The following is a 115,343-nucleotide window of genomic DNA, read 5'->3' as shown; positions in this document are numbered from 1 at the left end:
AGCAGCTGCCGACCTGCCGCATCATCTCGATGTCGTACGTGGTGCGCATCCGCAGCCGCTGGGCCTCCAGCAGCTTGCCCTGCCGCTCCAGCTCGGCGAGCCGCCCCTCCAGCTCCTTCTCGATGCCGTTGATGGCCCGCTCCATGCGCTCGGGGCCGGCGACGTAGTGGGAGGCCGGGAAGATGTACAGCTCCTCGTCCTCGGTGATCACCTCGCCGGTCAGCGGGTGCAGCGTGGCGAGCTTCTCGATCTCGTCGCCGAACATCTCGATGCGGACGGCGAGCTCTTCGTACTGCGGGATGATCTCGACCGTGTCGCCGCGCACCCGGAACGTGCCGCGGGTGAACGCCAGGTCGTTGCGGGCGTACTGCATGGCGACCAGCCGGCGCAGCAGCTCGTCGCGGTCGATCTCGTCGCCGACCCGCAGCCGCACCATGCGGTCGACGTACTCCTGCGGGGTGCCCAGGCCGTAGATGCAGGACACCGACGCGACCACGATCGTGTCCCGGCGGGTCAGCAGCGAGTTGGTCGCCGAGTGCCGCAGCCGCTCCACCTCGTCGTTGATCGAGGAGTCCTTCTCGATGAAGGTGTCGGTCTGCGGGACGTACGCCTCGGGCTGGTAGTAGTCGTAGTAGGAGACGAAGTATTCGACGGCGTTGTTGGGCAGCATCTCGCGCAGCTCGTTGGCGAACTGCGCGGCCAGCGTCTTGTTCGGCTGCATGACGAGCGTGGGACGCTGCAACTTCTCGATCAGCCAGGCGATGCTCGCCGTCTTGCCCGTGCCGGTCGCGCCGAGGAGCACCGAGTCCTTGTCGCCGCGCGTGACGCGCTGCTCCAGCTCCGCGATGGCCTGCGGCTGGTCGCCGGACGGGGTCATGTCGGTGACGACCTCGAAGGGCGCCACCTTACGCTGAAGGTCGGTGACAGGCCGCACGCTGCTCCTCCGATGAAAGATCGCTGCCGCCTCGGCGGCCCCTGGTCCGGGCGGGCCGACGGCCACGGTCCCCGGTATGAGCTTCAACCTACGCCCTGGCACCGACATTCCGAGCCGTTCACCGGGAGGCGGCACCACCGGGGCGGGTCAGTTCCCGGGTTCTCCCGGCGTGACCAGGCCCGTCTCGTAGGCGACGACGATCGCCTGGGCGCGGTCGCGCAGGCCCAGCTTGGACAGGATCCGTGCCACGTGGGTCTTCACGGTCGCGTCGCTGACCTGGAGCCGACCGGCCAGCTCGGCGTTGCTCAGCCCCCGGGCCAGCAGCCGGAGCACGTCGAGCTCACGCGGGGTGAGCGTCGACAGGTCGCGGTGCAGGGTCGCGGCCTGCTCGTCGCGGCGGGCGAACCGCTCGACGAGGCGGCGGGTGATGCTCGGGGCGAGCAGCGCGTCCCCGGAGCGCACCAGGCGCACCGCGGCGACCAGGTGCTCCGGCGAGACGTCCTTGAGCAGAAAACCGCTGGCGCCCGCGCTCAGCGCCGCGTAGACGTACCGGTCGAGGTCGAAGGTGGTCAGGATGATGACGCGGGGCGCGTCCGGGCCGGCAGCCAGGATGCGCCGGGTCGCCTCCAGCCCGTCGACCTCCGGCATCCGGATGTCCATGAGCACGACGTCGGGGCGGGTCCGGCGCACGGCGTCGACCGCCTTGGCACCGTCGGCGACCTCGGCGACCACGTCGATCCCCTCAGCGGCGAGGATCATCGCGAACCCGGTGCGGACCAGCGCCTGGTCGTCGGCGATGACCACTCGCAGGGACTCGGTCACTCCTCACCCACCGGGATCACGGCGCGCACCCGGTACCCGCCGGCGGGACGCTCGCCGGCTTCGAGCGTCCCGCCGTAGACGGCGAGCCGCTCGCGCAGGCCGATCAGGCCCCGGCCGCTCCCGGAGCGGGCCGACGCCGAGGACGTGCCGCCGGTGTCGGTCACCTCGACCCGCAGCTCGCGAGGACCGTACGCGACGGTGATCGTCACACGGGCGCCGGCCGCGTGCTTGACCGTGTTGGTCAGCGCCTCCTGCACCACCCGGTAGGCCGCCAGGTCGATCCCGGCCGGCAGCGGCACCGGCGTGCCGGTGACGGTCAGCTCCCCGGGCACCCCGGTCTCGCGGACGCGCGCGGCCAGCGCCGACACCTGGTCCAGGCCCGGTGGCGGAGCGAGATCCTCCGGGGCGGCCTGGTCCGGGTCGTCGCCGTTCATGGTGAGCAGGCCCATGACATGCCGGAGCTCGGTCATCGCGCTCCGGCCACCGGACTCGACGGCCAGCAGGGCCTGCTCGGCCCGCTCGGGCGCCGTCTTCATCACCTTGCGCGCGGCACCGGCCTGAACCACCATCATGCTGACATTGTGGGTCACCACGTCGTGCAGTTCCTGCGCGATCCGCGAACGCTCGAGCTCCACCGCCCGCCTGGTGGCCGTCTCCTGTTCCTCCTCCAGAGTCCGTACGCGCTGCTTCCAGGTGTGGATCGCGTTGGCCGCGAGCCCGGCCGGGATCAGGATGAGGAACGTGACCAGACCGGGCCTGAGTGAGGGCACGACCGCCTTGTGGCCGGCGGCGATCACCCCGGCGCCCACCAGCGCGCTCCCCAGCGCGAGCGCCCGGTGGGGGCTGTACATCACGGCGCTGTAGGCGGCGATCAGCCAGGCGGCGAAGATGAACGAGGGGTCGAACCCCGCGCTGAAGTGATACAGCTGCGTCGCGCCCAGAACGGTCCAGAACGCCACGAGGGGATACCGGCGCCGTGCCACCAGCGGCAGCCCGGTCAGAACCGCCAGAATCAGGTGCCAGAACGAGATGGGCCCGTGGTGCTGGACGAGCACGCCGGGAGGCGCGGGCGGAGCGACCGGGGGCGTCGGGACGCCCAGGCCCGGCGGAGGGGTCTCCGGAGGGATCACCGGCGCCGGCACGTCGTGCACCGCTACGGGGCCAGGGGCGACGCTGAGCGTGCCGACGGCCAGGACGACGGCAAGGATCGTGTCGGCCGCCCACGCCCAGCGGGACAACGGCGGCGGGCTCGTGACACGCCGCAGCGCGGCGGTGCCGGCCTGCCACCGACGGGCGATCTCGGCTCTGTTCACCGGCCAAGTGTCGCAAGCGCCCTGACCTGCCACATCCGCCCGCATGATGAACGGCTGGGGACACCGGCGTACATCGCAGTGATGACGCGTCGCAGCGTCCCCCTGGCGGAGTACCGGAGTTCGTCACGACTGCCGACGCGCCGGGCGCCATGCCGCTTCTAGCGTCGGGTCGCGTCGAAACCGCCCCGATCCCCTGGAGGACCCGTGAGCGCGCCGATCATCGAGATCCGCGACGTGAGCAAGAGATATGACGCAGGACGGCCGGCGCTGACCGGTCTGAACCTGGAGGTGGGCGCCGGTGAGGCGCTGGCCGTGCTCGGCCCGTCGGGCAGCGGCAAGTCGACCCTGCTCAACCTGGTCGCCGGACTGGACAGGCCCAGCGAGGGCGGTGTCACCGTGGACGGCGTCCGCGTCGACGCGCTGAGCGAGGCCGCCCTGGCGAGGTACCGGCGGGAACGCATCGGCATGGTCTTCCAGTTCTTCAACCTCCTGGACGACCTGACCGTCGAGGACAACGTGCTGCTTCCGGCACAGCTCTCGGGGATGCCGCGCGGAAAGGCACGGGCCCGCACGGCCGAGCTTCTCGAACACCTCGGCATCGCCCGGCACGCTCGTGCCTTCCCCGGGCGCCTGTCCGGCGGTGAGCGCCAGCGCGTGGCGGTCGCCCGGGCGCTCATGAACCGCCCCCCGCTGCTGCTGGCCGACGAGCCGACCGGCGCGCTGGACACCGCGTCCGCGGCGGACGTCAGGGAACTCCTGGTCGGCCTCAACCGCGACGGGCAGACGATCCTGCTGGTCACCCACGACACCGCCCTCGCCGCCTCGTGCGCGACCAGGACCATCGAGCTCGTCGACGGCAGGATCGCCCGCGACGTCCGGGTGGCGGCCCGATGAGCGCCCTCGGCAAGGTCGTACGCGCCGGCGTCGGACGGCGCCGGGTCCAGACCCTGGTGATGGCGCTGACCACGATGCTGGCGGTCACGGCGTCGGTGCTGGGCGCCGGTCTTCTCGTGGCATCACAGGCCCCCTTCGACCACGCCTTCGCGAAGCAGAAGGGCGCGCACCTCACCGCGCAGTTCGACCCGGCCAAGGTCACCGCCGCGCGGCTCTCGGGGACCGCGCACGTCTCCGGCGTCACGGCCGCCGCCGGGCCGTTCCCCGTCCTGCCGCTGAACCCGCACGCCGGCACGAACCGATTCGGGATACCGGTCGGCGAGCCGCTGCCGCCGATGACGGTCGTCGGCCGTGCCGACGCCGGCGGATCGGTCGACGACATCGACATCGTCGGCGGCCGATGGATCACCGGGCCAGGACAGATCGTGCTGAATGAGGGCGGCGTGCCGTTCGACGTCGGGGACCGGATGACGTTCCCCGATCTGCCCGGTGGCCCGACACTGACCGTCGTAGGGGTGGCCAAGTCGGTGGGCGCGAGCGCCGAGGCATGGGTGTCCCCGGCACAGCTCGCGGCGTTGACCGCGCCCGGCCAGACCCCCGCCCACCAGATGCTCTACCGCTTCGGCAGGGCCGCCACCGACGCCCAGATCGCCGCCGACCGCGCCACGATCGCCGCCGCCGTACCACCGGGATCGATGACCGGAGCGGCGTCCTATCTGAAGATCAAGCTGGCCGCGACCCGTACCTCGGCGACGTTCGTGCCGTTCGTCGTCGCCTTCGCGGTGCTCGGCCTGGTCATGTCGGTCCTGGTCATCGGGATCGTGGTCAGCGGCGCGGTCAGCGCCGCGACCCGGCGTATCGGAATCCTGAAGTCCCTCGGCTTCACCCCGGAACAGGTCGTGCGGGCCTACGTCGCGCAGGCGCTGATCCCCGCGACCATCGGCACCGTCCTGGGCGTCCTCTTCGGCAACCTGTTGTCGATCCCGGTCCTGGGCGAGGCGGGACACGCGTACGGCACGGGGACGCTGACTATCGCCCCGTGGATCGACGTCGCGGTTCCCGCCGCCGCTCTCGCAGCGGTCGCCGCCACGGCGCTGGTGCCCGCGCTGCGTGCCGGGCGGCTTCGGACCGTCGAGGCGATCGCCGTCGGACGCACCCCGCGCGCCGGGCGCGGGCGCGCGATCCGGCGCCTGCTCGGCCGGCTGCCGCTGCCGCGCCCGGTGAGCCTCGGCCTGGCCACCCCCTTCTCCCGGCCCGCGCGGTCGGCGACGATCGCCGCGGCCGTGGCACTCGGCACGATCGGAGTCACCTTCGGCGTCGGCCTCACCATGTCCCTCGCCGACATCCAGGACGGCCTCAACCGCCGGACGCCCGGCGCGGTCGTGGTCCACGCCATCCCTCCGCCCGGCGCCGGAGCGCCCAAGGCGGCGGACCGCGGCGCGGTCGCCGCGAAGATCCGTGCACAGCCGGGGACCCGGCGATTCTTCAGGACGGGCCAGACCCGGGTCGTCGTGGCCGGACTCGCCGACGCCACGACCGTGATCGCCTTTCAGGGCGACTCGTCCTGGGGCTCGTTCCAGATGATCTCCGGCTCCTGGTTCAGCGGCCCCGGACAGGTGGTGGTCCCCTCAGGGTTCCTCAACGCGACCGGATCGCACATCGGGGAGACCATCACCCTCACCGGCAGCGGCCGCACCGCCCCGGTACGGATCGTCGGTGAGGCCCTCGACCTGCGCGAGGAAGGCATGACCATCCTGACCGACGAGGCGTCCCTGGCCGGCCTCGGCGACCCTGTCGCCCCGGAGTCGATCGAGTTCGCCATCGACCTCCGGCCGGGAACCGATGTCCAGGCGTACCTGAGCTCCCTCAACGCCGCCCTTCGCCCGCTCGGCATCACCGCCCAGGCGAATTCCGGGCAGGTGAGCGGCGTGGTCGTCGCCATGGACACGCTGGCCGCGACGCTCGCGCTGATGCTGGTCGCCGTGGCCGGTCTCGGCGTCCTCAACACGGTGGTGCTCGACACCCGCGAACGCGTCCACGACCTCGGGGTGCTCAAGGCACTGGGCATGGGGCCGCGCCAGACGGTCACCATGGTCGTCACGTCGGTCGCCGGGATCGGCCTGCTCGCCGGTGTGCTCGGGGTTCCGATCGGCGTCGCGCTGCACGACTACGTGCTGCCGGTCATGGGCCACGCCGCGGGAACCAGGTTCCCGGCGGCGGACATCGCCGTGTACGACCTGCCCGTGCTGGCACCGCTCGTCCTCGGCGGCCTGATCCTCGCGACGGCAGGGGCGCTGCTCCCGGCCGGCTGGGCCGCCCGGACCCGCACCGCCACCGCCCTGCGCACCGAATAGACCTGCCGTCGGCGGACGCGGCGCGGGCCGGGGTCTCGGAGTCCGGCACCGCCATGGTGGCGCGTCCGTCTCCTGGTGCGGTCGGTCCGCCCTGAGGCGGGTTCTGAACAGGCTCGGCAGGCGTGGGCAGGGCCGCCACCCCTGCCGAGCCGGCCGCTGTGATCGTCAACGGCGACATGCCTGGCATCGCGGTCCTACCGGGCCCGCGTTACCGAATGTCAACATGAGTGTCATCTCCGAAACATGGCGTTCTCGCCCGGCGGTCCCTCCGGCGGAGCATGATCATTGCCGAGCCCACCCCCGTCGCCGAAGGATGCCCATGGCCGCACGCCTCGTCGTCGTCACCCTCGCCTCGGCAGTCCCCCTCGCGCTCACCGGCACCGCCTCCGCCGCCACGTCGGTGGCCGACGTCGGGCACCGCGGCGCGTCCGCGTACGCGCCGGAGAACACCCTCGCGTCATTCCGCCAGGCCAAGACCAGGCACGCGGACTACTTCGAGCTCGACGTCCAGCAGACTAAGGACCACAAGCTGGTCATCATGCACGACGCGACGCTCAGCCGGACCACCAACGTCGAGAAGGTCTACCCGCACGGGTCGCCGTGGCGGGTCGGCGCCTACACGCTCAAACAGATCAAGCGGCTCGACGCGGGCTCGTGGTTCTCGGCCAAGTACAAGGGCGAGCGGGTTCCGACCCTGGACGAGACCCTGAACGGCATGCAGGGCACCGGCCTCAAACTCCTTCTCGAGATCAAGAACCCGTCCCTGTACCCGGGCATGACAAGCCGGATCGCGGCCGACCTACGCACCCACCCGTACTGGCTGCGCCCCGGCCACCTGATCGTGCAGAGCTTCGAGTGGTCGTCGCTCAAGACGTTCCACAAGCTGCTGCCCGCGGTGCCGCTCGGCGTGCTCGGCACGCCCACCACCGGGCAACTGCCCGCCGTCGCGAAGTACGCCAAGTACGTCAATCCCACGTACAAGGACGTCACGTCCGGCTATGTGAAGAGCGTGCACAAACGCCACCTGAAGATCTTCGTGTGGATCGTCAACGACCGCACCACGATGCGCCGGATGATCGGCTACGGCGTCAACGGGATCATCACCAACCGCCCGGACACCCTCCGCTCCGTGCTCAAGGGTTAGGGGGTGTCCGGCGGATCTACGTCCGGCCGCACGGCGTCCAAGACCCGCCGGACACCCCCTAGACGAACTCGCAGTAGGCGGCGGTGGCGTCGTCGTGCGGCTTGTTCCGTGGCCAGCGGCGCCCGTGCGGGTCGGAGCGCTCGGCCTCGCGGACCTGCTCGATCAGCGCGGCCGGGCCCCGCTCGGCCAGGGTGGCGAGCGTGCCCGGCCAGTCGGCCAGGCCGAACCGGTCGGCCAGCCGGGTGGCGCCGTCGGTGAGCAGCGCCGCCCGGCGCAGGTCGCGCAGCGGCGCGCTCCCGGTGAGCGCCTCCCCGGCCACGCGCGGGTCGGCGGCGGCGAACCCGCTGCCCTCGGCGGTCAGCGCGGTGACCTCCCCGCCCTGGTCGAGCAGCAGCGTGGAGTCCGACAGCACCAGGTAGTCGGCGACCTCGTCGCGCACGCGCAGCGCGACGACGGTCGTCGCCGGGGTCCAGGGGTGGGCCAGGTCGCAGCGGCCGCCGTGCGCGGCCGCCGTCTCGGTGATCGCCTGCGCGAGTGCGGCCGCCGGGTCCTGCCCGTGGTCGAGTAGGGCGGCGAGCAGCCGGGTCGCGAGCCGCCCGACGTACCACGGGCGGCCGTGCACGCAGCCGGTCTCGCGGTCCATCGGGATGCTCATGCCGTCCAGCACGACGGCGGCGCCGAGCGCGGTCGCGACGAAGTCCTCATTCGGCCGAGCCGGACTGCCCTGGTCGGTCGCCCAGGTCACCCGCATCATCAGCGACTCCCCACGTCCGTACGGTGCGCCGGCCCCGCGATCCCCCAGGTCACCCGCATCGCCGGGTCCCCTCCACGCGGGCGCGGCGCACCGGCCCGGCGATCGCCCAGGTCACCGTCGGCCCCGCGATCGCCCAGGTCGTTCGCGTCATCACGGCTCGCCCACCGCCACGCCGGCGCGCCGGGTCAGCTCGGCCCACAGCTCGTCGACCTGCGCCGCGAGCTTCTCAAGGGTGCCGGAGTTGTCGATGACCCGGTCGGCGATGGCCAGCCGCTGCTCCCGGGTGGCCTGGGCGGCGATGCGGGCGCGCGCGTCCGCCTCCGTCATGCCGCGCAGGCCGGTCAGCCGCCGCACCTGCTCCTCGACCGGTGCGTCGACGACCACCACGAGGTCGTACATGCCCGCCAGACCGTTCTCGGCGATCAGCGGCACGTCGTAGACGACGATCGCGTCCGGCGGCGCCTGCTCGACGAGCTCGCGCATCCGCTCCCCCACCCGCGGGTGGACGATCGCGTTGAGCCGCGCACGCTTCGCGTCGTCGGCGAACACGATCGAGCCCAGCTTCTCCCGGTCCAGGGAGCCGTCCGCGAGCAGCACGCCCTCGCCGAACTCGGCGACGACCTCGGCCAGGCCGGGCGTGCCCGGCTCGACGACCTCCCGGGCGACGGCGTCGGCGTCGACGATCACCGCGCCGCGCTCCGCCAGCCGCCGGGACACCTCGCTCTTGCCCGACCCGATGCCTCCGGTCAACCCCACACTCAGCACGCCCGCGAGCGTACTCACTCCTCCGGCGCGGCGGCCAGGGGCTGCTTCATGAGCCCCGTTCGTAGCGAGCGGTGTCCAGAGTGTGCCTCGCAAGGCGGAGGAGGGAGGCAGCCTGGTGTCGGCTGCCGCCACCTGCCGGGGTCCCCGCGGAAACGCGGCGGTCGGCGAAGCCGCTTCCGCGCGTTTTCGTGGGGTGGGGCGACAACCCGGCGAGGCGCGCTCTGGACGCCGCGCAGCCGGACAGGGCTCATGAAGCGGCCCCTGGTAGGGCCTTGCGCATGTGGACGAGCGTGAGGTGGTCGGCGACCCGCTCCCGGCTCGTCTCGGCGTACCCGAGCCGCCGGTACAGGCGCAGGTTCCCCTCGCTGAGGTGCCCGGTGAACAGCACGCACGAGTCGGCCTGCCCGGCCGCCTCCGCCTCCAGCGCCCGCATCAGCGCCGCGCCGATCCCCCGCCCCTGCAGGTCGGGGACGACGACGAGGCGGCCGACCAGGCACGTGCGCTCGTTGAACCGGCCGCGTACGGACCCGACGAGCCGCGGCCCGACGCTCGCCTTGAGGACCAGCGACTCGGCGATCATCTTCCGGATCTGGTCGAGGGACTCGACCAGCGGCGGCAGGAACGGGTCACCGTGCAGCTGCGCCTCGGTGACGTACGCGGCGCGCTGCACGGTGAGGATCTCGCCGGCGTCGTCGACGCCGGCGCGCTCGATCCGGACCTCGTCCATCCTCAGCCCACCACGCGGACGGTCGCGGCCACCGGGTAGTGGTCCGAGGCCCGGTGGGAGGAGTCGACCGCGCTGTTGTCGAAGCCGAGGTCGTCGCTGCCGAGGATCCAGTCGACGCGCCCACCGCCCGTCGTGGTCGGCGGTGGGGACTCGATCGGGCTGCTCAGGCCGCTCTGCGCGGACAGCCGGCTCAGCTCCGGGCTGCCCGGGCCGGCGCCCATGTCCCCGGCGATGACCGTACGGGGGGCGCCGCTCCACAGCTGCAGCAGCTTGACGATCTCGGCCTGCCGGGTCTGGGTGCGGTCGGCACCCTGCTGGAGCTGGACGGACCACACGTCAGCGGTGCGCCCGCCTCCGGCGTCGATCCGCGCCCAGACGTAGCCGGGGGCCTGCGGGCCCGCGCCCACGGGCAGCCGCCCGGTCCCGGTGGCCTTGACCCGCAGCCGGGTCAGCACCGCGTTGCCGTACTGGTGGTCGGCGGCCGGGCCCCACACGAGCCGCATCTTCAGCCGCCGGGCCAGCCAGGACGCGACGTCCGCGGTCCCCGACATGGGGCGGCCCCGGCCGACCTCCTGCAGCGCCACGACGTCGGCGTGCTGCGCCTCGATCGCGCGGGCGACCCCCTCCGGGTCCAGCCGTCCCCCGCCGCCGACCGCGTCGTGGACGTTGTACGAGACGAGGCGGAACGTGCCCGGCAGGGACGCCGCGCCGGTCACCGAAGGCGCGGTGACCGCGTAGATCACCGGGACGGCCACGAGCACCAGCGCCGCCGCCCCGGCGCCGAGGGCGCGGATCGCCGAACGGGCCGGCAGCGGACCGCCACGCGCGGCGGCGATCGCCGACAGCAGCCCGAGGGCGATGCCCGCCAGGCCCGGCAGGACCTTGTTCGGCAGGGGCAGCGGGTGGATGTAGTGCAGCTGGTAGGGCAGGAGGACGACCAGGATGCCGAGGCCGCCGAGGGCCGCTCCCAGGTCGATGCGCCACGCCCGGCCGCCGGTGTCGGCGACGCTGACGTTCGGCGGCGGCCCGCCCCGCTCGGCGGGACGGCCGCGGTAGCCGCCGCGCCGCAGCGGCACCCGCGAGGCGACCGCCAGCAGCCACGCCGACAGCACCTGCCCGACGACGACCATCGCGATCGCGACCGCACCGGTCAGGCCGTACCGGCCGGTGACGGCGGCCGCGCCCACGCCGAGGATCGTCCCGCCGAACACGCACACCCCGCCGGGCACGGCCGCGACGGCCAGGCCCGAGGACAGGAACGCCAGGCTCAGCGCCTGGCCGGCGAGGACGACCGCGCCGGCGACGGCCAGCGGCAGCCCTCCGCTGGAGGACGTGAACGCCGGGCTGGACAGGACGAGGATCTGCAGGGCCAGGAACGGCCCCAGCGCGGCCGCGCCGAGCGCGTCACGCCAGCCGATCACTGGAGCCTCGACCGGTGGCGTGCGCAGCCATCCCACGAGCGCCGCGACACCGCCGGCGACGACCAGCAGGGTGACGATCCAGGCGGCGACGCCCGGGCGGGAGGGCGGGTCCCACGTGCCGAACGCCAGCCGCAGCGCGGTGTCGCCGGTGAGCCCGGCGGTCGCCGCGACCGCGAACCCGGTGCCGGACAGGCCGCGCGCCGCCTCGTACAGCGCCGTGACGGCGAGCATCCCGAACACCGTGCCCGCGAAGGCGAGCCACAGCGCCGGCGACAGGGCCTGCATGGCCAGCCGGACCAGCAGCAGCCCCCCGACTCCGGCGACCAGCAGGCCGCGGGGCCCGGCGACCGCCCGGACGGCGGGCGCCAGGACGCCGGCCAGGCCGGACAGGAGGATCACCAGGGTGGCGGTGACCGCCCCGCCGGACTCGGTGAAATGCCCGAACGCGGGGAACGCCGTCCGCAGCACCGCGGCGAGCACCGCGATGGTGACCGCGATCAGCGAGATCCGCGACAGCTCCTGGGGAACGACCGGGGGCCCCGCCGAAACGACGGGACCCCCAGATCGGACGCGTGAGTGAGAATCGACCATAACGTGGTCTTCTACTCCTCGCCGTTATTTGATTGTCGTCTTACTCCTGGCCGCCGGACAGCTTCTCGCGGAGCGCCGCGAGCGCCTCGTCGGAAGCGAGGGCACCGCCGGTCTCACCGCCCTGAGGCTGCTCGGTGTTGTACGACTGCGGGCCGGCCGCCTCGGCCTCGGCCCGGCGGGCCTCCTCGACCTGCTTCTTGTGGGCGTCGAAGCGGGTGCGGGCCTCGGCGTACTGCCGCTCCCAGGTCTCCCGCTGCTCGTCGAAGCCCTCGAGCCAGTCGCCGGTCTCCGAGTCGAAGCCCTCGGGGTACTTGTAGTTCCCCTGCTCGTCGTACTCGGCGGGCATGCCGTAGAGCGTCGGGTCGAACTCCTCGTCGGTGAACGTCCCGCCGGTCTCGTTGGCCTGCTTCAGCGAGAGGCTGATGCGGCGCCGGTCGAGGTCGATGTCGATGATCTTGACGAAGATCTCGTCGCCGACCTGGACGACCTGCTCGGGGATCTCCACGTGGCGCTCGGCCAGCTCGGAGATGTGCACCAGGCCCTCGATGCCCTCCTCGACCCGCACGAACGCGCCGAACGGCACCAGCTTGGTGACCCGGCCCGGAACGACCTGGCCGATCTGGTGGGTGCGGGCGAACTGCTGCCAGGGGTCCTCCTGCGTCGCCTTGAGCGACAGCGAGACCCGCTCGCGCTCCATGTCGACGTCGAGGACCTCGACCGTGACCTCCTGGCCGACCTCGACGACCTCGGAGGGGTGGTCGATGTGCTTCCAGGACAGCTCGGAGACGTGCACCAGACCGTCCACGCCGCCGAGGTCGACGAACGCACCGAAGTTGACGATGCTGGACACGACGCCCTTGCGGACCTGGCCCTTCTGGAGGGTGTTGAGGAAGGTCTGGCGGACCTCGCTCTGGGTCTGCTCGAGCCAGGCACGGCGGGAAAGGACCACGTTGTTGCGGTTCTTGTCCAGCTCTATGATCTTGGCTTCGAGCTCCCGGCCGACGTACGGCTGGAGGTCGCGAACCCGGCGCATCTCCACCAGCGACGCGGGAAGGAAGCCGCGCAGGCCGATGTCGAGGATGAGGCCGCCCTTGACGACCTCGATGACGGTACCGGTGACGATGCCGTCCTCGTCCTTGATCTTCTCGATCGTGCCCCAGGCGCGCTCGTACTGGGCGCGCTTCTTGGACAGGATCAGACGACCTTCCTTGTCCTCCTTCTGGAGAACAAGGGCCTCGACGTGGTCTCCGACCTTGACGACCTCGTTCGGGTCGACATCGTGCTTGATCGAGAGCTCACGCGAGGGGATGACGCCCTCGGTCTTGTAGCCGATGTCGAGCAAGACCTCGTCTCGATCGACCTTGACGACAGTGCCCTCGACAATGTCGCCGTCGTTGAAGTACTTGATGGTCTCGTCGATCGCCGCGAGGAAGGCTTCCTCGGACCCGATGTCGTTGACCGCTACCTGCGGGGTACTCGAGGTGGCCTCGGTGCTGCTCGTCATGTGTGGGATGGCTCCGGGTACGGACATGCGTAGTTGCCTGTGCTGCGCGGAGGGCCAGTTATCCGTCCCTGCCGATGAACCGGCGGCGTGGCCATACCGATGTCGACGTGACCGAGCGCGAGCCTGCTCTGTCCGAGGCGCGCGCAGGCCCACAGCGCAGCGATCAGAATATGGGACCGTAGCCGGTGCGGTCAATCTCACGGATGCTCAGTAGGGGCACGCGCGGTCGCCAACTCCCTTGGCAAGATAGATCATCTTAGCCTGCGGGAAGGCCACCGTGGCTGGATCCCCGTCGGATGTGTAGCGCTTGTCCGGATTGCGGGCCAGCCAGTCGAGCCAGGCGATCGAGCAGAACTGCCGACAGTCGTCTTCCCTTATCCGGCCGTCATCGCGGATCCGCGGGATCTGCCGAGGATCATAGTCCTTCGTGAAGGGCGAGTCGGCCGGACGCCACCCGGCGAGGAACATTCCTCCGAAGTTCCACCGGGCTCCGCCCGCCTCACCGTGCTCGGCCCACGCCAGCCGCGCCGGCGCCCCGAAGGGGAAGGCGAACGTCACCGCGGGGACACCCGTCGCGTCCGTGATCATCTTCTGGTCGGTGCCGATCTCCTTGGCCACCGCGCCGTGGCTCATCCCGGTCATGTCCAGGTGGTGGGTGGTGTGGTTGGCGACCTCGTACCCGCGCTGGACCAGCCAGTGCATCGCGCCCGCCGCCCGGTCCCCCAGCGCGAACGGATCGGCGTTGACGAAGAAGGTCGCGACCGGGCGGAACCCCGGATGCTCCCGGGCCACCCGCTCGATCACCCCGACCGCGGTGTCCGGCGCCGGATTCCCGGCCGCGTCGAACGCCACGTGGGTCGGCGAGCCGTCGTCGAAGGTCAGCACGACCGGATGCCGGCCCGCCGGGACGTTCATCCGGCCCGTGGCGAACTCCGCCGCCGTCACCGGCACGTAGCCCTCCTGCGCCAGCCGGGTGAACTCCGCGTACAGCTGCGCGGGCGTACGGTCCAGCGACACCAGTGGCTTGGCCAGCACCCGGTGGATCATCAGGATCGGGACCTGGCCGAGTTCGTTGGCGGCGACGGCGCGTGCCGCCGCGGCTGCCTTCGCGTGATCGAACGCCGGACGCGGCGGCGCGGCGGCCGGGCCCGGCGGCGCCACCGCCCGGCGGCCCCGGCCGGTGCCGTGCGCCGACGCCGCCGTGGCGGCCGCCTCGGCGCCGACGCGGCGCGCGTTCGCCTTGGGTGTACCGCCGCCATGACCTGACGACGGCAGCAGCAGGCCGACGGCCACGGCGGCGACGATCAGGAAGGCGGCGAGTCGGTGAAGGTGCGGCACGGGTCCCCCCACGAGTTCGGGCCCACGACGATCTGTGAGACCGTGCGCACCGTTACTTCCCGCTCACCGGATCTTGCAACCGCCCCCGGGGGACCCACCCGAACTCCGTACGGACAACGGGCGCCGGGCTCCGCGACGGACACCGATCCGCCGCGCAGCGGCCCGGAGCCACGGTCGCCGTCCACACCGGACGGCCCACGCCGTGCACGGCGCTCGGACCGGCCTGAGCTAGTGGCCGGCGTCCTGCCAGGTGCGGCCGGTGCCCATGGAGACCTCGAGGGGCACGCGCAGGTCGTATGCCGCGCCCATCTGGTCGCGTACGAGAGCCCGCAGCGCGTCCAGCTCGCCGGGCGCCACCTCGAAGATCAGCTCGTCGTGGACCTGCAGCAGCATCCGCGACCGCAGCTCGGCCGCGCGCATCGCCCGGTCGACGCCCAGCATCGCGACCTTGATGATGTCGGCCGCCGACCCCTGGATCGGCGCGTTCAGCGCCATCCGCTCGGCCATCTCCCGCCGCTGCCGGTTGTCCGACGTCAGGTCCGGCAGGTAGCGCCGCCGCCCCATGATCGTCTCGGTGTAGCCGTCGTGCCGGGCCTTCACCACGATGTCCCGCAGGTAGTCGCGGACCCCGCCGAACTGCTCGAAGTACTCCGCCATGAGCGCCCGCGCCTCGTCGGGCGTGATCCGAAGCTGCTGCGACAGGCCGAACGCCGACAGGCCGTACGCCAGGCCGTAGTTCATCGCCTTGATCCGCGACCGCAGCTCGCCGTCGATCTGCTCGGGCGGCAGTCCGAACACCCGCGACGCCGTGATCGTGTGGAAGTCCGCGCCGGACCCGAACGCGTCGATCAGCGCGACGTCCTCCGACAGGTGTGCCATGATCCGCAGCTCGATCTGGCTGTAGTCGGCGGTGAGCAGGCAGTCGTAGCCCTCCCCCACCATGAACCCCTCGCGGATCTGCCGGCCCTCGGCCGTGCGGATCGGGATGTTCTGCAGGTTGGGGTCGGCCGAGGACAGCCGCCCGGTGGCCGCGACCATCTGCCCGAACGTCGTGTGGATGCGCCCGTCCTCATCGGCCATCGGGATCAGCGAGTCGACCATGCTCTTGAGCTTGGCCACCTCACGATGCCGCAGCAGGTGCTCCAGCACCGGGTGGGCGGTCTGGGCGAACAGGCTCGTCAGCGCGTCGGAGTCGGTGGTGTAGCCGGTCTTGGTGCGGCGCGTCTTCGGCAGCTCCAACTCGTCGAACAGCACCTGCTGGATCTGCTTGGGCGACCCGAGGTTGAACTCATGCCCGATCGCCTCCCAGGCGGCCTCCTCCATCGCCTTGACCTCGGCGCCGAACGTCGCCGACAGCTTGGCCAGGTAGTCGATGTCCAGGGCCACACCGACGCGCTCCAGGCCCGCCAGGACGTCCACGAGGGGCAGCTCCACCTCCTGCAGCAGCCGGGTCGCACCCCGCCGCTCCAGGTCCGCGTCGAGCGCCTCGGCGAGGTCGACGACCGCCCGCGCCCGCACGACCAGGTCGAAGGCGGCCTCCTGCTCGCCGGAGCCGTCGATGGTCAGCTGACCGCCGTCGTCGGCCTCCTTGCGCAGCTCCCGGTGGAGGTAGCGCAGGACCAGATCACCCAGGTCGAAGGAACGCTGGCCGGGCAGCGCGAGGTAGGCGGCCAGGGCCGTGTCACTGGTCACGCCGTCGAGCCGCATCCCGCGCGCGGCGAACGCCAGCATCGGGCCCTTGGCGTCGTGAACGGCCTTCGGCCGCTTCGGGTCGGCCAGCCACGCGGCGAGCGCCCGCTCGTCGTCCTCCGGCAGCTCCACCGGGTCGATGAAGGCGCCCGTGCCGGCCTGGGTGGCCAGCGCGATGCCGGTGATGTCACCGGTGCCCCGACCCCACGTGCCGGTGACCGCGATCCCGACCCGGCCCTCCCCGCCGGTGTGCTCCTCCAGCCACGCGGCGACCTCGCCCGGCCCCGGCCGGGCCATTTCGACCTCGAAGCCCTCCTCTGCCTCCGGCTCGACCGCCGACAGCGTGGCGTACAGCCGCTCCCGCAGCACCCGGAACTGCAGAGTGTCGAACAGGGTGTGGATCTCGTCGCGGTCCCACTGCCCGATCACCAGCTCCGTCGGCGCCGCGTCGAGGGTCACGTCGCAGACCAGCTTGTTGACCTGGTAGTTGCGCATGACATCGCCGAGGTGCTCGCGCAGGCTCGCCCCGGCCTTGCCGGTGATCTCCTCGACGTGCTCAATGACGCCGTCGAGCCCGTCGTACTTGATGATCCACTTCGCGGCGGTCTTCGGGCCCACGCCGGGCACGCCCGGCAGGTTGTCGCTGGTCTCCCCCACCAGGGCGGTCAGCATCCGGTGCCGCTCCGGCGGCACGCCGTACTTCTCCTCGACCGCCTCGGGCGTCATCCGGGCCAGGTCGGACACGCCCTTGCGCGGGTACAGCACCGTGCAGCGCGGGCCGACGAGCTGGAAGGCGTCACGGTCGCCGGAGACGATCGACACCTCCATGCCCTGCTCGACGGCCTGCGTGGCGAGCGTGGCGATCAGGTCGTCGGCCTCGTAGCCCGCGACGGACAGCCGCGGGATGCGCAGCGCGTCGAGCACCTCGAAGATCAGGCTGATCTGGCTGCGGAAGTCGTCCGGCGTCTCCCGCCGATTCGCCTTGTACTCGACGTAGGTCTCGTGCCGGAACGTCGGCTCGGACCGGTCGAAGCACACCCCGACATGCGTGGGCGCCTCGTCGCGCAGCACATTGATCAACATCGACGTGAAGCCGTACACCGCGTTGGTCGGCTGCCCCGTCGTGGTCGAGAAGTTCTCGATGGGCAGCGCGAAGAACGCCCGGTAGGCCAGAGAATGCCCGTCCAGGAGCAGCAGGCGCGCGTTTTCAGAGGTCGCTTCCGTCGTCACCACGCCAGCAGCCTAGTCTTCCGCTACGACAGTTCCACGCACGTGATGGAGGTTTCATGAGCAGCGCCGACGGCGGCCCCGTGAACGATCTCGGCGGCATCGACCCGCGCGGGGACCTCGCCACGGCGATGGGCGTCGAGCTCCTCGAGGCGAGCCCCGAGCGCGTCGTGGCCCGCATGCCCGTCAAGGGCAACACCCAGCCGTACGGCGTCCTGCACGGCGGCGCCTCCTGCGTGCTGGCCGAGTCCACCGGCTCCGTCGGCGCGGCCCTGCACGCCGGACCCGACCGCATCGCCCTCGGCATCGAGATCAACGCGACCCATCACCGCGCCGCCACCAGCGGACACGTCACCGCGGTCGCCACCCGCCTGCACGGCGGACGCACGCTGGCCAGCTACGAGATCGTCATCACCGACGAGCAAGACCGCCGCGTCTGCACCGCCAGACTCACCTGCGCCATCCGCGACCGCGAATAGATTTCTCACATCTTTTGCACCAGTCACTCCAGTCTCGCTACCGTTGGAGGGCAAGAGCCCGGAGCGCTGAGTAGAAAACGTACGACCCGATACCCCCCCCGTGCAGGGCCGGGGAAGGCCTGCACAGGCCGCCGGGCCGTACGGCACCAAAGGCGCTCCGGGCTCATCGTCGTTCCCGGTCTCGATTCGGCCACAGGCGTTCTACGCGTCGGCCACAAGGTCTTTCGCACGGCCGCCGCCGCCTCTACCGTCGCGCTGTGCGCCCATTCGCGATCACACCCCGCGGGCTGGGGGGTGTGCTGACGCTCCTCACCGGGCTGGCCCTGGCCACCGCGGGCTGCGGCCACCCCGACCGCGACTACCACATCCCGCCGCAGCCGCTTCCCGAGCACGAGACGGCGCTGAGCGGCAAGACCGCCACCATCGGCGAGGTCACCTACACCGCGATCGGACTCCGCGCCAAGATCCCGGAGGTCATCGGCTCACACGCCAGCTGGATCCCCCACGGCCAGTTCGTCCGCGTCCGCCTCCTCATGGTCAACCACGGCCGCGAACGCCACGACTTCAACCCCGGCCGCCAGCTCCTCATCACCGCCGACGGCGCCACCCACGCCCCCAGCATCGACGCCATGCAGATCTCCCGCGCGCCCGCCGGCGTGCAGTCCATCGCCTCCCAGGAGCTGCGCGCCTTCGACCTGTGGTTCGACGTGCCCGCCAGCGCCCGCGTCAAGGCCCTGCGCGTCTTCGGCGACCCCTCCTCGTCCCGGCTCGCCGACCAGCTCAAGGGCGCCGCCGTCGCCGGCGCCAAGAACCCCGTCGACATCCCCCTGACGTGAGCAGGGGTGGCGGCCCGCAGCGCGAGCCACCACCCCCAGCGTCCTACCGCCTGCTCAGTCGTTCGGACCGGCAGCCGCCTCCGCGCCACCGCCCAGGTACGCCGCACGCACCTGCGGGTCGTCCAGCAGCTCGCTCGCCTCCGCGGACTTGACCACCCTGCCGGTCTCCAGGACGTACGCGCGGTGCGCGACCTGCAGCGCCTGCTGGGCGTTCTGCTCCACCAGCAGCACCGTCGTGCCCCGCCGGTTGATCTCCGTGATGATCTCGAAGATCTGCTGGATCAACTTCGGCGCCAGCCCCATCGACGGCTCGTCCAGCAGCAGCACCCTCGGCTTGGTCATCAGCGCCCGGCCGATCGCCAGCATCTGCTGCTCACCGCCGGACATCGTGCCGCCCGCCTGGTTCTTACGCTCGGCGAGCCGCGGGAACAGGTCGTAGACCTCCTGGAGGTCCTTCTCCACCTCGTCCTTGCGCGCGAACGCGCCCATGTAGAGGTTCTCGACGACCGTCATGCCGGGGAAGATGCCACGGCCCTCGGGCGACTGCCCGATGCCCATCAGCACCCGCTTGTGCCCCGGCACCTTGCTGATGTCCTTGCCGTCGAACAGGATCTTGCCGCGCGTCAGCGGACGCAGCCCCGAGATCGTCTTCAGCGTCGTCGTCTTGCCGGCGCCGTTCGCGCCGATCAGCGTGACGACCTCGCCCTCGTCGACCTCCACGGACACGCCCTTGAGCGCCGCGATCTTGCCGTAGTAAACGTGGATGTCCTTGATCTCAAGAAGCATCGGCGGGGACCCCCAGATACGCCTCGATGACCCGCTGGTTGTTCTGGATCTCGGCCGGCAGACCCTCAGCGATCTTCTGACCGAAGTCCAGCACGGCGATCCGGTCGCTGATGCCCATGATCAGGCTCATGTCGTGCTCGATCAGCAGCACCGTGCGCCCGGTGTCCCGGATCTTGCGGATCAGCCCCTGCAGCTGCTCCTTCTCCGTCGGGTTCATCCCGGCGGCCGGCTCGTCCAGCAGCAGCAGCTTCGGGTCCGTCGCCAGCGCACGCGCGATCTCCAGCCGCCGCTGATCGCCGTACGGAAGGTTCTTCGCCGTCTCCTCCATCCGCTGGGCGATCCCGACGAACTCCATCAGCTCACGGGCCTTCTCCCGGCCATCGCGCTCCTCACGGCGATGCCACGGCAGACCCAGCGCCGCCGAGGCGATCCCGGCGCGGTGATGCGCGTCCGCGCCCACCATGACGTTCTCCAGCGCCGACATGTTGTGGAACAGCCGGACGTTCTGGAACGTACGCGCCACACCGCGCTTCGTGACCTGATACCGCTTCTTGCCGTCGATCCGGTCACCACCGAAGACCACCTGGCCCTCGGTCGGCCGATACACCCCGGTGACGACGTTGAACACCGTCGTCTTGCCGGCGCCGTTCGGGCCGATCAGCGCGAAGATCTCACCCTCGTTGATCGTCAGGTTGAGATCGTTGATCGCGACGACGCCGCCGAAGCGCATCGTGATGCCGCGAAGATCCAGCACCGGCGTACCGGCCCTCTGCTCCGCCGGCACGGCTGCCGTCTCGCTCATTCGGCCCCCTCACCCGCTCCGACGGTCACCGGACCGCCGACCTCGGCACCCATGCTGCCCATGCCGCCCTCACCCTCGGCGAGCTCCGCCTTACGGCGCCTCGACGGCCACAGACCCTCCGGCCGGAAGACCATCAGGAGGACCAGCACCGCACCGAACACCAGCACGCGGTACTCCTGCAGGCCACGGATCCGCTCCGGGATCCACGCCACCAGGAACGCGCCCAGCATGACGCCGGGCAGGTTGCCCGAACCACCGAGCACCACCGCCGCCAGGATCGTCGCCGACAGGATGAACGGGAAGTTCGTCGGGATGATCGACACCGCCTGCGACGCGTACACCACGCCGCTCGCACCACCGATCGCCGCACCGATCGCGAACGCCGCCAGCTTGAACTTGAACGTCGGAACGCCCATCAGCTCGGCCGCGTCCTCATCCTCACGGATCGACGCCCACGCCCGGCCCACCCGGCTGTTCTCCAGCCGCTTGGCGAAGATGATCGCCAGGACGATCAGGAGCAGCATCAGGTAGTAGTACGGCTTGCCGTCCAGCGCGCCGTACTTGAACGGCTGCACCCCGCCGATCCCGATCGCGTCGAACAACCCGTTGTCCGGGATCGTCCACTCGGTCAGCGTCGGCGGATGCGGAATGCCACCGATGCCGTTCGGGCCACCGATGTAGTTCGTGTTGTTCGCCGTGATCCGGACGATCTCTCCGAACCCGAGCGTCACGATCGCCAGATAGTCACCGCGCAGCCGCAGCGTCGGAGCGCCCAGGAGGATGCCCGACAGCGCCGACAGCAGCACGCCGAGGACCAGGATCTCCCAGAAATCCAAGCCGGCCTTCGTCCCGAGCATGGCCATCGCGTAGCCGCCGATCGCGAAGAACGCGACGTAGCCCAGGTCGAGCAGGCCCGCCTGACCCACCACGACGTTCAGGCCGATCGCCAGCAGGATGTACCCACCGATCGGGAAGAACAGCAGCGTCGGCCAGTCCGTGTACGGCGACATGAAGCTGCCGATGCCGTCCGCGGGCAACACGATCGCCAACGCGATCAACAGCAGGTAGACCACCCAGCGCGCCCAGCGCGGAGCGGCCGCCCACCGATCACGGATCGAATCGAGGAAAGACGAGTACCCGTCCCGCGCACGGGCGAGCGGGTTTCGGTTGATCGAATCGTTCATGCGCGCGCCTGCTGGAGAGACTCACCGAGAATGCCGGTGGGACGGAACATGAGGACAAGCACCAGAACGCTGAATGCCACGACGTTCTGCCATTCGGAGCCGAAGACCGCGGAGCCCCACATCTCGACGACGCCGAGGACGATACCGCCGACCAGCGCACCGCGGAGATTGCCGATACCGCCCAGCACCGCGGCCGTGAACGCCTTGATGCCCAGGAGGAAGCCGACATCGAACTTCGTCTCCTCGATCCGCAGCATGTACAGCGCCGCCGCGACCCCGGCCATGGCACCGCCGAGGGCGAACGTCGCGGTCACGATGCGGTCGATGTTCACGCCCATCAGCACCGCCGTTTCCGGATCCTGCGCCGTCGCGCGGATCCCGCGGCCGAGCTTCGTCCGGTTCACGAACAGATCGAGCGCGACCATCATGAGGACCGCACCGACGATCACGATGAACCGGTCGCTGGCCACCTCGAAACTGCCGATGTGGATCACATCGCTCCGGTGCACGAAGTGCCCCTGGACCGGCAGCGCGCCCTTCTCCTTCGGCAGGTTGAACGCCTTCGGGATCACCAGCCGCGCGAACAGCTGCTGCAGGAACAGCGACGCGCCGATCGCCGAGATCAGTGCCGCGAGACGCGACGCCCCGCGCCGCCTCAACGGCCGGTACGCCACGTACTCGAGGATCACCGCGCTTCCGCCCGACGCGACACCGCCGACCACCGCGAGCGCCAGCACCAGGCCCACCAGGGCGAAGCCGCCCACATTGGCCGGCATGCCGAACGCGTGCAGAGCGCCCAGGACCGCGAACGTCCCGATCATGAAGATCTCGGAGTGCGCGAAGTTGATGAGGCGTAGAACGCCGTAGACCATCGTGTAGCCGAGCGCCACCAGCGCGTAGATCGAGCCCAGCGCCAGCCCATCAATGGTGTACGGCCAGAATTGACTGAAGAGATTGTTCAATGTCGTCGCCTTTGCCGCAGGGGCGGGAGCGCACGTGTCGCTCCCGCCCCTGCGCGTATCTCAAGGCCGCCGTCTGGCAGGCGGACTACTTGACCGTCGCGTTCTTGGCGTTGCCCAGCAGCGGCAGCTGGTCGCCCTTGACCTGGTAGACGTAGACGTCCGTCGCGGTCGGCTCACCGGTGCTGCTGAACTTGATCTCCTTCGAGACACCCGGCACGTCGATCTTCGACAGGTAGTCGTTGATCTTCTCCGGCGTCGTGTTGCCGGCCTTGACCGCCGAGATGTACGCGGTGGCCGCGTCGTAGCCCTCCGCCGAGTAGATCGCCGGGTCCGCGTTGAACTTGGCCTTGTAGTCCGTGGCGAACTTCTTGCTGGCCGCGCTCGCCGTACCACTCGGGTCGATCAGGCACGGGCAGCCGATGACCGAACCGTCGGCGTTCGTGCCGCCGGCGCCCTGCGCCAGCCCCTTGTCCAGCGAACCGTCACCGGACAGGAAGCGACCCTTCACGCCGCCCTCGCGCAGCTGCTTGATCAGCTTGCCGCCCTGGGCGTAGTAGCCGCCGAAGAAGATCGCGTCCGGGTTGAACGCCTTGACCTTGTTGACCGTCGAGGAGTAGTCCGACGCCTGGATGTCGATCGAGTCCGTGGACGTCTGCGCGCCGGCCTTCTCCACCGTGGACTTCACGGTCGCGGCGAGCGGCTTACCGTACTCGGAGGCGTCGTCGATGATGAAGACCTTCTTGGCCTTCAGCGAGTTGGCGATGAACCCGCCGATCCCCGTGCCCTGCACGTTGTCGTTGCCGATGACGCGGTGCCAGAACTTCCAGCCGTGCGTCGCCAGCGCCGCGTTGGTCGCCGAGGAGGAGATGTTCGGGACCTTGCCCTCTTCCAGCACCGGGTCGGCCTGGGCCGACTCGCCGGAGAACGTCGGGCCGATCAGACCGGCGATCTTGTCCTTGGTGATGGCCTGCTTGGCCAGCGGCACGGCCTGCTCGCCCTTGCCCTGGCTGTCGTAGGTCTTGAGGGTGATCTTGACCTTCGGGTTCGTCGCGTTGTACTGGTCGATCGCCAGCTGAGCGCCCTGCTTGGGGGGAATGACGAGACCGGAGTTCTCACCGGTCAGGTCGCCCATGAACCCGATCGTGACGCTGTCTCCACCGCCACTCTTCGATTTGCCACCACACGCGGACGCGCCGAGCGCGAGTGTCGCGCTCGCCGCCACCACGCCGACAACCGTAAAAAATCTGCTCCGCAAGGTAGCTGTCCTTCCGTCCGAATCGGCCTGGATCAGGCACGTTTACGCACCCAGGTCGTGGACTCGGCGCGGGCGGAATTGCACGTTTCCTGGGGGCTCGGTGGGTAGTACACCGACCAGCGGCCTACGAGCAGTAGTCCCCCAGCTAGGGTGTTACTGCTTCGTTACTGGTCCGTGCCCTAAAACACCAGTTTCCGTTACGGACGGCTACGCAGCGTAGCGCCCCAGTTCACCGCATTTCAGGCAGGTTACAGACGCGCGGACCCCGGCTATTCGGTCGTCCGACCCGAGTCCTCGCCCGCGCTCCCCGCCCCCGCGATGACCGCCTCCGCCACCGCCCGCATCGTCAGCCGGCGATCCATCGAGGTCTTCTGAATCCAGCGGAACGCCTCCGGCTCCGACCACCCGTGCGCGCTCTGCAGCAGACCCTTGGCCCGATCGACCAGCTTCCGGGTCTCCAGCCGGTCCTCCAGGGAGCTCACCTCGGCCTCGAGGCTCTTGATCTCCTGGAACCGGCTCACTGCCATCTCGATCGCGGGCACCAGGTCCGCCTTCGTGAACGGCTTCACGAGATAGGCCATGGCTCCGGCCTCGCGCGCCCTCTCGACCAGCTCCCGCTGGGAGAACGCGGTCAGGATGACCACCGGCGCGACCCGCCCGGCGGCGATCCGCTCCGCCGCCGAGATCCCGTCCAAGACCGGCATCTTCACGTCGAGGATCGTCAGATCCGGCACGAGCTCCATGGTCAGGCGGACGGCCGTCTCCCCGTCCCCGGCCTCACCGACGACCTCGTAGCCGTCTTCTTCCAACATCTCCTTGAGGTCGAGCCTGATCAGGGCCTCGTCCTCAGCGATCACAACTCGACGCGCGCTCTGGGTCACGCGCACGAGCGTACCCGGACCCGCTACCCTGGTACCCGACCCGGGTGGCCACAAGGGATCGCGGCCTCAAACTCGGACATATAATCGAATATCCAGAAATGCCCCGATAGCCCAATCGGCAGAGGCTGCAGATTCAAAACCTGTAAAGTGTGGGTTCGAGTCCCACTCGGGGCACTTTGCGAACCGCCGTCCGCAGCGGACGGCGGTTTTGTCGTACCGCACTGAAACACTGAGCGCATGCACAACGTCGCTACGCGTAACCGCGCCTTAGAACTCCTCACCCAAGGACTGACCGTCGCCGAGGTCAGCCGACGCACGCAGATCTCTCGGTGGGCCATCCGGGACTGGCAGTTGCGGTCCGACCAGGGGATGCCCGGCGCCCCGGCTCGTTCCTGCCCTCGCTGCGACAGTCAGCCGACGTCCCTCGCACCCGAGGACAAATACGCCTACCTTCTCGGCCTCTACCTCGGAGATGGCTGTATCAGCCCGGTCGGCGATCCCGCCAAACGCATCTGGTCTTTGCGCATCTTCTGCACCGACAAGTACCCGGGCCTGCAGACCGAGTGCGCAGATGCCATCCGCGCGATCCGCCCTGACAACAAGGTTCGCTTTCTTCCACTTGGCGGATGCACGGAGATCAACAGTCATTCGAAGCACTGGCCGTGCATGTTCCCCCAGCACGGCCCGGGCAAGAAGCACACGCGGAAGATCACGCTGGATGGCTGGCAGCAAGAACTGGTCGAACAGTACGCCAAGCCGTTCGTCCGTGGATTGATCCACTCCGACGGAAGCCGCTCGACCAACCGAGTGCGGCATGCGACCGAGACCGGCGACCGCTGGTACGAGTACCCGCGTTACTTCTTCACGAATGAATCGGCCGACATCGCCCAGCTGTTCACGGACGCCCTCGACAGGCTTGGCATCGTCTGGAAGCGCTCCAACCGCAACAACATCTCCGTCGCTCGCCGTGAGGCGGTGGCGCGGTTGGATGAGTTCGTGGGGCCGAAGTACTGATCAGCCGGCGGCGTGGCGGATGAAGAATTCCTTCTCGGCGTCCGGCGCGCTGAGGACCGAGCCGGGGACGGCCGGGTCGCGGTGCTCGGCCTTGAGGTCCTCGGGGTCGGGGCGTTTCGGGAGGTCGCTCCAGCGGGCGGAGCGCTGGGGCTGTGCGTCGTCCTGCGGTTCGCGGTCTTCGCTCATGCTCCCAGCATGCCGCGCGCCCGGGCGGGCTCAAAGCCCGGTAACGGCAGCACGCGGCCGCCGCCGAGGTCGCGGCGTCCGGTCGGTGCGGGTCATCGCTTCCCTGTGGGGGCGATGCCCGCACTCGGCCGGTCCGGTGTCAGGACGCCGGGTGGGTGGCGATGGCGTCGCCGATGCGGTGGACGCGCAGGGCGTTGGTGGAGCCGGGGGTGCCGGGGGGCGAGCCGGCGACGATGACCACGCGGTCGCCCTTCTGGAGGCGGCCGGCGTCGAGGACGGCGGCTTCGACCTGGCGGACCATATCGTCGGTGTGGAAGACCTCGGGGACGATGAAGGTCTCGACGCCCCAGACGAGGGCCAGCTGGCTGCGGGTCTCGGCGCGGGCGGTGAAGGCCAGGAGGGGGATCGGCGAGCGGTAGCGGGACAGGCGCCGCGCGGTCTCGCCGGACATGGTGAAGGCGACGAGGGCCTTGGCGCCGACGGTGGCGCCGACCTCGGCGGCGGCGCGGGCGATGGCGCCGCCGACGGTCTCGGGGACGCGGTCGAGGGAGTGGCTGGCGCGGAGGGTGTGCTCTTCGGCGGCGCAGACGATGCGGCCCATGGTCTGGACGGACTCGATGGGGTAGTCGCCGACGCTGGTCTCGCCGGAGAGCATGACGGCGTCGGCGCCTTCGAAGACGGCGTTGGCGACGTCGGAGGTCTCGGCGCGGGTGGGGCGGGGCGCGCTGATCATCGATTCGAGCATCTGGGTGGCGACGATGACCGGGCGGGCCTTCTCGCGGGTGAGCTCGATGGCGCGTTTCTGGACGATCGGGACCTGTTCGAGGGGCAGCTCGACGCCCAGGTCGCCGCGGGCGACCATGATGCCGTCGAAGGCTTCGACGATCTCTTCGAGGTGGTCGACGGCCTGCGGCTTCTCGACCTTGGCGAGGAGGGGGACGGTGCGTCCTTCCTCCTCCATGATGCGGCGAGCGGTCTCGGCGTCGGCGGGGCTGCGCACGAAGGACAGGGCGACCATGTCGACGCCGAGGCGGAGGGCGAAGCGCAGGTCGTCCTCGTCCTTCTCGGTGAGGGCGGGGACGCTGACGGCGACGCCGGGGAGGTTGAGGCCCTTGTGGTCGGAGACCATGCCGCCGACGAGGACGCGGGTGCGGACGCGGGGGCCGTCGACGGCGGTGACGTTGAGGACGACGCGGCCGTCGTCGATGAGGATGGTGTCACCGGGGGCGACGTCGCCGGGCAGTCCGCCGTAGGTGGTGGAGACCTCGCTGCGGTCGCCGGGGACGTCCTCGGTGGTGACGGTGAACTCGTCGCCGAGGGTGAGGCGGACGGGTCCGTCGGCGAATCGGCCGAGCCGGATCTTGGGGCCTTGGAGGTCGGCGAGGATGCCGACGCTGTGTCCGGTGGCGTTGGAGGCCTCCCGGAGATACCCGTAGACCTCTTCGTGCTGTTCCTGCGTGCCGTGGCTCATGTTGAGCCGGGCGACGTCGATCCCCGCCTCGACGAGGGCGTGGATGCGTTCCTTGCTGGAACAGGCGGGACCTATCGTGCTGACGATCTTTGCTCGGCGACTCACACTACAACCCTAGGTAGTTACTGGGCAGTACGCGCATTCGTGCAGGTCGGCGTTGCCCAGTGTTCACGTATTGGTCTAGACCGAAGGGGCCGACACTGGCCCCTTCCGCCATTTAGGAGGGTATGACGCGATACGCCGGACGGCAGCCGGATCGGGAAGTCGGACCGGGTCGGCTGTCCGCGAGGACGGCCGACGGGCCGTACGCCCAGCTCGTCGTACCCGTCAGGTACATCGACGTCATCCACTCCGGCGATGATCCCGTCGCCGGGATGCCGCGGGAGATGCGCGGGCCGGCCGGGCGGTCACTCGGCGCGCCGCGCTGACCGTGCCCTCGCGCCGCGCCGCCCGCACTGCGGATGTCGGTCTTCAGGCTGGGCCCTGCCCGTGATCTGGGCCGGTATGCACGCTCGGCCGCGAGGTTCCGTACAGGTCATTCGCGCAGGCGGGCCATCCGGGCGGGTGGGCTCGCGGGTACGGCGATGGTGATCCACGGCTAATCACGGATGGCCGCAATAGGTCCTTTTCTGGCCTGATACGGCCATGACTCTCGGTGTTGCTGAATGTCGCGGTTAACGTTTCCGTCGCATGATCATCGACAGCCATTAGTCCGTTCACGTTGCGCCCGGCCCCCATCTATGGGCATTTTCTATCTGTCTTTTCCTGGTCCTCGGTTCGACGGGAGCGTGTCAGATGCCCGAACTCACCCGCCGCCGCCTGTTCAGTTCGGCGGGAGCGATGGCCGCGGCGGCGTTCGCCGCGGAGTTCCTGCCGCCGAATGTGAGGCGGGCGATGGCGGAGGCGCCGTCGCCGGGAAAGGGGCGCCTCGCGGACATCAAGCACGTGGTCATCTTGATGCAGGAGAATCGCTCGTTCGACCATTATTTCGGGACGCTGCCTGGAGTGCGCGGCTTCTCGGATCCGGCGGCGATCACGCTGAGCACCGGCCGGTCGGTGTTCTACCAGCCGGATTCGCTCAACCCGGCGGGCTACCTGCTGCCGTTCCACCTAGATACGCGGAAGACGAACGCGCAGGCGATCCCGTCGACGAGTCACGCCTGGAAGGTTCAGCACCAGGCGTGGAACAACGGGAAGATGGACAGCTGGCTTCCGGCGCACCGGGCGGCCGACGGAGAGAACGGCCCGTACGTGATGGGGCATTACACCCGCGCGGACATTCCTTTCCATTTCGCCCTGGCCGAGTCGTTCACGATCTGCGACAACTATTTCTGCTCGGTGATGGGGCCGACGTGGCCGAACCGGCTGTACCTGATGAGCGGCACGGTCGACCCGGGCGGGACGCTGGGCGGTCCGGTCCTCAGCAACCGGGATCCCGCCCCATATCGATGGAAGACATATCCGGAAGCGCTCGCCGAAGCAGGCATCGAGTGGAAGGTATACCAGGAAGTCGACAATTACGGCTGCAACGTCCTCGAGTACTTTGATGCGTTTCAGAACGCCACGCCCGATTCACCGTTGTTCCGCAACGGGCTGCGCACGTACGAGGCGGGCCGGTTCGAATACGACGCGGCCCACGACCGGCTTCCCACGGTCTCGTGGATCATCCCGACGAGTTACCAGTCGGAGCATCCGGACTACACCCCGGCGGCCGGCGCCGACTACGTGGCCAGCAAGATCGACGCGATCGCGTCCAATCCGGACGTGTGGCGCAAGACACTGTTCATCCTCAACTACGACGAGAACGACGGGCTGTTCGACCACGTCCCTCCCCCGGTGCCTCTGGCGGGAACGCCGGACGAGTTCGTCCTGGGCCTGCCGATCGGGGGCGGCTTCCGCGTGCCGTGCCTCCTCGTCTCGCCCTGGACGCAGGGCGGCTGGGTGGCCCGCGAGCCGTTCGACCACACGTCGACGCTCCGCCTGCTGGAGCGCCTGACCGGGGTCCGGGTGCCGAATCTCAGCGCGTGGCGACGGCAGGTGTTTGGGGACATGACGTCCGCGCTGGGAATGGCGGCCCACGGCCGGCCGCCGCACCTCCCGGGCACGAAGAAGGATCTGGCGCAGGCGGTGGAGACGGTCGAGCGGTTGCCGGCGCCGCGGTTCCCAGGAGCCGAACAGACCCCGCCCCAGCAGGAGAAGGGTTCCCGGCCTCGGCCTCGCGGCTGAGCCGGCGGACCGGAAGGAGTTTCACCGTGCCGAAGAACATCTCACGGCGGCGTCTGCTCCTGGCGGCGGGAGGCGTCGCGGGCATCGTCGTCCTCGCCGTGCCCGCCGGCTCCGCGCTCGGGCTGACGGGGCCGGGCCCGCGGCCGGGCAACAGCGCCCCGGGCGGCGCGAAGTGGGAACCGTCGCGTGTGCAGCCGCAGGCCAGGCGTGCTACGGGCCCGTACCTCGCGTACCTGGCGCTGACCGGCGGGTACAGCGTGGCCACCGTGGACGTGGCGGCCCACCGGATCGTGGCGACCAACATCGAGACCGACGCGGCGCAGGGCGTGGCGGCGACGCCGGACGGCACGAAGCTGTACGTCGCCGACACCGGCCAGTACGACGTGCTCGTCGTCGATCCGGCCAGTGGCTCGGAGCGGTCGCTGCACGTGGGCCCGTACCCCCGGGACGTCGCGGTCTCCCCGGACGGGACGAAGGTGTACGCGACGGTCACCGGAGGTGACACCGGGAAGGGCGGCGCGGACACCGTCGCGGTGATCGACACTCGGTCCGACACCGTCGTGCGGAGCATCCGGGTCGGGACCGCTCCCCGGCAGGTGGCGTTCGCGGCGGACGGCGCGCGGGCGTACGTGACGTACGACACCGGTGTGGCGGTGCTGGACGCCCGGAACGACCGGCTGGTCCGCAGGATCCGCGACGCTGCGGGCCCGCAGGGGATCGCCGTGGATCACACGGGCCGGACGCTGTACGTCACGAATCCCCGGGCGGACACGGTGTCGGTGCTCGACGCGGCGAGCGGCCGGGAGCGCGCCCGGATCCGTGTCGGGGATGAGCCGTGGGGCGTGGAGGTGACGCCGGACGGCGCCAAGGCCTATGTGAGCCGGATGAACGCCAACGTCGTCGCGGTGGTCGACACGGCGACGCGGAAGGTGCGGCGCACGGTCGCGGTCGGGAAGCTGCCGTCCAGGGTGGCGATCACACCGGACGGCACGGAGGCGTGGGTCGGCAACGTCTTCTCCGGCAGCGTCTCGGTGATCAGCACGGCGTCGGACGCGGTGATCGCGACGATCGCGGGTGGTACGGGCACGAAGCCGCTGGACGCGGCGCCGCTCGGCATCGCCTTCGCGAAGGCCCCGGGTTGAAGGTCGGCCGCTCCCTTGGCCCGGCGTGAGCGACCGGCCGGGGAGAGCCCGGGGTCCGGCCGGCGGGCTCCGGTGGCCTCCGGAGCGGCTCGGGCCGGCCGCTTGGGGCAGGCGGGGTCAGCCGTCGGCGAGGACGGCCTGGATCTCCAGCCCGATCTCGATCTCGTCCCCGAGGACGAGGCGGTCTCCCTGCAGCGGGACGTTGAACTGGATACCGAATTCCGATCGCAGGATCCGCGTGGAGGCGGTGAACCCGGCCCGCAGGCCGCCCCAGGGATCGACGCCGGTGCCGTGGAACTCGGTGATCAGGTGGACCGGGTGGGTGACGCCCCGGATGGTCAGGTCGCCGTCGACGCCGTAGCGGGGATGGCGGGCGCGGCGGCCGGTCCTGGCCGGGGCGACCCCGTTGGCGGTGAACGTCATGACGGGGTGGTTCGCCACATCCATGATCTCGGAGGAGCGGATGTGGGCGTCGCGTTCGGCGTTGCGAGTGTCGATGGACTCGATGGCGATCTCGGCGGTCGCGGTGGAGAGGAAGGGATCGTCGGCGATCTCGATGCTCCCGCCGAACTCGGTGAAGCTTCCTCGCACCGTCGTCATGAGATGCCGGACGCTGAAGGTGATCTCCGAATGCGCCGGGTCGATGGTCCAGATCCCGGCGGTCAAACCGGGATGTACGGCCGTCTCGGTCATCTCACTCCCCCGGGCTCCGCCTTGTCGAACTACGCATGAGCGCCCAAGGTAGTCGAATGATGCACAAATCGCACATCGTGGCAGGTGAGACGGAACCGGACGGCCGAGCATGGCCGCCGTTCCCGGTGAACGGTCACGGCGGCCGTACAGTCCTCAGCCCTTGCCGACGTCTCCCCAGTCGGCGTTCTCGTCGAGCTTGTCGAACGGCTGGGTGAGGCTGTACCAGTTGCCCGAGTCGTCGCGGAAGATGGCCTCGATGCCGTACGGGCGCCGCTGCGGCTCATGGAGGAACTCGACGCCCTTCGCGGCGAGCGCCCGGTGTTCGGCCACACAGTCGTCGGTGGTGAACGCCCCGGCGCCGAGGACGCCCTTCGCGATGAGCGCCTTGAGCTGCTCGGCGGACTCCGCGTCGAGCGACGGCGGGCCGGGGATCATGAGGGTGAGGTCCAGCTCCGGCTGGTCCTTCGCCCCCACGGTGACCCAGCGCATGCCGCCCTCGCCGAGGGTCATGTCGTTGCGGAGCTCCAGGCCGAGCTTCTCGGTGAAGAACTCCTTGGCCGAGTCCTGGTCGAGGACCCAGATCGTGGCCAGCCCGAATCCGGTGATCATTGCTTCGCTCCTTCGCGTGAGGTGACGGACTCACCGTAGGGAACGGCCCTGAACTGCGAATTCTCGAATGTTGCTCAGTCGGCGCGGAAGCCGCCGGCCCACAGCAGGACGAAGCAGCCCGGGATCGGCGCGGGGGCGGACCGGCGCGCCTGCGCCCGGAACTCGCTCGGCGTCATGCCGACCTGCCGCCGGAAACGGGTGCAGAAGGTCCCGAGACTCGTGAAGCCGACGAGCATGCAGATCTCGGTGACGGTCAGGTTGGCCGAACGCAACAGGTCCTGCGCGCGCTCGATCCGGCGCCGGGTGAGGTATTGGCCCGGTGTCTCGCCGTACGCGTCCCGGAACCGCCGGACGAAGTGGTAACGGGAGTAACCGGCGTGCGCGGCCACCGCGTCGAGGTTGAGCGGCTCGGACCAGTCGCGGTCCATGAGGTCCTTCGCCAGCCGCAGCCGCCGCAGCACCGCGATATCCGCCGGCCGCGGCGTACCACCCGGTGCACGCCGTCCGTCGCTCGGCGCCTGCGGCACTTCTGCCCTGGCCGACGCGGTCCCCATGCCTCCCGATCCTGCCACAGCACACCGACGGTCGCCGGAGAGCTACCGTGACCCCCGGCTACGGACCCTCGCACCGTCGCGATGCGAGGGTCCGCCTCGAGTGCACCGCCGGACCAGGACCGTCAGCCGGTGGGGCGCTGGGGGACTCGCGTGCGCACGAACCCGGCCGGAACCACCGGTCGCAGCCGTGCGAGGTTGGTGCTGGTGGCCGGGAGGCTCTCGTAGGTGGTGATCTCGTTGAGGGGAACACGGCCGCTCTGCCGGAACTCGTAGATCGACTTCACCGGCAGGTAGGTCTTGGCGTCCACCCACAGGTGCGTGGTGCCGCGAGTCGGTAGCGACCACGTCAGCTCGATGGTCCGCCGGCCGTCCAGGACGATGCCGCGCCGGACGGTGAAGTGGCCGTCGGCGATGTCCCGGCGGATATGGTCGGGGGTCTCCTGTTCCCCGGCGATGCCGATGGTCGTCGTCTCGTGGGACCAGGTCCGGGTGGTGTACTCGACCTGCAGGACGTCCACTCTCACCTGTGCCGATCCTCCTGAGGGTGGCATCGTGTACGTCATGGAACTGTCCTGCTTCGGCGCGCCGGCGGCGTCGAGGTCCAGGAATCGGGTGCGCCGCTGCTGTCCTGGATCGGCCGTGGCGGGATAGGTCCAGGTCTCCGCGACGGACTTTTCCGTGGTCGTGGTCAGACGCGTGTGCATGATCGTTCCGCTGTTGCCGTCGAACGCCGCGAGGATCGCGCCGCGCAGTGTCGAGGGCGAGGGAGGGGATCCGTCGGTGGCCGGCGTCCGGTGTGCGTCGGTCATGGTGATTCCCACCGCCGCGGTCACCGCCGCCGCCACGCCGAGCGGCACTCCGATCGTCCATCGACGCGGGCGCCGGCGGCGGGCGCCCGCGGTCCGCGCGCCGACGATGCGGGTCAGCAGTGCCTGTGCCGCGGGCGACATGGCCGTGTGCTCGGCTGTCTCCGGGCGGGCCGTACGGAGCGCGATCGCGTCCGGGTGAAGCACGCCCGGGTCGCCGTTGCCCGCCTCCGGCCGCTGCGCGAGGGACGACCGGAACCGGGCGAGGATCGCCGCTCGGCGGCTCTCACGGCGGCGCTGGTTCCGCATGAGGTTGCGGGCGACCGCGTAGAGCCAGGGCAGCGGGTCGTCGAGGGGAACCTCGTCGATCCGGCGCCAGGCGATCTCGAGCGTGCCGGCGACGAGGTCGTCCCCGTCGGGTCCGCTCAGCCCCCGGTTGGCGGCATAGCGATGCAGCGCCGGGTAGGCGCTGTCGAAGAGCGCGCGAAAGCGCGATTCGTCATCCACGCACTCTTCCTGTCGCGTCGGTGCCCTGCGTTGCATGGCCAGATGTAAGGATCGTCGTATGAACACGAAGGGACATGACATTCAGGTCACGCCCGGCTCGGATCAGATCGTGGTGCGGGTCAAGGACACGGTCGTCGCGACCTCGTCGCGGCCTGTCGTCCTGACCGAGACGGGCTGCCCCGCGCGGTACTACCTGCCGCCGGAGGACGTGAAAACGGATCTGCTCCGGCCGTCGGCGACGACGTCGCACTGCCCGTTCAAGGGTGACGCCCGCTACTGGTCGGTGGAGACCGGTGACGGTGTCGCCGAGGACGTGGTGTGGTCCTACCCGGAGCCGTTCCCGAGGGTCGAGGAGATCACGGGGCTGCTCGCCTTCTGGACCGAGAAGCCGGGCGTCACCCTCGAGGTGAACGGGCAGCCCGCGTAGCCATCGGGCACCGTGACGTCTGATCACGGAGGCCTGGCGATCAGCGATCAATCCGGCCATGCCGGCCGGGAGGTCCGGTGAGGCCGCGCGGAAGTACGGCCTGCGAGCCCGATTCGATCGCCGGCCGGCAGGACGGGCTCGGTATGTTCGGTCGCATGCATTCGACGCGGGTGTCTCAGCACATCAATGCCTCCCGGCCGGCCGTCTATCGGGCACTCCTCGACGCGAACGTGATGGCGAAGTGGCGGGTGCCCGACGGTATGAGCAGCCACGTGCACGTTTTCGACGCCCGCGAAGGTGGCGCGTTCCGTGTCTCGCTCACCTATGACGCACCAGATGCCGTCGGCAAGTCGACGGCGCATACCGACACGTACCACGGTCACTTCGTGAAGCTCGTGCCGAATGAGCAGGTGGTCGAGGAGTTCGAGTTCGAGGCCGAGGACCCGGCGCTTCGCGGCACGATGACGATGACGACCACGCTCACCGACGCGGACGGCGGCACCGACGTCGTCATCGTGCACGAAGGGCTTCCCGACGTCGTGCCCGCCGCCGACAACGAGACGGGCACGCGCATGGCGCTGGCCAACCTCGCCCGGCTCGTCGAGGGCGGGCGGTGATGGGCCCCGGCGGAAGGATGCGCATCGGGCTTCTGGGCACCGGCCCGTGGGCGCTGCTGGCGTACGCGCCGGCTCTGCGCGGCCACCCCGAGGTGGACTTCACCGGAGTCTGGGGCCGGCGCCCCGAGGCGGCGGGCGCGCTCGCCGATCGCTTCGGCACCCGCGCGTACGCGGACGTGGACGCCCTGGTCGCCGACAGCGACGCGATCGCGATCGCCCTCCCGCCGGCCGTCCAGGCGCCGCTGGCCGTACGCGCCGCGCGGGCCGGCCGCCACCTGCTGCTGGACAAACCGCTGGCCATCGACGTCCCCGCCGCCCGGGAGGTCGCGGACGCGGTGAAGGAAACGGGTGTCGCCTCGGCGGTCTTCTTCACCTCCCGTTTCACCGATGAGCCGCGGGCGTGGATCGCCGAGCAGGCCCGGAAGGGCGGCTGGTTCACCGCGCACGCGGCGTGGATCGGCGCGATCGACGGCGGGCCGTTCGCGAACTCGCCGTGGCGGCACGAGAAGGGGGCACTGTGGGACGTCGGCCCGCACGCCCTGTCCGTGCTACTTCCCGTTCTCGGCGACGTACGCGAAGTGACGGCCGCCACGACCGGCCCGGGCGACACGGTGCACCTCGTCCTGCGGCACGAGCCGGGCGCGTCCAGCACCGTGACGCTCACCCTCACCGCACCGGGCCCCGCCTCCGGCGCCACGGTGGAGTTGCGCGGCACCCACGGCGTCACCGCGATGCCGTCGAGCGAGGACACGTCGGTGACCGCGCTGCAGCGGATGATCGACACCCTGATCGACGCGGCCCGCACCGGCCGATCTCATGACTGCGACGCCGCCTTCGGCCTCCGCGTCACGGAGATCCTCGATCAGGTCGCTCGCCGGCTCCCGCCGGAGGACGGATCGGGTCCCCAAAAGATCGGCTAAGGCCCGGACCGAACCGAGGCCGGTGGACGTCCGCAGTGACTCCGGTGTTGTTCGCCGGGCCGGACTGCGGCTCGCCCCTCCGCGAATGCGCGTCAGGGGCTGTCGCGCTCGGTGACCGGAGTCCGAGGACTACGTGCCGCACCTACACGCCCGCGTTGAAGCACTCGCCACCCGCTGAGAGCCCCCGAGGGCGCCCGTGCCCTCCGGCCGATGCTGCGGCGCCCGGGACGTGATCATTTCGGGGGGTGAGCGTTGAGCCAGGCTGCGGCTCGGCGGGCCGACGCGCGTGACAACCATGCGTCCTGGACCATCTCCGCCAGTTCGTCCCGGGTGAGCTCACCGATACGGCTAGCCCGCAGCAGCACGGACAGGTGGCCGTCGAAATGCGCGGTGGTGAAGAACGGTGACGCCTCCTCCTGCACCAATGCCAGCTTGTCCTCTTCGGACGCCACCCAGAAAACGATCACGTCCTGGTAGCGTTCCCCGGTCTCGGGATCGACCGCGTCCGGCCGCGGATTGCGGAAGAAGATGAACGACTTCCCGCCCACCTGGTAGATCGGATTGTCGCTGGTCTCGTCGTAAACCGCGACATGTGGCATGGCCAGTGCGAGTTCGTGCACATCCTCGACCCTGGCGGGCCGACCCTCATCGTCCGGCATCGTCTCAGCGTAAACGGCGCAGCGTGCGGGCAGCGCCCGCCCAGGGGCCGACTACCCGAACGGTCACTCATTCGGTGAGAGATCGGGCGCATAGGAGAACCGAGCGACCATGTCCCATCGACCGTTGGGGTCCTTGTCGTAGCGGTAGATCGCTGTTGTCAGGTCTGAACCGGCGTGGACATGCACATCGACCAACTGGGCGATGGTGTGATGCAGTTCGTCGGCCGGATCGATGCCTAACTCACGGCGCAGCTTCCATCGGCAGGGAGTCAGCCGGACTTCAAGGTGGCACCAGCGGTGCCGGTGCCGGTCCGCCGATTCCCGAAGCGACCTGCGCAACTGGGAGCGGCCGGCCTGCTCGCTGCGGTCGCGGTCGTCGGCTCGATGGCGTCGCTGTGGCATCAACGTCCGGCGTCGCCTACGCGGCACACGCAATCCACCGGGCCGACCGCCACCCCGATGAGTCAAGGGCAGCCACCCGTCAACCTGGCCCTGAACAAATCAGTGATCGTCTCCAGTCAGACCTCCGCCTCGGGATGGGCCGCGGCCAATGCCACGAACGGCGACACCTCGCCGTCGGCCGACAGCGCGACCTTGGGCTGGGCCAGCCAGGCCGACACCAGCACCGATGCGACAGAATGGATCGAGGTGGACCTGGGCTCCGCGCATCCGATCAACGAAGTCGACCTGTACCCACGAAACGATTCAGACGTCCCCGGAGGCTGCTTCCCAAAGGACTTCACGGTCTCGGTGAGTGCGGACGGCAACGCGTGATCTTTCGAGCCTCGCGCAGGTACGCCGGCTGGCCGAGGAGGTCCTGGCTCGGTACGACCGGCTCGATGTCCTGGTCAACAACGCCGGTGTGATCATGATGCGCCGTCAGCTGACCGCCGATGGGCTGGAGACCACGTTTACCGGTGCCGACACCCCGGTGTACCTTGCCTGCTCGCCGGAGGTCGCCGACGTGACCGGAGGCTACTTCGTCAAGCGGAAGCCGGCCGAGCCGAGCGCTCTGGCCAGGGACGCCCGGGCTGCCATGCGGTTGTGGGCGCTCAGCGAAGAACTCGCCGGCCTTGCCCCTGGCCGGTGACCTTTCGCCAGCCGGAGGTCATCGCCGATCTTCTCGGACGAAAAGGCAAGGAGTGAGGTACTCCCTCCATTTTCAATCTATAGCGCACCGGGGGGCTTGCGGCAAGACCCGGGTCGTGCTGCAAAATCGTCGGCCGAGGCCAGGGCCTGCGGAAACTCGGGAGTGCGCGACGTACGTGTGCTCGCGGGCGTGCGCCGCCGGACCGCGCGGAGCGGCTGGCCGAAAAGCAGCCTTGTCAAATGGGGGGGTTTCATGTTCGACGTGATCGTTGCCGGGGGCGGGCCGACCGGCTTGATGCTGGCCGGTGAGTTGCGGCTGCACGGCGTGCACGTGCTCGTGCTGGAGAAGGAGGCGGAGCCGACCAGGCAGGTACGTGCGCTGGGCCTGCACGCACGCAGCGTCGAGGTGATGGACCAGCGCGGTCTGCTGGAGCGGTTCCTCGCGAACGGCAAACAGCACCCGCTCGTCGGTTACTTCGCCGGCATCAGCAAGCCCGCGCCCGAACGACTGGACACCACGTATCCCTACGTCTTCGGCATCCCGCAGCCCGTCACCCAACGCCTGCTGACCGAGCACGCCACCGAGCTCGGCGCCGAGATCCGGCGCGGCTGCGAACTGGTCGGGCTGAGCCAGGACGACGACGGGGTGACCGCCGAGCTGGCCGACGGCACGCGGCTGCGCTCGCGCTACCTCGTCGGCTGCGACGGTGGACGCAGCACGGTGCGCAAGCTGCTCGGCGTCGGCTTCCCCGGCGAGCCGGCCAGGGTCGAGACGCTGCTGGGCGAGATGGAGGTGACCGTGGCACCGGAGACGGTGGCCGCCGTGGTGGCCGAAGTCCGCAAGACCCATCGGGGGTTCGGCCTCGGGCCCTACGCGCCCTCCGGGGACGGGCTGTATCGCGTCGTCGTGCCCGCCGAAGGGGTGGCCGAGGACCGTACGGTCCCGCCGACCCTTGAGGAGTTCAAGCAACGGCTGCGGGTGTACGCCGACACCGACTTCGGCGTGCACTCACCGCGCTGGCTGTCCCGCTTCAGCGACGCCACCCGGCAGGCCGAGCGCTACCGGACCGGCCGGGTGCTGCTGGCCGGCGACGCGGCGCACATCCACCCGCCGATCGGCGGGCAGGGCCTCAACCTCGGCATCCAGGACGCGTTCAACCTCGGCTGGAAACTGGCCGCCGAGGTCGGCGGCTGGGCGCCGGAGGGGCTGCTGGACAGCTACCACACCGAACGGCACCCGGTGGCCGCCGACGTGCTGGACCACACCCGCGCGGAGACCGAGCTGCTGTCCCCCGAGCCGGGCCCTCAGTCCGTACGCCGGCTGCTGTTGGAACTGATGGACTTCAAGGACGTGCACCGATACATGATCGAGAAGATCATCGGAATCAGGATCCACTACGACTTCGGCGAGGGACACGAACTGCTCGGCCGGCGGATGCGGGACGTGAGCCTGAAGCGAGGGCGCCTGTACGAGCTGATGCACGGCGGCCGCGGACTGCTGCTCGACCAGACCGGCCGGCTCTCGGCCGCCGGGTGGGCGGATCGGGTCGACCACGTCGTCGACGTCAGCGAGGAACTGGACGTGCCTGCCGTACTGCTGCGACCGGACGGCCACGTGGCCTGGGTCGGCGAAGATCAGACGGATCTGCTCAGCCGACTGCCCAAGTGGTTCGGCGCGCCCATCGACTGAGCCCGCGGTCCGGCCCGGGGCGGAAGAGAGTCCCGTGATCCGCCCCGGTGAGGTCTTCGAGGTCGTGAACGTCAGTCGTTCTCAGGTCGGGGCAGGTGCGCTTTGGCGTCGTCGTACGTGCCCGTGCGGGCCGACTCGTCCGGGGCGTAGATGAGGTGCATGACGCCGGTGGCGAATGCCTTGGACGAGACGAGCCGCAGCGGTATCGGAGAGTCGCCCTCGTCGAACAGACGCATGCCCTTGCGGACGGCGATCGGGTGGACCAGCAGGTGCAGTTCGTCGAGCAGGCCGGCGGCCAGCAGCTGACGAACGATGGAGACGGAGCCGCTCATCGCGATGTCCGTCGCGCCCGGCTCGTTCTTCAGCGCGGTGACGGCCTTGACGAGGTCGCCTCGCAGCTGCTCGGAGTTGCGCCAGGTGAACCGGAGATCCTGGTTCGAGACCACGATCTTGCGCGCGTCACCGAGCGCCTTGGCCATGCCGGCGTCCTCGCCACCCGCGGCTTCACGGTCCGGCCACGCGCCGGCGAAGCTGTCGTAGGTCTTGCGGCCGAGCAGCAGCGTGTCCGCGGCACCCAGTTGGGCAGTGACGGCCGCGCCCATCTCGTCATTGAAGTACGGGAAGTGCCAATCCTGGGGGTCCTCGACGACGCCGTCGAGCGCGACGAACAGGCCGGCGGTTATCTTCCGCATCGAACCACTCCTTGATCACCGTTATGAGGTCGCGTGACACCTGATCCGACCGTCACCGGAGTGGAAACTCATCGCGAGCCGCCAAGGAGTGTCCGCGATGACCAGTGCCGGCAGGCCCCGGTCGGACACCTTTCTACCAGGGAGGCGGGCTCAGGGGCGGTGGTCGGCTGGTGGTCGGTCGTGTGGTGATTCGTCGATCGGGAATTGGATCAAGCTCATCAGGCGGGGGCTACGGCCAGGTGCAGGCTGGTTTCCGGCGCGGGCCGCGATGACGGCGCGTAGCTCGTCGAGTATCTCGATGCTCTCGTCACGGCTGAGCCACAGGACTCCCTGCCGGTAGCCCACCAGGTCGCCGTACGGGTCGGCGCCAGGGCGGTTGAGGTAGGCGTCGAACTCCGCGTGCAGGGCGGCCATGGCCGCGGTGAACCCGTGGCGGTGGTCTTCCAGTGACATCGACGCGCCCGCCTCCGCCTCGATCATCGTCCGGTCCCGGCGCAGCCGGTAGTGGCGCTCCACCGCGCCGCGTACCCGCTGTTCGTCGGCGACCTCCAGCACTCCTCCGTCGGCGAGCAGGCCGACGTGCCGGTACACGGTGGTCTTCGGGACATCGGGCAGGCTCGCGCACAGATCGGCGGTGGAGCGTACCCGCCCGCCGGACAGCGCGTAGACGATACGCATCCGGACCGGATGCAGCAGCAGATCCAGGGTGTCCACTCCCCGATTATCTCCACATTCGGTACCATTTCCAAAACTGGGAACATTCGGGAGGAGTACGGAGTGACCGACAGCACCTCGACGGCGGCCGTCCGGCTGAGCGCCCCAGCGGTGATGCCGCTGCGCACACTGGACCCGTCCGCGCCGCTGGACGACCTGGAGTGGCTGGATGAGGCGATCGGCACCGCGCGGGTGGTGGCGATCGGCGAAAGTGCGCACTACAACGGCGAGACCTACCGACTCCGTCACCGCATGCTGCGCTACCTGGTCGAGCGGCACGGGTTCGGCGCGTACGCGATGGAGTCGGGATTCGCCGAAGGATGGCGGACCGACGAGTGGGTACGGGGCGGTGACGACGATCTCGGCCAGGTCCTGGCGAACGGCATGACCTCGCTGATGGGACTGTGGACCCAGATGCGCGCCCACCTGGAGTGGATGCGGCACCACAACCGGACCGCCGCACGGCCGGTCGGCTTCTACGGCGCCGACCTGTCCGGCTCCAACGCATCCCTGCTGCCGAGCCTGGACGCCGTCATCACCTACCTGGCGCAGGCCGAGCCCGAGTACCAGCTGGATCCGAGCATCCGGGAGACGGCCGCCGTCTTCGCCGCGTCATCGGCGTTCTCCATCCCCACGGCCATCGGCGCCTATGCGCAGCTCGCGCCCCAGACCAAGGACGCGCTGACCGCGGGCCTGGCCGAACTGACCGTACGCATGACCGGACGCCGCCTCGAGTACGCCCGGCGGACCACGGCCGGCGCGTACGAGCGGGCGCTGCGCTCGCTGCACCTCACGATCACCCTCGACGCGCTCGCCCGCGCGATGGCTCGCGGCGACCGGTCGACAGTGATTTTCGACCGCGGCGCCGCGATCGCGGACAACGTCGAGTGGATCCTGCGCCGCGAAGACCGAATCGTACTGGCCGCCCACAACGGCCACATCCCGCGCCGGCCCAGCCTCCTGCCCGGCATGCCGGAGGCGGCGACACCTGCGGGCATGCACCTGGCCGACCGGCTCGGCGAGGACTACCTCGTCATCGGCACGACCACGGGAACCGGCCAAACCCTCAACACCGATGCCGACTTCTACACCGGCACGCTCTTCACACAGATGGGGCCGCCGGAGCCCGGCACCCTCGACGCGCTCATGGCCGCCAGTCACGACGGGCCCTTCGCGACCGACCTCCGGCGGCTGTCACCGGCCGACGCCGACGCCGTCCGCGCCGCCGCCCGGCAACGTTTCGGCACCTTCCACGTCGACCTGAACCCACTCGACGCCTACGACCTCGTCGTCCACCTCCCCGACGTCACGGCGGCCGAACCCGACCCGGCCGCCCTCGCCTGCTCCCCCGACGACGTACGAGAGACGTTCTCGCGCTGGAACCCGCACCCCGGAAGCTGAGTGCACACAGGGCTGCGTCCCTGTACCGATGAACGGGCGGGCCGGGTAGCCGGCCGCGCCCCGTCCTCGGCCGGAGGTGGTTCAGGGGCCGAGGTCCCAGAGGAGTCGGTAATAGCGGATGCGGTCGGGATCGGGCCGGACGCCATAGGCGTCGAGCAGCAGACCATCCCACCCGGGCCCGTAGTTCCACTCGGTGCTCCACGCGGCGACGGCGAGGTCTGCCCAGCGGTCGGCTACGCCGAGCCGGCCGAGGTCGACGTGCCCCGACCAGCGGCCGTCCTCGCTCAGCAGGGTGTTCGGCGCGCAACTGTCACCGTGGCACACGACGAGCCGGTCGGATGGCGGGATGTCCGCCAGCAGTTCCAGGGCGCCCTCGATACCGAAAGGTTGGTGCGCCGGATCCCACTGGGGCACGTCGATGCGGCCCTGTGCGGCCCTTCGGCGGGCATCGGCGAACCTGTCCTCGGCCGTCCACGAGAACGGGCAGGGCGCGACGGGGAGCGCCTCATGCAGGGCGCGCAGGCCCTCGCCGATGGCGATCACCGCCGTCCGCGGCTCGGCCTTCCACCGGTCGGCGACGGCGCTCTCGCCGCGCAGGGGGGCGGTGACGAGCCAGGACCCGGCGTCGTCGGCGCCCTGGTCGAGCAGCCGCGGCACCGGAGTGAAGGCCACCGCCCATGACAGACGGACCGTCTCCTCGGCCAGATCGACTCCGCTTCCCGCAGGCGCCCACTTCACGAAGAACCGGTCGGAATCGACGCCGACTTCGAACGTGAGTCCTCCGAGTTCGTTCTCCCAGACCGCACGCATCGGCCGGCCCGCCGCCATCTCGCTCACAGAGGCGGGCACCGTCACGTCCGATCGCGGAGGTCCGGCAACCATCCGTCGATCCTGTCATGACATCGGCGAACGCGCTTCCGTCCGCGTCCGCACCGGCGGCCGGTCCCGGAACCCGCAGGCCAAGCCCTGAAGGCTCGAGGTCCCGCGCCATCAGATCCCCTGCGGGAAGCGGAAGAGCCGCTCGGGATCGTAGCTGCGCTTGACCGCCCGCAGGCGCTCGGCGTTTCCGCCGTGATAGGCGGTCGCCCAGTCATCGAGATCGGGATCGGGGAAGTTCGGATAGACGCGGCCGGATGCGAGGGCATGCGCGAGCGCCCAGGACCGTACGAGCCAGTGGTCCCCGTCGTGGGCGACGTGTTCCAGCAGGAACCGTTCGCCGCGGTGGACGAACGCCGTCGCGTCCGCGGGCACGCGGTTGTACGCGCCGCCCATGGCGGTGAAGTTGAGTTCGCGCCGGCCGGGGGCCGCCCCGGACGTGAACTCGTCGATCAGCGGGGCGACCGCCGATGCCGGCATCGGGTGGGAGAAGAACTCCGAACGGCTGACCGTCGGCACTGCGCTGTGCGACTCCTCGCCGGCGAACGATCGCTTCAGATCACGCCAGGTCAGGACCTGATGGCGAACCTCGGGCTCGACACCCACGCGGGCGGCCAGGCTCTCAAGGAGCGCGATGGCGGGCTCGGCGTGGCGCAGCGCGGCACCGAAGACGACGACGCGCAGCGGGTGGCCTGGCTCGGCGACGAGGCTCAGGTTGGCGGTCACGTCGTCCGGGGCCTCGGATGCCCAGACCTGCCACCCGGTGACGACGTCGACGACCGCCGCCTCCGGCCAGCGCAACTCGAAACGCGTGGCGCGCGGCTCGGCGACCGTGGCGAACACAAGGGAGGTGACCACACCGAACTGCCCCCCACCGGCGCCCCGCAGCGCCCAGAACAACTCTGGTTCCCGATCGAGGTCGCAGTCGACGACACGCCCGTCGGCGAGCACGACCTGGGCGCTCAGCAGGGCATCGCAGGTCAGACCGTGGAGTCGTCCCATGAGGCCCAGCCCGCCGCCGAGGGTGAGGCCGGCGATCCCGACCGTGGGGCCGCAGCCGGCCGGCACGGCGCGGCCGGCTCGGTGCAGCCCGTCGTAGACCTGTGCCAGGCGTGCGCCTGCGCCGATCCTCGCGCGCCCGTCGGGGCGGACGGTGACGGCGTCGAGGTGGCTCAGGTCGAGGACCAGACCCGCTGTCGAGGATCGGCCCGCGAAGCAATGGCCGCCTCCGCGGGGTACGACGTGCGTGCCGCTGTGCCTCGCGAAGGCGAGCGTGTGCGTCACGTCCCGGGTGGAGGCGCATCTGACGACGGCGATCGGGCGCACGTCGTGAAATCGGGCCTGCGCTGGACGGCGCGCCGCGTCGTACGCGGGTGAATCCGGTGTGATCAGCTCGCCGTCGAGGGCCGCCTGCAAGGAACGCAATTCTCGCATCCGTCCGACGCTAGGTCCGCGCGGACGTCTCCGGCTTGAACGGAACGAGCGTCCTCGGACCGTCAGCACGGCACGTGGGTGACCGGGCAGAAACGGTCCGTACGACGCCCTCAGACCGTCAGCGCGGTACGTGGGCGAGCGGCCAGAAACGGTTCGTACGACGCCGCGTGGTCGTGCCCGCAACCACACCGGTCGACCGCGCCGCCGAGCAGCTCTCGCGGAGTCAGGCCGGTCAGCCGCAGGCACTCGCGGCCTAGGTGCGCATGGTCGGCGTACCCGACCTCGGCCGCCAGGTCGGCCACCCGAGGGCCGTGCTTCGCCGCCTGGGCCAGCGCGAGGTAGCCCTGGAAGCGCAGCGTTCGCTGCAGCGTCTTCGGCCCGATGCCGACCTCGGCCAGGAATCGGCGCCGCAACTGGCTCTCCGAGATCGCCAGGTCCCCCGCCAGCGGGCCGACTCCCGTCGGCCGCCACGGCATCAGCCGCCACACCGCCTCGGCCACGAGCGAGTCCGGAGGTGGCGTACGCGCCCGGCGGCGCACCAGGTCGAGCTGCAGCAACCGCAGCGCCGCGTCCGGCCCGGGAGCTTCCGCCAGCCGGCCTGACAGGTCCGAGGCCTCGCCCGACACGTCGTCGAACGGCACGAGCTGGTCGACCAGCTCGTCAGCGGGCACGCCGAGCAGGGGCGATGCCGCTCCCGGCCAGAACCTCGCGCCCACGATCGTCAGGCCGGGAGGCAGAATCTCGACCTTGGCACGGGTGAGCGGTCCGACAAGCCGTGGCGTGGCGCCGATGGGGCATTGGAGCTCGACTCCCCCGGTGGGCAGGTTGCGCTGAAGCACCGGCCGTGGGCCGGTGCGCTGAACCCAGACCGTGCGGACCCACGCCGCCAGGGCGGGCAGCGGGAGTCGCTCGTCGTACGCCTGCGCGCGGTCCACGCCTTCAACGTAACGAGGCCCTGTCCCGCGAGCGAGCTACGGCGAGATCGGCCCCGAGGCCTGTGTGATAGGTTCGGCGGCGCCGTGCAGCACCACGACTGGAGGAGGTGAGACCGATCAACGCTGTGATGACAGGTCGGGCCTCCCTCCCGCGCATGGCCTAGGGAGCGCCCGCACAAGGCACCTGAAAGGCCTTGAAACGCTATGCGCTTCAGCTTCACCTCTCAGACGTCGGCCGACGGCGTCACCGAACAGTCCTTCACCCTCGGCGAGATCCCCGGCGTGCTGTTCACGCCGCAAGACGCCACCGGTCCCCGTCCGCTGATCCTCATCGGACACGGCGGCGGCCAGCACAAGAAGGCCCCCGGCGTCTTGGCCGGTGCGCACCGGTTCGCCGCCGAGGGGGGCTTCGCCGTCGCCGCGATCGACGCCCCTAACCACGGCGACCGGCCGAAAGACGACCAGTTCATTCAGCTCGTGGACGACTGGCGGGCCCGCATGGCCGCCGGAGAGAATCCGGCCGAACTGGTCGCGGCCATGCACGACCTACTGGCCGGGCAGGCCGTCGCCGACTGGCAGGCCGTACTGGCCGCAGTCCAGGAACTCGACCATGTGGGCGCCGGCCCGGTCGGCTATTGGGGTGTGTCGATGGGCTGCGGGCTCGGTGTGCCGCTGCTCGCCGCCGAACCCCGGATCCGCGCCGCGGTGCTGGGCCTGCTCGGCGTACGCGGGCTGGCCGAGACCGCCGCCAAGGTCACCGTTCCGGTGCAGTTCCTGCTCCAATGGGACGATTCGCTGGTGCCCAGGGACCAGGCCCTGGCACTGTTCGACGCCCTGGGTTCGACCGAAAAGACGCTGCACGCCAACCCCGGCGACCACGGGGGAATCCCCGCGTTCGAAACCGACAACGCGCTGCAGTTCTTCGCGAGGCACCTCGGCTAGGGGCCGCTGCCTCGTAGTTTGCGACGCTCCGGCCGGGCTAGGTTCCCGGCCGGCGCGTTCGCGTCAGTCAGAAGTCGCCTCGGCGGCCGCCTGCCCGGCGCCCAACCGAGCGACCTCGACGCAAGCGCCGCCCTGATTTGCGGGATGTCGTTGATGCCATTGCCGGGCTCCTCACCTCGCGCTGACGCGATCCGACGTCGAACGAGCCGCCCTCACGGCCCCTTCACCACGGATGCGAATGCACACTCAGAGTAAATTAGCAAGGACAGAGTGTGGTGCATGACGAAGATTTCCGCATTCACTGACCTCGAGCAGGAGGCGGCGGAGCTCGCCGAGGTCGCTCCCCGTCCCTTCGCGCTGTGCTGGATCGACGCCGAGCAGGACGACGGCGGTGTCCTCTGCTGGGGCCTGCAGCTCCGCGACGGTCACGCCATGGTCTGCGCCGAGTCCGGAGACTGGCGCGGGCGGTTCGAGGACGCCGAAACGGCGCGGCGCGTCTTCTCCCGTACGCGAACGGTCACGCTGGTCTGGCTCGACGCCCCGGGATCGGGCCAGGCGCTGGGCATGCGGTAGTAGTTCGGCCGCAGGTCGCGGTTCTCGTACGTGCGGTGGAAGGTCGGCACCGTACTGGAGGACAGCGGCGGCACGATCCACGTCCAGTCCGTGGGCACTTCGCGTTCGGCCCGCTCCTCGCGTTCGATATGCGTGCAGAACTGCTTGGACACGACGTGGTGGTCGACGATCCGCACCTTCGCCTCCTCGAACGAGTGCAGGACGGCGACGTTCAGCTCGACCAGGGCGCGGTCCTTCCACAGCGAGCGGGTGGAGCCCGTGTCCAGGCCCATGTGTTCGGCGATCGCGGGAAGCATGTCGTACCGGTCCCGATCGCTCAGGTTGCGCGCACCGATCTCGAAGCTGACGTACCAGCCGTTGAACGGAGCGGCCGGGTACGAGACGCCGCCGATCTCCAGTCGCATGTCGGAGACGACGGGCAGCGCGTGCCAGCGGAGCCCAAGACCAGCGAACCACGGCAGGTCGGGATGGGTGAGCGGTACCTCCAGTACGACGTCCGGTGGCAGTTCGAACAGCTCCACCTCCTCGCCGGGCATCTGGATGCCGAGAGGGAGCACGTCGAACCGGCCACCGCGACCCTTCCATCCGAGCCGTTGAAAGGCCTCGGTGAGATCGGCGTTCGCCGGGTCCCCTACGCAGGTGCCGTCGGGCCGGCGATAGCCGGCGTACCGGATCAACTGGGGGTTCCAGATGCGGATCTGCGCGCCGCCGGGCTCGCGGGGCGCGAAGACGGTCGTCGTCGACTGGATGTTTCCGCCGTTGGTGGCCGTGCGGATGTGCTCCACGCAGGCTTCGAAGACCTCCTCGGCGGTGGTCGCGTCACGACGGTCCCGCACCTTGAGCGATTGCCAGTGCAGGCGTCCGACACAGCGCGCGTGGTTGCGCCAGGCGACGCGTGCGCCGAGCGTGATCTCGGCGCGGGTCTGCCGGTACGTGCCGGTGCGGGCGATCTCCTCGCGGACCTCCGCGATCCGCCGTGGGATGTCGTCGTTCGCGGCGGCACCGGGGCCGGTCAGAAAGGCGATCGCCTCCGACACCACGCGGTCGGCCGGGGTTTCCTGCGGCGGCGTCGCGGTCGCCGCGCTCTGGGCGGACCTCGTCACCGGGCATGAGGGCGCGGGCGGAGTGGGATCGGGGCCTCTCGGGTGGTCCGCCGACGTGCGGGCGAAGAAGGAGAGCCGCTTCACCGGACGGCCGTCCGGTGAAGCAGAGGGGTGGTCATCGCTGGCTTCACAACCCACCGTCTCAAGCTGTACGCAATGGGATAAATAGGATCTTTGCGGATAAGGCGGTCTAAACCTTCCATGATCGCCACAGCGACGCCACCGAAAGCACGGATAAGGACTCGCCTAATTCGGAGCGTCGTACGGGCGCCACGCGGAGTACCCGCAGCGCCGCGTGCGCGTCACCCACCGATCACAACCGACCACGGCCGTGATGGATCAAGGCCATCACGAAGTCGGACGGCGAACCGAGGCCGTGAGGATCAGGGCCTGCCCTCGTTGCGGGCACTCACCCAAGATCACCGCCGCCGACACCACGACGGCCTCGGACTCTCCTTTTCGAGGATCGAGCAGTTCCAGCAAGCCGTTGGTCTCGTCGGTACGGCCGACCAGATGCGCCGGCGCGGCCGGCAGGGTCACCGGCACACGCGGCGCCGGGCCGTCACCACGGTTATTTCCGCCGAATCCGGCGATGCGGTGGACGGTTCAATCGCGTGTCGGCGCGGTCTCGAGCCGGCGGATGATCGGGCTGAGCAGTTCGTTGAGTTCTTTCACCATGGCGGCCACGGCGAGACCGGCCGTGTCGGCGAGCGTGTCGGATGGGCCGTCGGGGGCCGGTGGAAGCGCACCGAGCGGAACCGGCGCGTCGACCAGCAGGGTCGTTCGCAGGAAAGGGCTCCGGGTCAGGTCCTGGTCGGTCGGATCCAGGTACTGCCCGACGCTCTGCGGCCAATCGCGCCAGCCGCGGTCGCGCCACCAGTCGCGGGAGGTGGTGAGCTGCGCGGGAAGCGGTGAGGCGAGCATCGCGTGAACGGTGAGGCCGCCGTCCCAGGGGTTGCGGTCGCAGGCGGCGGTCAGGATCCGCCGGTGCCAGCGCACGTACGGGGGCACCGGCGTCGTGGCGAGCCGCCAGGCGGCGCAGGCGAAGGTGACCGGGGCGATGTCGCCCCACGATCCCTCGAACGCGGCGACGTTCTGCCGCACGTGCTCGGCGTAGCGGCTCGACCCGTCGGCAGCCCGCTCCCGGTCATAGTCTCGGTCGATCCAGAATGCCTCGTGCTCGCCCATGCACCCTCCCGAGAGTTCGGTCCCCGCGACCAAGTCAACGCGATCTTCGACTACACCTGGCGGTTGTTCTCTCAGGGCCGACCCGATGGTCAGCGGCCCGCGAGCGTCAGGTCCCAGAGGCGAAGCGCGCCGCCAGGGCCTCGGACGACGGCGACGGGAGTACCCGCGATCTCGGTGACCGTCTGAAGGTGGTGGCCGGTGAGCGGGTCTCCGACCTGTTCTCCTCGGGCGAGGTCCCACACGCGGATGTCGCTGGGACTTCCGGTCACGGCCACCGTCCGTCCGGCGACGGTCGCGATGCCCATTCTTTCGATGCCGTCGGTATGGCCGGTCATCGGCGATCCGATCGGTTCCTGGGTCGCCAGGTCCCAGAGATGCAGTCTGGCGTCGTCGCCGCCGGCCACCACCACCGCCCGGCCCGCCGGCTCGGCTATCGCGATGGCCCTGGCGCAGGGCTCGATACCGGTCAGGTCCTCTCCGATCTGCTCGCCGCCCCGGATGTCCCAGACCTGCAGGAAGTCGTCGTCTCCTCCAGTCACGGCGATCGGCCGGCCGTCGACGAGGGCAGCGCCCATTTCTCCGTTGTAACCGGCTTCGAGCTCTGCCGCGGGTTCACCGGTGGCCATCTCCCACGCCAGGAGTTTGCCCTGCTCGCAGCTGCTGACGACGAGCGGCCCCCGCTCGGAGGGAACGGTGGTGAGCGAGCAGACTCCGAGATCGTGGCCGATCATGACCGTACCGACCCTTTTTCCCGTGCGCAGATCCCAGACCCGCACGATTCCGCCGCTGGAGTCGTAGTCATCCTCGAACGAGAAGTCGTACCGGTCACCGCCGGTGACGACCACGGGTCGCCCGTCGAGCTGGGACACCGTCATGCGCGACGCGATGTTGTCGGCCCTTATGACGATCTTGCGCCGCCCGTACTCGTCGTCGTCCTCATCCCAATAGTCGTTCTCGAGGTACCAGGCGTCGTCAGGCCCGGCGGCGTCGAGGTCCAGAGGACGGCTGACGCATTCGCCCCCGCGGAGATCGCAGGTCCACAGCACCGCGTCTATGTCGACACTGACCGAGACGGGCGCGCCGTCCAGCTCGATGACGGGCGTGGGGTATCGGCCCGGGTCATGAGAGTGGCCGGAGTAAGCCCGCATCATTCGATCATCAGTCACACCGGCCAAGCGTAGTGATCTTCGCGACGGACACGGTGCCGTCACAAGAACGGGGGCAACCGGCCGGTCACGGCTGGCAGCGCTTCAGGCCGTCGGGCGAGTAGCACGGCACGTGCCCGAACGCCTTCAGCACGTCCTGGCCGCTGCCTCTGATCATGTAGTTGAGGAAGCTCGATGTCAGGGAGCCGGGAGCCGGCGTGCCGTTGGTGTAGGCGTACTCGATCTCGGTGAAGCGGTAGGTGTCGGCACTGATGGCCGTGGTCGACGGCGCCTGGCCGTCGATGCTCAGCGTGTGCACGTTCCGGGAGGTCTCGGCGGCCCGCAGTTCGCCGTAGCCGATGGCGCCCGGCACCTGGGCGACGGTCGTGAGGACCTCGTCGGTGCTGCCCAGCTCGCAGCGGACGACCTTGTCCTGCGGGGAGTCCTTGTTCACGCAGTCCCGCGAGGTGAAGGCGGGTTCGCCCCGGCCACCGAGGAGACGCCGGCGGAGCAGGTCGCGGGTGCCGGAGTTGGCGTCCCTGCTGACGAGCCGGATGGGCAGGTCAGGGCCGCCGAGCTGTTGCCAGTTGACCACATCGCCCCGGTATATCCGGCGTATCTGGTCGGTCGTCAGGTTCTGGAGGTGGACCTGGTCGTTCACGACGAGGGCGAAGGCGACGACGGCGACCCGGTTCTCGTCCAGCCGGGTGAAGCCGGGCGGCTCGGTGCCGTCCGACATGGCGAGCAGGGCCGGGGAACCGTTCTTGGCCTGGCCGCCCGCCAGTTCCCGTACGCCCTCATTGCTGCCGTGCGCGTCCACGGTGATCTGCGAACCCGGGCATTCCGTCTCGTACCGGCGGGCGAGTTTCTCCGCGGCAGGGGCGAACGCCGTCGAGCCGACCACTCTGAGGTCTCCTTTGCCGCAGCCCATGGTGGCCGAATGTCCGAAGACGACGATGCCCGCCAGGATGAGGAGGCAGAGGGCGAGGACGACGGTGGTCCCCAAGGCGACCTTGCTGAACAGGGGCGGCTTGTCGTCGACCGACATGCTGCGGGTGCGCGCCACCCTGCCGTCCCGGATTCCTCCGCTGACCGTTATCGCGCTGTCGACCGGGCCGCCGCCGAGCAGCACGAGCAGCTTGAAATGCTCTTTTACGTTGAGCGGGACACGGGGCAGATCGATCGTATTGTCATGGAACTGCATCCCGCCCTTGCCCCCGACCGGGTCGAAGTGGCTTCGCAGATGTTTCGCCTTGGGATCCGCGATGACCTCGACGCTCGAGATGGTGCGTCCGCTGAATACGACCTTCAGGCCGTGGTCCTTGTCGGAACTGGTGTAGTCGGTGTCCGCGATGCTGCTCGTGCCGTTGTTCTCGATGCGCAGAAGCACGAGGGTGGGGTTCGGCGTGCCGGGCTGCGTCGTGAAGAGCCCGAGCCGTTTCTTCGGTTGCCCTTCATCGCCGCCGTCGCCGCCGCCACCGTCACCGCCGCTGTCGCCGCCGTCACCGTTGCCGTCGTCGCCGCTGTCGCCGCCGATCGCGGTGTCCATCTGCACGCGGTGGCCGATGCGTTTACCGCGCCGCGTCCGTTGCTGGAAGATTGCGCCGACGGCGGGCGCGATGAGTCCCAGCACCGCGGCGACCACCGCGACGATGTTCTCCGGGCTGAACCAGTTCACGTCCCCGCGCCCCTGCCGATGTCTTCGGAGCACACCGGCCTCGCCACTGCGAAGCACGCCCCGAAAATTGCCCCTTCGACAGGGTATTTGGCGACAGACGGGTTAATTGCCGCCTTAACTTATTGGCCGCGCAACGTTCGCGCGGAGTTGGCCACCGCAAGGACCGCCGAAGCGAATTGCGGCGCGCCGATTTTCGCGGGTGCACACGCGTCCGTGGGGCGTGTCCCGGCCGGGACACGCCCCACAGGACGGCTCAGACCAGCGGGCGGGCGGTCGGCGGGATGGCGACCGGCAGGTGGGAGCGGCCCTGCAGCCACTTGTCGACGGCGGCCGCCGCGGAGCGGCCCTCGGCGATCGCCCAGACGATCAGCGACTGGCCACGGCCCATGTCGCCGGCGACGAACACACCGTCGACGGAGGTGGCGTACGAGGTGTCGCGGGCGACGTTGCCGCGCTGGTCCAGCTCGACGCCGAGCTGCTCGAGCAGGCCCGCGCGCTCCGGACCGACGAAGCCCATCGCCAGGGTGACCAGCTGGGCCGGGATCTCCCGCTCGGTGCCCTCGATCGGCTCGAAGCCGGTCTCCGGGCCCCGTACGTCGACGACGCGCAGCGCCCGGACCCGGCCGTCCTCGTCGCCGAGGAACTCCAGGGTGTTGACCGCGTACGCGCGCTCGCCGCCGAGGTCGACCAGCTCCTCGTGCGCCGACTCCATCTTGAACAGCATGGGGTAGGTCGGCCACGGCTGGCCGCCGGGACGGTTCTCCGGCGGACGCGGCATGATCTCCAGCTGGGTGATCGACAGCGCGCCCTGGCGGACGGCGGTGCCGATGCAGTCCGCGCCGGTGTCGCCGCCGCCGATGACGACGACGTGCTTGCCCTCGGCGGAGATCGGCGACTCGGCGATGTCGCCCTCCTGCACCTTGTTGGAGGGCGGGAGGTACTGCATCGCCTGGTGGATGCCGTCGAGCTCCCGGCCGGGCACCTTCAGGTCGCGCCAGGCGGTCGCGCCGCCGGCGAGGACCACGGCGTCGTACGAAGCGCGCAGATCGTCGGCGGTGACGTCGACGCCGATGTTCGCCGAGGTACGGAACTCGGTGCCCTCGGCGCGCATCTGGTCCAGGCGCCGGTCGAGGTGCTTCTTCTCCATCTTGAACTCGGGGATGCCGTAGCGCAGCAGCCCGCCGGGCCGGTCGGCCCGCTCGTACACGACGACGTCGTGGCCGGCGCGGGTGAGCTGCTGGGCGGCGGCCAGGCCCGCCGGGCCGGAGCCGACGACCGCGACCTTCTTGCCGGTCTTGACGGCCGGCGGCCGCGGCGTGACCCAGCCCTCGGCGAACGCCCGGTCGATGATCTCGACCTCGACCCGCTTGATCGCCACCGGGTCGGAGTTGATGCCCAGGACGCAGGCGGACTCGCACGGTGCCGGGCACAGCCGCCCGGTGAACTCCGGGAAGTTGTTCGTGGCGTGCAGCCGCTCGATCGCGTTCCGCCACTCGTCGCGGTGGACGAGGTCGTTCCACTCGGGGATGAGGTTCCCCAGCGGGCAGCCGTTGTGGCAGAACGGGATCCCGCAGTCCATGCAGCGGGACGCCTGCTTCTCCAGCGAGCCCTTGGGGAAGTTCTCGTACACCTCACGCCAGTCGCGGATCCGAACGTCGACGGGGCGACGCTTCGGGAGCTCCCGCGGATGGGTCATGAAACCCTTCGGGTCAGCCATGTCTCCCCCTTCACCCGTTGACGGCGGCCATGACGGCCTGGTCGGCGTCGCGTCCCTCGGCCTCGGCGGCGGCGCGAGCGGTCAGGACTCTCTTGTAGTCGCGCGGCATGACCTTCGCGAAGCGGCCGACCGCGGCGTCCCAGTCGGCGAGCAGCGCGGCGGCCACCGTCGATCCGGTCTCGGCGCGGTGGCGTTCGACGATGTCCCGCAGGTAGGCGCGGTCGTCTTCGCCGAGCGGGTCGAGGTCGACCATCTCAGAGTTGAGGCGCTCGGGCCGCAGGTCCAGGACGTAGGCGATGCCGCCGGACATGCCGGCCGCGAAGTTGCGTCCGGTCGGGCCGAGGACGACGGCCCGGCCGCCGGTCATGTACTCGCAGCCGTGGTCGCCGACGCCTTCGACCACGGCGGTCGCGCCGGAGTTACGGACGCAGAACCGCTCGCCGACGACGCCGCGGACGAACGCCTCACCGGACGTCGCGCCGTACAGCATGACGTTACCGGCGATGATCTGCTCCTCCGCCTTGAACGGCGCGTCGGCGGGCGGGCGCACGGTGAGGCGCCCGCCGGACAGGCCCTTGCCGACGTAGTCGTTGGCGTCGCCGATCAGCCGCAGGGTGATCCCACGCGGCACGAACGCGCCGAACGAGTTGCCCGCCGACCCGGTGAAGGTGACGTCGATCGTGTCAGCGGGCAGGCCCTCGCCGCCCCACTTCTTGGTCACCTCGTGGCCGAGCATCGTGCCGACCGTGCGGTTGACGTTGCGGATCGGCAGCTCGAGCTTGACCGGGTCGCCGAAGGCGATGGCGCCTTCGGCGAGCTGGATCAGCGTGTTGTCGAGCGCCTTCTCCAGGCCGTGGTCCTGACCGGTGACGCGGCTCAGCGCCGCGCCGTCGGGCAGGTCGGGCCGGTGCAGGATCGGGGCCAGGTCGAGCCCGGCGGCCTTCCAGTGGCCGACGGCCTCGGCGCTGTCGATCATCTCGACGTGCCCGATCGCCTCCTCAATGGACCGGAAGCCGAGCGCGGCGAGGTACTCGCGGACCTCCTCGGCGATGAACTCGAAGAAGTTGACGACGAACTCCGGCTTGCCGCTGAACTTCTTGCGCAGCTCCGGGTTCTGGGTGGCGACGCCCACTGGGCAGGTGTCCAGGTGGCAGACGCGCATCATCACGCAGCCGGAGACGACCAGCGGCGCGGTCGCGAAGCCGTACTCCTCGGCGCCGAGCAGCGCCGCGATGACGACGTCGCGGCCGGTCTTCATCTGCCCGTCGGCCTGCACGACGATGCGGTCGCGCAGGCCGTTGAGCAGCAGCGTCTGCTGGGTCTCGGCCAGGCCGAGCTCCCAGGGCGCGCCGGCGTGCTTGATCGAGGTGAGCGGCGAGGCGCCGGTGCCGCCGTCGTGCCCGGAGATGAGCACGACGTCGGCGTGCGCCTTGGACACGCCCGCGGCGACCGTTCCGACGCCGACCTCGGCGACGAGCTTGACGTGCACGCGCGCCGCCGGGTTGGCGTTCTTCAGGTCGTGGATGAGCTGGGCGAGGTCCTCGATCGAGTAGATGTCGTGGTGCGGCGGCGGCGAGATGAGGCCGACGCCGGGCGTGGAGTGCCGGGTCTTGGCGATCCACGGGTACACCTTGTGGCCGGGCAGCTGCCCGCCCTCGCCGGGCTTGGCGCCCTGCGCCATCTTGATCTGCAGGTCGTCGGCGTTGGTCAGGTACTCCGACGTCACGCCGAACCGGCCCGACGCCACCTGCTTGATCGCCGAGCGGCGCAGGTCACCGTTGGCGTCCGGCGTGAACCGCTCCGGGTCCTCGCCGCCCTCACCGGTGTTGGACTTGGCGCCGAGACGGTTCATCGCGATCGCGAGCGTCTCGTGGGCCTCGGCGGAGATCGAGCCGTACGACATCGCGCCCGTGGAGAACCGCTTGACGATCTCCGAGACGGGCTCGACCTCCTCGACGGGCACCGGAGCGCGTACGCCCTCGCGCAGCTTGAACAGGCCGCGCAGGGTCATCAGCCGCTGCGCCTGCTCGTCGACGAGCTTCGTGTAGTCCTTGAAGATCTCGTACCGGCGGGTGCGGGTGGCGTGCTGGAGCTTGAACACCGTCTCTGGGTTGAACAGGTGCGGCTCGCCCTCGCGCCGCCACTGGTACTCCCCGCCGACCTCGAGGGTGCGGTGCGACAGCTCGTTGCCGCCGGGCGGGTACGCCCGGTGGTGGCGCTGCGCGACCTCCTCGGCGAGCACGTCGTAGCCGACGCCGCCGAGGCGGGAGGTCGTGCCGGTGAAGCACTCGCCGACGACCTCCTCGCCGAGCCCGACCGCCTCGAAGATCTGCGCGCCGGTGTACGAGGCGACCGTGGACACGCCCATCTTGGACATGACCTTCAGGACGCCCTTGCCGTACGCCTTGACCAGGTTGCGGACGGCCTTGGCCGGGTCGCCGGTGAGGACACCGCCGGCGACCAGGTCCTCGACGGTCTCGATGGCGAGGTACGGGTTGACGGCCGACGCGCCGTACCCGATGAGCAGCGCCATGTGGTGGCACTCGCGGGCGTCGGCGGTCTCGACGACCAGCCCGACCCGCGTACGGGTCTTCTCCCGGATCAGGTGGTGGTGCACCGCGCCGGTGAGCAGCAGCGACGGGATCGGCGCCTTCTCGGCGGTAGCCCCGCGGTCGGACAGCACGAGGAGACGGGCGCCGTCGCGGATCGCCGCCGACACCTCGGCGCAGATCTCCCGCAGGCGGCGCCGCAGCGCCTCGCCGCCGCCGGCCACGTCGTACAGGCCGGAGACGACGTACGGCTGGAACTCGGGCCGGTCGCCGTCGTCGTTGATGTGGGTGATCTTGGCGAGTTCCTCGTTGTCGAGGATCGGCGTGGGCAGCACGAGCCGGCGGCAGGAGTCCGGGCCGGGCTCGAGCAGGTTGCCCTCGGGGCCGAGCGTCGACTGCAGGCTGGTGACGAGCTCCTCGCGGATGGCGTCCAGCGGCGGGTTCGTGACCTGCGCGAACAGCTGCTTGAAGTAGTCGAACAGCTGCCGCGGACGGTCCGACAGCGCGGCCAGCGGCGTGTCGGTGCCCATGGATCCGATCGGCTCGGCACCGTTCTTCGCCATCGGCGCCAGGAGGATCTTCAGCTCCTCGTTGGTGTAGCCGAAGATCTGCTGGCCCTTGACCAGCGTCTCGTGCGAGGGCAGGGCGCCCTCGTGCAGCTCCTCGACGACGCGCAGCTCGCGCTCGGGCAGCTCCCCGAAGCGGACGAGGCCGTCGCTCAGCCACTCGGCGTACGGATGCTCGCGGGCGAGCTCCGCCTTGATCTCGTCGTCCTCGACGATGCGGCCCTGGGCGGTGTCGACCAGGAAGATCTTGCCGGGCTGCAGGCGGCCCTTGCGGACCACCTTCGACTGCTCGATGTCCAGCACGCCGGCCTCGCTGGCCAGCACGACGAACCCCTCGTCGGTCACCCAGAACCGGCCCGGACGCAGGCCGTTGCGGTCCAGGACCGCGCCCACGACGGTGCCGTCGGTGAAGGTGACGCTCGCCGGGCCGTCCCAGGCCTCCATCAGCGTGGAGTGGAACTCGTAGAAGGCCCGCCGCTCCGGATCCATCTCGGTGTGGTTCTCCCACGCCTCGGGGATCATCATGAGCACCGAGTGGGGCAGCGACCGGCCGCCGAGGTGGAGCAGCTCCAGGCACTCGTCGAAGGACGCGGTGTCGCTGGCCTCGATGTCGATCACCGGGTAGATCCGGGACAGGTCGCCCGGCAGCAGGTCGGACTTCAGCAGCGCCTCGCGGGCCCGCATCCAGTTCCGGTTGCCCTTGACCGTGTTGATCTCGCCGTTGTGCGCGATGAACCGGTACGGGTGAGCCAGCTCCCACGCCGGGAACGTGTTGGTGGAGAACCGCGAGTGGACCAGCGCGATCGCGGTGTCGTACCGCCGGTCGGACAGGTCCGGGAAGAACGGCTCCAGCTGCGGGGTGGTCAGCATCCCCTTGTAGACGATCGTGCGGCTGGACAGGCTCGGGAAGTACACCCCGGTGTCCTGCTCCATGCGCTCGCGGGCGCAGAACACGATCCGGTCCAGCTCCAGCTCCCGGGCGCCGCCGCGGGCGCTCAGGAACAGCTGGGCGAAGTGCGGCATGACCGCGCGCGCCGTCGGGCCGGAGAAGTTCGCGTCGTGAGGAAGCTCACGCCAGCCGAGGACGGTCAGGCCCTCCTCGTCCGCGATCCGCTCGACGACGGCGACCGCCTCGGCCCGCTCCGCCTCGTCCGTGGGCAGGAACGCGACGCCCGCGGCGTACGCGCCGGGCTCGGGCAGCGCGAAGTCCACGACCTCCCGGAACAGGGCGTCGGGCAGCTGGGTGAGGATTCCGGCACCATCGCCGTCGTCCGGTTCGGCACCCTTGGCGCCGCGGTGATCCAGGTTACGCAGGACGGTCAAGGCCTTCACGACGATGTCGTGACTCTTGCGGCCGTTCAGGTCGGCGACCATGCCGACGCCACAGGCGTCGTGTTCACCTGCGGGGTCGTACAGACCTTGACGCTCTGGGCGTCCCTGGCCCGGAATCATGGCAGCAGGCACCATCAACCCTCCCGTCGTCTCGTTCCGCTCCCCATCAGTTGCAGACTGGGACGACGTTGGCCCGCTGCGGTGACTAGAGATTACAACACTGTCTGATTCATCCCCGACGCGGTGTGATCACGAAACTTGGTGAATCTTCCGCATCTTGTGCGAACCGGGGCTTTCGCCCGGTTGTTCCGTTGATGCGGCTGGATTCCGCCTTGGCGGAGGCGCGAGGGAAGGACAGTCCTGGTGGAGGCGAGACGGAAGCACCGTCTTGGTGCAGGCGAGACGGAAGGACCGTCTTGGTGCAGGCGAGACGGAAGGACCACGCCAAACGGCCCCGTCGTCACCGGATGTTCCCCGGATGTTCGACAGGGCCGCCGCACGGCGTGGTTCCCGGTTGCTCAGCTCCTGACGTTCCTGGTGAACAGGAACGTCTTGGCCGCGCGCTCCACGAGGGACGCCGGAGCGATCGTGTCGGCGCTGGACGCGGTGCCGTCCGCGCCGCCGGCCCAGCCGATCACCACGAAGTGCCCGTACGCTCCGCCGGACGCGCCCGTGTTGCCCTTGCCGAAGCCACTGACCGGCGCGGGCCCCGAGACCGGCAGGAAGAAGCCCTTGTTGCCCGTCTGCGGGTCCATGTCGCCGATCAGGCTGTTCGCGGCGTTGACGTCGCGGAGGTTGAAGATCACCACCTGGCCGACCCAGCGCTGGTCCGACGAGACGTACGCTGCGCGGATCGCCTGCGTGCAGCCGTAGCCCTGCAAGGCCGTCTTCAGCCCGGCGCCCCAGACCGCGCTCCCGCAGTCGGTGTCCAGCCGCCCCGAGCCCTGGAGCTGCATCGTGATGTGCTCGATGTTGTTGGTCTGCGCCTTGGCCTCGGCGTCGCTGAAGACCTCGGTCACGGTCATCGGCTGGGAGTCCGTCGAGCTGGCGTTCAGCTTGTCCCACAGCGACCAGGACTTGGTGGCGTTGTAGTAGGACGGCTTGTACTGGCCGTTCGCGGAGCCCGGCTGGCCGGGCGCCGGCTGGCCGCCCCCGGTCCCCGGCGTCCCGACCGCTGCGGGCGACGTGCCCGTCTTGGTCTTGCCGTCGCCGCCACTCGAGGCGGCGTAGTAGGCGCCGCCGAGCACACCGCCGATCAGGAGGACGGCACCGGCGATCGCCGCGATGACGATGCCGCCGTTGCCCTTCTTCGGCGGCGGTCCCATGGGCGGCTGACCCATCGGGCCCATCGGTCCCATCGGGCCCTGCATCTGCGGCGGCTGCATACCCGGCGGCTGCATGCTCGGCGGCCCCATGGGCACGCCGCCCGCCATCGTCTCCTGGTGCTGCCAGCCGGGACCGGACGGATCGTATCCGCCCGGTGGGGGCGCGCCCCACCCGCCGGACTGGCCTCCGGGGGGCTGCTCGCCGGGGCCGGTGGGCGGGTACGGGTAACTCATATCGTGTTCTCCTCTGATGACCTCGCCTCTTAGAGGGAGAAGCCTAGGGCGTGGTTCCCACCCATTCGGCCGGATTCTGACACGTCTACGCTGGACACCATGTGTCAGGTGCCCGAAGAGGCCGCACGACTTCTGGAAGGCGTGGGCGCCCGCCGCCTCCGTCACGCCCTCGCCCTGCTGATCGGTGCGCGTTCCTGGGACGCCGACGCGCTCGTCCGCGCCACCGCCGCACCCCGACGGGCGATCGACGCGCTGCTGGCCGCGCTCGGCGACGATCTCGACGACGGGCGGATCCGCCGCGACCGGATCGACGCCTACCGGCCCCTGACCGTTCCCCCGCTCCTCGCCGACCCGGTCGCCCACCTGCTTCCCGAGCACGCCGAAGCCGTCGCCGCGATGGACGAGCTCATCGCCGCCGCGCCCCGCGCCCGTACCGCGCTCGACCACGTCGCTGCCACCGCCGAGACCGCCGTACGCCGGGCGCTGCTGCTCGGCGCCCGGTTCTGGCTCGGCTCGGCGCGGCTGCTGTGCGTCGGCGACCACGACCTCACGTCCCTCGCCGTCGCACTCACCCACCCCGGCGTGGAGATCACCGTGGTCGACATCGACGACCGCATCCTGGAGTTCATCGGCGATGAGGCGGCCCGGCGCGGCCTGCCGATCCGCTGCCGGTTCGCCGACCTGAGGCTGGGACTGCCGGCCGGCGCGCGCGAATCGGCCGACCTGGTGTTCACCGACCCGCCGTACACACCGGACGGCGTCGCACTGTTCACCCGGCGCGGCCTGGAAGGGCTGCGCGACCGCGAGACCGGCCGGGTGCTGGTCGCGTACGGCGCCAGCGAGGGCACGCCAGCGCTGGCGCTGAAGGTGCAGGAGGCGCTCGGGCCACTGCACCTGGCGTACGAGGCGATCTGGCCGGACTTCAACCGCTACCACGGGGCGCCGGCGATCGGCTCGGCCAGCGACCTGTACGTCCTGCGGCCCACCAGCCGCACGTGGAAGGCGCTCGGATCGGCCGTCGCGGGGACCCGGATCTACACGCAGGGACCGCAGGCGGTCGAGTCCCCGGACCGGCCCGTCGATCCGGCCGTCGCCGAGCCCGCCGACCTGCTGGTCGGCGACTGGCCGAAGGGCTTCGCGCCCGGCACCCCGCGCGTTCACCTGGCGACGTGGCTGGCCAAGCCCTACGCCGGCCGGGCGGCCGACGTGGTCGTCGCGCTACCGGCGGGGTACAACGCCCTGCTGCCCCGTGTGCTGCTCGCGTCGCGGGCCGAGCGGGTGCGCGTGCTGACGCCTGCGGTCCTCCCCCGGGCGCTGAAGAGCGTGCTCGCGGCGGTGTACCACGTGAAGACCGAACCCGGCGAGATCGTCGCCTCCCGCGTCGCGCCGCCCGGCGGGGCGGGCGCCGTCCTGCGGTACATCCTGGACCGGCCCCACGTGAGAGTCGCCGGCTCCTGGCGTGAGGGGCTCATCCGGCACGCCACCGGCGGCCTGACCAAGAACCAGGCCCGCGCCCGGATCCAGGACGCGGCCCCCTGGCTCGGCGACGCGACGGTGCTGGACCTGCCCGCCCACCGCCTCAGCGACCTGCCCGACGCGGTACGCCGGACGCTCGACCTCTGACCCGCACGGACGGCGGGCGGCGTCAGTTCTTTTGGCTCTGGTCGGCGACGCGCCCGACGATGGCGGGCGGTGGGCCGACCGTGACGAGCAGCGACAGCAGCTTCGGGTCCGTCTCGCTGCCCGATCCGTCCGCGCGCCGCACCCAGGTGATCACCGCGTAGTGGCCCATCGCCACCCCGCGTGCGGTGCTGAAGCCCTGGCCGAACGCCGCCTCGTCGGAGGGCGGCCGCGCGAACCCGCTGCCGGTCCGCGGATCGGCCGCCGTGACCAGTTTGCCGGCGGCCGTGGAGTCGGCCAGGTTGAAGATCGCCACCATGGCCGTGAAGCGCTTGTCCTCGTACACTCCGCGAGCCACCTGGGTGCAGCGCGCCTGCTGCAGCAGGCTGACCAGTGCCTGGCCCCAGACGGTGTCGGCGCACCGGGCGTCCAGCTTGGACGTTGTCAGCTTCAACGACGCCTTCGAGTCCTTATCCGCGATGGTCTTGTTGTCGAAGACCTCGTTCTCGGTGAGCGGACTGGGATCGGCCTTGCGCTGGGCGATGGGGGCGAACACATCGGTGGACGCCGCCGCGGAGTACACCGACGGCGACGGTCCACCGGCCAACGGGCCGCCCGACTGCGGGGCCGAGGGCTTCGAATCGTCGTGGAGCAGCACCACCACGCCGGCGACGGCGATGAGCGCGACGACCAGGACCACTGCGGCCGCGAAGAAATAGGCGGCGGGGGGCAGGGCGCCCGGCCCCTTTTCACCCTGCGCGAGCCGCGCCCGGCCCTTGATCGCGGGCAACCGGAGGGACGGACGTGGTCTCCGCGGTGCCGTCCCGGGATCGCCCTCGGGGTCGGCGCTCGGGTCGTCGGGCGGCGGGCCGCCGTTCCACCCGGCAGGCTGCGGTCCCTCGGAAGGCGCTCCGCCGTTCCACTCCGGGGACGGCTGTCCCTCGGAAGGTCGTCCGTCGTTCCACCCTGGAGCCGGCTGTCCTCCGGCAGGACCTCCGTCGTTCCACCCCGGGGACGGCTGTCCTCCGGCAGGACCTCCGTCGTTCCACCCCGGGGACGGCTGTGCCCCGGGAGGACCTCCGTTCCATCCTTGGGCCGGCTGCCCGCCGGGAGGTCGTCCGGCGTTCCACCCCGGGGGCTGCTGCCCCTTCGGGACCGGCGGGTTGCCGCCGTTCCATCCCGGAGACGGCTGCCCGCCGGGAGGCCGTCCGTCGTTCCACGCGGCAGGCTGCTGCCCGTCCCAGCCCTGGGAGGGGCCGTTGTTCCGGCTATCCACCGGCGAGGACGAGTCGTTCCCAGACGAAGTCGTCGGCCCGTTCGATGGCGATGCTGGCGTTCAGCAGTTCGTTCATCGTCTGCGGCTGTGCGCCGCCGGCCTTCTCCACCCAGCTGATGACCACGAAGTGCCCGAACGGCTGGCTGTAGGCCGCGCTGAAGCCGCCGGTGAAGTTCGTCGCTCCCTTGACCGTGAGCGGCGAGACGAAGCCCGCACTGCTGCCCGGGTCGAGGTCACGGATGATCTGCGAGGCGCCGTCGAGGGTCTCGAGGTTCAGGGCGATGAACTGGCCGACGTACTGCTTGTCGTTGCTGACGTACGCGCCGCGAGCGATCTGACTGCACCCGTACTTCTGCAGGTCGGCCTGGAGCTGCTGCCCCCAGGTCACGGTCTTGCAGTCAGCGGCGATGTCGGATCCCGCCAGCGTGAAGGTGTACTTGCCGCTGGTGACGGTCTTGTCGTCGTCGCCGAACACCTCGGCCTTGTTCAGCGGGCGCTTGTCCTTGCTGCGGTCGGACAGCTTCTTCACCTGGGAATTGGGCGGTGTGTTGACGTAGACCTTGGGCAACACCTTCACCGCCGCGGCGGCTTCCGGTTTCTTGTCACCACCGCCGCAGCCGGCGGTGAGGAGCATGGCCACCGCGGTCGCTCCGATGATCAGGAGGTTTCGCTTGGAACCACTGGCCGAGCCTCGCGCGGCGCGACGTCCCCGCGACGCCTGTCCCTGCTCGCCGTCCTCGTAACCCATGTCGCTCACGAGCTGTGAGCTTAGCGAACCTCCAGCGACGAGATGTCCATATCGCCGCTCTGCCCCTTTTTGTCCCGCTATTTGTGGCGCACCCCACGGACCGCCGAACGCCTCTCCCGCCCGGCGGAAACGCCCGGCCCGACGGCCGGGCGCAGGTCTAGGACGCGCCGGCCCCGCCACGAATGACGGGGCTCGCGCGCAAGATCATTGGTCAGGCGCCGCGGCCCGCCGACGACCGGTCCGTCTTTCCCGCCGGAGAGTCCTTCTCGTCGTCCGTGGTGGAGACCTCGGACTCGGCGGCCGCGTCGCTCTCCGAGCGGCTCTCCTCGCCGTTCGGCGCGTCGCCGGCGGCCTGAGAGTCGGTGGTCTCGGTGCCGTCCTCCGTCTCGTCGCCGGGGGCGGCCGCAGCGTCGTCGTCCGCGGGCTCCGCCTCGTCCGCCTCGGAGCGCTCCGGGGCACGCGCATCGCCGGCCTCCGGCTCCTCGGCCGCCTCCGCGGAAGGAGCCTCGGCCGGGTCGTCGGCGCCGTCCTCCGCGACGTCGGTGGCGGACTCGCCGCCCTCCGGGGCGTCGGTGGTGGACTCGCCGTCCTTCGGCTCGGCCGTCTCGATCTCCGTCTTCTCGGCGACCTCTGCGGCTTCCACGGCCTCGGTGGCGTCCTCCGAACCTGCCGCCTCGTCAGGCTCGGCGGGCGCTTCCGCTTCGGTCGGCTCGACGGGCTTCTCGGCGTCCTTCGCCTGGGTCGGCTCCTCCGCCTGCTTCTCCCCCGCCGGCAGGGTCGCGACGGCGGTGTCCGCTGCCACGGCGTCGTCCTCGCGCGTGGGCTCCTCGGCTGCGGACTCCTCCGCCGCCGTACCGAAGGCCCCGGGCGGGTTCTCGGTCTTGTCCCGCTGGAAGTAGATGTAGGCCACCGCGCAGAGGAAGACGATGAGCGCGGTCCAGTCGTTGAGCCGCAGGCCCAGGATGTGGTGGGCGGGGTCGACGCGCAGCCACTCGATCCAGGCCCGGCCCACGGTGTAAGCGGCGACGTACAGGGCGAACGCCCGCCCGTAGACGAGCCGGAAGCGCTTCTCCGCCCAGATGACCAGGACGGCCACCCCGACGCACCAGAGGAACTCGTACAGGAACGTCGGCTGGTACGTCGCGATGTCCGGGGTGTTCGGCGGGCGGTGCGCCGGGTCGATCTTCACGGCCCAGGGAAGCTTCGAGGGCCGGCCGTACAGCTCCTGGTTGAACCAGTTGCCCCAGCGCCCGATCGCCTGGGCCAGGACGATGCCCGGCGCGGCGGCGTCGGCGAAGACGCGCAGGGAGATCCCCCGGCGACGGCAGCCGAGGTAGGCGCCGAACGTGCCGAGGGCGATGGCCCCCCAGATGCCGAGCCCGCCGTTCCAGACCTTGAACGCGTCGATGGGATGGCGACCGTGGCCGAAGTACAGCTGGTGGTCGGTGATGACGTGGTAGAGCCGCCCGCCGATCAGGCCGAACGGGACCGCCCAGACCGCGATGTCGACGACCGTCCCGGACGCGCCGCCGCGGGCCGTCCAGCGCCGCTCCCCCAGCCATACGGCGACGATCACCCCAATGATGATCATCAAGGCGTATCCGCGAAGGGGCAGGGGCCCCAGATGGATGCTGCCCTGCGATGGGCTGGGGATGAAGGCGAGCGGCTGCTGCATGGGATGTGAGATTACCGTCTGGCGGGCATCGGACGGCGCGACGACGGTGAAGATCGGGCGTCGAATGCGCATCGCGGCCCGGGTGAGTCCCCGCAGCATGGCGATGGGGGCACGGCCGATGGCCGTGCCCCCATGTGCTCAGGCGTTCGCGGGTGCCCGCGCCGACCGGGGCACAGCGTCGTGGCCCGGCCGTGCCCCGTCCGGGATCGTCGTTACTTGCTGGACTTGGCCGTCGGGCTGGCCGAAGCACTCGGAGCGGACGTCGGCGCCGTGCTCGGCGTGGCGTCGACCGGCTTGGCGGCCAGGATGGCCTTCTCCAGAGCGGACGGCTTCAGCAGGACGTTGGTCAGGTCCAGGGACTGGCCGTTGAGGAAGACGGTCGGCGTGCCGCTGACCTTGCGGGTCTGCTCGGCGTAGTTCGTCATCGAGTCGATCTGGCTCTGCTTCTGCATGCCCTTGACGCACTGCTCGAACGCCGGGGTGTCGAAGCCGAGGTCCTTGGCCCAGCCCATGAGGTCCTTGTTGGAGAAGCCCGCCGAGCCTTCCGCCGGCTGGTTCTTGTAGATCGTGTCGTGGTACTTGACCCACTTGTCCGCCGGAGCGCACAGGGCGGCGTTGGCGGCCCGCTGGGAGTTGCCGCGGATCGGCTCCTCCCGCTCCTTGAACAGCCAGAACGGGTTGTAGATGACGTTGACCTTGCCCTCGGCCGCGAGGCGCTTGATCGTGTTGCCGCTGGTGCTCTCCATCTCCTTGCAGATGGGGCACTGGAAGTCCTCGAACATCTCCAGCAAGGGCGCCTTGACCCCCGGCTTGCCCATGAGGATCCGGCCGTCGGCCATGCGGCTCGCCGGCGCCAGCGCACCGGTGTACGTGTTCTTGTCCTTCTTGTTCACGACGTACACCGTGACGATCACGGCCAGCGCCACGATCGCGAGGGCGCTGATGGCGATGGTGAGGGCCCGCATCCGCTGTTGCTTCTGCGCCTGACGCTTGCGCTCCTCCGCCAGCCGCTCGCGGGCCGACCGCTGTCGAGCGGCCTTACTCATCTGGTTCTCCTAGTTTGAATATCTCAGGTGGTGTACAGACCGAGCACCCGGTCAAGCGCGAGTTTTCCGCGCGGGAACACCATCAGCCAGGCGGCGAGGGCGAGGAAGCCGAGGTCTCGGAAGACCTCCCTAAGGTAATGGGTCTGGCCCTTGCCCACCGTGCCGCCGCCCCCGAAACAGCCGCAGTTGATCGAAAGTCCACGTGCGGCCACGGAGATGATCCCGGCAATGAAGACAATGAACAGCAGACCCACGCAGATCGCCATGACCCGGGTGGCGAACCCGAGAAGGATCATCGCGGCCAGGACCATCTCCAGCACCGGCAGCCCGAGGGCGACCGGCGTGACCATGCCCTTGGGCAGGATCTGGTACGCCAAGACCGCGGTCTTCTGCAGTGCCGGCGGCTCGCTGAACTTCGCGTACCCGGCGATCCCGAGGATGGCCGCGAGCGCGACGCGCACCACGAGCGTGATCCATCCCTGACGGCGCTGAATGGCCGCCGGAAGGTGGATTCGCCCGATGAGACCGGCCCTGTCCTCGACGGCCTCGGTCTTCTCGATCGTCGAGCCGCGCGTCGCGGACGCCGTCTTCCCGCCCGCGGACGCTCCCCCGGTGGCCTTGGTCCTGCGTCTCGCGGAGTCAGCCTTGGCTTCAGCCACTGTCGTTCCTCACCCTGTCATGATCCGGCGCGCGCCAGCATAGGCGACGAGAATGTAAGGACACCGTCAAGCACGGTAGATCCTGTCACCTTCCCGGCGTGCGCGGGCCCGCTATCGGCGGACGCCGTCGGCGAGTTCGGCGGTGAGCCGGCGTACGGCGTCGATCCCGGCCTCGGGGGACGGCGCGTCGAGCAGCCGGCGGATGAACGCCGAGCCGACGATGACCCCGTCGGCGAAGCCCGCGACCTCGGCGGCCTGCTCGCCGTTGCTGACACCCAGGCCCAGCCCGATCGGCAGCGGCGACCGCTGGGCCATGGCCTTGCGGGTGCGCTCGACCAGGTGCGCGGCGCCGGTGTCGACGGCCGTACGCGCACCCGTCACGCCCATGAGCGAGGCCGCGTACACGAACCCGCGGGACACGCCGGTGATGATCCCGAGGCGCTCGTCGGTGGAGCTGAGGGCGACCAGGAAGACGCGATCGAGGTCGTACGCGTCGGAGGCGGCCAGCCACGGCTCGGCCTCCTCCGGCGTGAGGTCCGGAGTGATCAGGCCGCAACCGCCCGCCGAGGACAGGTCACGGGCGAAGGCCTCGACGCCGTACCGGTCGACTGGGTTCCAGTACGTCATGACGAGCGTGCGCGCCCCGGTGGCGGCAACCGCCTCGACGGTGCGGAACACGTCGGCGACCCGGATGCCGCCGGTCAGCGCCTGGTGGACGGCGTCCTGGATCGTCGGGCCGTCCATGAGCGGGTCGGTGTAGGGCAGGCCGATCTCGATGACGTCACAGCCGGCCTCCACCATGGTCGTGGCGGCGGCGACGGCCCCCTCGTACGAGGGGAACCCGGCGGGCAGGTAGCCGACGAGCGCCGCGCGCCCCTCGCTCTTGGCCTTCTCGAACGCCGTCGCAACGGTGGGTGCGCCGCCGGTCCGCTCCATGGATCCACTCCGCCGATCGTCTCGCGCCTGGCCGGTGAGCGCGTCGCCCTCGGCCACCGGTCCCCCGCTCATCGCGCGGGCCCTTCGCCCTCGACCAGCCCGAACCACTCGGCGGCCGTGTGCATGTCCTTGTCGCCCCGGCCGGAGAGGCAGACCACGATCGTGGCGTCGGGGCCGAGCTCCCGGCCGACGCGCAGCGCGCCGGCCAGGGCGTGCGCGGACTCGATGGCCGGGATGATGCCCTCGGTGCGGCACAGCAGCGCGAACGCTTCCATGGCCTCGGAGTCGGTGACGGCCTGGTAGGTCGCGCGACCGGTGTCTCGCAGCCAGGAGTGCTCGGGGCCGACCCCGGGATAGTCGAGCCCGGCCGACACCGAGTGGGTCTCCAGGGTCTGGCCTTCGTCGTCCTGCAGCAGGTAGGTGCGCATGCCGTGGATGACGCCGACGGACCCGCCGACCAGCGTGGCCGCGTGCTTGCCACTGTCGACCCCGGCGCCGCCGGCCTCGAAGCCGTAAAGCCGGACCTCCTCGTCGGGGACGAACGCGTGGAAGGCGCCGATGGCGTTGGAACCCCCGCCGACGCAGGCCACCACCGCGTCGGGCAGCCGGCCGGTCAGCTCGAGGACCTGCTCGCGGGCCTCCACCCCGATGATCCGCTGGAAGTCGCGGACCATCATCGGGAACGGGTGCGGGCCCATGGTCGAGCCGATGCAGTAATGGGTGTACTCGACGCTCGCCACCCAGTCGCGGAACGCCTCGTTGCAGGCGTCCTTGAGCGTGCGGCTGCCGGTCTTGACCGGGATCACCTCGGCGCCGAGCATCCGCATCCGGGCGACGTTGAGCGCCTGGCGTACGGTGTCGACCTCACCCATGTAGACGACGCACTCCAGGCCGAGCAGGGCCGCCGCGGTCGCCGTCGCGACGCCGTGCTGGCCCGCGCCGGTCTCGGCGATGACCCGGGTCTTGCCCATGCGCCGGGTCAGCAGTGCCTGCCCCAGCACATTGTTGATCTTGTGGGAGCCGGTGTGGTTGAGATCCTCGCGCTTGAGGAGGATCCGCGCCCCGCCGGCCTCCGCGCCGAACCGCTTGGCCTCGGTCAGGAGGCTGGGCCGCCCGGCGTAGGTCTTCAGCAGATGGTCGAGCTCGGCCCGGAACGCCGGGTCGGCGGCGGCCGTCTGGTAGGCGGTGGTCAGCTCGTCGAGCGCCGCCATGAGCGCCTCAGGCGCGAACCGGCCGCCGAAACGACCGAAGTGGCCGGTCAGGTCCGGAAACTCGCGTGCGGCATCGATGGTCATCGCAATGGTCCTGTCGAATGGGTAAGAGGCCGAATCCGGTCAGTCGAGGTACGGATGGCCTCGCCATCGTTCGCGCAGGAGCATGCCCACAGCCTACTGGGTTCGCCGCCTACTTGCCCTGCCGCAACGCAGGGTGCGCTCCGGCCGCGACCAGGTCGGAGACCGCCGAGCGCGGGTCCTTGCCGACGACCAGACTCTCCCCGACCAGGACGGCGTCGGCCCCGGAGGAGGCGTAGGCGAGCAGGTCGTGCGGCCCACGAACACCCGACTCCGCGATCTTCACGATGCCGTCGGGGATCTGCGGGGCGATCCGCGTGAACGTGCTCCGGTCGACGCGCAGCGTGGTCAGGTCCCGGGCGTTGACGCCGATGACCTTGGCCTCCGCGTCGACCGCGCGCGTCATCTCCTCCTCGGTGTGCACCTCGACGAGGGGGGTCAGCCCGATCGACTCGGCCCGCTCGATCAGGGAGACCAGGGCCTCCTGCTCGAGAGCGGCGACGATCAGCAGCACGAGGTCGGCGCCGTACGCCCGCGCCTCCCACAGCTGGTACGAGGAGACGACGAAGTCCTTGCGCAGCACCGGAATGTCGACACGGTTGCGGACCGCGGCCAGGTCGTCGATGCTGCCGCCGAAGCGCCGGCGCTCGGTCAGCACGCTGATCACGGCGGCACCGCCGGCCTCGTAGTCGGCGGCGAGCCCGGCCGGGTCGGCGATCGCGGCGAGCGCCCCCTTGGAGGGACTGCACCGCTTGACCTCGGCGATGACGGAGACGCCCTGCCCGCGGAGTGCGGCGAGGCCGTTGCGCGGTGACGGTGCGTGGCGCGCCATCTCCTTGAGCGCGTCGAGCGACACCGCCTGCTGCCGCTCCGCGAGATCCTCGCGTACCCCGTCCAGGATCTCGTCGAGCACGCTCACTGGCCGCCCACCTTCCTCGCCTCGCTGGTCGGACGCGACGCCGCTGTGCCGGATCGGTCGCTCACATCGCTCACAGGTCCTCCCTGCTGATGATGTTCGCCGCACGCCCGCACCGCACCCGCGCCGAGTCCTGCCTCACAAGCTCGCTCACGGAACACGGTCCCCCTTTGTCGGACGTTCGTGTCTCGATCGTAGCCCGGCCGCCCCGGTCCCCCTTCCGCGGGTACGAGATCACGGCGCAAGGGCACGCCCGGCGGGCAGGTTACGGACGACCCAGAACACGAGCATGACCACCGTGAACCCGATGATCACCGCAGGGTGGAGGATCCTGGAGCGCACCGGCCCGCCCGTACGGGCCGCCCGCGCCCACTTCACCCAGAGGTAAGCCAGGAATGGCAGTGTGACGAAGGCCAGCGGGTTGCGCCCGAACGCCTCGGCGAGGTGACCGTGCCCGATCGCGTGGATCATGCGCAGCGATCCGCAGCCGGGACAGTAGTACCCGGTCACGGCGAGGAACGGGCAGGTCGGATAGTGCCCCGGATGGTTCGGGTCGACCGCCGCGACGTACCCGGCCGCCCCGATCACCGCCGCGAGCACGGCGTACGGCCCCCAACGCCCCATCCGACGGGGCACCACTGCGCTACTCGGCCGATTCCTCCACTGCCCCGCTGTCACGCTCCCAGCGTACGGCCGGCGGCTGACAACCGGCGAGGCCGCGGACGACGGCGGTCCGACAGAGTCCTGTCCGGGCCTCGAAGCTCGCTGCCCGCCGGAGTCGGTCACGCCGGGCGCGGCGGGTCGACCAGCTCGATGCCGATGGCCACCACGCCGAGCGCCTCACGCTCGGGCGGGTAGATCTGGCGGATGTTGGCGAGCTGTTCTTCACGGGCCGCGAGCGGGTTGACCGAGGTGACGGACTCGTGGTCGAACATCTCCTCGAAGGAGCCGTATCTGGCGACGCGGGTGACACGGGTGAGCACCTGGTCGCCTTGGCACCGGAATCGGATCAGCGAGCCTTCCTTGATCTTCTTGCGGCTGGAGTCGTTGACGCGGATCTCGATGGTCTTGCGGCCGGTGGCGATCAGGTCGAAGTAGCGCTTGTATATGCCCATCTCGTGGGCGCGGACAACGGGCTCGGCGGGACGTGCGGTCATCATGCGGCCCAGTTCCTTGACGGTGAACGAGCGGAAGAAGTGCTTAGGGTCGGTGAGCAGTTCGCCGACCAGCCAGACCAGGGCGTCGACGTAGTCGTCGACCGTGCCAGGCCAGGCGGTCGTGTCGAGCATCCACGGCTCGACATCGGCCGGGAGTGCGCCTTTACCCTGCTCTCGCAATAGGGATTTGGACAGTTTCGCCCCGGTGGGTGCGAGAACCTGCGGAGTGAAGATCCGGGACGGCATCTGAGTGGGCGGGGTATCGAGCGCGCCGAGGGCGCCGTCGACGAGTTGGCAGCCGAAGGTCCAGTCCCCGCCTTTCATCATCACGTGCAGGACGTGGGTGTCGCGGCCGAGCGCGCGTTCCTTGACCAGGTTCCGGTACAGGGTGGCGAGGTCGAGGTAGGGCTGATCGTCTTCGGGGTCGATGTGCACCTCGTAGTCGCCATGGTCCAGGCACACCGCGGTTAACGTGGCGCCGTCCTCGTCGAGGTGAGCGAGCTTGGTGCGGTCGGCGCGCTTCTCCGCCCAGCCGCATTCTGGGCAGGGCAGCCGGATGTGGACGGTGCCGTGGGACGGGGCCATCCACCAGCGGATGTCCTCCAGGCGTTCCAGAGTGCGCAAGAACTCCGCCCGGAACCCTGGGGTGGCTTGCTGGTCGGTGTAGGTCTCGACCTCGTAGTCGGTGTCGGTGGCCTCGGACAAGGAGTCGAAGAACGCCCGGTAGTAGCCATCGACGAGCTCGCTGATCTCGTCCTTGCCGAGTGCGTGGTAGTAGGTCTGCTGGTAGGCGTGGTGCGTCTCGGGGTCGAGCACCACGTCGTATGGCGCGTTGTCGAGCGCACCGAACCGTACGCGGGTGTCGATGGAGAACTCCCGGCGTGCGATCTTGGCCAGCAGGAACGCCGCGGTCTGGACGAGGTTGGTGCCCAGGTGCGGCGCGCCGTTGATCTGGGTGCCGACCACGAACTCGATGCGCTGCGGGCGGACGGCGAGTACGCGCGGCCGGAGGAGATCGATGGAACGCAGGAGCGCGTTGGCGAGCACGCTGTTCGGCGAGATCAGCAGCGCGGATTTCCCGTTGCGCGACAAGGACATCACGCTCCTCGGCTCGGTTTGGGCAGGCGAAGGTTGGCGCAGATGAAATCCAGGCGAGCTCCGGCGGAGTCCGGTGCCACGAACACGGGCTCGTAGCCGGCGTCGTAGTAGCCCTGCACGATCAGTTCGTGCACGCGGCGAAGCTCGCGGTCCTTGGCCCAGACGATGTCGTCAGGATCCTCGAACGTGTCGAGCGGGTCGAGCACGAAGACCGCGTCGTACCGGTACAGCCGGGTGGCCTCCTCCAATTGCCGGGTTGGGCGTAGCCCGAAGAACGCCTCCCACCCGTAGCCGTCCGGGATGCCCCGGTTGTAGAGGCGGATGCCGTGCTTGTGGCTGGTGTACTCGGCGATGAACGCATCCAGCACTTCCAGCGAGTACTCGCGGCGGTCCTCGCGACGCAGGTGCCGCCCGAGCCGTTCGCGATGCTTGCGGTAGATCTCCCGGCCTGGTTCCTCGGTCATGCAGGGGATGCCGGCGGAGTGGACGGCGGTGATCAGGTCGTCTTTCCCGGAGGAGGGACCGCCGGTGATGACGTAGCGGCGCGGGTCGCCGTCGGCCGCGGCTTCGAGGGCCGCCGCCAGTGCGGGATTGGTGAATGTGCTCGTCACGAAGGCGATCCGTTCTCCTGCTCGGTGATGCTGTTCGCGGGTTCAGGCTGGGTGAGGAGTCCCTGGACCCAGACGTTGCCCAGCTCGGTCTCGTCATGGAGAGCGGCGACGAACTGCTCGCGACTGGCGCCACCGGTGGCGGCCTCCGTCAGCCGGGACACTTGCGCTTCGGTCAGCATCGGCGTCCAGCCTGCGAGGGCGACCAGTTCATCCACCGACGCCTTGCCTGGGTCGGGGGCGAACGCGGCGATGTAACCGATCGCCTCGGCGCGGGCTGTGGCCCACCGCCAGGCGGCCGTCACCGCAGTACGCATGACGTCGACACGGTCGGTATCCAGGCTGATCAGTCGCTCGACGGCAAGCAGCTCGGCACGGGCTGCGTAGATCGCCGACCACAACCGGCACAGCTGCTCCTCGTGCTCGGCGACCTCCCACGCGAATGGGTCCGCCGGGATCGTCTGCCGGTTGGTGGCCGGTGCCAGTCGGGGGGCGATCATGGGCAGCCGCGTGAACCGGTCGGCGTCGGCCAGCAACTCCCATGCGATCTTCTCGACCAACTTGGGCTCGACCCGCTTACGGAAATGGTGCACCTCGTGCCCGGCCTGCCGGGCGGCCAGCTCCCGGCGCATGGTCAGGTTCTGTCCGGGCTCGGCCGGAGGAAGCCCGAACAGAGCCCGCACCGCAGGGCCGTAGCGGGTATCGGGGAACCGGGCCAGCAGGCCGCGCAGTGTTCCGTCCAGTGCCGTGGTTCGGCTGGCTTCGTCGGCGGGGTCGACCGCCCTGGCCACGATCCCGCGCAGGTCGAGCAGGACTGGATCTGCGATGGCCGGGGTGACCGGCAGCCCGCGACGCAGCAGCCGGTCGACCGCCCCGACCACCTCGATCTCGACTGGGCTTTTTCTGGGCATGAAGCAAGTGAACCACGATGCCCAGGAAATGCCCAGCCCTGTGGTCAGGTGGATCCTCCGAGGTCGGACGCGCTGGGCCGTGGATTACTCAGGTACTTCACCGGCGGTCGGCAGCGGAATCACGTCGGCGTCAACCTGGCCGAAGACGGGCGGTCATCACCAAACGGTCCAGGCCCGGCAGGTACCGCAGGCGCCTTCTAAAGATCGGCGGCGTAGCCGACGCCGCGTACGGTGCGGAGGGGGCTGCGGGCGCCCAGTTTGGCGCGCAGCTGGGCGATGTGGACGTCGACGGTACGGGCCCCGGCCGACTCCGCCGATCCCCAGACGGCGGCGAGCAGCTGTTCGCGGCCGAACACCCGCCCCGGGTTGCGCATGAGGAAGGCGAGCAGGTCGAACTCCATGGTCGTCACGGCCTTGGGCGCACCGGCGACGGTGACGGTACGGGTCCGGGGGTCCAGGACGACGTCACCGGCGCGCAGCACGTCGTCGGGAGGAGGAGCCTCCGCCTGGTGCCCGCGCAGGGCCCGGCCGAGTGTGGCGAGCAACGCCCGCGGGCTGAACGGCCGGGGCACGGTGTACCCGCCGGGCGGCGTCATCCCGGGCGGCACGACGGACACGATGACCGCGGCGCCGGCCGCCTCCGCCATCTCATGGTGCACGCCCGTCGTCAGGTCGAGGACGACCGCGTCGGGTCGCAGGCGGCGGGCGAGCGCGGCGGCCGACGCCGGATCGGTCACGAGGTGCGGGTGGTATCCCTCGCGGCTGAGGTAGAGCCGGATGAGTTCGGCGACGCTCGGGTCGTGCTCCACCACCAGAACGGTTCCGTGCCCGGCCCGATGGCGCACGCCGGACACGTACCCGCTCTGTTCGATGGCGCTCGCTCCGCGAGCGCGGGAGCGGGCGCCCAACGCGCCGTCTTCCCTCGTCGCTCTGGTCGCTTCGCTCCCGGCGCTCCTCGGTCCAGACGACGCGCGCCCGCTCATCAGCGGTCCTGGAGATCCTCGCTGGTGGGGTCGTCGCCGCGGTCGAGCGACTTCCACAGCGAGGCGGGGTCGTCGCCCGGTCGCGGGGCGGTGCCGGGACGGTCGTAGCGGGCGGACATGCCGGGCCAGCGCCGGCCGCGGACGACCGTCAGGAGCCCGGCGGCGGCCAGCAGGACACCGCCCGCCAGGGCGGCGATCCACCAGCCGTTCACGTGCACGGTGACGTCGCCGGTCAGCCGGGTGAGGTTCGTGCGGTTCGCGGCGGCGGAGATGACGTGCGCGTGGCGGACGGCGAGGGGCGACAGGACGGCGATGAGCACCCCGAAGCCGGTCAGCAGCACGCCGACGGCCGTCCGTGCCCAGCCGCGGGTGGCGAGGAGGGCGGCGATCCCGGCCAGTCCGGCCAGGCCGAGGGCGGCGACGCCGCCGCTCAGCGACCGTCCGGTGAGCGGCTGGAGCGACGGCATGAGGTTCATGCCGCCGCGTACGGTGACCGTCGCCCAGGTCCGGCCGGTGAATCCGGCTGCGAGCCCCGCGCCCACCGCGCCGAGCAGCGCGGCGGCGGCGAGTTCGCGGCGGCTCGTCACTGCGGACGCTCTCCCACGACCGCGTCGAGTTTGTCGGCGTCCCAGCAGGTGCGGTCGCCGGTGTGGCAGGCGGCCCCGACCTGGTCGACCTTGATGAGGATGGCGTCGGCGTCGCAGTCGAGGGCGACCTCCTTGATCCACTGCTGGTGGCCGGAGGACTCGCCCTTCACCCAGTACTCCTGGCGGCTGCGCGACCAGTAGGTGGCGCGGCCGGTGGTCAGCGTGCGGTGCAGGGCCTCGTCGTCCATCCAGGCGAGCATGAGCACCTCGCCGGTGTCGTACTGCTGGGCGATGGCCGGGACGAGACCGTCTTCGGTGCGTTTGAGACGATCAGCGATCTTGGGGTCCAAGGACATGGCATCCATTGTGCCGCCTCACTCCACCGAGGGCGCGGAGGGGGCGAGGCGGCGCAGCGGGCTTTCCGGCATCAGCACGAAGACGACGAGGGCGATGGCCGCGCCGGCCACGCCGAGCCAGGGGATCACGGTCGCGGTGGCCGACGCCGCCGCGTTCGCCGGGCCGTGTGCCGGGGCGGCCTCGCGGACGTGGGAGGCGTACGCGGTGCCGGCGATGGCCAGGGCGACCGATCCGCCGACCTGGCGGAAGAAGGTGATCTTGCTGGTGGCCGTGCCGATGTGCTGCGGGTCGACGGCGTTCTGCACGGCCACGGTGAGCCCGGACAGCATCGGCCCGATGCCGAGGCCGATCAGGATCATCCAGCCCGCCAGGACCCACACGCCGGTGTGGACGCCGAGGTTCGCGCACAGCAGGGCCCCGGCGGCGAGCAGGACGGGGGCGGCGACCAGCCAGGGCTTGTAGCGGCGGGTCCGGCTGATCAGCGCGCCGGTGAGGAAACTGCCGGCCAGCATGCCGAGCATGAGCGGATAGACCTTCAGGCCCGAGGTGGTGGCGCTGTCGCCGTGCACCGTCTGGAAGTAGCGCGGCAGGAAGATGATCGCGGCGTACATCCCGAAGGCGGTGAAGAACGAGCCGACGTTGGCCGCGGTGTAGATGCGGTTGCGGAACAGCCCCAGGGGCACGATCGGCTCGGCGGCCCGCCGCTCGACGAGGACGAAGAGGGCGAGCAGCACCAGCGAGACGGCGATCGGCCCGGCGACGGTCGCGCTCGTCCAGGCGTGGGTCGCCCCCGAGGCCGTCGCGCGGCCCTTCTCGGTCAGGCCGAACAGCAGCAGGCCGATGGCGGCCGCGAACACCGTGATGCCGAGGTAGTCCGGCCGGGCGTGGACGCGCTCACGCCGCTGGTGGGGCAGGCGCAGGGCGATGACCGCGAGGACGACGACGCCGATCGGCAGGTTGACGAGGAAGACCCAGCGCCAGTTCGCCTGCTCGGTGAGCAAACCGCCGAGGTACGGGCCGGCGACGTAGCTGAGGGCCATCACGCCGCCGAGCGCGCCCTGGACCCTGCCGGACCGCTCGGGCGGGAACATGTCGGCGACCAGGGCCAGGGACAGCGGGATCAGGGCGCCGGCGCCGAGCCCCTGGAGGGCGCGGAAGGCGATGAGCTCGGGCATGTTCTGCGCGGCCGCGCACAGGCCGGACCCGATGAGGAAGACGGTCACGCCGATGAGCAGCAGGGGCTTGCGGCCGTACACGTCCGACAGCCGCCCGTACAGCGGAACGGTGATCGTCGAGGTGAGCAGGTAGGCGGTGACGACCCAGGTGTAGAGGTCCTCCCCGCGCAGGTCCCGGACGATCGTCGGCAGCGACGTGCCGACGATCGTCTGGTCCAGCATCGCGAGGAACATGCCGCCGACGACGGCGATGATCACCAGGCCCATCTTGGGGCGGCGCTCCGTGCCGGGCGGCGCGGTGCTCGTAACGGTCGACATCCCGATCCCTCCTCAGACTCGATCAACGCGTCGATATCAACATGTAAGAGCCGACATGTCAATCTCAACATGTAAGAGCCGAGCTAAGGTGATCGCATGTCACTGCGCGCCGCACTGCTGGCACTGATCGAGGTCAGGGGGCCGTCCAGCGGCTATGACCTCACCAAGAGCTTCGAGGGGTCGCTCGCCCACGTCTGGCAGGCCAGCCACAGCCAGATCTATCCCGAGCTGAACCGCATGGCGGCGGACGGGCTGCTGAAGGTCGAAGAGGAGGGCCCGCGCGGCCGCAAGACCTATGCCATCACCGCGGCCGGCCAGGCGGAACTGCACGAGTGGCTGACCGAGGCAAAGCCCGAGCAGCGGGTACGCGATGAGGCGTCACTGCGGGCGTTCCTGCTCCCCCTGCTGCCCACGCAGAAGGCCATCGAGTTGCTCACGGAGCAGGCGCGTGCCGCCGAGGCGAGAAAGGTCGATCTGGAGGCGCTGCGCCGTAAGGTCGGCGAGTCCAGTTTTGGGGGTTTTGCCCTTGAACGCGGACTTCGACACATGGCCGCCGAACGCGAGTGGGCGCTCTGGGCGATCGACCGGTTGCAGAAAAGCGAAGAGGCCCGCACCGAAACGGTACGGACCCCGACGGGTGAACCTGAGTGAACTTTATCTGAACTACAGCGGACGGACCTGGTCCGCCTGCGGGCCGCGGTCGCCCTGGACGACCTCGAACTCCACCCGCTGGTTGTCCTCGAGCGTACGGTATCCGTTCGAAGTGATCGCCGAGTAGTGAACGAAGACGTCCGGACCACCGCCGTCAATGGCGATGAAGCCGAACCCCTTGTCGGCGTTGAACCACTTCACGGTGCCCTGGGCCATGCCTAACTCCTTGCGGGACAAACAAAACCCACAGGTTGTGGGTCACTTTTATGGTTGCCGCGGGTGTGTGCAGGCCCTTGAAGAAGCAAGAACACGCCCGCCAGTCATCGGTCCGCGGGCGTCTGGCAAACGAACGTGGAACTACGACAGCAACCGGTTTCAGTTTACCAAGTTCGGTGCTCTGTCACACGCCCCGGTGCGAAAGACTGTTTTCCGCCGTCGATATTCCCCGCCGTTGTCGCGGCAACCCACCTCTCACCGGCGAGAACGGCGAGAGTGTCCGAAAAATCAAATCTTCAACTGAGCTGCCCAGGATGCATACAACTCGGCATATCGTCCCGGTTGGGCGACCAGCGCGGCGTGCGGGCCCCGCTGGACGAGACGGCCCTGGTCGAAGACGAGGACCTCGTCGGCGGCCTCCGCGGTGGAGAGCCGATGGGCGATCGAGACGGCGGTACGGCCCCGGGTGATGCTCTCGATGGCGCGCTGAAGGCGCACCTCGGTGGCGGGGTCGACGGCGGACGTCGCCTCGTCGAGCACGAGCAGGTCCGGGTCGGCCAGGTAGGCGCGGGCCAGCGCGACCAGCTGGCGCTCCCCCGCCGACAGCGACTCGCCGCGCTGCCCGACCGGGGTCCGCAGCCCCTCCGGCAGGCCGCCCAGCCAGTCGGCCAGTCCCAGTTCGGTCAGGACCAGGCGGATGTCCTCCTCGGACGCGTCCGGCCGGCCGAAGCGGATGTTGTCGGCGAGGGACCCGTCGAACAGGAAGCCGTCCTGCGGGACCATCACGATGCGCTCGCGCAGCGAGGAGAACCGGACATCGGTCAGTGGCACGCCGTCGACCAGCACCCGCCCCGACGCCGGATCCATCATCCGGGTCAGCAGCTTGGCGAAGGTCGTCTTTCCCGAGCCGGTCTCCCCCACGATCGCGATCCGGGAGCGCGGCGCGATGCGCGCGGACACGTCGTACAGGACGGTCGGCCCGCCGGGATAGGCGAACGACACGTCCTCGAACCGCACGTCGATCGCGCCCCGGGGCAGTTCCACGCCCTCCGGGCCAGGGTCGGCCACGTCCGGCGTCATGTCCAGCACGCCGAGCACGCGCTGCCAGCCGGCGATGGCGTTCTGGGCGTCGTTGAGGACCTCGGTGGCCACCTGCAGGGGGCTGACGAACAAGGTGACCAGGAACAGGAACGCCACGAGCTCCCCGGCGGTCAGGTGGCCGCCGATCCCCAGCAGCGTCCCGGCCACGACCACGCCGGCGGTCGCGAGCGCCGAGGCCAGCTCGGTGGAGGGGAAGGTCAAGGCGACCAGGTTCTGCGCCCGGACCTGCGCGTCACGGTACTCGCCGACGGACTCGTCGATCCGGCGGGCGGTGCGCTCCTCCGCGCCGTACGCGCGGATGACCGAGGCGCCGACGACCGACTCGCTCACCGCCGAGAGCATGTCGCCGACCCGCTCGCGCACCGTCCCGTACGCCTTCGACAGCCAGCGCTGGAAGATCCGCAGCGTGTACGCGAGGGGCGCGAAGACGACCCAGACGAGCAGGGCGAGCGGCCAGGAGTACACGGCCATGAGCACGGTCGCCACGATGAGCTGGCCGCCGGCGATGATAATCATCAGGCCGCCGTACTGCATGAACTGGCTGATCTGGTCGACGTCGCTGGTCACGCGGGACACGAGCGAGCCGCGCCGCTCGCCGCTCTGCGTGAGCATCGACAGGTCGTGCACGTGCCGGAACGCCCGGACCCGCAGCGCCGCCAGGCCGTTCTCGCTCGTCCGGTACAGGCGGACGTTCATCCGGTACGCCGCGAGGGCGGTCACGACGACGGCGACGGCGCACACGATTACGGCGGTGCGGATGAAGCCGATGTCGGGCCCGCCCTTGGCACGCAACCCACTGTCGAGCGTCTGCTGGACGGCCACCGGGACGACGATCCGTCCCGCGGTGGCCACGAGCGCGAGCAGCAGCGTGCCGACGATGCCCCGCCGGAACTCGGGGGTGAGCCGCAGGCCGCGGCGGAGCGTCGCCAGGCCGGACGGCCGGCTCGTATCGACGGCGGTCACGCCACGGCCTCCTCGTTCTCGTCCTCGTCGTCGGCCGGCTCCGGCTCGGTGTCCGCGCGTTCGTAGGCGGTGACCAGATTCCGGTATCCGGCGGACCGTTCCAGAAGTTCCTTGTGCGAGCCCTGGGCGGTGACCCGGCCGCGTTCGATGTAGACGACGTCGTCGGCCAGTTCGATGGTCGCCTTGCGATAGGCCACGACCACGACGGTCGCCGCCGAGTCGCGCAGCCCGTCCAGGATGCGGGCCTCCACCTGGGGGTCGACGCTGGAGGTCGCGTCGTCGAGCACGAGGAGGCGGGGCCGCCGGATGAGGGCGCGGGCGAGCGCGAGGCGCTGGCGCTGCCCGCCGGACAGCGTGGCGCCCCGCTCCCCGACGTGGGTGTCGAGGCCGTCCGCGAGCGCGGACACGAAGCCGTCCGCCTGGGCCAGCCGCAGGGCCTCCCACACGTCCTCGTCCGGCGCGTCCAGGCCGAGCGTCACGTTGCCGCGCACGGTGTCGTCGAACAGGAACGCCTGCTGCGGTACGAGCGCGGTGGTCGCGGACATGCCGTGCCGCTTCACGTCGCGCGCGTCCACGCCGTCGAGCAGCACGCTGCCGCTCGCCGGGTCGACGAGGCGGACGAGCAGGTTGGTCAGCGTCGACTTGCCCGAACCGGTCGGGCCGACGACCGCGATGGTACGGCCTGGCTCGGCGGTGAAGGCGACGTCGTGCAGGACGTCGTCGTCGGTGTAGCCGAACCGGATGGCGCGTGCCTCCAGGCGCGCCGGACCGTCCCCGTCGACGGCCCGCTCACCGTACGGGAGCGAGCCGGTCGCCTCCAGGACGCTCTGCACCCGTTCCCAGCCGACGACGCTGCGCGGCACCTCGGCCAGGACCCAGCCGAGCGCCCGGATCGGGAAGGCCAGCAGGGTGAACAGGTACGCGACGTGCACGAGGTCGCCGGGCGACATCGCGCCGGAGCGCAGCCGGATCGACCCGACGAGCAGGACGGCGAGCACGCCGAGGTTCGGCAGGGCCTCCAGGATCGGGTCGAACAGCCCGCGCAGGCGGCCGACCGCCACGTTGGCGTAGCGCAGTTCGTGTGCGACGGCGGCGAAGCGCTCGGTCTCGTCGGCCTCCCGGCCGAGCGTCTTGACGACCAGCGCGCCCTCGAAGCTCTCGTGCGCGACCTCGCTGACGCCCGCCCGCAGGCGCTGCGCCCGTGCCGCGACCGGGGCGAGCCTTCGCTGGTAGATCACGTTGAGCCCGGCGATCGCCGGGAAGACGAGGAAGCCGACGATCGCCACGACGACGTCGGTGGCGAGGATGGCGACGGCGGCGATGATCAGCATCAGGACGACGCCGAGGGCCATGGGCAGCGGAGCGAGGGGAGCCCAGGCGGCCTCGACGTCGGCGTTGGCGTTGGACAGGAGCCGGCCGGTGGGGTGCCGCTGGTGCCAGGCGAGGGGCAGCCGGAGGTACTGCCGGGTGACCGCCCGCCGGTAGGCCGCCTGCATGTTGTACTGCACCATGCCGGCGTACAGCCGCCGCCCGGCGATGCCGAGCGCCTTGAGCGCGGCAACGCCGACGATCGCCAGGCCGCCGAGGGCGAGGGTGCCGGCGGTGGTGCGGCCGTCGCGGAAGGCGGGCAGGACGACGTCCTGGGTGACCCGGCCGAGGACCCAGGCGCTGCCCACGGTCATCGCCGCGTACAGCCCGCTGCTGAGCACGGCGGCGGTGAGGAGACGCGGCTCGGCCCGGGCGGCGACCCAGAGGACACCGATCCCCTTCTTCAAAATGTCCGATGTCACTTTTTGTGACAACAAGCTCCCCCTTCGTGGCAGATAGTGGGGCCGCTATTCCCTATCACGCGGAGGCCCCGGGTTATTCCGCTCCGAGAGAGGTCGGGCCTACGATCGCGCCATGGCGAACGAGAACTGGGCGCGCGCCGAGCGCCATGCCCTGAGCGACGCCCTGATCGACGCCGGCCCCGACGCCCCGACCCTCTGCCAGGGGTGGACCACCGGTGATCTGACCGCCCATCTGGTCATCCGGGAGCACCGGCCCGACGCCGCGCCGGGGATCATGATCCCCCTGCTGGCCGGCCACACCGAGAAGGTACGGCTCCAGGCCCGCGACTCGATGCCCTTCGCCGAGCTGGTCGAACGCTTCCGGGCCGGGCCGCCGGGCTGGTCGCCGTTCGCGCTGTCCGTGGTGGACGCCGCGGCCAACACCACCGAATACTTCGTGCACCACGAGGACGTGCGGCGGGCCCGCGAGGGCTGGGAGCCCCGTGAGTTGCCGCCGGCCCTCGAAGAGCACCTGTGGCGGCGGCTGAAGACGGCCCGGTTCGTGCTGCGGCGGCTGCCGGTGGAGATCACGTTCGTGGACCCGGGTGGGCGCACCCAGCGCGTCACCAAGGGCGGCAGGCTGGTCAGGGTGCACGGCCGACCGAGCGAGCTGACGCTGTGGGCCATGGGCCGCAAGGACACCGCGCAGGTGGAGATGACGGGCGAGGCCGAGGCCATCAACGTCCTGAACCAGGGCCGCTGGCGCCTCTGACCTCGCCCGGGGAATCTAGGCGGTGGCCTTCTCGCGGTCCGGGGCCGGTCGTACGGCGGTCCGCCCCTGCGTGCGGAACAGCGCGAGGACGATGATCCCGGCGGCGATCCCCAGCCCGGCCGACACGGCGTAGACCTCGTTGAGGCCGGACGCCACGGCGGCACGGATGATCGGCAGGTGGGGGGCCTGCCCGCCGCTCGCCGCACCGGCCATCGCATGCGGGTCCGCGACATGGCCGGTGAGCACGTGCTCGATCCGGCCGCGGAAGACGATGCCGAGCACGGCGACGCCGAGGGCGTAGCCGAGCTGCCGGAACGTGTTGAGGGCGCCGCCGGCCATCCCGCCGCGCTGGGGCGGGACGGCGCTCATCGCCGCCGCCGACAGCACGGGGATCGACGTTCCCACACCCACGCCGCCGACGATCAGCCCCGGAATGATCGCGGTGGACGAGGACCCGGCGTCCAGGACGGCCTGCAGGCCCGAACCGGCGCCGATGAGCAACAGCCCGATCCCGATGGTCAGCCGGGGCGAGGCGCCGTGCAGGAACCGCCCGGCGACGGCGGACACCACGAAGGACGCGCCGGCGAGCGGGATCAGGGCGGCCCCGGCGCGTACCGGCCCCAGGCCCAGGACACCCTGCAGCCACAGGGAGGTGAAGGCGAGACAGGCGAACGCCGAGGCCATCAGGAGGGCACCGCCGATCAGCACGGCGACGAACGACCGGTTACGGAACAGGCCCAGGTCGAGCAGCGGGTCCCGGGCCCTCTTCTCGACCACGACGAAGACGGCCAGGGCGACGGCGGCGAGCCCGAACATCGTGAGCGGCACGGCCGCGGTGAAGCCGTCGTCGCCCGCGCGGATGAGCCCGTACGTCAGCGTTCCGGCGCAGGCGGTGAAGGAGGCCATCCCGGCCAGGTCGATCCGGGCGCCGCTCGTACGCCGGGACTCTCCGACGACGGCGAGCGTGAGCGCGATCGCGATGACGGTCACCGGCAGGTTGACCAGGAAGATCGACCGCCAGTTCACGTGCTGGGTGAGCAGTCCGCCGAGGATCGGACCGCCGGCCGCGGCCAGCCCGTTGACAGCGCCCCACACGCCGAACGCCACACCCCGGTCCCTGCCCTGGTAGGTGCTGTTGAGGAGAGCGAGCGTCGTGGTGAACATCGCCGCGCCGCCGACGCCCTGCGCGCCGCGCGCGGCGATGAGGGTCGCGGCGTTCGGTGCCAGCCCGCAGGCGAGCGAGGACGCGGCGAACAGCACGAGCCCCGCGACGTACACCCTGCGCGCCCCGAACAGGTCCGCGAGCGAGCCCGCGCCCAGCAGCAGCGCGGCCAGGGCGAGCGCGTAGATGTCCAGCACCCACTGCAGAGCCGTGAACGACGCGTCGAGGCTCTTGGCCATGGCGGGCAGCGCGACCGTCACGATCGTGACGTCGACGAGCAGCATGAAGGCCCCGAGGCAGACCGCCACGAGCGGCCACCATTTACGCATGAGTGATTCCTTCCGGTTTCTGGGGACGGCCCTCACCCTCGCCGTACGAACCGGAACTCTCCAGCCAGCGGCCGCTCGGTGGCGCTTATCGACATTCGCTACTCTCCTGTGGTGAATTCCCTCACTCTCGATGAGCTGGACCGGCACCTCGTCCACGCGTTGCAGCTCGACGGCCGGGCCCCGTTCAGCAAGATCGCCGAGGTGCTCGGGGTCTCGGACCAGACGATCGCCCGCCGGTACCGGCGGCTGCGCACGACCGGGGTGGCGCGGGTGGTCGGCGCCGTCGACGCGCCCCGCGCCGGCCTGGTGTCCTGGGCGCTCCGGGTACGGGCCACGCCGGACGCGGCAGGGGCGGTCGCCGCCGCGCTCGCCCGCCGTACGGACACCTACTGGGTGCACCTGCTGTCGGGCGGCACCGAGATCACCTGCGGGACCATGGCCCGGACGCCGGAGGAGCGCGACAACCTGCTGCTCCAGAAACTGCCGCGCACGGGCCGCGTGTCGTCGGTCACCGCCCACGCGCTCCTGCACCTGTTCGCGGGTGGCCCGGGCGGCTGGTCGGGCGTCCATTCGCTGTCGAAGGAGCAGGCCGACCGGCTACGGCCCGAGCCGCCCTCGCCGGATTACGAGCCGATCGAGCTGAGCGAGGCCGACCACGCGCTGCTGTCGGCGCTGTCCGCCGACGGCCGCGCCGGCCACGCCGAGCTGGCCTCCGTCACCGGCTGGTCGGAGTCCACGGTGCGGCGGCGCATGGACGAGCTGCGCCGCGCGGGCGTGCTGTTCTACGACCTCGACATGCAGTCTGAGGCGTTCGGCTATCACGCCGAGGCGCGGCTGTGGGTGTCGGTGCTGCCCTCCGAGCTGGTCGCCGTCGGCGAGGCGATCGGCGGACATCCGGAGGTGACCTTCGCGGCCGCCACGACGGGGCCGACCAACCTGCTGGTCGCCCTCGCCTGCCGGGACACGCGCCACCTGTACCGCTACCTGACCGAGCGGATCGGCGCCCTGGAGGGCGTACGCCACGTGGAGACCGCCCCGGTGATCCGCACGGTCAAGGGCGCGGGCGCGCCGCTGCTCCCCTGAGCGGAAGGACGGCGCTCCCCCAGGCGTCGCCCCAGCGGAAGGCCGACGCTCCCAAGCGTCGCCCGAGCGGGAGGGCGACGTTCCCTAAGTGGGCATGACGCCGTCCCATAATTTGCTTGCCCGATTTGTGGTCGAGTGCGCATCCTGCAGCAGTGGAACCCATCGTCATTCATCCGGCGGAATCACTGCACGGCCGCCTGCAGCGCGGCCGTGGCTGCGCCGCGCGCCGCGCCGCCGGCACGCCGGGCGCGCGCGACCTGATCTACGACTGCGTCAGCCGCGACCCTCGATGGGACACCCTCGAGGCCCGCGGACTGTACTTCGCACGGCTGATCCTCGACCTGGAGCTCGAGATCACCCCTATAGTCGAACATATATTCGATCCTGATGATCGGCTGGACACCGAGCCGGACCGGACCAACCTGGCCCTCGACGTGCTCGCCCAGCTGGTCCGCCTCGGACGGCGGGAGGCCGCCGTCCCCCTGCGACGCTATGCCGCCGACGGCGCGAACTGGTACACCGCACTGCAGTCCCTGGTCGAACTCGACGACCCCGCCCTCGCCGACGGACTGGACGAGGTCGCGGCGACCCGCTGCGACGACCGCGCGCTCGCCTGGCTGTGCGGGGTCGACGGCGCGGTGACGCGAATGTGGGCGCGCCGACAACCCCGGATCGCCGCAGCGCGCAGACCAGAGACACGCCCGCACGAGCCGCGGATCTCCCTCACCGGTCATTCCGCCGCCGACCTGGCGGCCCGCGTGCGGGCCCGCGGCGACGGCGCGACCGCCGCCATCCTCGAACTCGGCCGCCGGCACAGTCCCCTGGTCCTCGACCTCGTCGAGGAGTGCCTGCCCACCGGCTCCTACGACGGGCCGTTGTGCCGCGCCGTCCGTGACCTGGGACCCGCCGCGCTGACCCGCGCCCGCGTCTGGGTGGCCGAGCAGCGGTCGTACTCCGACGTCGGGATCGACGTGCTCTCCGCGCACGGCACGGAGGTGGACGCGGTGCCGCTCCTGGAAGCCCTCGAGATCGCCCTCGACGAGGAGGACTGGGACCTGGCCGCCGTACCCGCCGACGGGCTCGGCCGCCTGCGGACCCGGTCCGCGATCCCGCTGCTGCTGTACGGCTGGACGGAGAGCGCCTCGTCTCAGCTGCGCACCAACCTCCTGGGCGCGCTCGGCAGGATCGATCCGCACGTCGCGGAGCCGTACCTGGTCGAGGGGCTGTGGGACTGTGAGGGCGGGGTGCGCCGGATCGCCGCCGGGGCGGTGCCGCTCGACGGCGCGACGCGGGCCCGGCTACGGCGGCTCCGGCACGAGGACGCCGAGGACGCCGACGTGCGGTCCGCTGCCGCCCGGCGCCTGGCCGACCACCTGAACTGAACAGCGAAGGACACCGACGTGCGTCTCGCCGCCACCTGACACCTGAACCGAGCCGCGGAGGACACCGACGCACGGTCCGCCACCGCCCGCCGCCCGACCGACCACCTGAACCGAGCCGCAGCGCACCGTCCGTGGCCCGGCGGCCGTCCGCTCAGCGGCCCGCCGAGAGCTCGGACAGCCGCATCGCCAGCTTGCGCCGGACCGTCGGGTTGTGGCCGGCCACGGTCAGGAGGGTGTTGCGCACCATGCGAGCCACGTTTCCGTCGAGGTTGGCGGCGCGGGTCATCCGGTCGGTCATCGCCACGACCTCGGCGGCCACCGGGCGCCGCGCGGCCTCATAACCGTCCTCGGTCCCGGCGGCGAGGCGACCGGCCAGGTCCACGGCGTCCTGGATGCCGGTGTTCATGCCCTGGCCTCCGGCCGGGCTGTGCACGTGGGCGGCGTCACCGGCGAGGAAGATCCGCCCGGCCCGATAGTGGTCGGCGATCCGGTGGTGCACCCGGAACCGCGAGCTCCACACGACATCGCCGATCCGCGCGGGAGAGGACTGCGGGCCCCGGGTGCCGAGGACCTCGCGCACGTCGTCGGCGTCCGGGTGCTCGGGCGCGTCAGCGACGGTGGCGACGACCCGATGCCGGCCTCCGGGAAGCGGGGCCACCACGACGACTCCTTCCGGGGACAGGAACAGCTGGACCTCGTCGTCCGGCAGCTCCCACTCCACGCGGACGTCTGCGAGGATGAACGACTCCGCGTAGGCGCCGCCCGTGAAGCCGATGCCGGCCTGCTCGCGGACGACGCTGTGCATGCCGTCGGCGCCGACGACGGAGCGCGCCCTCACGGTCGCCCCGTCCGCCAGCCGCACGGTGGCGCCCTCGGAGTCACCGGTCACCGCGGTCACCGCACTGCCCCGGTGGACGTCGCCGCCGAGCGCACGCAGGCGCCGGAGCAGGACCTCCTCGGTCGTGCTCTGCGGAACCATCAGCGTGTAGGGATGCGCGGTGGGCAGCCCGCCGAAGTCGACCTTCATGAGCGTCCGGTCCCGGTCACGAACCGTGAACGTCGGGACGATCACTCCGCGCTCGATCAGCTCGCCGGTGACGCCGAGCGGCTCGAGGACCTCGAGGGTGCGGGCGTGGACCACGGCGGCGCGTGAGGTGTTCGTCCCCTCGGCCGCCTTGTCCAGCAGCACGAACTCCACTCCCCGGTCCGCCAGGGAGGCGGCGAGGGCCAGGCCCGTGGGGCCGGCGCCGACGATGGCTACCTCGGTGGTGTCTGGAAGCTCAGGCATTTCGGTGACCTCCTTGCGGCCAACGCTTGATGGCCAACGTCTGTTGGCAATGAGATTAGCCGCCCGGCGCACGTTTGCCAACACTTGTTGGCCTACACTTGTGGGCATGGCCTTCACCGCCCGATCCCAGGAGTCCCGCGCGGCGATCCTCACCGCCGCCCGCCGCCGTTTCGCCGCCGACGGCTACGAACGAGCGACCGTCCGCGCGATCGCCGCCGACGCCGGCATCGACCCGTCGATGGTCATCCGCTACTACGGCTCCAAGGAGGGCCTGTTCGCCGCCGCGGTCGACCTCGACCTGCGGCTGCCGGACCTCGCCTCACTCCCTCCCGACCAGGTCGGAGAGACGTTCGTGCGCCACTTCCTCGAACTGTGGGAGGGCGAGGGGCCCGGTGAGGTGCTGACCGTGCTGCTGCGGTCCGCGGTCACCAACGACGGCGCGGCTGAGCGCATGCGCACGATCTTCGCCACCCAGGTCGCCACGGCGCTGGGCGGCGGCGAGGACGGCCCCACCCGCGCCGCCCTGGTGGCGAGCCAGCTGCTCGGCGCGGCCCTGTGCCGCTACATCCTGCGACTGCCGCCGATCGTCGCCCTCGACGTCGACGCGCTCGTCGCCGACCTGGCCCCGACAGTCCAGCGGTACATCGGCGAGCCACTGGCCTGATCTCACCCTGCGTGTTACTCCAGAGGCATGGACGCCAGAAAAAGGCGCGACGACCCGGTGGCGGCGCACGTGGCCGAACGGGTCGAGACGGGCCGCATCGACCTCGTCCGGTTCCTCTACGCCGACCACGGCGGGATAATCCGCGGCAAGTCCGCCGCCGGGGCTCGAATCGCCGACCGGCTGTACACGGGCATCGGGCACACCGTCGCGATGATGGCGATGACCATGCTCGACACGCTGCAGCCGGTCGAGGGCATGGGGCCCGTGGGCGAGGTCCGCATCCTGGCGGACCCGTCCACGTTCACGCCGCTCCCGTACGCCCCCGGCGCCGCCGCGATGCTGTCCGACCTCGTCCACCCGGACGGCGAACCGTGGGAGGCCTGCCCGCGCGCCTTCCTCAAGGACGCCATCGCCGCGCTGGCGGACACCGGCCACTCCCTCGTCGCGGCGTTCGAACCGGAGTTCACGCTGGGCCGCCGGATACCCGTGGACCACGGCCCGGACCGGCTCGTCCCCATCGACGACAGCCTCTGCTACTCCGCGACCGGCTTCCACGCCGCGCACGACTTCACCGTCGAACTGGTCCATGCCCTGGAGGCCCAGGGCATGCGCGTCGAGCACTACTACCCCGAACTGGGGCACGGTCAGCAGGAGCTGTCGATCCGGCCCTCCGCCGCCCTGCGCGCCGCCGACAACCACGTGCTCTACCGCGAGACCGTACGGGCGGTGGCGATGCGCCGCGGACTGTGGGCCTCGCTCGCGCCCAAGCCCATTCCCGGCCAGGCGGGCAACGGCTGCCACCTGCACCTGTCGCTGTGGTCCGGCGACCGCAACGTCTTCCACGACCCGGGCGGCGCGTACGGCCTCTCCGATGAAGGCCGCTGGTTCATCGGCGGGCTCCTCGCGCACCTGCCCGCCCTGACGGCCCTCACCTCCGGCACCGTCAACGGCTTCCGGCGCCTCACCCCACGGTCGTGGGCGAGCGCGTACGCCTGCTACGGCGTGGACAACCGCGAGGCCGCGGTGCGGATCTGCTCGCCGATGCGGGACGCGGCCAAGGAGACCACCAACCTGGAGCTGAAGCCGTCGGACTCCAGCGCCAACCCGTACCTGTCCCTCGGCGCGGTGATCCACGCCGGCCTGGACGGCATCCGGTCGAAGATCGACCCCGGCACGGCGGTCGGCGTCGATCCGGACACCCTCCCCGAGGCCGACCGCCCGCCGCGTCTCCCCTCCTCCCTCGGCCAGGCGCTCGACGCCCTCGAGGCCGACACCCTGCTCATGAACGCCCTGGGCCCGCTGCGCAGCGCCGCCTACCTCGCCGTGAAACGCGCCGACGTCGAGGCGTTCGCCGCCCAGGACGCCGCCTACGAGTGCTTCCACCACTTCACGAAGTTCTGAGCGGGCACCGACCGGACATCGGGGGTGACGGCCGCACTTGACGCGTGGCGTCTGCCGCCGCAGGTCGTACGGGACTCGTGATTGACCATGGGCGACTACTCATGCGAGAGTAGTCGCTCGTGAGTGCTATTCGTCTCTTCGTGCTGAGCACACTGGCCGAGCGAGGCCCGATGCACGGGCACCGGATGCGCCTGCAGGTCGCCGAGGACCGGGCCGAGCACTGGGCGGACGTCAAGCCCGGCGCGCTGTACGGCGCGCTGGCGCGGCTCTCCCGCGAGGGGCTGGTCGCCGAGGTCCGGACCGAGCGGGAGGGCAACTATCCCGAGCGGACCGTCTACGAGATCACCGCCGACGGCCGGCGGGCGCTGAGCACCCTGCACGACCAGATGCTGCGGGCGGTCGTCGTCCCCACCGATCCGTTCGACCTCGCCCTCGCCCACGCCCGGACGGTCGCCGAGGAGACCCTGCAGGAGATCGTGAACGCGCGACTGCTGGAGTTCCGGGCCCGGCTGACCTCGGCCGAGAGCCGGCTCGCCGCGGCCCGCCCCTGGCTGAGCGCGGCCGAGCTGGTCGTGTCGGAACACCAGATCGCCCGCCTGCGGGTCGAGGTCGACTGGCACGAGCATCTGCTCCAGACCCTCCCCAAGATCACCCGCGAAGGAGCCTGAGATGCCCGATTTCCTCGTGACCGGAGCCACCGGGACCGTCGGCAGCGCCCTGGTCCGCCTCCTGTCGGCCCGGGGCGCCACCGTACGGACGATGTCCCGCCATCCCGAGCGCGGAGACCGGCTGCCCGGCGTCGAGCCGTACGCCGCCGACCTGAACGACCCCGAAGCGGTCCGGCGGGCGCTGAGCGGCGTACGCCGGGTGTTCCTGCTGACGGGCGGGCCGGACGGTCCGCGGCAGGACCACCTCGTGGCCGAGGCGGCCGCCGCCCTGGGGATCGGCCATCTCGTCAAGCTCTCCGTCCTCGGCATCGACGAGGGCGCGGACGACCCGTTCACCCGCTGGCATCGCGAAGGGGAGGAGGCCGTCGTCCGCTCGGGCGTGCGCTGCGCCTTCGTCCGGCCGGGGGCGTTCATGAGCAACGCGCTGCACTGGACGGCGTCCATCGCTGCGGCCGGTGCGGTGTCCGTGCCCTTCGCCGACCTTCCGGTCGCCCCGGTCGATCCGGTCGACATCGCCGCCGTCGCGTACCACCTGCTCGTCGGCCCGGGCCCCACCGGCGCGGGGTATCCGGTGACGGGGCCGGAGGCGATCTCGCCGAGGCGTCAGATCGCCGTCCTCGCCGAGCTGCTGGACAGGCCCATCGGCGTCACCGTCCAGACTCCGGAGCAGTCCCGCGACCAGATGGTCGCCTACGGCCTGGACGAGCGGCTCGCCGACGCCACGATCGCGGCCATGGGCAGTCCGCTCCACGGCCGCGGGCAGACGCCCCTGCCGACCGTCGAGCAGATCACCGGGCTGCCGCCCCGGACCTTCCGGGACTGGGCCGCCGCCAACCTCACCGCCTTCACCGCGCAGGCCACGAGCTGGTGAGTATCCTGCGAGGTTCCAGACGGAGCGGTGACGGATGGCGGGGAGATGCCGAGGACGATCGTGGTCACGGGGGCGGCCGGGTTCATCGGCAGCAACCTCGTGCGGCACTGGCGCGCCGCCGAGCCGGCCGACACGATCGTCGCGATCGACGCCCTCACATACGCCGGTAACCTGAGGAACCTCGCGGGGCTCGAAGGCGACATCGAGTTCGCACGCGCGAACATCGGCGACGAGGAGCGGATGCTCGCCCTGCTCGGCGGCCGGGAGATCGACGTCGTCGTCAACCTCGCGGCCGAGTCGCACAACAGTCTCGCCGTGGTCGAGCCGGAGCGCTTCTTCCGCACGAACGTCCTCGGCACCCAGGTGCTGCTGGACGTGTGCCGCCGGGTCGGCGTCGGGCGCTTCCACCACGTCTCTACCTGCGAGGTGTACGGGGACCTGCCGCTCGACGCCGCCGAGGGCTTCACCGAGACCAGCCCCTACCGGCCGAACACCCCGTACAGCGCCAGCAAGGCGGGGGCCGACCACCTGGTGCGCGCCTACCACAGCACGTACGGGACGCCGGTGACGATCTCCAACTGCGCGAACAACCACGGGCCGTACCAGTTCCCCGAGAAGGTGCTGCCGCTGTTCGTGACGAACGCGCTGGCCGGGCGGCCCCTGCCGATGTACGCCTCGACGCGCCACCGACGGGAGTGGATCTCCGTCGCGGACCACTGCGCGGCGATCACGGCGATCGTCGAGCGCGGCGCCGACGGCGCCACCTACCACGTCGGCACGGGCGAAGAGGCGAGCATCGAGGAGCTCGCCGACCTCGTGCTGGACGAGCTCGGGCTCCCCGCCTCGCTGAAGACGGTGGTCCCGGACCGCCCCGGCCACGACCGGCGCTACCTGCTCGACGCCCGCAAGATCCGCCGGGAGCTCGGCTGGCGGCCGGCGGTCTCCTTCGAAACGGGGATCCGCGAGACGATCCGCTGGTACCGCGACCACCGCTCCTGGTGGGAGCCCCTGCTGACGCGCCGCCTGGTCACCGAAGACGCCTGGCCGACCCGCCCGGTCGCAACCTCACCCGCCGGACCTTCGTCCAGGTGAGCCCCTGGAAGGGGCACTGCTCTCGCGCTCATCGAGGATTTCCGCCATGGCCTCGTCTGCGGGGGCGACTCATCGGCGAGGCTCCTCTGCCGTAGAGCTTAGGGGTGCCGGTAAGAGCCCTGTCATCAGCCGCAAACGGCGGTGATCTTGCGTGGCGTCACCCCTTTGGGTGCGTCGGGGGTATTCCGGAAGAGGTGGGCAGGAGCCGTGCGGGGATTTGCCACAGCAGGCATCCGCTGTCGTACGACGGGAAAGAGCGTGTGATCTTGGCGTTGCTCTGGGAGGTGGCGCCGGCAAGGGTTCTGCCGTCGGGGCTCCATGCCAGGGAGTGCGTCAGGTTGTGGGTCAGCGTAGCGGTGGGGCGGCGGGTGGCCATGTCCCACAGTTGTACGCCGTGCGGTCCGGCGGTGGCGATCGCCCTGCCGCCCTCGTTGAGCGCCACGGCGTATGTGGTTCCTGCGGGAAGTGTCGCCTTGATGCGCAGCGAGGTGGTGTCCCACAGCCGTATGCCGCCCTCGCCTGCGGTGACGAGGAGCCGTCCGTCCGGTGTGAACAGCACCGCGTGCGTGTTGTCGCGCAGACCGATCTCTTGGCCGAAGCGACGACCGGCAACGTCCCACAGCCAGCACCCGCCCTCGTTGGCGCATGCGACCGTCTTGCCGTCCGGACTGAAGGCTACGGCGCGTAGGTTGTGATCCGACGAGGCCGCACGGACGAGGCCGGTGGATGTGCGCAGCAGTCGGAAGCTGTTCTTCATGTCGTAGGCGTCAGTGTCGTCGCGGCTCCCGAGGCCCGTGTCCGCGCCGCCGCATGCCAGCATCTTGCCGTCGGGGCTGAACGCCAACGGCACCATGCTTATGTTGTTGTTCGAGGTGGTGGGGAAGGTGGCGATGGGGACCGCGGTGGCCGCGTCTCGCACCCGGATGTCGTTCCCACAGCCGGTTGCGAAGGTCTTGCCGTCGGGGCTGAACGCCACGCAAGACACTCCGTTCTGCCCGTCGGAGGACTCGGCGATCATCTTGCCGGTGGCCGCGTCCCAGACCTGCGAGACGGATGATCCATCGATGGTGACGAGCGTCCGGCCGGCCGGACTGAATGCCACGTCCTCGGTGTCGGTGTCGGTGAGTCTTCGGGCGCGGACCGAATCCCCGCTCTCTCCCCAGGGCCACAGCGCAGCCCCGGTGGCCGTGCCCGCGCCGGCGAACACGACGGCGCCCACGATGAACGCTCGCCGCCGGATCCCGCGGGGGGTGTCGCGAGTGCTGCCTGCTGGGTGAGGACGGGGTGGGTCGGCTGGTGGGGCTGGCTCTGACGCAGTCGGGGTGGGGGCTGGTCGTGTCGGGGCGTGGGCGCGGTTGTGGAAGGCGAGTCGGTCGGCGGTGTTGCGGATGCGGCGCTGGGGGAGGGGGCGCTGTTTGGCGCGGAGGGTGGTTTCGATGTGGCGGTAGAGGGTGTCGAGGTCGAGGTGAGGGCCTTGGCCGGGGATTCCGCGGCGGAGGGTGGTGAGGAGTTCGGCGGTGAAGGCGGTGTGGGGTTCACCGGGGACGGAAAGGGCTGTCCTGGTCTCGGCGGCGGCGGCGATCAGGTACGTGCCTTCGATGGCGGCTTCGTCGGCCAGGACGGTGGCCGCGTCGGCCGGGGCCATGCGGCCTAAGGCACGGCCGCTATAGCAGCAGTCGAGAATGACGACCTGGCGCCGCGCGCGGGTGTCGAGGAGTTCGTCGCGGATTGTCGCGTAAGGCAGGGCGGTGTGGGCGGCGTTAGGCCGGGAGCCGGTGAGGGCAAGGTGGAGTTCGGCGTCGCGACGGGCGATGAGTCCGTGTCCGGCGTAGTAGACGAGGAGGGTGTCGGTGGCCTGCTCGGCGGCTTCGATGATCGGGTCGATGGCCTCTGCGGCAGTGGCGGGGTTCGGTATCGCGGTGCAGTGCGTCTTCGGCAGTCCCCAGATGCCGGGGTCGCGCAGCAGCCGGGCCAGGGCCTTGAGGTTCTCCGCGACGGCCGGCAGGCTTGTCAGGCCGGGATCGGTGTATCGCCAGGTGCCGATCAGCACGGCGCGAGAGGTGTTCGGGTCGGGAAGCACGCTCACTGTTCTGGTCTGGCTTCCTCCAGCTCCCGCACCAAGCGGGCGACAACCTCGGCGTCGCCGCTGGCCAGGGTGATGCTCACTCCGCCCCGGGACACTGTTACCGCTGGTGCGTCCGACCGGGTGGAACGCCAAGCGGTGTAGGCCAGGGCAAGGTTCGCCAGCTGGAAGCCGGAGTCGAGCACCAGCTGCACCACCTCGAGTGCACCGCCCATATCACCCGCACCGGGTACGGCGGCCAGCCCGTTGATCACCGCGTGACGGCGGATCTCCGGCTCTTCCCCGAGCCACCGCGCGAACGACCGCAACACATCGTCATCGCTGCCACCGCTGGCGATCCGGACCGACAAGACGTTCTCCGACAAAGCCTCTCCCCCATCAGATCCCTTGCATCACACAAGCGGCCTCCACACTATTTCGCACGCTCGTTGACTGGAACAGGGCCACTTCCCGGACCGCACGTGTTCATCGGCTGATCCTTCCTCGGCGTGGCTGTTACCGGTGGGTGTGTTCGGGTCCTGCTCTTGGTCACCGGGGACTTAGCCGCGTCTCCGCCGTTTGTACTTCCTAGCACGAGCCTTATCGACAGGTCACTTACCGAGCCCACCCGACGCGGTCGCTCCGTTCACAGTGCCGATCGAGGTCGAGGCCGTCGTGGGTCACCCGGTGACGTTCGCCGGTCGGTCGGTGTCCCAGAACGTCTGCAGGGCGGCGGTGAAGCGTCTCGGCTCGTCCACGTTGGCCAGGTGGCCCGCGCCGGGGATCTCCTGGATCTCCGCGTGGGTGAGGCCGGCGGCGATGCCTTCGGCGCTGGAGCGGGGTGTCCTCGTGTCGTGTTCTCCGACGAGGAGCAGGACCGGGCAGCGGACGGCGGGCAGGAGCGGGCGCAGGTCGGTCGCGAAGCAGCGGCGGGCCGCCGCCGCGTACGCCTCCGGTGGTGTCCCGGCCAGGACCTCGCGCAGGCGGTGCCCGTCCTTCTCCCGGGCCTCCGCGTCCAGGGTGCCCGCGATGTACGCGTCGGCGAACGCGGCCATGCCCAGCTCGGCCGCTCGCGTGACCGTCGCCTCCAGCCTCGCCACGCGTTCCGTATCGTCCAGGAACGCGAACGACCCCGACGCCGTGACCGAGCGCACGCGTTCCGGCGCCCGGGCGGCCAGGGCGAGCGCCTCGTTCCCGCCGAGCGACACGCCGACGGCGTGGGCGCGGGCCGCCCCGGCGGCGTCGAGCAGCGCCAGGAGGCCCGCGCCGGTGTCCGCGCCGGCCGGAGATCGCCCATGGTCCGGCAGATCCACGATGATCAGGCGGCGCCCGGCGGCGAGGTACGGGGCGCATGAGCGCCACATCGTGTGGTCGAGGCCGAGGCTGTGCAGCAGCAGGATCGGGTCGTGGCCGGAGTCCGTGCCGGTGATCTCGGCGAAGAGACGGGAGGTCATCCGGTCACCGCCTGGGCGTGCCCCAGGTCCGCCGAGATCCGGGCGGCAGCCGTCGTGACGGCCGCGGCCAGGTCGCGCCGGTGCGCGGAGCCGAAGCGGGACTCGGGTACGCAGCAGCCGACGGCGGCGACCGCCGTGCCGGTGTAGTCCCGGATGACGGCACCGACCCCGCACACGCCGGGACGCCAGGACGACTCGTTGATCGCGTATCCCCTTTCGCGGACCCGTGCCAGCTCCTCGGCCAGCCGCTCGGGCTCGGTGATCGTGTTCTCGGTGTAGCGCCGCAGTCCAGCGTCGGTGACGCGCGCGAGCTCGGCGGGCGGCTGGTGGGCGAGGAGGGCCCGGCCGGGGGCGACGCAGTGCGCCGGGGCGCGGGCACCGACCCGGGACTGGGGCGCGACCGGCAGGCGGGAGTCCAGCTTGGCGATGTAGACGACCTCGCCCCGGTCGTACACGCACAGGTGGACGACCTCGCCGGTGGCGGCGTTCAGCTCCTCCAGGTGCGGCCGGGCGACGTCGCCGATTCGTGCACCCGCCAGGACGCTCATGCCGAGCTCCACGCAGCGCAGGCCGGCCCGGTACATGCCCGTCTCGGGATCCTGCTCGGCGTAGCCCCGGGTCACCAGGGTGGCGAGCAGCCGATGCGTGGTCGCCTTCGACCGCCCGCAGGTCTCGGCGATCCGGCCGAGGGATCGGGGTCCCCCGGCCGCGAGGAGTTCGAGAACGTCGAGGGCATGGGCGACGGCCTGCACCGGCTGCTCGTCGCCATCGTTTCGCGGAACCATGGACCGAGAAGATACGGAATGGCGTTTCATTCTTCAAGATCTTGCGGAACACCGTTTCATTTCTCTAGGTTGCCCGCATGGATCTGATCGAACGACGCCTGTCCGAGCTGGGAGCGGTCCTCCCCTCGCCCATCGCCGCGCCGCCCGGCGTCGCCCAGCGCCTGGAGTTCGTCACGGTGGCGGGCCCGCTCGCGTACCTGTCCGGGCACGGCCCGGCCGACGGGCCGCGTCGGCTCGCCCGCGGAAAGGTCGGCGCGGACCTCACCGTGGAAGAGGGCCGGGCGGCGGCCCGGCAGTGCGCCCTCGCGGCCCTCGCCTCCCTCAAACGCGAGTTCGGCGAGTTGTCGCGCGTACGGCGGTGGATCAAGGTCACCGGATACGTGAACTGCACGCCCGGCTTCGAGCAGACACCGGCCGTCGTCAACGGCTTCAGCGACCTCGTCTGCGACCTGTGGGGCGACGCGGGCCGCCACGCCCGCTCCGCGATCGGTGTGTGCGCCCTGCCGTTCGCGGTGCCGGTCGAGGTCGAGGCGATCGTGGAGATCGCCTGAGGTCAGTCAGGGGCGCAGAAGCACCGGCCGACGTGGGATCGACACGATCGTCGAGGTCGCCTGAGGTCAGGGGCGCACGAGCACCGGCCGGCGGAGAGCGAGGTCGCCTGAGGTCAGGGCGTACGAGCACCGGCCGGCGGAGAGCGAGGTCGCCTGAGGTCAGGGGCGTACGGGGCCGCGGCCGGCGCCGGTGCGCGCGACGGCCGTGGCGATCTCGTGCAGGTCCTCCGGTGTGAGCTCCAGGGACGCGGCGGGCAGCCAGCCGTCGACCTGCTCGGGGCTGCGGGCGCCGACGATCGCGCCGGTCACGCCCGGCCAGACGAGCGTCCAGGCGACCGCTACGGCCGCCTGGGACACGCCGTGCCGTTCGGCGACCGGCCGCAGGGCGTCGGCCAGCGCAAGGTTGGCGTCGAGCCCGGTGGTGAAGTCCGGAGAGCGCCGCCGCCAGTCGTCCTCGGGCAGCGCGTCGACCCGCTGCCGGGAGAACGCGCCGGTCAGCAGGCCGGACTGCATCGGCGAGTAGACGATCACCCCGGCGCCGTCACGGGCGCACCAGTCGATCTCCGGAGCGGCCATGCGGTCGATCAGCGAGAACGGCGGCTGCAGGGAGTCGACGTGCGCGACCTGCTCGGCCTTCTCCAGGCGCAGCGCGCTGTGGTTGGACAGGCCGATCGCGCGGACCTTTCCCTCCTGTTTCAACTCCGCCATCGTCTCCCAGTACATCTCCACCGGCGTGCCGTCGTCGGGCGTCTGGTGCACCTGGTAGAGGTCGATCCGCTCGACCCGCAACCGGCGCAGCGAGTCCTCGACCTCCCGGCGGATCGTCTCCGGCCGGGCGACGCGCGCGACAATCCCGTCGGTTTCCCAGAGCATCCCGCATTTGGTGAAGACGTACGGGCGGTCGGACACGCCCTTGAGCGCTTGGGCGACGACCTTCTCCGAGTGCCCGAGACCGTAGACCGCCGCGGTGTCGATCCAGTTCACGCCCTGGTCGACGGCGTGCCGGATCGCGTTGATCGACTCCTCGTCGCTCTGGGCACCCCAGCCGTACTCCCAGGCTCCCCCGACCGCCCAGGCGCCGAACCCGACGCGGGTGATCTCCATGTCGGTCGTGCCCAGTCGTGCCGTGGGCAACGTCATGTGCTCCTCCTCGCCGGTCGCTGCGGGTGGTCAGCCCAGCTCGCTCGCCGGTCGACGCAAGCGGTCAGCCCATCTCCTCGAGCTTCTTGCCCTTCGTCTCGTGCAGGAACCTGATGACGAACGGCACCGACAGCGCGGCGAAGATCGAGTATCCGATGTACGCCCCGGACAGGCTCCATTCCGACAGGTTGGGGAACGTCACCGTGACCAGCCAGTTGGCGATCCACTGGGCCGCCACGGCCACGGACATCGCGGCCGCCCTGATCTTGTTCGGGAAGATCTCACCCAGCATGACCCAGACGACCACGCCCCACGACAGTGCGAAGAACAGCACGTACGTGTGCGCGGTGAACAGTGCCACCAGGCCCTGGGCGTGCGGCAGCCGGACCTCGGTGCCACTGATCTTGTGCGCGGCGCTGAACGCCCAGGCCATCGTCGCCAGCGAGATCGTCATCCCGATCGAGCCGATCAGCGCCAGCGGCTTGCGGCCGATCTTGTCGACGAACGCGATCGCGATGAACGTGCCGACGATGTTGATGATCGAGGTGGACAGGCTGATCAGCAGCGAGTTGGTCTGCGAGATGCCGACCGAGTGCCACAGCGACGCGGAGTAGTAGAAGATCACGTTGATGCCGACGAACTGCTGCAGGACGGACAGGCCGATGCCCACCCACACGATCGGCAGCAGGCCCACCGCGGGTCCCCGGATGTCCCGCAGCCGCGGCTTGTGCTCGGCGGCGAGCACGGACTGGATCTCGCGCACGCGGGCGTCGAGGTCGATGTGCTCGCCTTCGACCTCGGCGAGGACCTGGCGGGCCTTGTCGAGCTTCCCGTCCTCCACGAGGTAACGCGGCGACTCAGGGATGATCAGGGCGAAGATGAGGTACATCGCCGCGGGAATCGCCGCGACGCCCAGCATCCACTGCCACGCCTCGATGCCGACCAGGTGATTGCGGGTGTTGCCGCCGGCCAGCGCCGCGATCGCGAAGTTCACGAGCTGCGAGATCGCGATGCCGAGCACGATCGCCAGTTGCTGGAAGGAGGCCAGCCGGCCGCGGTAGGCGGGCGGCGCCACCTCGGCGATGTAGGCCGGAGAGACCATCGAGGCCATCCCGATGGCGATGCCGCTGATGATCCGCCAGAACGCCAGTTCCCAGTCCGCGAACGGGAACATCGCTCCGAAGCTGCTGATCACGAACAGCACGGCGGCCAGCCGCATGACGAGCAGACGTCCTTTGAGGTCGGCGAGCTTGCCGGCGATCGCGGCGCCCAGCGCCGACCCGAGCAGCGCCGCGGACACGATCAGACCGGTGACGCCGGCTCCGACGCCGAAGTGGCCCTTGATGCCGTCCACGGCTCCGTTGATGACGGCGCTGTCGTACCCGAACAGGAAGCCGCCGAGAGCCGCGGCGGCGCTGATGAAGACGACATGCGCGAGGTGTTCCTGCCGCGCGGCGGGAGCTTGTGTGGTCATGGTCATCCCGATCTACAGGTCGATGACGACTTTGACGTCGTCGCCGCTACCTCCTTCGAGCGTCTCGGGCGCCCGCTCGAGGGGCAGTCGGTTGGTGATGAGTCGCGCCAGCCACGACCGGTCCGCGCGCAGGAGCGCCTCGGCGGCCAGTTCGTAGTGGCGGTGGTTGGCGTTGACCGATCCGAAGACGGCGTCGTTCCCCAGGACGATCTCCCGGTTGAGCGAACCGGCGTCCACCTCGATCCGATGGCCCCCGCGCGAGACGCCCATGAGGCACACGACGCTCGCCGCCGCGTTGTTGGTGATCGCGTCCATGACGAGGTGAGAGACACCTGTGGCCTCGATGACGATGTCCGGGCACGCCTTGGCGGTGACGTCGTCGACGGACCCCGTGTGGTACGTGGCGCCGAGGTCGGCGACGATCTTCGGCTTCACCCCGCCGGTGACCCGGTCGAGCACGTGGACGTCGAGCCCCCGCTGCACGCCCAGTAGGGCGGCCAGCAGGCCGATCGGGCCCGCGCCCGTCACCAGGAGCCGGCGGGGTTCGAACCAGGCCCGGTTGCCGATCCGCTCGATGTGGTCCCAGGCCTTGGCCACGATGGTCGTCGGCTCCATGAGGACGCCGAGGTCGCCCAGCGCCGGGTCGATGCGGACCGCGTAGTCGGCCTCGATCGTCCACCGCTCGGACCCGAAACCGTGGATCTGTTTGATGCCCCGCTCGGTGTACCGGCCGTTGCGGCACATGTCGAACTCGCCGCGGGCGCACGCGCCGCACGGCACCGGATCGGGCCGCCGCACGATGCCGACGATCAGGTCACCGGGGCGGAAGTCGCTGCCCTCAGGGGCCTCCCGGACCCGCCCGAGCGACTCGTGTCCGATGATCAGCCGGTTCTCGCCGGGTGGCGCCCAGCCGTAATCACCGGCGATGATCTCCCGATCCGTGCCGCACACGCCGAGCGCGACGCCATCGACGAGCAGTTCGCCCTCGCCCCGTGTGGGCTCGGGGACCTCACTGACCTCGAGTGATCCCGCCTTCAACGGCACCACCGTAAGAGCACGCATGATCATCTCCCGCCCAGAGCCGCTTCCCTATTCCCTCCGAAGTGACCTCGGCCCTGGATGTCCGAAATGTGCGTTTGTGACAACCGTACACATCCAGCGTGATCGACCGACCACGGACCGCGCAGGACGACGGTCGCGCCGCAGCGCCCGGATATCGGGCGGACCGCCCGATAGGCCGGGTTTTGGGCTATGTCACTTCTGTGGGACACGTCCCACCTGTGCCCCACTCACCGGCGAACATGCTCGCTCGAAGCGGATTCGAGACGGACGTCACCCCGGATCGCCGTCGGCGACCGGAGAATCGTCGTTCCGACGGGTGCGGAAACAGCGGAGCCCCCGCACCCGGCGAACGCTCAAGCCGGCCGGGCGGGGTGACGTCGATGTCCTGCGGCGTACGGGCTGGTGGGCCGCTGCAGGACCGGCCCCGGGGCCAGGGCCCGGTCAGCGTACGGGGTGGCCCGCCTGGCGGATGGACTCCTTGACGTCGCCGATCTTGAGCTCGCCGAAGTGGAAGACGCTGGCGGCGAGCACCGCGTCGGCCCCCGCGTCGATCGCCGGGGCGAAGTGCTCGAGGGCGCCCGCTCCCCCGCTGGCGATGACGGGCACGCCGACGACCTCGCGGACCGCCCGCAGCATCTCCAGGTCGAAGCCGTTCTTGGTGCCGTCGGCGTCCATGGAGTTGAGCAGGATCTCGCCGACGCCGAGCTCCTCGCCGCGCCGCGCCCACTCGACCGCGTCCAGGCCGGTGCCGCGCCGCCCGCCGTGCGTGGTCACCTCGAAGCCGTCACCGGACCGGCGGGCGTCCACCGACAACACGATGCACTGCGAGCCGAACCGGTGCGCCGCCTCCCGGAGGAACTCCGGCCGGGCGATCGCCGCCGTGTTGATCGACACCTTGTCGGCACCGGCGCGCAGCAGCCGGTCGACGTCGTCGACGGTACGGATGCCGCCGCCGACGGTGAGCGGGATGAACACCTGCTCGGCCGTACGGCGCACGACCTCGTACGTCGTCGCCCGCTCGCCGCTGGAGGCGGTGATGTCGAGGAAGGTCAGCTCGTCGGCGCCTTCGGCGTCATAGCGGCGGGCCAGCTCGACCGGGTCGCCGGCGTCCCGGAGGTTCTCGAAGTTGACGCCCTTGACCACGCGCCCGGCGTCGACGTCCAGGCACGGGATCACCCGGATCGCGACGGTCATGGCCTGTCTCCGTCCTGGAGCGCCTCGGAATAGGCGTCCACCTCGATCTCTACCAGCATCCGGTGATCGATGAACCCCGAGACCTCGATCATCGACGTGGCCGGGCGGATCTCACCGAAGATCTCGTGATGCGCCCGCCCCACCGCCTCGGCGTCGGCGATGTCCCGGACGTACAACCGGGTCCGTACGACGTCCTCCGCCGAGGCGCCGGCCTGCTCGACCGCCTGCAGGGCGACGTCGAACGCGGTCTTCGTCTGGCCGTACGCGTCGTTCTCGTGGCGGACCTCGCCGTCCACCGTCGACGTGCAGCCCGCGACCAGCACCCACGGGCCGGCCACGACCACCCGCGAGTAGCCGACGATGTTCTCCCACGGGCCGCCCGAGGAGATCCGCTTGATCACGCGGCCGCTCCCACGGCCGCCAGGGCCTCTTCCAGGGTGAACGCGCCGGCGTACAGCGCCTTCCCGACGATGGCGCCCTCGACGCCGGCCGGCACGAGCGTGGCGAGCGCCCGCAGGTCGTCCAGGGAGGACACGCCGCCCGAGGCGATGACGGGGCGGTCGGTGCGCGCGCACACCTCGCGGAGCAGCTCGGTGTTCGGTCCCCGCAGGGTGCCGTCCTTGGTCACGTCGGTGACGACGTAGCGCGGGCAGCCGTCGGTTTCGAGGCGGTCGAGCACCTCCCACAGGTCGCCGCCCTCGCGCGTCCAGCCGCGGGCGGCGAGCGTGGTGCCGCGCACGTCGAGCCCGACCGCGATCTTGTCCCCGTGCTCGGCGATGATCCTCCGACACCACTCAGGGTTCTCCAGCGCCGCCGTCCCGATGTTGACGCGCGCGCAGCCCGTGGCCAGCGCGGCGGCCAGCGAGTGGTCGTCGCGGATGCCGCCGGACAGCTCGACCTTGACGTCCAGCTTGCCGATCACCGCGGCCAGCAGCTCACGGTTGGAACCCCGGCCGAACGCCGCGTCCAGGTCGACCAGATGGACCCACTCGGCGCCCGCGCTCTGCCAGGCCAGGGCCGCCTCGACGGGCTCGCCGTACGAGGTCTCCGTGCCGGCCTCCCCCTGCACGAGGCGCACGGCCTGGCCATCGGCTACGTCGACCGCGGGAAGCAGCGTCAGTGTCATACGCGAAACCCTACCGAAGCGGTGACGGTCGTCCTGCCGCGCAGGTCCGGCGGCTGGAGCGCGCCCGGCCCCACCCTTCGACCTGTCGTACGCGATCGCCTCCGCCCTGATCCGCAGTCAGGAGGCCTACGTGGAGACGGCGACCAGTGACGTGCGGCGGCTCGAGTGCGCCGGCGCCCGCTCAGGGGGCGCCTGCCGGCAGTGGAGCGCTCAGTTCCTCGTCCAGGCGGGCGATGGCCCGGTCCGCCGCCGAGAGTCGCCGCCGCAGGACCGTACGGCGTTCCGCCAACCGGCTCACGGCCGCGCGCAGGTAAGGCGTCCGCGAGCCCGGGGGGAGTCCGCGCAGTTCGGTCAGCGCGCCCTCGACATCGGCGAGGGCGCTCGCGAGGCGGGCCCGCTCGGTCGTCCGCCGCGACCGGTCCGTCGCTTCGGCCGTCCGACGGCGTAGCGCCGTGGCGAGCCGGTCCAGGCTCTCCTGCTGCCGGCCGAGTTGCGCCAGCGCCGCCAGAACCGCCGGCGTCCTGCGCGCGGCGGGCAGGCCGGTGAGTTCCCGGCGGGCGTTCCGCAGCGTCCGGATCCGGCCCTCGACGCGTTTCAGGGACCGAGCGACCGCGGCGGACCGCAGGCGGATGAGCGACTCCCCCGTGACCGGCGCCACCGTACGGGCCGATGCCCCGGGGCGCGGTCCGGCGCGATGGCCGGTGAAGACGGACGGCTGTGCGGCTGCCGCGGTCGCGAAGAGGATCAACGCGACCAGTCCGGCCGCCGCCCAACGGAGCGGGCGGATCCGCTGCGACGACTTGGCGCGGTGGTCGCGAAGGGGTCGCCGCTGCGGGACGTGCTGTTGGAGACGCTGCGGGAGCCGGTGGCGAACGGCACCCAGCCTCTTCCAAGCCTGGGACGGCCCGGTCAGGAGTCTGCGGGGCAGATGGACCGACGGGCGCGACCGCGTCCTCCGGCGCCGCTCGCCCCCGGCGGAGCCCGGTCGGCGCCCGCCTCTCACAGCGCCCGATCGACGCCCGCCGCTCGCAGCCCCGGATCGGCGTTCGTCTCCGGCACCGCGCGATCGGCGGCCGCCCGTCCGCAGGGGAATCGTCGTCGAATTCCGGCGACCGGCCTGCGAGCGGTCCTGCCCGGCGCGCTTCGCGGAGCCGTTGACCCGCTTCGCGGTTTTCGCCCTGTCCCCGCTCGGGGCGACCGACGTGCCCCGCGTACCAGCGGCCGACGTCGTGGCGGAGACCAGTGCGGGCTCTCGCGGACCATCCGCGCGCGCCGGTTCCGGGAGTGCGGCTTCTGAGCGCTCTGTTTTCCGGCGCTCCGCTTTCGCGGGCGCCGTTTCCAGACGTCCCCTCTCCGAACGCGGCCGTGGGGGCCGCATGGATGTCCCCTCGCGCGGGGGCATGGGTGCCGGCCGGCCGGCGGTCTCGTGATCCACGGTCCGCGGTGGCGCGGTGGCGACCTGCGCGGCGGAGGCAGACCGGTCCGGCACCGGCACCCGTTTCGGCGAGCCGCCGACCGGCACCGCGGCACGTCGCCGCCGGCGTGCCTCGGCCCGGTGAGCGGGTGAACAGTACAACCGGGGCGACCCGTCGATCGTGGGCGGCACCGACTGATCGCATCCGTCCAGCCGGCACACCTTCCTGGCGGCGCGTGCCGTCGCGAGCGGGCTCATCGGGCGCCGTCCCCGTGGGCGGAGGCGATGTGACGTGCGGCCGTGCCGGCACGGCGCGGTACCCGCCGGCCGGTCCCGTTGCCGTACCGGGCCGGTACCCGCGTGAGCCGAAGCGCATGGCCGCGCCGCGACGGCGACACCCGCGCGGGCCGATGGACCGTCGATCGGGTGCTCCGGCGAGTGGCCGAGCCCGCGGATCGGCGCGCCGGGGACTCCGTGTAGCCGGCCGGCGCGGCCAGTGCCGTACGGGCGGTGGAGCGGTGGACGGGCGATGAGGCGTCCGCGGTCTTGATCGCGGGGATCCGGCCGTGGAACGGGTGCGCCGGGTGGATGGCGTGCCCGTTCACGGGACGGCCGAAGCCGACCAGACCGTCCGCGCTGCCGACCATGAGGTAGTTCTGAATCTTGACGTCCGTGCCCGTGTGCGGAGCGGCGATCATCAGGTGACGCTTCGGGTCGATCACGATGCCGACGTGGCCAGGTCCGCTCATTCCTCGGTGGTATTCGAAGAAGACCAGATCGCCGGTCTGTTCGTGGCCCAGGCTGACGTGGTGGGTCTGCCAGTACTGGACGTCGGAGGTCCGCGGGATCGAGACGCCGGCGGCCTCGTACGCCTTCATCGTCAGCCCGGAGCAGTCATAGCCGCGCGGACCCTCGCCGCCGTAGATGTACGGCTTGCCCAGTTGAGCCCGGGCGTAGGCGACGGCCGTGGCGACGGCGCGACGTTCTCGTTCGTCGCGGGAGACGGCCGAGACGTTCGCCGGCGCGGTCCGGGCCGCCGCGTCGGTGACCTGCCCGGCCTGTGCCGTACGGGTCAGCTCGCCGATGGCACGGTCGAGGTCGGCGACGGACGCGCCGGGCAGCGCCGCGATTTCGGCGCGCGCCTTCCTCAACGCGGAGAGCGCGCGACGGACCTTTGTCAGGTCCTGCCGCGTGGCGGCCAGGGGGGCGTTCTGGACGGGTGCGGCGGCGACCGGCGCCTTTCCCGCGACGACCGACGCGTGTGCCGGTCGCCGATCGGAGGCCGGCGCGGACGCCGGGCCGGCCCCGACGCCGGGGACTCCCACGATCGAGATGACCAGCACGGCACCGATCAGTACGCCGATCGTGGGCGGCAGCCAGGCGCCGACCCGTGGTCTGTTCGGGAAGGAGATCGTGCGCGGCGTCGGTAGCGCACCGGTGATGCGTCGTACCGCGGCGCAGCGGCTGATGGTGCCCCAGAGGGCAGGAAGGCATGACGGGATGTGGCGGAGGGGGCGCATTGTCTGCTCCTGAGGATGCGCGAGACGCCGGGAGGCGCGCCCGCACGTGATCACGACGAAGTGCAGTACGCAAGGTGCGTCGCCAAGCCATGGCGACCAACACCATCCCGACGCGGCACGCCCCCTGCTTGCTCAGCAACAGGCAGACCGGACACCGCTGCGAATCTCCAGCAACGGCTCCGCCATCGCGCCGATGGCAGGGCCAGTGTGCGAAAAGATCTGCTTCGCGTCAAGACCTCTTCGGCCGGACGCCCCCGTGAATCGTCGATCCCGGTCGCCGGCGCTGGACGTGTCCTGACAGATCCGCTGCCCGACCGCGCGCGCCCAGACGGCGCCCCGCAGTGTTGTCGCCGACGCCGGGCCGGGTCATCGCAGCGATGTCCGCCACGAGTGCCCTGGCACGCGTCAGCGGACTGCCGGCGGCTCGATCATGACGGAACGTCCCTCACGGATTCCACGCCTGGAAATGCAGGGCTGAGAGACCTTGACACGTACCGGTCGTCCCCGCATTCTGGGCTTCGACATCCCACGTGCATTGGGTGCCAGTCCCTGATGCACGTGAAGGCGGGTCGCTGGCCAGGCCGCGACGTGCGTGACGACGGTGCTCCGTCGTCGGCTTTCTCCGGGGCGTTGCCCCGTGTTCCGAGACTGTTCACGCATTCGCATCCGCCGCGCGCCGGCCTCCTCGTACGGACCCCGGCGCGGCCGACGAGGAGACCCTCCCGTGTCGAAGAAGCCCAGATCCGTCTCTGCCCGGATCCTCCCCTCTGACACCCGCGACGCCGAGCGCACGGACCGACCCTGGCCACTGCTGCTGTTCGTCCTCGCCATCGCCTGCGGCATCATCGCCGTGGCCATGTCGGTACACCCTGGCGACGGCCGGAAACCGGCCGCCCAGGATCGGCAGGCCACCACGGCCGCCGTTGCCCCCCACCGGACGAGCAGGGGTGGAACAGCCAAGCCGGCCGAGAAGGACACCTCGCGTCGGCCCAAAGCCGCACAGGTGTCGACGAAGATCGCCGTGGGCACACCGTACGAGCGCCCGCTCCAGACGACCGGGCACCGCCGCGCGCTCGTCCGCAAGTCGCTGACGGCGATCGCGGGAATGCAGCAGAAGACGGTCGGCCGATCCGGGAAGCCCTCCGCCGAGCTGACCAAGCTGGCCGCGCAGCTGCGCTCCCAGGACAAGCAGCTCGCGCGGCAGCAGGCTCACCTCATCGCCGCCGCCCGCTCCTGGAAGGCGACCCGCGCCGCCGAGCGCACGGCCCCGGCACGGCGTCCGACGATGCCGCGAATCACTCTGGCCGCCGAGCACACCGCGACCAAGACGACGAAGAAGATGAAGGAGACGAAGGCGTCGGCCGGCCAGGCGAAAGCCACCGCCGTCGCAGACACGGTCGCCGCCTTCTCCGGCGACGCGGACACGACCGGGCTGTCGGCCTACCTCGCCGCTTGCATCGCCGAACCGTCAAAGTGCGGGACGACCGCCCCCTCAGCCGCCACCGCCACCCCGGCCGACACCGCGCCGTCCCAGCCTCAGATCTGCATCCAGGGTGGCTCGGGCACCGGTCAGAGCGTCACCTCCGAGGGACAGAACTCGTACCCGGCGATCGCCTGTGGCGACTGCCACCGTCTCCATCCCCTCGGTTCGGATGACGGCACGGCTACCGGCTCCGCCTCCAGAGAAGACGGCACGAGCGACGCGGCCGCACAGGTTTGCCCGCCGGTCTCCGACACCGGCGGTTCCTCGCCGAACACTTCCTCCCGCCGGAGCCCCACCCCCACCGGCGGCCAGGACGCTGGGGCGTATACCGGCACTCAGGACGGTCGGGACGGCGACGCCCAGGGCGGCCAATACGTCGGAGCCGATGACGGCGACCGGCCGGAGCACCACCGCGGCCACCATCACGACGGCGATCGGTCACACGACCACGACGCCAGGCAGGACCACGACGGCTCACACGACCACGATGGCCGGCGCAACGATGACGCCCGGTCCTATGGCCGAGACCGGTCGAGCGACACCACGCAGGGCACCACCCGTGAGAATGCGGGCGCCTCGGACCGGTCGGACCGGGTCTCCGTGTGTCCGGATACCACCCGCGGCTCCTACCGGCCGTGCTCCCCGTGCTCGAGCGCTCAGCATCTCACGCAGGGTCGGAAGATGATCCCGCTCTGCCTGACGACCGGCATGACACAGTCCTCTGATGGCTCGGCCTCGGCCGGCCGGGATGCGACGGCGTCGTACACCGCTCAGGACACGACGGGAGCGACGGGCTCGTACGCCATCGGGATGAATGCGGAGGAGTCGCCGAACGGCTTCTCGTCGGGGCCCGTGGGCTCGGACAGCGCCCAGGCCATCACTCGGCCCGCCATGGGCGGCGCACAGCCATACGACGCACAGACGGTCAGGTGACCCTGTGGAGGAATGCGCTCGGCCCGCGCTGCGCGGAACCGAGCCGACCGTCGCCGCCCATCGAGGCACGGGGCGGCGACGACCTCCACGGGGTGGTGATCGAAGGATCAGGGCTTCGGTGAAGGTGACGATCCAGCGATGAACTCCCTCCTTTTCGGCATGACGTCCGTGCTGCTGCTCGCGGCCACGCTGACGTCCCGGCGTACTCGCCTGCGCGTCGCTCCGAGGGCCGGCACGGACCCGGAGGCCACCACGTCCGTGGCCGCCGGCACCGGCAGACGTCCGGCACGGCGCTGCCGTCTGCTTCTCGCCCGGTCGCTCGCCCTCGCCGTCGTGCTGGGGCTTGTCGGCGGACTCATTCCGCGGGCGGACGTGATACCCCGCGCCGATGCGGCACCGGCCGCATCGGCCGATGGCACGCCGGCACCAGGCGACACGTCGGGTTCGCCCGGCCCTCCGGTGCCACAGAGCGGGCAGAACGCACCGCAGAATCCCGGGCCGCGCAGGGTCGGCAAACCGAGCCCCGCCGACGAGGCCCGGCTGGACCGGCTCAAGGCGGACCAGAATCGGCTCCGCCGACGGATCGACCGGCTCGGGCAACTGCAGGCGGCGGTCAACCTGCTACGGCTGTACGTCCAGCGCTGGAACGACGGAGTCCCGTCGCTGAACGCCCGTCTCCGGAAGATCGAGCAGCTGATTCGGGACAGGCGGTTCGTCCAGGCCGCCCGCGAGTACGCCACGCTGCGTCACGCCGTCGACACGTGGCTGCGCGCCCAGCAGGCGTTGACCGACAAGGCAGGAGACGGGGTGCCCGCGGATCTGCGGGCCATCATCGACGAGGAACTCCGCACCGGCAAGGAGACCGTCGGCCGGGCCACCGGCGACCAACTCGGCCGGGTGGCCGCCCTCGGCGAATTCATCCAGGGCGGTCACCTCACCGAGGCGCGGAAACCGTCGGCGTTGCAGACCGCTCGATTCCTCACCGCTCCGGCCAAGGACCCCCTCGCCCGTGACATCTCCTGGCTCACCGGGCAGAGCCCGCTGGCCGCGTTCGGGCCCAAGGCATCCCGGCCCGACCTGGCCAAGCTCGCCGACGCGGTGAACCGTCGGCTCACCCGGTCGCAGACGGCTCTCCGGGAGACATCGGCGGAACGCTGGGAGTTGCTGTACGACCTGTACCCCTCCCTCGCTCAGGTCGCGAAAGGCAACCCGGCCATGTGGGACGGGGCCGTCAAGGACGAGGTGATCAGCTCCCGGCCGGCCGGCCCGGTGACCATCAGTCGCCAGAAGTCCTCCGCCACCGCCCGAGGGCGCCTGCTGGACGGCTCCCCCGACGTACGCCGGCTGGAGGCCGGACGCTTCGGCTCCCTCCTCCAGCACATGGGTGTGTACAAGCTCAGCGTCAAGGACGGCGGATACGTCCAGCGAAAGGTGACGCTCCGGAACGGTGACGTGTACGAGGTCAAGGGCCGGATCACGACAGAGACGGCCACCGCCGCGCTCCCCTTCACGGCGGACTTCAACCTGCTGCAGTATCTGCTGGGCAAGCTGCCGGTCTTCATCACGAACGGCTCTGACACCGGCAGCGTCTCCCTGTCCCAAGACTTCATCACCGGGACCGCCACCAAGATCGAAAGTCCCCGTAACAGCTTCCTTCCGCAGAGCATCGAACTCCAGGGGGAGCCGAACGGTGCGGCGAACCTGACGGTCAGCAAGGGGACCCGCGGCTGGCGGGCCGGTCTCCAACTCGCACTGCCCGTGCTGATCGGCCGCCTCGGTCTCACGGTGCAGTGGAAACAGTCGACCGACACGATCAGCGGATCCCTGGAGGGCAGCGTTAGCGACCCGCTGGGCCTGGGGATCAAGCCGCTGTCGAGGTCCATCTCGGCCGAGTCTCCGAGCACCGGCATCACGCAGAAGATCAAGAAGATCACCCGCACACCGGATCCCATCGCGCTGCCGCCGACGGAGAACGACCCGGAGTGCAAATGCTTCCCCGCGGGCACGCCGATCTCCACCACCCGGGGACCGAAACCGGTCGAGGACATCCGGGTCGGAGACATGGTCTGGGCGCATGACCTGCGGACCGGGCGCTCGGCGCCGCAACGGGTCACCGCGCTGTACCGCCGTCCGGCGACGGAGATGCTCACCTTCGACGTCGCCGGTACCAAGGTCCAGGTCACGCCGGATCACCCGTTCTGGGTGCCGGGCCGCGGCTGGGTGCAAGCCGGCGCTCTGCGCGCGGGGGATCCGTTGCTGCGGCGCGACGGGACGACCGTCCGTCTGCGCGCCGTCTCCCGCCGGCGGGTGCACACGACGGTCTACAACTTCGGCGTCGCCGACGATCACGACTACTACGTCGGCGACGCCGAACTCCTGGTCCACAACTGCACGCCCACGTCGGATGAACAGCCGGCGGGCGAGACGCAGGTCGCCAAGTCGTTCGGTAGTAACGCGGAGGCGGCCCGATACGGGGAGAAGACGTGGGCCGGCACGTGGAAGACGCTCACAAGACAGCAACGGAACGCGGTGCAGGACTACGCGGCCGCGGACTACAAAAAGATCAACGATTCGCTGCGCGGGAGCGGACAGCCGCACCGCCTCGTCCCGCTCATCGACGAGGCGCTGGCCAAGCATCCGGTGCCCGAGCGCCTGCAGGTGTTCCGGTCCGTCGATGAGGACGCCTTCACCCGCCCGGTCACCGAGTTGGCCGGTACGGCGGAGAAGGCCAAGGGTTACACCTCGGCGGAGCTGGCGGCCAATCCGAAATTCGCCTCCTACAAGAAGGTGCTGCTCCACCTGGAGATCGAGCCGGGCACGCCCGCCATGTACCTGGGCGACGAGCTCGGCAACCCAAGCGAGCGCGAACTCCTCCTGGCCCGCAACCTGCGGATCCACTACGACCGCGTCGAACTGGTCAAGCACTCGTGGGGAGAACGCTGGCACGTCTACGCCACGATCGGCCCGGACACCGACACCCCCGGCGCGTCGCGCAGGTCCGGCGTGAGCACCCCGGCGACCACGACATCCCCGGTCACGACGATTCGGCAACTCCTGTCGCAGGCGTACGGGCAGGGCTGGGACCGCACCGGCTATGTGCAGAACCTCATGCGGCAGATCGAGCAGGAACTCGCCTCCGCCCTGCCGTCCGACTCGACGACCGTGCGGCAGGCGCGCAACGAGAAGATCGCGGGCCTGCTCCAGGAGATCGTCCAGGCCCTCGAGAACGCCCGGGACAACGGCGGTCAGTACGCGACCGACGCCTCGGACCCGTCGATCCAGGGCGACGCCGCCGAGGCGCCCCGGCAGCAGGCGCTCGACCGGCTCACCGACCTGTACGTTCGGATGAACACCGATCCCGGCTCGGTCTCGATCGACGAGATCTCGAGTCTGATCGGCCGCTTGACGCCGGAGCGCATCACCCCCGGCCGGCCGCTCCTCTACCCGGACCTACAAAAGGCCGGCAGCCTCATCCGCCGCATCCAGCAGGAGCGGGCAAAGGGCGACCAGGCCGATCAGAGCCTCATCGACGACCTGGAACAGCAGCTCCGGACCACGCTGCACACCATCGTCACCAGCCCACAGGTCGGCGGAGGAACGGCGGTCCGAATCCAGGTGCCGAGCACGGGTGCCCGGAAGACCACCGGCACCGGCGGCCCGTACGAGATCGCTCGGCCCACCACGATCGGCACCCCGGCCCTGCCGCCCGAGATCGTTCCGTACGGTACACAGCCGCAGCAGACGCCCGTCGAGTTCACGCTTCCCAACGGGCAGCAGATGACGCTGCCCGCCACGCCCCAGATCTCGTACCCCGGCCTGTCGGTCCCCGCGTACGTCACGTCTCCCGACGGCCGCATCACCCTCCCGCGGACCGTGGTGACCACGCCCACGCCGCGAATCATCGCCCCGGCGACGACGGAGCTCCCGCAGTGGACCGGCACCGAGGTCGCGCTGCCGGGCCGGCCGTCGTCGTCCCTGCCGGCCTCATCGATCGGCGAAGAGAACTACACCCGGATCACCCCGCTGTCATCGGCCAGTGCCGCGAATGCCCTCGACACCGTGAAGTCCGGCGGAGACGTCGTCATCGACCACGGCGGCGGCAACTACACCCGGTTCACCTCGCTGCCGACGGTCGAGAACGAAGAGGCGGTGGTCTGCAACTGCTTCCCCGCCGGCACGCCGGTGGCCACCACGCGTGGCAGCGTGCCCATCCAGCACATCCGCGTGGGAGACGAGGTCTGGGCGCACAGCCTGACCACCGGCCGTACCGAGGTGCGCCGGGTGACCGCCCTGTTCCACCGGCACGCCACCCGGATGCTCACCCTCACGATCTCGGGCGGCGTCACCGTCCAGGTCACCCCCGACCACCCGTTCTGGGTCCAGGGGCACGGCTGGACGAACGCCGATGACCTGCGTCCCGGTGACCGGCTGGCCCGGCGGAACGGCGGGACCGCCCGGCTCCTCCGGGTGACCGAGCGCCGGGTCTCCACCACCGTCTACAACTTCACCGTCGCCGGCGACCACGACTACTACGTCAGCGCCGCCCAGCTCCTCGTCCACAACTGCACGCCCCCCGGCGGCCAGCACAGCGTTCCACCGGAAGAGCCGATCGTCGTGAACGGGGTGGTCGAACAGCCACTCGTGCCGCGGTCCTCCGACATGGTCACACCGAAGCAGCCGATCGTGAACGCGGACCCGCCCGTTTCCTACGAATACCCGCAGTCGTCCGGCTTGAGTGAGGCCGAGGAAGGCGTCCTAGGCCTGGCCGGCAGCTCGCTGCTGGACGCCTACAGCTCGTACGTCGTCTCGAGCCAGGACGTCCGGGGCAATGTGCTGGACCTGGTGCACAACTATGCACTGATGCAGCAGGCCCTCAAGGAGCACGGTCCGGGTTCATCGACCGTCCGGTACTTCCAGGACCACATCAACTGGCTGCTCAGCCACTCGGACTCGAACGAGGCTGAGACCCTGCTGATGTACGAGCGCCTGACCAAGAATCCGACGGCGCTCGCGCTGGCCGTGAAGGACTGCGGCAGCGATGACCAGTGCGTACGGCAACGCGACCAGCAGTGGTCGAGCCTCTACGGCAACACGATGGAACAGGAGGTCACCAACGAGACGCTGCAGTACGGCACGGACCCGCTGTCGCTGGCCCGCCCGGTCTACGGCGACGGGCACAAGCTCCTGTATGTGATCAACACCAGAACGGGCGAGCCCGATGATTACCTCAAGCTGGTGTACCAGTACCGGAATTCCGGTAACGGAAAGCAGGCGTCACAGCTCGCCCAGCAGATCGCCGATCGGCAGACGGAGATGTGGCAGCGGGCAGGCGTCCCTCAAGACGTCATCGACAAGGCCAACAAGGGAGACACCACCGCGTTGCGGCAGGCGAACCAGGCGGCCACGAACGTCGACGCCCAGCAGCTGCAGGTCACCGACTCGGTGAACGGGTACCAGTCGCTGGTCAGCGGGTTCACGCCGGACAAGAGGAAGAGCAACACCGAGAACTTCAACGATCTGAAGCGGTACCTCGGCGACCAGATCGACAAGAACAGCAAGGCGGTGGACAGCCCGTACGCCGCGGACCTCAACCCGTCGATGCTGCCCTTCGACGGAGGATCCATCACCTACAAGAACGGGACCTTCAGCCCGAAGGACCCCAACGACCTGACAGCCGGCCTGACCGCCATCCAGATGACCGAGAACCTCTCCTCGATGGGCGACCAGGCCGGCCTCGCCGACCACCTCGACCAGTCCCAGCAGCAGGCGCAGAACAACCTGAAAGCCGCCGCCAAGAAGAAGGCCGTCGCCTCGCTGAAGGCCGCCGGGTACAACGTGTGGATCGATGAGAAGGGCCAGGTCTGGTACTCGGGCAGCGGGTCGGCGTCTGCGGACGTCGTCGGATCGAAGGTCGACTCTGAGGTGACGAAGGACTTCCACTCCGCTAACGCGACCTACCAGACGGACCGCCTCAACGCTCTGATCTGGGCCCGGAACAACATCCGGCCGTACGTCGGCGAGTCACCCGAGTCGTACGCCAAGCGCCTGAACGAAGCCGCCGACAAGGTCGCCAACGAGCAGCAGAACGGGAGCAGCGCCCAGCAGGCCCAAACCGACGTCTCGAACAACATGCCGCCGGACCCGAACCGCTCCAACCATGAACTGGGTCTCCCGGGGAACACGGAGGGCACCGACTCGACGGCCTACGTCCAGCCGACGATCGACCAGCAGAGCGAGATACAGAGCCAGGCCTGTCAGCAGGACGCCGGCTGCGCCCAGTCGACGCAGGACTACAACAAGAGGGTCCAGCAGGACCGCCGGCAGATCGTCAAGAACCGCCTCCAGGATGCCTACCAGCGCCTGGGCGCGGGCAGCACCGCTGCTCCCGCCACCGTCCAGCCCATCACGAGCCCCGCCGACCTCGGCCATGGCACCGGCGGCTGCGTCGACGGAACCCACTGCGTCGACGCCAACGGCAACGCCTACATGAAGGGCGGCTCCACCGCTCAGTCTCCGCAGCCGCACGACGGTGGCAACAAGGACACCGGATCGTCCAACGAGCACTCGGGAACTCAGGGCGAACTGAACGCCCTCGATACGGTTTCGAAGCAGAACGGCGACGACAACAAAGACTCGCAGGACAACGCCAAGCAGCACGACAACCACAACGGCGACACCTCCAACGAAAATAACCC

At 70.5% G+C, this 115,343-nt stretch carries 100 protein-coding genes and 1 tRNA gene (1 of these 101 running past the window's edge); 31 read left to right on the top strand and 70 right to left on the bottom strand.

Features of this window, described 5'->3' with window-relative positions; all coding sequences use genetic code 11:
* From uvrB to AB0I04_RS04230, 3 genes are all read right to left on the bottom strand, one after another.
* A protein-coding gene (gene uvrB, locus AB0I04_RS04240; protein ID WP_360878679.1) for an excinuclease ABC subunit UvrB crosses the window boundary here: on the bottom strand, window positions 1-934 show its 5' end (the start). The gene continues 1,181 nt to the left of window position 1, outside the view; the window shows 934 of its 2,115 coding nt (coding positions 1-934); its start codon is at window positions 932-934; the stop codon falls past the left edge of the window.
* 147 nt (window positions 935-1,081) lie between these two features.
* Window positions 1,082-1,756 carry a response regulator transcription factor gene (locus AB0I04_RS04235; RefSeq protein ID WP_360878676.1) on the bottom strand — a complete coding sequence of 225 codons (675 nt, stop codon included), beginning with the start codon at window positions 1,754-1,756 and terminating at the stop codon, window positions 1,082-1,084.
* Window positions 1,753-3,069, bottom strand: a complete 1,317-nt coding sequence (locus AB0I04_RS04230) for a histidine kinase (RefSeq protein ID WP_360878673.1) — start codon at window positions 3,067-3,069, stop codon at window positions 1,753-1,755. The genes AB0I04_RS04235 and AB0I04_RS04230 overlap by 4 nt, the downstream gene beginning before the upstream one ends.
* Before the next feature lie 204 nt (window positions 3,070-3,273).
* Between AB0I04_RS04230 and AB0I04_RS04225 the strand changes: the two genes are divergently transcribed.
* The 3 genes from AB0I04_RS04225 (at window position 3,274) to AB0I04_RS04215 (ending at window position 7,461) form a co-directional block, all read left to right on the top strand.
* On the top strand, window positions 3,274-3,963 hold the full coding sequence (locus AB0I04_RS04225; RefSeq protein WP_360878670.1) for an ABC transporter ATP-binding protein: 690 nt from the start codon (window positions 3,274-3,276) through the stop codon (window positions 3,961-3,963).
* Window positions 3,960-6,317 carry an FtsX-like permease family protein gene (locus tag AB0I04_RS04220; protein WP_360878667.1) on the top strand — a complete coding sequence of 786 codons (2,358 nt, stop codon included), beginning with the start codon at window positions 3,960-3,962 and terminating at the stop codon, window positions 6,315-6,317. Before AB0I04_RS04225 ends, AB0I04_RS04220 begins: the two co-directional genes overlap by 4 nt.
* Window positions 6,318-6,636: 319 nt before the next feature.
* Window positions 6,637-7,461: a glycerophosphodiester phosphodiesterase family protein gene (locus tag AB0I04_RS04215; RefSeq protein WP_360878664.1), complete on the top strand. Its 825-nt coding sequence runs from the start codon at window positions 6,637-6,639 to the stop codon at window positions 7,459-7,461.
* A 58-nt stretch (window positions 7,462-7,519) separates the two neighbouring features.
* Here the strand turns inward: AB0I04_RS04215 and AB0I04_RS04210 are convergent, their stop codons facing one another.
* The 7 genes from AB0I04_RS04210 to polA all read right to left on the bottom strand — a co-directional run bounded on the left by AB0I04_RS04210 (window position 7,520) and on the right by polA (window position 17,483).
* Window positions 7,520-8,215: a hypothetical protein gene (locus AB0I04_RS04210; protein WP_360878661.1), complete on the bottom strand. Its 696-nt coding sequence runs from the start codon at window positions 8,213-8,215 to the stop codon at window positions 7,520-7,522.
* Window positions 8,216-8,365: 150 nt separating this feature from the next.
* Window positions 8,366-8,980, bottom strand: a complete 615-nt coding sequence (gene coaE / locus AB0I04_RS04205) for a dephospho-CoA kinase (RefSeq protein ID WP_360878658.1) — start codon at window positions 8,978-8,980, stop codon at window positions 8,366-8,368.
* Between the two features lie 247 nt (window positions 8,981-9,227).
* Window positions 9,228-9,707 carry a GNAT family N-acetyltransferase gene (locus AB0I04_RS04200; RefSeq protein ID WP_360878655.1) on the bottom strand — a complete coding sequence of 160 codons (480 nt, stop codon included), beginning with the start codon at window positions 9,705-9,707 and terminating at the stop codon, window positions 9,228-9,230.
* Between the two features lie 2 nt (window positions 9,708-9,709).
* Window positions 9,710-11,719 carry an endonuclease/exonuclease/phosphatase family protein gene (locus tag AB0I04_RS04195; RefSeq protein WP_360878652.1) on the bottom strand — a complete coding sequence of 670 codons (2,010 nt, stop codon included), beginning with the start codon at window positions 11,717-11,719 and terminating at the stop codon, window positions 9,710-9,712.
* 40 nt (window positions 11,720-11,759) lie between these two features.
* Window positions 11,760-13,223, bottom strand: a complete 1,464-nt coding sequence (rpsA, locus tag AB0I04_RS04190) for a 30S ribosomal protein S1 (RefSeq protein WP_360878649.1) — start codon at window positions 13,221-13,223, stop codon at window positions 11,760-11,762.
* Window positions 13,224-13,430: 207 nt separating this feature from the next.
* A complete protein-coding gene (locus AB0I04_RS04185) occupies window positions 13,431-14,561 on the bottom strand; it encodes a polysaccharide deacetylase family protein (protein WP_360878646.1) in 1,131 nt (376 codons plus the stop codon).
* A gap of 228 nt (window positions 14,562-14,789) precedes the next feature.
* A complete protein-coding gene (gene polA / locus AB0I04_RS04180) occupies window positions 14,790-17,483 on the bottom strand; it encodes a DNA polymerase I (protein WP_360878643.1) in 2,694 nt (897 codons plus the stop codon).
* Between the two features lie 125 nt (window positions 17,484-17,608).
* Here polA and AB0I04_RS04175 point away from each other — a divergent pair, with 125 nt between their 5' ends.
* Complete coding sequence (locus AB0I04_RS04175; protein WP_360878830.1) at window positions 17,609-17,956, top strand: hotdog fold thioesterase; 348 nt, start codon at window positions 17,609-17,611, stop codon at window positions 17,954-17,956.
* Between the two features lie 257 nt (window positions 17,957-18,213).
* Window positions 18,214-18,792, top strand: coding sequence for a DUF4352 domain-containing protein (locus AB0I04_RS04170; RefSeq protein ID WP_360878640.1), 579 nt, complete (start codon window positions 18,214-18,216; stop codon window positions 18,790-18,792).
* A 54-nt stretch (window positions 18,793-18,846) separates the two neighbouring features.
* Here AB0I04_RS04170 and AB0I04_RS04165 read toward each other — a convergent pair whose 3' ends face one another.
* The 6 genes from AB0I04_RS04165 to AB0I04_RS04140 all read right to left on the bottom strand — a co-directional run bounded on the left by AB0I04_RS04165 (window position 18,847) and on the right by AB0I04_RS04140 (window position 24,668).
* Window positions 18,847-19,578 (bottom strand): ABC transporter ATP-binding protein, encoded by a 732-nt coding sequence (locus AB0I04_RS04165; RefSeq protein WP_360878637.1) that lies wholly within the window; start codon window positions 19,576-19,578, stop codon window positions 18,847-18,849.
* Window positions 19,568-20,380, bottom strand: a complete 813-nt coding sequence (locus tag AB0I04_RS04160) for an ABC transporter ATP-binding protein (protein WP_360878634.1) — start codon at window positions 20,378-20,380, stop codon at window positions 19,568-19,570. Before AB0I04_RS04160 ends, AB0I04_RS04165 begins: the two co-directional genes overlap by 11 nt.
* Window positions 20,377-21,564: a branched-chain amino acid ABC transporter permease gene (locus AB0I04_RS04155; RefSeq protein ID WP_360878631.1), complete on the bottom strand. Its 1,188-nt coding sequence runs from the start codon at window positions 21,562-21,564 to the stop codon at window positions 20,377-20,379. The genes AB0I04_RS04160 and AB0I04_RS04155 overlap by 4 nt, the downstream gene beginning before the upstream one ends.
* Window positions 21,561-22,526: a branched-chain amino acid ABC transporter permease gene (locus AB0I04_RS04150; protein ID WP_360878628.1), complete on the bottom strand. Its 966-nt coding sequence runs from the start codon at window positions 22,524-22,526 to the stop codon at window positions 21,561-21,563. The genes AB0I04_RS04155 and AB0I04_RS04150 overlap by 4 nt, the downstream gene beginning before the upstream one ends.
* An 85-nt stretch (window positions 22,527-22,611) precedes the next feature.
* The gene (locus AB0I04_RS04145) at window positions 22,612-23,751 is read right to left on the bottom strand and encodes a branched-chain amino acid ABC transporter substrate-binding protein (RefSeq protein WP_360878625.1); all 1,140 of its coding nucleotides are present in this window, start codon (window positions 23,749-23,751) and stop codon (window positions 22,612-22,614) included.
* A 299-nt stretch (window positions 23,752-24,050) separates the two neighbouring features.
* The gene (locus AB0I04_RS04140; RefSeq protein WP_360878622.1) at window positions 24,051-24,668 is read right to left on the bottom strand and encodes a response regulator; all 618 of its coding nucleotides are present in this window, start codon (window positions 24,666-24,668) and stop codon (window positions 24,051-24,053) included.
* A 94-nt stretch (window positions 24,669-24,762) separates the two neighbouring features.
* Here AB0I04_RS04140 and AB0I04_RS04135 point away from each other — a divergent pair.
* Both AB0I04_RS04135 and AB0I04_RS04130 read left to right on the top strand, forming a co-directional pair.
* Window positions 24,763-24,836 (top strand) — tRNA-Leu (locus AB0I04_RS04135).
* A 195-nt stretch (window positions 24,837-25,031) separates the two neighbouring features.
* Window positions 25,032-25,676 (top strand): transcriptional regulator, encoded by a 645-nt coding sequence (locus AB0I04_RS04130; protein WP_360878619.1) that lies wholly within the window; start codon window positions 25,032-25,034, stop codon window positions 25,674-25,676.
* Here the strand turns inward: AB0I04_RS04130 and AB0I04_RS04125 are convergent, their stop codons facing one another.
* Window positions 25,677-25,862 (bottom strand): hypothetical protein, encoded by a 186-nt coding sequence (locus tag AB0I04_RS04125; RefSeq protein ID WP_360878616.1) that lies wholly within the window; start codon window positions 25,860-25,862, stop codon window positions 25,677-25,679.
* A 139-nt stretch (window positions 25,863-26,001) separates the two neighbouring features.
* A complete protein-coding gene (pyk, locus tag AB0I04_RS04120) occupies window positions 26,002-27,438 on the bottom strand; it encodes a pyruvate kinase (protein WP_360878613.1) in 1,437 nt (478 codons plus the stop codon).
* Between the two features lie 122 nt (window positions 27,439-27,560).
* On the opposite strand from pyk, the gene AB0I04_RS04115 reads away from it, so the two are divergent.
* The 3 genes from AB0I04_RS04115 (at window position 27,561) to AB0I04_RS04105 (ending at window position 30,701) form a co-directional block, all read left to right on the top strand.
* Window positions 27,561-27,761: a hypothetical protein gene (locus AB0I04_RS04115; RefSeq protein ID WP_360878610.1), complete on the top strand. Its 201-nt coding sequence runs from the start codon at window positions 27,561-27,563 to the stop codon at window positions 27,759-27,761.
* A 367-nt stretch (window positions 27,762-28,128) separates the two neighbouring features.
* On the top strand, window positions 28,129-29,559 hold the full coding sequence (locus AB0I04_RS04110; RefSeq protein ID WP_360878607.1) for an alkaline phosphatase family protein: 1,431 nt from the start codon (window positions 28,129-28,131) through the stop codon (window positions 29,557-29,559).
* Between the two features lie 26 nt (window positions 29,560-29,585).
* On the top strand, window positions 29,586-30,701 hold the full coding sequence (locus tag AB0I04_RS04105) for a YncE family protein (RefSeq protein ID WP_360878603.1): 1,116 nt from the start codon (window positions 29,586-29,588) through the stop codon (window positions 30,699-30,701).
* Between the two features lie 117 nt (window positions 30,702-30,818).
* Here the strand turns inward: AB0I04_RS04105 and AB0I04_RS04100 are convergent, their stop codons facing one another.
* From AB0I04_RS04100 to AB0I04_RS04085, 4 genes are all read right to left on the bottom strand, one after another.
* The gene (locus tag AB0I04_RS04100) at window positions 30,819-31,394 is read right to left on the bottom strand and encodes a YceI family protein (protein ID WP_360878600.1); all 576 of its coding nucleotides are present in this window, start codon (window positions 31,392-31,394) and stop codon (window positions 30,819-30,821) included.
* A gap of 153 nt (window positions 31,395-31,547) precedes the next feature.
* Complete coding sequence (locus AB0I04_RS04095) at window positions 31,548-32,003, bottom strand: VOC family protein (RefSeq protein ID WP_360878597.1); 456 nt, start codon at window positions 32,001-32,003, stop codon at window positions 31,548-31,550.
* A gap of 74 nt (window positions 32,004-32,077) precedes the next feature.
* Window positions 32,078-32,557, bottom strand: coding sequence for a helix-turn-helix transcriptional regulator (locus tag AB0I04_RS04090; protein ID WP_360878594.1), 480 nt, complete (start codon window positions 32,555-32,557; stop codon window positions 32,078-32,080).
* A gap of 122 nt (window positions 32,558-32,679) precedes the next feature.
* A complete protein-coding gene (locus tag AB0I04_RS04085; protein WP_360878591.1) occupies window positions 32,680-33,870 on the bottom strand; it encodes a sigma factor in 1,191 nt (396 codons plus the stop codon).
* Between the two features lie 58 nt (window positions 33,871-33,928).
* Between AB0I04_RS04085 and AB0I04_RS04080 the strand changes: the two genes are divergently transcribed.
* The 3 genes from AB0I04_RS04080 (at window position 33,929) to AB0I04_RS04070 (ending at window position 35,834) form a co-directional block, all read left to right on the top strand.
* Complete coding sequence (locus AB0I04_RS04080) at window positions 33,929-34,297, top strand: DUF427 domain-containing protein (RefSeq protein ID WP_360878588.1); 369 nt, start codon at window positions 33,929-33,931, stop codon at window positions 34,295-34,297.
* 155 nt (window positions 34,298-34,452) lie between these two features.
* Window positions 34,453-34,914 (top strand): SRPBCC domain-containing protein, encoded by a 462-nt coding sequence (locus tag AB0I04_RS04075; RefSeq protein ID WP_360878585.1) that lies wholly within the window; start codon window positions 34,453-34,455, stop codon window positions 34,912-34,914.
* 17 nt (window positions 34,915-34,931) lie between these two features.
* Entirely contained in the window at window positions 34,932-35,834 is a 903-nt protein-coding gene (locus AB0I04_RS04070; RefSeq protein ID WP_360878582.1) for a Gfo/Idh/MocA family oxidoreductase, read from the top strand.
* 233 nt (window positions 35,835-36,067) lie between these two features.
* On the opposite strand, the gene AB0I04_RS04065 is transcribed toward AB0I04_RS04070, so the two are convergent.
* Entirely contained in the window at window positions 36,068-36,493 is a 426-nt protein-coding gene (locus AB0I04_RS04065; protein ID WP_360878579.1) for an MmcQ/YjbR family DNA-binding protein, read from the bottom strand.
* A 63-nt stretch (window positions 36,494-36,556) separates the two neighbouring features.
* Window positions 36,557-36,895, bottom strand: coding sequence for a hypothetical protein (locus AB0I04_RS04060; RefSeq protein ID WP_360878576.1), 339 nt, complete (start codon window positions 36,893-36,895; stop codon window positions 36,557-36,559).
* 57 nt (window positions 36,896-36,952) lie between these two features.
* Here AB0I04_RS04060 and AB0I04_RS04055 point away from each other — a divergent pair, with 57 nt between their 5' ends.
* The 3 genes from AB0I04_RS04055 (at window position 36,953) to rox (ending at window position 39,272) form a co-directional block, all read left to right on the top strand.
* A complete protein-coding gene (locus AB0I04_RS04055) occupies window positions 36,953-37,267 on the top strand; it encodes a discoidin domain-containing protein (RefSeq protein WP_360878573.1) in 315 nt (104 codons plus the stop codon).
* Window positions 37,248-37,583 carry an SDR family NAD(P)-dependent oxidoreductase gene (locus AB0I04_RS04050; protein WP_360878566.1) on the top strand — a complete coding sequence of 112 codons (336 nt, stop codon included), beginning with the start codon at window positions 37,248-37,250 and terminating at the stop codon, window positions 37,581-37,583. Before AB0I04_RS04055 ends, AB0I04_RS04050 begins: the two co-directional genes overlap by 20 nt.
* Before the next feature lie 252 nt (window positions 37,584-37,835).
* Window positions 37,836-39,272, top strand: coding sequence for a rifampin monooxygenase (gene rox / locus AB0I04_RS04045; protein ID WP_360878563.1), 1,437 nt, complete (start codon window positions 37,836-37,838; stop codon window positions 39,270-39,272).
* A 71-nt stretch (window positions 39,273-39,343) separates the two neighbouring features.
* On the opposite strand, the gene AB0I04_RS04040 is transcribed toward rox, so the two are convergent.
* Both AB0I04_RS04040 and AB0I04_RS04035 read right to left on the bottom strand, forming a co-directional pair.
* Window positions 39,344-39,964 carry a dihydrofolate reductase family protein gene (locus tag AB0I04_RS04040; protein ID WP_360878560.1) on the bottom strand — a complete coding sequence of 207 codons (621 nt, stop codon included), beginning with the start codon at window positions 39,962-39,964 and terminating at the stop codon, window positions 39,344-39,346.
* Between the two features lie 150 nt (window positions 39,965-40,114).
* Window positions 40,115-40,678 carry a helix-turn-helix domain-containing protein gene (locus AB0I04_RS04035; RefSeq protein ID WP_360878557.1) on the bottom strand — a complete coding sequence of 188 codons (564 nt, stop codon included), beginning with the start codon at window positions 40,676-40,678 and terminating at the stop codon, window positions 40,115-40,117.
* Between the two features lie 63 nt (window positions 40,679-40,741).
* Between AB0I04_RS04035 and AB0I04_RS04030 the strand changes: the two genes are divergently transcribed.
* Window positions 40,742-42,079, top strand: coding sequence for an erythromycin esterase family protein (locus tag AB0I04_RS04030; RefSeq protein WP_360878554.1), 1,338 nt, complete (start codon window positions 40,742-40,744; stop codon window positions 42,077-42,079).
* 81 nt (window positions 42,080-42,160) lie between these two features.
* Here the strand turns inward: AB0I04_RS04030 and AB0I04_RS04025 are convergent, their stop codons facing one another.
* The 3 genes from AB0I04_RS04025 to AB0I04_RS04015 form a co-directional block, all read right to left on the bottom strand.
* On the bottom strand, window positions 42,161-42,907 hold the full coding sequence (locus AB0I04_RS04025; protein ID WP_360878827.1) for an aminoglycoside 3'-phosphotransferase: 747 nt from the start codon (window positions 42,905-42,907) through the stop codon (window positions 42,161-42,163).
* 162 nt (window positions 42,908-43,069) lie between these two features.
* Window positions 43,070-44,389 carry an FAD-binding oxidoreductase gene (locus tag AB0I04_RS04020; RefSeq protein WP_360878551.1) on the bottom strand — a complete coding sequence of 440 codons (1,320 nt, stop codon included), beginning with the start codon at window positions 44,387-44,389 and terminating at the stop codon, window positions 43,070-43,072.
* Between the two features lie 110 nt (window positions 44,390-44,499).
* Entirely contained in the window at window positions 44,500-45,324 is an 825-nt protein-coding gene (locus AB0I04_RS04015; protein ID WP_360878548.1) for a helix-turn-helix transcriptional regulator, read from the bottom strand.
* Window positions 45,325-45,528: 204 nt separating this feature from the next.
* Here AB0I04_RS04015 and AB0I04_RS04010 point away from each other — a divergent pair, with 204 nt between their 5' ends.
* On the top strand, window positions 45,529-46,266 hold the full coding sequence (locus AB0I04_RS04010; protein WP_360878545.1) for an alpha/beta hydrolase: 738 nt from the start codon (window positions 45,529-45,531) through the stop codon (window positions 46,264-46,266).
* 425 nt (window positions 46,267-46,691) lie between these two features.
* On the opposite strand, the gene AB0I04_RS04005 is transcribed toward AB0I04_RS04010, so the two are convergent.
* The 8 genes from AB0I04_RS04005 to AB0I04_RS03970 all read right to left on the bottom strand — a co-directional run bounded on the left by AB0I04_RS04005 (window position 46,692) and on the right by AB0I04_RS03970 (window position 59,676).
* Window positions 46,692-47,942 (bottom strand): nitric oxide synthase oxygenase, encoded by a 1,251-nt coding sequence (locus AB0I04_RS04005; protein ID WP_360878542.1) that lies wholly within the window; start codon window positions 47,940-47,942, stop codon window positions 46,692-46,694.
* Between the two features lie 348 nt (window positions 47,943-48,290).
* Window positions 48,291-48,482, bottom strand: a complete 192-nt coding sequence (locus AB0I04_RS04000) for a hypothetical protein (RefSeq protein WP_360878539.1) — start codon at window positions 48,480-48,482, stop codon at window positions 48,291-48,293.
* 66 nt (window positions 48,483-48,548) lie between these two features.
* On the bottom strand, window positions 48,549-49,130 hold the full coding sequence (locus tag AB0I04_RS03995) for a hypothetical protein (protein WP_360878536.1): 582 nt from the start codon (window positions 49,128-49,130) through the stop codon (window positions 48,549-48,551).
* Window positions 49,131-49,219: 89 nt separating this feature from the next.
* Window positions 49,220-50,296: a hypothetical protein gene (locus AB0I04_RS03990; RefSeq protein ID WP_360878534.1), complete on the bottom strand. Its 1,077-nt coding sequence runs from the start codon at window positions 50,294-50,296 to the stop codon at window positions 49,220-49,222.
* A gap of 67 nt (window positions 50,297-50,363) precedes the next feature.
* The gene (locus AB0I04_RS03985; RefSeq protein WP_360878531.1) at window positions 50,364-51,953 is read right to left on the bottom strand and encodes a substrate-binding domain-containing protein; all 1,590 of its coding nucleotides are present in this window, start codon (window positions 51,951-51,953) and stop codon (window positions 50,364-50,366) included.
* A 253-nt stretch (window positions 51,954-52,206) separates the two neighbouring features.
* On the bottom strand, window positions 52,207-53,670 hold the full coding sequence (locus tag AB0I04_RS03980) for a glutamate synthase subunit beta (protein WP_360878528.1): 1,464 nt from the start codon (window positions 53,668-53,670) through the stop codon (window positions 52,207-52,209).
* Window positions 53,671-53,680: 10 nt separating this feature from the next.
* Entirely contained in the window at window positions 53,681-58,252 is a 4,572-nt protein-coding gene (gene gltB, locus AB0I04_RS03975; protein WP_360878525.1) for a glutamate synthase large subunit, read from the bottom strand.
* 383 nt (window positions 58,253-58,635) lie between these two features.
* Window positions 58,636-59,676 (bottom strand): hypothetical protein, encoded by a 1,041-nt coding sequence (locus AB0I04_RS03970; protein ID WP_360878522.1) that lies wholly within the window; start codon window positions 59,674-59,676, stop codon window positions 58,636-58,638.
* A gap of 99 nt (window positions 59,677-59,775) precedes the next feature.
* On the opposite strand from AB0I04_RS03970, the gene AB0I04_RS03965 reads away from it, so the two are divergent.
* Window positions 59,776-61,299: a bis-aminopropyl spermidine synthase family protein gene (locus AB0I04_RS03965; protein WP_360878519.1), complete on the top strand. Its 1,524-nt coding sequence runs from the start codon at window positions 59,776-59,778 to the stop codon at window positions 61,297-61,299.
* A 22-nt stretch (window positions 61,300-61,321) separates the two neighbouring features.
* Here the strand turns inward: AB0I04_RS03965 and AB0I04_RS03960 are convergent, their stop codons facing one another.
* The 16 genes from AB0I04_RS03960 to AB0I04_RS03885 form a co-directional block, all read right to left on the bottom strand.
* Window positions 61,322-62,086 (bottom strand): hypothetical protein, encoded by a 765-nt coding sequence (locus tag AB0I04_RS03960; protein WP_360878516.1) that lies wholly within the window; start codon window positions 62,084-62,086, stop codon window positions 61,322-61,324.
* 478 nt (window positions 62,087-62,564) lie between these two features.
* Window positions 62,565-63,329, bottom strand: a complete 765-nt coding sequence (locus tag AB0I04_RS03955) for a hypothetical protein (protein ID WP_360878513.1) — start codon at window positions 63,327-63,329, stop codon at window positions 62,565-62,567.
* Window positions 63,330-63,531: 202 nt separating this feature from the next.
* Window positions 63,532-64,995, bottom strand: coding sequence for a prolipoprotein diacylglyceryl transferase (gene lgt / locus AB0I04_RS03950; RefSeq protein ID WP_360878511.1), 1,464 nt, complete (start codon window positions 64,993-64,995; stop codon window positions 63,532-63,534).
* A 212-nt stretch (window positions 64,996-65,207) separates the two neighbouring features.
* Window positions 65,208-66,041, bottom strand: a complete 834-nt coding sequence (locus tag AB0I04_RS03945; RefSeq protein WP_360878508.1) for a thioredoxin domain-containing protein — start codon at window positions 66,039-66,041, stop codon at window positions 65,208-65,210.
* A gap of 23 nt (window positions 66,042-66,064) precedes the next feature.
* The gene (locus AB0I04_RS03940) at window positions 66,065-66,700 is read right to left on the bottom strand and encodes a MauE/DoxX family redox-associated membrane protein (RefSeq protein WP_360878505.1); all 636 of its coding nucleotides are present in this window, start codon (window positions 66,698-66,700) and stop codon (window positions 66,065-66,067) included.
* Between the two features lie 111 nt (window positions 66,701-66,811).
* The gene (gene trpA / locus AB0I04_RS03935) at window positions 66,812-67,636 is read right to left on the bottom strand and encodes a tryptophan synthase subunit alpha (RefSeq protein WP_360878825.1); all 825 of its coding nucleotides are present in this window, start codon (window positions 67,634-67,636) and stop codon (window positions 66,812-66,814) included.
* A gap of 68 nt (window positions 67,637-67,704) precedes the next feature.
* Window positions 67,705-68,931: a tryptophan synthase subunit beta gene (gene trpB, locus AB0I04_RS03930; protein ID WP_360878502.1), complete on the bottom strand. Its 1,227-nt coding sequence runs from the start codon at window positions 68,929-68,931 to the stop codon at window positions 67,705-67,707.
* A 109-nt stretch (window positions 68,932-69,040) separates the two neighbouring features.
* A complete protein-coding gene (gene trpC / locus AB0I04_RS03925; protein WP_360878499.1) occupies window positions 69,041-69,847 on the bottom strand; it encodes an indole-3-glycerol phosphate synthase TrpC in 807 nt (268 codons plus the stop codon).
* A gap of 231 nt (window positions 69,848-70,078) precedes the next feature.
* Window positions 70,079-70,468 (bottom strand): DUF2752 domain-containing protein, encoded by a 390-nt coding sequence (locus AB0I04_RS03920; RefSeq protein WP_360878497.1) that lies wholly within the window; start codon window positions 70,466-70,468, stop codon window positions 70,079-70,081.
* A 158-nt stretch (window positions 70,469-70,626) separates the two neighbouring features.
* Window positions 70,627-72,099: an ASCH domain-containing protein gene (locus AB0I04_RS03915; RefSeq protein ID WP_360878494.1), complete on the bottom strand. Its 1,473-nt coding sequence runs from the start codon at window positions 72,097-72,099 to the stop codon at window positions 70,627-70,629.
* On the bottom strand, window positions 72,099-72,710 hold the full coding sequence (locus AB0I04_RS03910; RefSeq protein WP_360878491.1) for an ATP-binding protein: 612 nt from the start codon (window positions 72,708-72,710) through the stop codon (window positions 72,099-72,101). Before AB0I04_RS03910 ends, AB0I04_RS03915 begins: the two co-directional genes overlap by 1 nt.
* Window positions 72,707-73,618, bottom strand: a complete 912-nt coding sequence (locus tag AB0I04_RS03905; RefSeq protein WP_360878488.1) for a hypothetical protein — start codon at window positions 73,616-73,618, stop codon at window positions 72,707-72,709. Before AB0I04_RS03905 ends, AB0I04_RS03910 begins: the two co-directional genes overlap by 4 nt.
* Window positions 73,619-73,815: 197 nt before the next feature.
* On the bottom strand, window positions 73,816-74,526 hold the full coding sequence (locus AB0I04_RS03900; RefSeq protein ID WP_360878485.1) for a response regulator transcription factor: 711 nt from the start codon (window positions 74,524-74,526) through the stop codon (window positions 73,816-73,818).
* A gap of 74 nt (window positions 74,527-74,600) precedes the next feature.
* Window positions 74,601-75,188: a Trp biosynthesis-associated membrane protein gene (locus AB0I04_RS03895; RefSeq protein ID WP_360878483.1), complete on the bottom strand. Its 588-nt coding sequence runs from the start codon at window positions 75,186-75,188 to the stop codon at window positions 74,601-74,603.
* Window positions 75,185-75,553: a phosphoribosyl-AMP cyclohydrolase gene (gene hisI / locus AB0I04_RS03890; protein WP_360878480.1), complete on the bottom strand. Its 369-nt coding sequence runs from the start codon at window positions 75,551-75,553 to the stop codon at window positions 75,185-75,187. Before hisI ends, AB0I04_RS03895 begins: the two co-directional genes overlap by 4 nt.
* Window positions 75,554-75,562: 9 nt before the next feature.
* Window positions 75,563-77,038 (bottom strand): MDR family MFS transporter, encoded by a 1,476-nt coding sequence (locus AB0I04_RS03885; protein WP_360878477.1) that lies wholly within the window; start codon window positions 77,036-77,038, stop codon window positions 75,563-75,565.
* Between the two features lie 96 nt (window positions 77,039-77,134).
* On the opposite strand from AB0I04_RS03885, the gene AB0I04_RS03880 reads away from it, so the two are divergent.
* Entirely contained in the window at window positions 77,135-77,689 is a 555-nt protein-coding gene (locus AB0I04_RS03880) for a PadR family transcriptional regulator (RefSeq protein ID WP_360878474.1), read from the top strand.
* Window positions 77,690-77,701: 12 nt separating this feature from the next.
* On the opposite strand, the gene AB0I04_RS03875 is transcribed toward AB0I04_RS03880, so the two are convergent.
* The 3 genes from AB0I04_RS03875 to AB0I04_RS03865 form a co-directional block, all read right to left on the bottom strand.
* Window positions 77,702-77,905: a cold-shock protein gene (locus tag AB0I04_RS03875; RefSeq protein ID WP_360878471.1), complete on the bottom strand. Its 204-nt coding sequence runs from the start codon at window positions 77,903-77,905 to the stop codon at window positions 77,702-77,704.
* Window positions 77,906-78,193: 288 nt separating this feature from the next.
* Window positions 78,194-79,969, bottom strand: coding sequence for an ABC transporter ATP-binding protein (locus AB0I04_RS03870; RefSeq protein WP_360878469.1), 1,776 nt, complete (start codon window positions 79,967-79,969; stop codon window positions 78,194-78,196).
* Entirely contained in the window at window positions 79,966-81,759 is a 1,794-nt protein-coding gene (locus AB0I04_RS03865) for an ABC transporter ATP-binding protein (RefSeq protein WP_360878466.1), read from the bottom strand. Before AB0I04_RS03865 ends, AB0I04_RS03870 begins: the two co-directional genes overlap by 4 nt.
* Window positions 81,760-81,871: 112 nt before the next feature.
* Between AB0I04_RS03865 and AB0I04_RS03860 the strand changes: the two genes are divergently transcribed.
* Window positions 81,872-82,510 (top strand): TIGR03085 family metal-binding protein, encoded by a 639-nt coding sequence (locus AB0I04_RS03860; RefSeq protein ID WP_360878463.1) that lies wholly within the window; start codon window positions 81,872-81,874, stop codon window positions 82,508-82,510.
* A 15-nt stretch (window positions 82,511-82,525) separates the two neighbouring features.
* On the opposite strand, the gene AB0I04_RS03855 is transcribed toward AB0I04_RS03860, so the two are convergent.
* The gene (locus tag AB0I04_RS03855; RefSeq protein WP_360878460.1) at window positions 82,526-84,001 is read right to left on the bottom strand and encodes an MFS transporter; all 1,476 of its coding nucleotides are present in this window, start codon (window positions 83,999-84,001) and stop codon (window positions 82,526-82,528) included.
* Between the two features lie 111 nt (window positions 84,002-84,112).
* Between AB0I04_RS03855 and AB0I04_RS03850 the strand changes: the two genes are divergently transcribed.
* Both AB0I04_RS03850 and AB0I04_RS03845 read left to right on the top strand, forming a co-directional pair.
* Window positions 84,113-85,084, top strand: coding sequence for an AsnC family transcriptional regulator (locus tag AB0I04_RS03850; RefSeq protein WP_360878457.1), 972 nt, complete (start codon window positions 84,113-84,115; stop codon window positions 85,082-85,084).
* A 152-nt stretch (window positions 85,085-85,236) separates the two neighbouring features.
* Window positions 85,237-86,466 (top strand): HEAT repeat domain-containing protein, encoded by a 1,230-nt coding sequence (locus AB0I04_RS03845; protein ID WP_360878454.1) that lies wholly within the window; start codon window positions 85,237-85,239, stop codon window positions 86,464-86,466.
* Between the two features lie 151 nt (window positions 86,467-86,617).
* Here the strand turns inward: AB0I04_RS03845 and AB0I04_RS03840 are convergent, their stop codons facing one another.
* A complete protein-coding gene (locus AB0I04_RS03840) occupies window positions 86,618-87,754 on the bottom strand; it encodes an FAD-dependent monooxygenase (protein ID WP_360878451.1) in 1,137 nt (378 codons plus the stop codon).
* Between the two features lie 106 nt (window positions 87,755-87,860).
* Here AB0I04_RS03840 and AB0I04_RS03835 point away from each other — a divergent pair, with 106 nt between their 5' ends.
* From AB0I04_RS03835 to rfbB, 5 genes are all read left to right on the top strand, one after another.
* Window positions 87,861-88,418: a TetR family transcriptional regulator gene (locus tag AB0I04_RS03835; protein WP_360878448.1), complete on the top strand. Its 558-nt coding sequence runs from the start codon at window positions 87,861-87,863 to the stop codon at window positions 88,416-88,418.
* Window positions 88,419-88,445: 27 nt separating this feature from the next.
* Window positions 88,446-89,819 carry a glutamine synthetase family protein gene (locus tag AB0I04_RS03830; RefSeq protein ID WP_360878445.1) on the top strand — a complete coding sequence of 458 codons (1,374 nt, stop codon included), beginning with the start codon at window positions 88,446-88,448 and terminating at the stop codon, window positions 89,817-89,819.
* Between the two features lie 119 nt (window positions 89,820-89,938).
* The gene (locus AB0I04_RS03825) at window positions 89,939-90,487 is read left to right on the top strand and encodes a helix-turn-helix transcriptional regulator (RefSeq protein ID WP_360878442.1); all 549 of its coding nucleotides are present in this window, start codon (window positions 89,939-89,941) and stop codon (window positions 90,485-90,487) included.
* Between the two features lies 1 nt (window position 90,488).
* Entirely contained in the window at window positions 90,489-91,358 is an 870-nt protein-coding gene (locus AB0I04_RS03820) for an NAD(P)H-binding protein (protein ID WP_360878439.1), read from the top strand.
* A gap of 45 nt (window positions 91,359-91,403) precedes the next feature.
* Window positions 91,404-92,450, top strand: a complete 1,047-nt coding sequence (gene rfbB, locus AB0I04_RS03815) for a dTDP-glucose 4,6-dehydratase (RefSeq protein WP_360878436.1) — start codon at window positions 91,404-91,406, stop codon at window positions 92,448-92,450.
* A gap of 157 nt (window positions 92,451-92,607) precedes the next feature.
* Here rfbB and AB0I04_RS03810 read toward each other — a convergent pair whose 3' ends face one another.
* The 4 genes from AB0I04_RS03810 to AB0I04_RS03795 form a co-directional block, all read right to left on the bottom strand.
* Window positions 92,608-94,536, bottom strand: coding sequence for a caspase family protein (locus AB0I04_RS03810; protein WP_360878433.1), 1,929 nt, complete (start codon window positions 94,534-94,536; stop codon window positions 92,608-92,610).
* Complete coding sequence (locus AB0I04_RS03805) at window positions 94,533-94,898, bottom strand: hypothetical protein (protein WP_360878430.1); 366 nt, start codon at window positions 94,896-94,898, stop codon at window positions 94,533-94,535. Before AB0I04_RS03805 ends, AB0I04_RS03810 begins: the two co-directional genes overlap by 4 nt.
* A 294-nt stretch (window positions 94,899-95,192) precedes the next feature.
* Window positions 95,193-95,966, bottom strand: coding sequence for an alpha/beta fold hydrolase (locus tag AB0I04_RS03800; protein WP_360878427.1), 774 nt, complete (start codon window positions 95,964-95,966; stop codon window positions 95,193-95,195).
* Window positions 95,963-96,751 (bottom strand): IclR family transcriptional regulator, encoded by a 789-nt coding sequence (locus AB0I04_RS03795; RefSeq protein ID WP_360878424.1) that lies wholly within the window; start codon window positions 96,749-96,751, stop codon window positions 95,963-95,965. The genes AB0I04_RS03800 and AB0I04_RS03795 overlap by 4 nt, the downstream gene beginning before the upstream one ends.
* Window positions 96,752-96,828: 77 nt before the next feature.
* Between AB0I04_RS03795 and AB0I04_RS03790 the strand changes: the two genes are divergently transcribed.
* The gene (locus AB0I04_RS03790; RefSeq protein ID WP_360878421.1) at window positions 96,829-97,302 is read left to right on the top strand and encodes a RidA family protein; all 474 of its coding nucleotides are present in this window, start codon (window positions 96,829-96,831) and stop codon (window positions 97,300-97,302) included.
* Window positions 97,303-97,461: 159 nt separating this feature from the next.
* On the opposite strand, the gene AB0I04_RS03785 is transcribed toward AB0I04_RS03790, so the two are convergent.
* From AB0I04_RS03785 to AB0I04_RS03750, 8 genes are all read right to left on the bottom strand, one after another.
* Complete coding sequence (locus AB0I04_RS03785; protein WP_360878418.1) at window positions 97,462-98,442, bottom strand: aldo/keto reductase; 981 nt, start codon at window positions 98,440-98,442, stop codon at window positions 97,462-97,464.
* A gap of 64 nt (window positions 98,443-98,506) precedes the next feature.
* The gene (locus AB0I04_RS03780) at window positions 98,507-99,922 is read right to left on the bottom strand and encodes a sugar porter family MFS transporter (protein WP_360878415.1); all 1,416 of its coding nucleotides are present in this window, start codon (window positions 99,920-99,922) and stop codon (window positions 98,507-98,509) included.
* A gap of 6 nt (window positions 99,923-99,928) precedes the next feature.
* Complete coding sequence (locus tag AB0I04_RS03775) at window positions 99,929-100,978, bottom strand: glucose 1-dehydrogenase (protein ID WP_360878412.1); 1,050 nt, start codon at window positions 100,976-100,978, stop codon at window positions 99,929-99,931.
* 441 nt (window positions 100,979-101,419) lie between these two features.
* Window positions 101,420-102,172: an imidazole glycerol phosphate synthase subunit HisF gene (hisF, locus tag AB0I04_RS03770; RefSeq protein ID WP_360878409.1), complete on the bottom strand. Its 753-nt coding sequence runs from the start codon at window positions 102,170-102,172 to the stop codon at window positions 101,420-101,422.
* Entirely contained in the window at window positions 102,169-102,573 is a 405-nt protein-coding gene (locus AB0I04_RS03765) for a RidA family protein (RefSeq protein WP_360878406.1), read from the bottom strand. The genes hisF and AB0I04_RS03765 overlap by 4 nt, the downstream gene beginning before the upstream one ends.
* Window positions 102,570-103,298, bottom strand: a complete 729-nt coding sequence (gene priA, locus AB0I04_RS03760) for a bifunctional 1-(5-phosphoribosyl)-5-((5-phosphoribosylamino)methylideneamino)imidazole-4-carboxamide isomerase/phosphoribosylanthranilate isomerase PriA (protein ID WP_360878403.1) — start codon at window positions 103,296-103,298, stop codon at window positions 102,570-102,572. The genes AB0I04_RS03765 and priA overlap by 4 nt, the downstream gene beginning before the upstream one ends.
* 181 nt (window positions 103,299-103,479) lie before the next feature.
* Window positions 103,480-104,046, bottom strand: coding sequence for a hypothetical protein (locus AB0I04_RS03755; protein ID WP_360878401.1), 567 nt, complete (start codon window positions 104,044-104,046; stop codon window positions 103,480-103,482).
* A 920-nt stretch (window positions 104,047-104,966) separates the two neighbouring features.
* Complete coding sequence (locus AB0I04_RS03750; RefSeq protein WP_360878398.1) at window positions 104,967-106,232, bottom strand: NlpC/P60 family protein; 1,266 nt, start codon at window positions 106,230-106,232, stop codon at window positions 104,967-104,969.
* 724 nt (window positions 106,233-106,956) lie between these two features.
* Here AB0I04_RS03750 and AB0I04_RS03745 point away from each other — a divergent pair.
* Entirely contained in the window at window positions 106,957-108,648 is a 1,692-nt protein-coding gene (locus AB0I04_RS03745) for a hypothetical protein (RefSeq protein WP_360878395.1), read from the top strand.
* A 138-nt stretch (window positions 108,649-108,786) separates the two neighbouring features.
* A partial coding sequence (locus AB0I04_RS03740) for a polymorphic toxin-type HINT domain-containing protein (protein WP_360878392.1) occupies window positions 108,787-115,343 on the top strand: 6,557 nt, incomplete at its 3' end.

It is taken from the genome of Actinoallomurus sp. NPDC050550 (assembly GCF_040655075.1).
Taxonomy (GTDB): Bacteria; Actinomycetota; Actinomycetes; order Streptosporangiales; family Streptosporangiaceae; genus Actinoallomurus.
This window is presented reverse-complemented; position numbering and strand designations above follow the sequence as displayed.

Coding starts and splice junctions, on each gene's coding strand:
- AB0I04_RS04220 (WP_360878667.1), top strand. CDS start 3,960: ATGAGCGCCCTCGGCAAGGTCGTACGCGCCGGCGTCGGACGGCGCCGG.
- AB0I04_RS04215 (WP_360878664.1), top strand. CDS start 6,637: ATGGCCGCACGCCTCGTCGTCGTCACCCTCGCCTCGGCAGTCCCCCTC.
- AB0I04_RS04210 (WP_360878661.1), bottom strand. CDS start 8,215: ATGATGCGGGTGACCTGGGCGACCGACCAGGGCAGTCCGGCTCGGCCG.
- AB0I04_RS04200 (WP_360878655.1), bottom strand. CDS start 9,707: ATGGACGAGGTCCGGATCGAGCGCGCCGGCGTCGACGACGCCGGCGAG.
- AB0I04_RS04195 (WP_360878652.1), bottom strand. CDS start 11,719: ATGGTCGATTCTCACTCACGCGTCCGATCTGGGGGTCCCGTCGTTTCG.
- rpsA (WP_360878649.1), bottom strand. CDS start 13,223: ATGACGAGCAGCACCGAGGCCACCTCGAGTACCCCGCAGGTAGCGGTC.
- AB0I04_RS04175 (WP_360878830.1), top strand. CDS start 17,609: ATGGGCGTCGAGCTCCTCGAGGCGAGCCCCGAGCGCGTCGTGGCCCGC.
- AB0I04_RS04165 (WP_360878637.1), bottom strand. CDS start 19,578: ATGCTTCTTGAGATCAAGGACATCCACGTTTACTACGGCAAGATCGCG.
- AB0I04_RS04160 (WP_360878634.1), bottom strand. CDS start 20,380: ATGAGCGAGACGGCAGCCGTGCCGGCGGAGCAGAGGGCCGGTACGCCG.
- AB0I04_RS04155 (WP_360878631.1), bottom strand. CDS start 21,564: ATGAACGATTCGATCAACCGAAACCCGCTCGCCCGTGCGCGGGACGGG.
- AB0I04_RS04130 (WP_360878619.1), top strand. CDS start 25,032: ATGCCCGGCGCCCCGGCTCGTTCCTGCCCTCGCTGCGACAGTCAGCCG.
- AB0I04_RS04125 (WP_360878616.1), bottom strand. CDS start 25,862: ATGAGCGAAGACCGCGAACCGCAGGACGACGCACAGCCCCAGCGCTCC.
- AB0I04_RS04115 (WP_360878610.1), top strand. CDS start 27,561: ATGACGCGATACGCCGGACGGCAGCCGGATCGGGAAGTCGGACCGGGT.
- AB0I04_RS04110 (WP_360878607.1), top strand. CDS start 28,129: ATGCCCGAACTCACCCGCCGCCGCCTGTTCAGTTCGGCGGGAGCGATG.
- AB0I04_RS04100 (WP_360878600.1), bottom strand. CDS start 31,394: ATGACCGAGACGGCCGTACATCCCGGTTTGACCGCCGGGATCTGGACC.
- AB0I04_RS04095 (WP_360878597.1), bottom strand. CDS start 32,003: ATGATCACCGGATTCGGGCTGGCCACGATCTGGGTCCTCGACCAGGAC.
- AB0I04_RS04090 (WP_360878594.1), bottom strand. CDS start 32,557: ATGGGGACCGCGTCGGCCAGGGCAGAAGTGCCGCAGGCGCCGAGCGAC.
- AB0I04_RS04080 (WP_360878588.1), top strand. CDS start 33,929: ATGAACACGAAGGGACATGACATTCAGGTCACGCCCGGCTCGGATCAG.
- AB0I04_RS04075 (WP_360878585.1), top strand. CDS start 34,453: ATGCATTCGACGCGGGTGTCTCAGCACATCAATGCCTCCCGGCCGGCC.
- AB0I04_RS04070 (WP_360878582.1), top strand. CDS start 34,932: ATGCGCATCGGGCTTCTGGGCACCGGCCCGTGGGCGCTGCTGGCGTAC.
- AB0I04_RS04065 (WP_360878579.1), bottom strand. CDS start 36,493: ATGCCGGACGATGAGGGTCGGCCCGCCAGGGTCGAGGATGTGCACGAA.
- AB0I04_RS04060 (WP_360878576.1), bottom strand. CDS start 36,895: ATGCCACAGCGACGCCATCGAGCCGACGACCGCGACCGCAGCGAGCAG.
- AB0I04_RS04055 (WP_360878573.1), top strand. CDS start 36,953: ATGAGTCAAGGGCAGCCACCCGTCAACCTGGCCCTGAACAAATCAGTG.
- rox (WP_360878563.1), top strand. CDS start 37,836: ATGTTCGACGTGATCGTTGCCGGGGGCGGGCCGACCGGCTTGATGCTG.
- AB0I04_RS04040 (WP_360878560.1), bottom strand. CDS start 39,964: ATGCGGAAGATAACCGCCGGCCTGTTCGTCGCGCTCGACGGCGTCGTC.
- AB0I04_RS04025 (WP_360878827.1), bottom strand. CDS start 42,907: ATGGCGGCGGGCCGGCCGATGCGTGCGGTCTGGGAGAACGAACTCGGA.
- AB0I04_RS04020 (WP_360878551.1), bottom strand. CDS start 44,389: ATGCGAGAATTGCGTTCCTTGCAGGCGGCCCTCGACGGCGAGCTGATC.
- AB0I04_RS04010 (WP_360878545.1), top strand. CDS start 45,529: ATGCGCTTCAGCTTCACCTCTCAGACGTCGGCCGACGGCGTCACCGAA.
- AB0I04_RS03995 (WP_360878536.1), bottom strand. CDS start 49,130: ATGGGCGAGCACGAGGCATTCTGGATCGACCGAGACTATGACCGGGAG.
- AB0I04_RS03980 (WP_360878528.1), bottom strand. CDS start 53,670: ATGGCTGACCCGAAGGGTTTCATGACCCATCCGCGGGAGCTCCCGAAG.
- gltB (WP_360878525.1), bottom strand. CDS start 58,252: ATGGTGCCTGCTGCCATGATTCCGGGCCAGGGACGCCCAGAGCGTCAA.
- AB0I04_RS03970 (WP_360878522.1), bottom strand. CDS start 59,676: ATGAGTTACCCGTACCCGCCCACCGGCCCCGGCGAGCAGCCCCCCGGA.
- AB0I04_RS03965 (WP_360878519.1), top strand. CDS start 59,776: ATGTGTCAGGTGCCCGAAGAGGCCGCACGACTTCTGGAAGGCGTGGGC.
- lgt (WP_360878511.1), bottom strand. CDS start 64,995: ATGCAGCAGCCGCTCGCCTTCATCCCCAGCCCATCGCAGGGCAGCATC.
- AB0I04_RS03945 (WP_360878508.1), bottom strand. CDS start 66,041: ATGAGTAAGGCCGCTCGACAGCGGTCGGCCCGCGAGCGGCTGGCGGAG.
- trpA (WP_360878825.1), bottom strand. CDS start 67,636: ATGGAGCGGACCGGCGGCGCACCCACCGTTGCGACGGCGTTCGAGAAG.
- trpB (WP_360878502.1), bottom strand. CDS start 68,931: ATGACCATCGATGCCGCACGCGAGTTTCCGGACCTGACCGGCCACTTC.
- AB0I04_RS03920 (WP_360878497.1), bottom strand. CDS start 70,468: ATGGGGCGTTGGGGGCCGTACGCCGTGCTCGCGGCGGTGATCGGGGCG.
- AB0I04_RS03915 (WP_360878494.1), bottom strand. CDS start 72,099: ATGTCCTTGTCGCGCAACGGGAAATCCGCGCTGCTGATCTCGCCGAAC.
- AB0I04_RS03905 (WP_360878488.1), bottom strand. CDS start 73,618: ATGCCCAGAAAAAGCCCAGTCGAGATCGAGGTGGTCGGGGCGGTCGAC.
- hisI (WP_360878480.1), bottom strand. CDS start 75,553: ATGGATGCCATGTCCTTGGACCCCAAGATCGCTGATCGTCTCAAACGC.
- AB0I04_RS03885 (WP_360878477.1), bottom strand. CDS start 77,038: ATGTCGACCGTTACGAGCACCGCGCCGCCCGGCACGGAGCGCCGCCCC.
- AB0I04_RS03880 (WP_360878474.1), top strand. CDS start 77,135: ATGTCACTGCGCGCCGCACTGCTGGCACTGATCGAGGTCAGGGGGCCG.
- AB0I04_RS03875 (WP_360878471.1), bottom strand. CDS start 77,905: ATGGCCCAGGGCACCGTGAAGTGGTTCAACGCCGACAAGGGGTTCGGC.
- AB0I04_RS03860 (WP_360878463.1), top strand. CDS start 81,872: ATGGCGAACGAGAACTGGGCGCGCGCCGAGCGCCATGCCCTGAGCGAC.
- AB0I04_RS03855 (WP_360878460.1), bottom strand. CDS start 84,001: ATGCGTAAATGGTGGCCGCTCGTGGCGGTCTGCCTCGGGGCCTTCATG.
- AB0I04_RS03840 (WP_360878451.1), bottom strand. CDS start 87,754: ATGCCTGAGCTTCCAGACACCACCGAGGTAGCCATCGTCGGCGCCGGC.
- AB0I04_RS03835 (WP_360878448.1), top strand. CDS start 87,861: ATGGCCTTCACCGCCCGATCCCAGGAGTCCCGCGCGGCGATCCTCACC.
- AB0I04_RS03830 (WP_360878445.1), top strand. CDS start 88,446: ATGGACGCCAGAAAAAGGCGCGACGACCCGGTGGCGGCGCACGTGGCC.
- AB0I04_RS03820 (WP_360878439.1), top strand. CDS start 90,489: ATGCCCGATTTCCTCGTGACCGGAGCCACCGGGACCGTCGGCAGCGCC.
- rfbB (WP_360878436.1), top strand. CDS start 91,404: ATGCCGAGGACGATCGTGGTCACGGGGGCGGCCGGGTTCATCGGCAGC.
- AB0I04_RS03800 (WP_360878427.1), bottom strand. CDS start 95,966: ATGACCTCCCGTCTCTTCGCCGAGATCACCGGCACGGACTCCGGCCAC.
- AB0I04_RS03795 (WP_360878424.1), bottom strand. CDS start 96,751: ATGGTTCCGCGAAACGATGGCGACGAGCAGCCGGTGCAGGCCGTCGCC.
- AB0I04_RS03790 (WP_360878421.1), top strand. CDS start 96,829: ATGGATCTGATCGAACGACGCCTGTCCGAGCTGGGAGCGGTCCTCCCC.
- AB0I04_RS03785 (WP_360878418.1), bottom strand. CDS start 98,442: ATGACGTTGCCCACGGCACGACTGGGCACGACCGACATGGAGATCACC.
- AB0I04_RS03780 (WP_360878415.1), bottom strand. CDS start 99,922: ATGACCATGACCACACAAGCTCCCGCCGCGCGGCAGGAACACCTCGCG.
- AB0I04_RS03775 (WP_360878412.1), bottom strand. CDS start 100,978: ATGCGTGCTCTTACGGTGGTGCCGTTGAAGGCGGGATCACTCGAGGTC.
- hisF (WP_360878409.1), bottom strand. CDS start 102,172: ATGACCGTCGCGATCCGGGTGATCCCGTGCCTGGACGTCGACGCCGGG.
- priA (WP_360878403.1), bottom strand. CDS start 103,298: ATGACACTGACGCTGCTTCCCGCGGTCGACGTAGCCGATGGCCAGGCC.
- AB0I04_RS03750 (WP_360878398.1), bottom strand. CDS start 106,232: ATGCGCCCCCTCCGCCACATCCCGTCATGCCTTCCTGCCCTCTGGGGC.